This window comes from Rhizobium redzepovicii (assembly GCF_019793435.1).
Classification (GTDB): Bacteria; Pseudomonadota; Alphaproteobacteria; order Rhizobiales; family Rhizobiaceae; genus Rhizobium; species Rhizobium redzepovicii.
In genome coordinates this window covers 284,922-398,555 of sequence record NZ_JAILYH010000002.1, presented here as the reverse complement: position 1 = coordinate 398,555, position 113,634 = coordinate 284,922, and the positions used below count along the sequence as shown (strand labels likewise).

108 protein-coding genes and 1 pseudogene (2 of these 109 running past the window's edge) are annotated in these 113,634 nt (G+C 61.1%); 74 read left to right on the top strand and 35 right to left on the bottom strand.

What is annotated here, in order from left to right:
• Positions 1–1,282 carry the 3' portion of an ABC transporter ATP-binding protein gene (locus tag K6N12_RS04250; RefSeq protein ID WP_097628051.1) on the top strand. 353 nt of this gene lie to the left of the window's left edge, so 1,282 of the gene's 1,635 nt are visible here — the last part of the coding sequence; the start codon falls outside the window, past its left edge; its stop codon occupies positions 1,280–1,282.
• Positions 1,279–2,226, top strand: a complete 948-nt coding sequence (locus K6N12_RS04245; protein ID WP_097628050.1) for a 2-hydroxyacid dehydrogenase — start codon at positions 1,279–1,281, stop codon at positions 2,224–2,226. Before K6N12_RS04250 ends, K6N12_RS04245 begins: the two co-directional genes overlap by 4 nt.
• Positions 2,227–2,253: 27 nt before the next feature.
• On the opposite strand, the gene K6N12_RS04240 is transcribed toward K6N12_RS04245, so the two are convergent.
• Positions 2,254–2,973, bottom strand: a complete 720-nt coding sequence (locus tag K6N12_RS04240; protein WP_018245653.1) for a GntR family transcriptional regulator — start codon at positions 2,971–2,973, stop codon at positions 2,254–2,256.
• Between the two features lie 143 nt (positions 2,974–3,116).
• On the opposite strand from K6N12_RS04240, the gene araD reads away from it, so the two are divergent.
• The 11 genes from araD to K6N12_RS04185 all read left to right on the top strand — a co-directional run bounded on the left by araD (position 3,117) and on the right by K6N12_RS04185 (position 13,528).
• A complete protein-coding gene (araD, locus tag K6N12_RS04235; protein ID WP_097628049.1) occupies positions 3,117–4,853 on the top strand; it encodes an L-arabinonate dehydratase in 1,737 nt (578 codons plus the stop codon).
• A gap of 9 nt (positions 4,854–4,862) precedes the next feature.
• On the top strand, positions 4,863–6,053 hold the full coding sequence (locus K6N12_RS04230; RefSeq protein WP_097628048.1) for an L-talarate/galactarate dehydratase: 1,191 nt from the start codon (positions 4,863–4,865) through the stop codon (positions 6,051–6,053).
• 22 nt (positions 6,054–6,075) lie between these two features.
• Positions 6,076–6,786, top strand: coding sequence for a ribonuclease activity regulator RraA (locus K6N12_RS04225; protein WP_097628047.1), 711 nt, complete (start codon positions 6,076–6,078; stop codon positions 6,784–6,786).
• Positions 6,787–6,902: 116 nt separating this feature from the next.
• A complete protein-coding gene (locus K6N12_RS04220) occupies positions 6,903–8,420 on the top strand; it encodes an aldehyde dehydrogenase (NADP(+)) (protein ID WP_097628046.1) in 1,518 nt (505 codons plus the stop codon).
• A 326-nt stretch (positions 8,421–8,746) separates the two neighbouring features.
• On the top strand, positions 8,747–10,267 hold the full coding sequence (locus tag K6N12_RS04215) for an ABC transporter substrate-binding protein (protein ID WP_222148768.1): 1,521 nt from the start codon (positions 8,747–8,749) through the stop codon (positions 10,265–10,267).
• 72 nt (positions 10,268–10,339) lie between these two features.
• Positions 10,340–11,401 (top strand): Ldh family oxidoreductase, encoded by a 1,062-nt coding sequence (locus K6N12_RS04210; RefSeq protein WP_183779670.1) that lies wholly within the window; start codon positions 10,340–10,342, stop codon positions 11,399–11,401.
• A gap of 172 nt (positions 11,402–11,573) precedes the next feature.
• Positions 11,574–11,864 (top strand): hypothetical protein, encoded by a 291-nt coding sequence (locus K6N12_RS04205; protein WP_097628043.1) that lies wholly within the window; start codon positions 11,574–11,576, stop codon positions 11,862–11,864.
• 34 nt (positions 11,865–11,898) lie between these two features.
• The gene (locus K6N12_RS04200) at positions 11,899–12,306 is read left to right on the top strand and encodes a hypothetical protein (protein WP_097628042.1); all 408 of its coding nucleotides are present in this window, start codon (positions 11,899–11,901) and stop codon (positions 12,304–12,306) included.
• A gap of 67 nt (positions 12,307–12,373) precedes the next feature.
• Positions 12,374–12,622 (top strand): hypothetical protein, encoded by a 249-nt coding sequence (locus K6N12_RS04195; protein ID WP_097628041.1) that lies wholly within the window; start codon positions 12,374–12,376, stop codon positions 12,620–12,622.
• A gap of 316 nt (positions 12,623–12,938) precedes the next feature.
• On the top strand, positions 12,939–13,169 hold the full coding sequence (locus tag K6N12_RS04190) for a hypothetical protein (protein WP_037074096.1): 231 nt from the start codon (positions 12,939–12,941) through the stop codon (positions 13,167–13,169).
• Between the two features lie 95 nt (positions 13,170–13,264).
• The gene (locus tag K6N12_RS04185; protein WP_097628040.1) at positions 13,265–13,528 is read left to right on the top strand and encodes a hypothetical protein; all 264 of its coding nucleotides are present in this window, start codon (positions 13,265–13,267) and stop codon (positions 13,526–13,528) included.
• A 24-nt stretch (positions 13,529–13,552) separates the two neighbouring features.
• Here the strand turns inward: K6N12_RS04185 and K6N12_RS04180 are convergent, their stop codons facing one another.
• A complete protein-coding gene (locus K6N12_RS04180; protein WP_097628039.1) occupies positions 13,553–14,623 on the bottom strand; it encodes a LacI family DNA-binding transcriptional regulator in 1,071 nt (356 codons plus the stop codon).
• A gap of 182 nt (positions 14,624–14,805) precedes the next feature.
• Between K6N12_RS04180 and K6N12_RS04175 the strand changes: the two genes are divergently transcribed.
• The 5 genes from K6N12_RS04175 (at position 14,806) to K6N12_RS04155 (ending at position 19,425) form a co-directional block, all read left to right on the top strand.
• Positions 14,806–15,633 (top strand): ABC transporter substrate-binding protein, encoded by an 828-nt coding sequence (locus tag K6N12_RS04175; RefSeq protein WP_097628038.1) that lies wholly within the window; start codon positions 14,806–14,808, stop codon positions 15,631–15,633.
• A 64-nt stretch (positions 15,634–15,697) separates the two neighbouring features.
• Positions 15,698–17,236 carry an amino acid ABC transporter permease/ATP-binding protein gene (locus tag K6N12_RS34620; protein ID WP_097628141.1) on the top strand — a complete coding sequence of 513 codons (1,539 nt, stop codon included), beginning with the start codon at positions 15,698–15,700 and terminating at the stop codon, positions 17,234–17,236.
• Between the two features lie 85 nt (positions 17,237–17,321).
• Positions 17,322–18,458 (top strand): NAD(P)/FAD-dependent oxidoreductase, encoded by a 1,137-nt coding sequence (locus tag K6N12_RS04165; RefSeq protein ID WP_097628140.1) that lies wholly within the window; start codon positions 17,322–17,324, stop codon positions 18,456–18,458.
• 54 nt (positions 18,459–18,512) lie between these two features.
• On the top strand, positions 18,513–19,025 hold the full coding sequence (locus K6N12_RS04160) for a hypothetical protein (RefSeq protein ID WP_097628037.1): 513 nt from the start codon (positions 18,513–18,515) through the stop codon (positions 19,023–19,025).
• Between the two features lie 148 nt (positions 19,026–19,173).
• The gene (locus K6N12_RS04155) at positions 19,174–19,425 is read left to right on the top strand and encodes an RAD52 family DNA repair protein (RefSeq protein WP_097628036.1); all 252 of its coding nucleotides are present in this window, start codon (positions 19,174–19,176) and stop codon (positions 19,423–19,425) included.
• Positions 19,426–19,470: 45 nt separating this feature from the next.
• Here K6N12_RS04155 and K6N12_RS04150 read toward each other — a convergent pair whose 3' ends face one another.
• Together K6N12_RS04150 and K6N12_RS04145 are read right to left on the bottom strand one after the other, a co-directional pair.
• The gene (locus tag K6N12_RS04150; protein WP_097628035.1) at positions 19,471–21,975 is read right to left on the bottom strand and encodes a methyl-accepting chemotaxis protein; all 2,505 of its coding nucleotides are present in this window, start codon (positions 21,973–21,975) and stop codon (positions 19,471–19,473) included.
• Positions 21,976–22,197: 222 nt separating this feature from the next.
• Positions 22,198–22,926, bottom strand: coding sequence for an endonuclease/exonuclease/phosphatase family protein (locus K6N12_RS04145; protein WP_097628034.1), 729 nt, complete (start codon positions 22,924–22,926; stop codon positions 22,198–22,200).
• 113 nt (positions 22,927–23,039) lie between these two features.
• Between K6N12_RS04145 and K6N12_RS04140 the strand changes: the two genes are divergently transcribed.
• Positions 23,040–23,999 carry a lysylphosphatidylglycerol synthase domain-containing protein gene (locus K6N12_RS04140; protein WP_131710534.1) on the top strand — a complete coding sequence of 320 codons (960 nt, stop codon included), beginning with the start codon at positions 23,040–23,042 and terminating at the stop codon, positions 23,997–23,999.
• On the opposite strand, the gene K6N12_RS04135 is transcribed toward K6N12_RS04140, so the two are convergent.
• The gene (locus K6N12_RS04135; protein WP_222148767.1) at positions 23,946–25,487 is read right to left on the bottom strand and encodes a phospholipase D-like domain-containing protein; all 1,542 of its coding nucleotides are present in this window, start codon (positions 25,485–25,487) and stop codon (positions 23,946–23,948) included. The genes K6N12_RS04140 and K6N12_RS04135 overlap by 54 nt on opposite strands.
• 92 nt (positions 25,488–25,579) lie before the next feature.
• On the opposite strand from K6N12_RS04135, the gene K6N12_RS04130 reads away from it, so the two are divergent.
• Positions 25,580–26,824, top strand: a complete 1,245-nt coding sequence (locus K6N12_RS04130; RefSeq protein ID WP_222148766.1) for a DUF763 domain-containing protein — start codon at positions 25,580–25,582, stop codon at positions 26,822–26,824.
• A 22-nt stretch (positions 26,825–26,846) separates the two neighbouring features.
• Here K6N12_RS04130 and K6N12_RS04125 read toward each other — a convergent pair whose 3' ends face one another.
• Together K6N12_RS04125 and K6N12_RS04120 are read right to left on the bottom strand one after the other, a co-directional pair.
• Positions 26,847–27,296: a pyridoxamine 5'-phosphate oxidase family protein gene (locus K6N12_RS04125; protein WP_097628030.1), complete on the bottom strand. Its 450-nt coding sequence runs from the start codon at positions 27,294–27,296 to the stop codon at positions 26,847–26,849.
• A 128-nt stretch (positions 27,297–27,424) separates the two neighbouring features.
• Positions 27,425–28,342 carry a DMT family transporter gene (locus K6N12_RS04120; RefSeq protein WP_097628029.1) on the bottom strand — a complete coding sequence of 306 codons (918 nt, stop codon included), beginning with the start codon at positions 28,340–28,342 and terminating at the stop codon, positions 27,425–27,427.
• A gap of 287 nt (positions 28,343–28,629) precedes the next feature.
• On the opposite strand from K6N12_RS04120, the gene K6N12_RS04115 reads away from it, so the two are divergent.
• Positions 28,630–28,950 (top strand): YkgJ family cysteine cluster protein, encoded by a 321-nt coding sequence (locus K6N12_RS04115; RefSeq protein WP_097628028.1) that lies wholly within the window; start codon positions 28,630–28,632, stop codon positions 28,948–28,950.
• Between the two features lie 78 nt (positions 28,951–29,028).
• Here the strand turns inward: K6N12_RS04115 and K6N12_RS04110 are convergent, their stop codons facing one another.
• Positions 29,029–29,598 (bottom strand): nucleoside 2-deoxyribosyltransferase, encoded by a 570-nt coding sequence (locus K6N12_RS04110; protein ID WP_097628027.1) that lies wholly within the window; start codon positions 29,596–29,598, stop codon positions 29,029–29,031.
• Positions 29,599–29,799: 201 nt separating this feature from the next.
• Here K6N12_RS04110 and K6N12_RS04105 point away from each other — a divergent pair, with 201 nt between their 5' ends.
• From K6N12_RS04105 to K6N12_RS04060, 10 genes are all read left to right on the top strand, one after another.
• Complete coding sequence (locus K6N12_RS04105) at positions 29,800–30,042, top strand: DUF982 domain-containing protein (RefSeq protein ID WP_097628139.1); 243 nt, start codon at positions 29,800–29,802, stop codon at positions 30,040–30,042.
• A gap of 203 nt (positions 30,043–30,245) precedes the next feature.
• Positions 30,246–31,274, top strand: coding sequence for a substrate-binding domain-containing protein (locus K6N12_RS04100; RefSeq protein ID WP_222148765.1), 1,029 nt, complete (start codon positions 30,246–30,248; stop codon positions 31,272–31,274).
• 69 nt (positions 31,275–31,343) lie between these two features.
• Positions 31,344–32,882 carry a sugar ABC transporter ATP-binding protein gene (locus K6N12_RS04095; RefSeq protein WP_097628138.1) on the top strand — a complete coding sequence of 513 codons (1,539 nt, stop codon included), beginning with the start codon at positions 31,344–31,346 and terminating at the stop codon, positions 32,880–32,882.
• 28 nt (positions 32,883–32,910) lie between these two features.
• The gene (locus K6N12_RS04090) at positions 32,911–33,903 is read left to right on the top strand and encodes an ABC transporter permease (protein ID WP_222148764.1); all 993 of its coding nucleotides are present in this window, start codon (positions 32,911–32,913) and stop codon (positions 33,901–33,903) included.
• Position 33,904: 1 nt separating this feature from the next.
• The gene (locus tag K6N12_RS04085) at positions 33,905–34,909 is read left to right on the top strand and encodes a sugar-binding transcriptional regulator (RefSeq protein ID WP_017991367.1); all 1,005 of its coding nucleotides are present in this window, start codon (positions 33,905–33,907) and stop codon (positions 34,907–34,909) included.
• Positions 34,906–35,901 carry an aldo/keto reductase gene (locus tag K6N12_RS04080; protein WP_222148763.1) on the top strand — a complete coding sequence of 332 codons (996 nt, stop codon included), beginning with the start codon at positions 34,906–34,908 and terminating at the stop codon, positions 35,899–35,901. The genes K6N12_RS04085 and K6N12_RS04080 overlap by 4 nt, the downstream gene beginning before the upstream one ends.
• Positions 35,902–35,913: 12 nt before the next feature.
• On the top strand, positions 35,914–37,662 hold the full coding sequence (locus K6N12_RS04075) for a glycerol-3-phosphate dehydrogenase/oxidase (RefSeq protein WP_222148762.1): 1,749 nt from the start codon (positions 35,914–35,916) through the stop codon (positions 37,660–37,662).
• Complete coding sequence (locus K6N12_RS04070; RefSeq protein ID WP_183779684.1) at positions 37,635–38,477, top strand: class I fructose-bisphosphate aldolase; 843 nt, start codon at positions 37,635–37,637, stop codon at positions 38,475–38,477. The genes K6N12_RS04075 and K6N12_RS04070 overlap by 28 nt, the downstream gene beginning before the upstream one ends.
• Before the next feature lie 31 nt (positions 38,478–38,508).
• Complete coding sequence (locus K6N12_RS04065) at positions 38,509–40,038, top strand: FGGY-family carbohydrate kinase (RefSeq protein WP_097628023.1); 1,530 nt, start codon at positions 38,509–38,511, stop codon at positions 40,036–40,038.
• Complete coding sequence (locus K6N12_RS04060) at positions 40,035–41,660, top strand: GMC family oxidoreductase (protein WP_165503870.1); 1,626 nt, start codon at positions 40,035–40,037, stop codon at positions 41,658–41,660. Before K6N12_RS04065 ends, K6N12_RS04060 begins: the two co-directional genes overlap by 4 nt.
• A 159-nt stretch (positions 41,661–41,819) precedes the next feature.
• Here K6N12_RS04060 and K6N12_RS04055 read toward each other — a convergent pair whose 3' ends face one another.
• Entirely contained in the window at positions 41,820–42,023 is a 204-nt protein-coding gene (locus tag K6N12_RS04055) for a cold-shock protein (protein ID WP_003572688.1), read from the bottom strand.
• 411 nt (positions 42,024–42,434) lie between these two features.
• Between K6N12_RS04055 and K6N12_RS04050 the strand changes: the two genes are divergently transcribed.
• On the top strand, positions 42,435–43,547 hold the full coding sequence (locus K6N12_RS04050) for a hypothetical protein (protein WP_179867147.1): 1,113 nt from the start codon (positions 42,435–42,437) through the stop codon (positions 43,545–43,547).
• Between the two features lie 123 nt (positions 43,548–43,670).
• Here the strand turns inward: K6N12_RS04050 and K6N12_RS33985 are convergent.
• A pseudogene (locus tag K6N12_RS33985) lies at positions 43,671–43,832 on the bottom strand (ATP-binding protein); the annotation flags it as partial.
• Positions 43,833–44,031: 199 nt separating this feature from the next.
• On the opposite strand from K6N12_RS33985, the gene K6N12_RS04040 reads away from it, so the two are divergent.
• A complete protein-coding gene (locus tag K6N12_RS04040) occupies positions 44,032–44,874 on the top strand; it encodes an alpha/beta fold hydrolase (protein ID WP_183779688.1) in 843 nt (280 codons plus the stop codon).
• Positions 44,875–44,906: 32 nt separating this feature from the next.
• On the opposite strand, the gene K6N12_RS04035 is transcribed toward K6N12_RS04040, so the two are convergent.
• The 9 genes from K6N12_RS04035 to K6N12_RS03995 are packed head-to-tail and all read right to left on the bottom strand — an operon-like array spanning position 44,907 to position 53,591.
• Positions 44,907–45,650: an ABC transporter ATP-binding protein gene (locus K6N12_RS04035; RefSeq protein WP_097628020.1), complete on the bottom strand. Its 744-nt coding sequence runs from the start codon at positions 45,648–45,650 to the stop codon at positions 44,907–44,909.
• Positions 45,647–46,504: an ABC transporter ATP-binding protein gene (locus K6N12_RS04030; protein ID WP_097628019.1), complete on the bottom strand. Its 858-nt coding sequence runs from the start codon at positions 46,502–46,504 to the stop codon at positions 45,647–45,649. Before K6N12_RS04030 ends, K6N12_RS04035 begins: the two co-directional genes overlap by 4 nt.
• Complete coding sequence (locus K6N12_RS04025; RefSeq protein ID WP_222148761.1) at positions 46,501–47,433, bottom strand: ABC transporter permease; 933 nt, start codon at positions 47,431–47,433, stop codon at positions 46,501–46,503. The genes K6N12_RS04030 and K6N12_RS04025 overlap by 4 nt, the downstream gene beginning before the upstream one ends.
• 4 nt (positions 47,434–47,437) lie before the next feature.
• Positions 47,438–48,532 carry an ABC transporter permease gene (locus K6N12_RS04020; RefSeq protein WP_222148760.1) on the bottom strand — a complete coding sequence of 365 codons (1,095 nt, stop codon included), beginning with the start codon at positions 48,530–48,532 and terminating at the stop codon, positions 47,438–47,440.
• Positions 48,533–48,537: 5 nt separating this feature from the next.
• A complete protein-coding gene (locus K6N12_RS04015) occupies positions 48,538–50,124 on the bottom strand; it encodes an ABC transporter substrate-binding protein (RefSeq protein WP_097628016.1) in 1,587 nt (528 codons plus the stop codon).
• Between the two features lie 44 nt (positions 50,125–50,168).
• A complete protein-coding gene (locus K6N12_RS04010) occupies positions 50,169–51,122 on the bottom strand; it encodes a dihydrodipicolinate synthase family protein (protein WP_222148759.1) in 954 nt (317 codons plus the stop codon).
• Between the two features lie 19 nt (positions 51,123–51,141).
• A complete protein-coding gene (locus tag K6N12_RS04005) occupies positions 51,142–52,029 on the bottom strand; it encodes an SMP-30/gluconolactonase/LRE family protein (protein WP_222148758.1) in 888 nt (295 codons plus the stop codon).
• Positions 52,026–52,856 (bottom strand): NAD-dependent epimerase/dehydratase family protein, encoded by an 831-nt coding sequence (locus K6N12_RS04000; RefSeq protein ID WP_097628013.1) that lies wholly within the window; start codon positions 52,854–52,856, stop codon positions 52,026–52,028. The genes K6N12_RS04005 and K6N12_RS04000 overlap by 4 nt, the downstream gene beginning before the upstream one ends.
• A gap of 21 nt (positions 52,857–52,877) precedes the next feature.
• Positions 52,878–53,591 (bottom strand): FadR/GntR family transcriptional regulator, encoded by a 714-nt coding sequence (locus K6N12_RS03995; protein ID WP_097628012.1) that lies wholly within the window; start codon positions 53,589–53,591, stop codon positions 52,878–52,880.
• Between the two features lie 293 nt (positions 53,592–53,884).
• Between K6N12_RS03995 and K6N12_RS03990 the strand changes: the two genes are divergently transcribed.
• The 6 genes from K6N12_RS03990 to K6N12_RS03965 all read left to right on the top strand — a co-directional run bounded on the left by K6N12_RS03990 (position 53,885) and on the right by K6N12_RS03965 (position 62,229).
• Complete coding sequence (locus tag K6N12_RS03990) at positions 53,885–55,822, top strand: ABC transporter substrate-binding protein (RefSeq protein ID WP_097628011.1); 1,938 nt, start codon at positions 53,885–53,887, stop codon at positions 55,820–55,822.
• 122 nt (positions 55,823–55,944) lie between these two features.
• On the top strand, positions 55,945–56,931 hold the full coding sequence (locus tag K6N12_RS03985) for an ABC transporter permease (RefSeq protein ID WP_097628136.1): 987 nt from the start codon (positions 55,945–55,947) through the stop codon (positions 56,929–56,931).
• A 9-nt stretch (positions 56,932–56,940) separates the two neighbouring features.
• On the top strand, positions 56,941–58,062 hold the full coding sequence (locus K6N12_RS03980) for an ABC transporter permease (RefSeq protein WP_097628010.1): 1,122 nt from the start codon (positions 56,941–56,943) through the stop codon (positions 58,060–58,062).
• A 7-nt stretch (positions 58,063–58,069) separates the two neighbouring features.
• Positions 58,070–59,821, top strand: coding sequence for an ABC transporter ATP-binding protein (locus K6N12_RS03975; protein WP_222148757.1), 1,752 nt, complete (start codon positions 58,070–58,072; stop codon positions 59,819–59,821).
• Positions 59,818–61,029, top strand: coding sequence for a mandelate racemase/muconate lactonizing enzyme family protein (locus K6N12_RS03970; RefSeq protein WP_222148756.1), 1,212 nt, complete (start codon positions 59,818–59,820; stop codon positions 61,027–61,029). Before K6N12_RS03975 ends, K6N12_RS03970 begins: the two co-directional genes overlap by 4 nt.
• Before the next feature lie 12 nt (positions 61,030–61,041).
• Complete coding sequence (locus tag K6N12_RS03965; protein ID WP_222148777.1) at positions 61,042–62,229, top strand: mandelate racemase/muconate lactonizing enzyme family protein; 1,188 nt, start codon at positions 61,042–61,044, stop codon at positions 62,227–62,229.
• Between the two features lie 68 nt (positions 62,230–62,297).
• On the opposite strand, the gene K6N12_RS03960 is transcribed toward K6N12_RS03965, so the two are convergent.
• The 7 genes from K6N12_RS03960 to K6N12_RS03930 all read right to left on the bottom strand — a co-directional run bounded on the left by K6N12_RS03960 (position 62,298) and on the right by K6N12_RS03930 (position 69,727).
• Complete coding sequence (locus K6N12_RS03960; RefSeq protein WP_012556237.1) at positions 62,298–62,870, bottom strand: NADPH-dependent FMN reductase; 573 nt, start codon at positions 62,868–62,870, stop codon at positions 62,298–62,300.
• Between the two features lie 82 nt (positions 62,871–62,952).
• Entirely contained in the window at positions 62,953–63,618 is a 666-nt protein-coding gene (locus K6N12_RS03955) for a nitroreductase (protein ID WP_097628007.1), read from the bottom strand.
• Positions 63,619–63,809: 191 nt separating this feature from the next.
• Positions 63,810–64,169 (bottom strand): ArsR/SmtB family transcription factor, encoded by a 360-nt coding sequence (locus K6N12_RS03950; RefSeq protein ID WP_097628006.1) that lies wholly within the window; start codon positions 64,167–64,169, stop codon positions 63,810–63,812.
• Positions 64,170–64,379: 210 nt separating this feature from the next.
• Positions 64,380–65,072 carry a response regulator transcription factor gene (locus K6N12_RS03945; protein ID WP_183854097.1) on the bottom strand — a complete coding sequence of 231 codons (693 nt, stop codon included), beginning with the start codon at positions 65,070–65,072 and terminating at the stop codon, positions 64,380–64,382.
• A 1-nt stretch (position 65,073) separates the two neighbouring features.
• Positions 65,074–65,451, bottom strand: coding sequence for a response regulator (locus K6N12_RS03940; protein WP_131710541.1), 378 nt, complete (start codon positions 65,449–65,451; stop codon positions 65,074–65,076).
• Positions 65,452–65,453: 2 nt separating this feature from the next.
• Positions 65,454–66,095: a response regulator transcription factor gene (locus K6N12_RS03935; protein WP_097628003.1), complete on the bottom strand. Its 642-nt coding sequence runs from the start codon at positions 66,093–66,095 to the stop codon at positions 65,454–65,456.
• Positions 66,092–69,727 carry a PAS domain-containing protein gene (locus K6N12_RS03930; RefSeq protein WP_097628002.1) on the bottom strand — a complete coding sequence of 1,212 codons (3,636 nt, stop codon included), beginning with the start codon at positions 69,725–69,727 and terminating at the stop codon, positions 66,092–66,094. The genes K6N12_RS03935 and K6N12_RS03930 overlap by 4 nt, the downstream gene beginning before the upstream one ends.
• A 342-nt stretch (positions 69,728–70,069) precedes the next feature.
• Here K6N12_RS03930 and K6N12_RS03925 point away from each other — a divergent pair, with 342 nt between their 5' ends.
• The 13 genes from K6N12_RS03925 (at position 70,070) to K6N12_RS03865 (ending at position 82,678) form a co-directional block, all read left to right on the top strand.
• Positions 70,070–70,822, top strand: coding sequence for an SDR family oxidoreductase (locus K6N12_RS03925; protein ID WP_097628001.1), 753 nt, complete (start codon positions 70,070–70,072; stop codon positions 70,820–70,822).
• 68 nt (positions 70,823–70,890) lie between these two features.
• Positions 70,891–71,124 carry an AbrB/MazE/SpoVT family DNA-binding domain-containing protein gene (locus K6N12_RS03920; RefSeq protein WP_097628000.1) on the top strand — a complete coding sequence of 78 codons (234 nt, stop codon included), beginning with the start codon at positions 70,891–70,893 and terminating at the stop codon, positions 71,122–71,124.
• The gene (locus K6N12_RS03915) at positions 71,121–71,525 is read left to right on the top strand and encodes a type II toxin-antitoxin system VapC family toxin (RefSeq protein WP_097627999.1); all 405 of its coding nucleotides are present in this window, start codon (positions 71,121–71,123) and stop codon (positions 71,523–71,525) included. The genes K6N12_RS03920 and K6N12_RS03915 overlap by 4 nt, the downstream gene beginning before the upstream one ends.
• Before the next feature lie 121 nt (positions 71,526–71,646).
• Positions 71,647–72,954, top strand: coding sequence for a hypothetical protein (locus K6N12_RS03910; protein WP_097627998.1), 1,308 nt, complete (start codon positions 71,647–71,649; stop codon positions 72,952–72,954).
• 277 nt (positions 72,955–73,231) lie between these two features.
• The gene (gene repA, locus K6N12_RS03905) at positions 73,232–74,425 is read left to right on the top strand and encodes a plasmid partitioning protein RepA (RefSeq protein ID WP_003591382.1); all 1,194 of its coding nucleotides are present in this window, start codon (positions 73,232–73,234) and stop codon (positions 74,423–74,425) included.
• Between the two features lie 4 nt (positions 74,426–74,429).
• Entirely contained in the window at positions 74,430–75,431 is a 1,002-nt protein-coding gene (repB, locus tag K6N12_RS03900) for a plasmid partitioning protein RepB (protein WP_097627997.1), read from the top strand.
• A 154-nt stretch (positions 75,432–75,585) separates the two neighbouring features.
• On the top strand, positions 75,586–76,878 hold the full coding sequence (repC, locus tag K6N12_RS03895) for a plasmid replication protein RepC (protein ID WP_097627996.1): 1,293 nt from the start codon (positions 75,586–75,588) through the stop codon (positions 76,876–76,878).
• Between the two features lie 104 nt (positions 76,879–76,982).
• Positions 76,983–77,867 carry a dihydrodipicolinate synthase family protein gene (locus tag K6N12_RS03890; RefSeq protein WP_097627995.1) on the top strand — a complete coding sequence of 295 codons (885 nt, stop codon included), beginning with the start codon at positions 76,983–76,985 and terminating at the stop codon, positions 77,865–77,867.
• Positions 77,868–77,873: 6 nt separating this feature from the next.
• Positions 77,874–78,551, top strand: a complete 678-nt coding sequence (locus K6N12_RS03885; protein ID WP_375166017.1) for a GntR family transcriptional regulator — start codon at positions 77,874–77,876, stop codon at positions 78,549–78,551.
• 55 nt (positions 78,552–78,606) lie between these two features.
• Positions 78,607–79,935, top strand: a complete 1,329-nt coding sequence (locus tag K6N12_RS03880; RefSeq protein WP_097627993.1) for an ABC transporter substrate-binding protein — start codon at positions 78,607–78,609, stop codon at positions 79,933–79,935.
• Positions 79,935–80,876, top strand: coding sequence for a carbohydrate ABC transporter permease (locus K6N12_RS03875; protein WP_097627992.1), 942 nt, complete (start codon positions 79,935–79,937; stop codon positions 80,874–80,876). The genes K6N12_RS03880 and K6N12_RS03875 overlap by 1 nt, the downstream gene beginning before the upstream one ends.
• Entirely contained in the window at positions 80,876–81,691 is an 816-nt protein-coding gene (locus K6N12_RS03870) for a carbohydrate ABC transporter permease (protein ID WP_003591396.1), read from the top strand. The genes K6N12_RS03875 and K6N12_RS03870 overlap by 1 nt, the downstream gene beginning before the upstream one ends.
• A gap of 18 nt (positions 81,692–81,709) precedes the next feature.
• Positions 81,710–82,678 (top strand): sugar kinase, encoded by a 969-nt coding sequence (locus tag K6N12_RS03865; RefSeq protein WP_097627991.1) that lies wholly within the window; start codon positions 81,710–81,712, stop codon positions 82,676–82,678.
• Positions 82,679–82,725: 47 nt separating this feature from the next.
• Here the strand turns inward: K6N12_RS03865 and K6N12_RS03860 are convergent, their stop codons facing one another.
• Positions 82,726–83,727, bottom strand: coding sequence for an inorganic phosphate transporter (locus K6N12_RS03860; protein ID WP_097627990.1), 1,002 nt, complete (start codon positions 83,725–83,727; stop codon positions 82,726–82,728).
• Entirely contained in the window at positions 83,727–84,368 is a 642-nt protein-coding gene (locus K6N12_RS03855) for a DUF47 family protein (protein WP_064844982.1), read from the bottom strand. The genes K6N12_RS03860 and K6N12_RS03855 overlap by 1 nt, the downstream gene beginning before the upstream one ends.
• A 234-nt stretch (positions 84,369–84,602) precedes the next feature.
• Between K6N12_RS03855 and ugpB the strand changes: the two genes are divergently transcribed.
• The 7 genes from ugpB (at position 84,603) to K6N12_RS03820 (ending at position 91,175) form a co-directional block, all read left to right on the top strand.
• Positions 84,603–85,925 carry a sn-glycerol-3-phosphate ABC transporter substrate-binding protein UgpB gene (gene ugpB, locus K6N12_RS03850; protein ID WP_097628135.1) on the top strand — a complete coding sequence of 441 codons (1,323 nt, stop codon included), beginning with the start codon at positions 84,603–84,605 and terminating at the stop codon, positions 85,923–85,925.
• A 65-nt stretch (positions 85,926–85,990) separates the two neighbouring features.
• Positions 85,991–86,875, top strand: a complete 885-nt coding sequence (gene ugpA / locus K6N12_RS03845) for a sn-glycerol-3-phosphate ABC transporter permease UgpA (RefSeq protein ID WP_097627989.1) — start codon at positions 85,991–85,993, stop codon at positions 86,873–86,875.
• A 12-nt stretch (positions 86,876–86,887) separates the two neighbouring features.
• Complete coding sequence (gene ugpE / locus K6N12_RS03840; protein WP_097627988.1) at positions 86,888–87,736, top strand: sn-glycerol-3-phosphate ABC transporter permease UgpE; 849 nt, start codon at positions 86,888–86,890, stop codon at positions 87,734–87,736.
• 1 nt (position 87,737) lies between these two features.
• Positions 87,738–88,784: a sn-glycerol-3-phosphate import ATP-binding protein UgpC gene (locus tag K6N12_RS03835; protein ID WP_064844152.1), complete on the top strand. Its 1,047-nt coding sequence runs from the start codon at positions 87,738–87,740 to the stop codon at positions 88,782–88,784.
• A 52-nt stretch (positions 88,785–88,836) separates the two neighbouring features.
• Positions 88,837–89,586 (top strand): glycerophosphoryl diester phosphodiesterase, encoded by a 750-nt coding sequence (locus K6N12_RS03830; protein ID WP_222148755.1) that lies wholly within the window; start codon positions 88,837–88,839, stop codon positions 89,584–89,586.
• 9 nt (positions 89,587–89,595) lie between these two features.
• The gene (locus K6N12_RS03825) at positions 89,596–90,381 is read left to right on the top strand and encodes a DeoR/GlpR family DNA-binding transcription regulator (protein WP_088935962.1); all 786 of its coding nucleotides are present in this window, start codon (positions 89,596–89,598) and stop codon (positions 90,379–90,381) included.
• Positions 90,378–91,175 carry an HAD-IIB family hydrolase gene (locus K6N12_RS03820; protein ID WP_097627986.1) on the top strand — a complete coding sequence of 266 codons (798 nt, stop codon included), beginning with the start codon at positions 90,378–90,380 and terminating at the stop codon, positions 91,173–91,175. Before K6N12_RS03825 ends, K6N12_RS03820 begins: the two co-directional genes overlap by 4 nt.
• 41 nt (positions 91,176–91,216) lie before the next feature.
• On the opposite strand, the gene K6N12_RS03815 is transcribed toward K6N12_RS03820, so the two are convergent.
• From K6N12_RS03815 to K6N12_RS03805, 3 genes are all read right to left on the bottom strand, one after another.
• A complete protein-coding gene (locus K6N12_RS03815; RefSeq protein WP_097627985.1) occupies positions 91,217–92,062 on the bottom strand; it encodes a carbohydrate ABC transporter permease in 846 nt (281 codons plus the stop codon).
• Between the two features lie 5 nt (positions 92,063–92,067).
• Positions 92,068–93,006, bottom strand: a complete 939-nt coding sequence (locus K6N12_RS03810; protein ID WP_097627984.1) for a carbohydrate ABC transporter permease — start codon at positions 93,004–93,006, stop codon at positions 92,068–92,070.
• A 152-nt stretch (positions 93,007–93,158) separates the two neighbouring features.
• Positions 93,159–94,406 (bottom strand): ABC transporter substrate-binding protein, encoded by a 1,248-nt coding sequence (locus K6N12_RS03805; RefSeq protein ID WP_097627983.1) that lies wholly within the window; start codon positions 94,404–94,406, stop codon positions 93,159–93,161.
• A gap of 373 nt (positions 94,407–94,779) precedes the next feature.
• Here K6N12_RS03805 and K6N12_RS03800 point away from each other — a divergent pair, with 373 nt between their 5' ends.
• Positions 94,780–95,814 carry a LacI family DNA-binding transcriptional regulator gene (locus K6N12_RS03800; RefSeq protein WP_054185277.1) on the top strand — a complete coding sequence of 345 codons (1,035 nt, stop codon included), beginning with the start codon at positions 94,780–94,782 and terminating at the stop codon, positions 95,812–95,814.
• Between the two features lie 2 nt (positions 95,815–95,816).
• Here K6N12_RS03800 and K6N12_RS03795 read toward each other — a convergent pair whose 3' ends face one another.
• Positions 95,817–96,770, bottom strand: a complete 954-nt coding sequence (locus K6N12_RS03795; protein ID WP_097627982.1) for an alpha/beta hydrolase — start codon at positions 96,768–96,770, stop codon at positions 95,817–95,819.
• Entirely contained in the window at positions 96,767–97,903 is a 1,137-nt protein-coding gene (locus tag K6N12_RS03790; RefSeq protein WP_097627981.1) for a Gfo/Idh/MocA family protein, read from the bottom strand. The genes K6N12_RS03795 and K6N12_RS03790 overlap by 4 nt, the downstream gene beginning before the upstream one ends.
• Positions 97,904–98,130: 227 nt before the next feature.
• Here K6N12_RS03790 and K6N12_RS03785 point away from each other — a divergent pair, with 227 nt between their 5' ends.
• Positions 98,131–98,949, top strand: coding sequence for a sugar phosphate isomerase/epimerase family protein (locus tag K6N12_RS03785; protein WP_097627980.1), 819 nt, complete (start codon positions 98,131–98,133; stop codon positions 98,947–98,949).
• An 88-nt stretch (positions 98,950–99,037) separates the two neighbouring features.
• On the opposite strand, the gene K6N12_RS03780 is transcribed toward K6N12_RS03785, so the two are convergent.
• On the bottom strand, positions 99,038–99,799 hold the full coding sequence (locus tag K6N12_RS03780) for a DeoR/GlpR family DNA-binding transcription regulator (RefSeq protein ID WP_097628134.1): 762 nt from the start codon (positions 99,797–99,799) through the stop codon (positions 99,038–99,040).
• A 247-nt stretch (positions 99,800–100,046) separates the two neighbouring features.
• Here K6N12_RS03780 and K6N12_RS03775 point away from each other — a divergent pair, with 247 nt between their 5' ends.
• The 8 genes from K6N12_RS03775 (at position 100,047) to K6N12_RS03740 (ending at position 107,732) form a co-directional block, all read left to right on the top strand.
• On the top strand, positions 100,047–100,847 hold the full coding sequence (locus tag K6N12_RS03775) for a beta/alpha barrel domain-containing protein (protein ID WP_064844122.1): 801 nt from the start codon (positions 100,047–100,049) through the stop codon (positions 100,845–100,847).
• 3 nt (positions 100,848–100,850) lie between these two features.
• A complete protein-coding gene (locus K6N12_RS03770) occupies positions 100,851–101,792 on the top strand; it encodes a PfkB family carbohydrate kinase (RefSeq protein ID WP_097627979.1) in 942 nt (313 codons plus the stop codon).
• 328 nt (positions 101,793–102,120) lie between these two features.
• Complete coding sequence (locus tag K6N12_RS03765; RefSeq protein ID WP_097627978.1) at positions 102,121–103,266, top strand: ABC transporter ATP-binding protein; 1,146 nt, start codon at positions 102,121–102,123, stop codon at positions 103,264–103,266.
• Positions 103,267–103,320: 54 nt separating this feature from the next.
• The gene (locus K6N12_RS03760; protein WP_097627977.1) at positions 103,321–104,397 is read left to right on the top strand and encodes a Gfo/Idh/MocA family protein; all 1,077 of its coding nucleotides are present in this window, start codon (positions 103,321–103,323) and stop codon (positions 104,395–104,397) included.
• Complete coding sequence (locus tag K6N12_RS03755) at positions 104,397–105,242, top strand: sugar phosphate isomerase/epimerase family protein (protein ID WP_097627976.1); 846 nt, start codon at positions 104,397–104,399, stop codon at positions 105,240–105,242. The genes K6N12_RS03760 and K6N12_RS03755 overlap by 1 nt, the downstream gene beginning before the upstream one ends.
• Positions 105,239–106,048 (top strand): alpha/beta fold hydrolase, encoded by an 810-nt coding sequence (locus K6N12_RS03750; RefSeq protein ID WP_097627975.1) that lies wholly within the window; start codon positions 105,239–105,241, stop codon positions 106,046–106,048. The genes K6N12_RS03755 and K6N12_RS03750 overlap by 4 nt, the downstream gene beginning before the upstream one ends.
• A 4-nt stretch (positions 106,049–106,052) precedes the next feature.
• The gene (locus tag K6N12_RS03745) at positions 106,053–106,754 is read left to right on the top strand and encodes a ribulose-phosphate 3-epimerase (RefSeq protein ID WP_097627974.1); all 702 of its coding nucleotides are present in this window, start codon (positions 106,053–106,055) and stop codon (positions 106,752–106,754) included.
• Between the two features lie 12 nt (positions 106,755–106,766).
• Positions 106,767–107,732, top strand: a complete 966-nt coding sequence (locus K6N12_RS03740) for an ROK family protein (RefSeq protein ID WP_097627973.1) — start codon at positions 106,767–106,769, stop codon at positions 107,730–107,732.
• 39 nt (positions 107,733–107,771) lie between these two features.
• Here the strand turns inward: K6N12_RS03740 and K6N12_RS03735 are convergent, their stop codons facing one another.
• Positions 107,772–108,785, bottom strand: a complete 1,014-nt coding sequence (locus K6N12_RS03735; RefSeq protein WP_054185265.1) for a substrate-binding domain-containing protein — start codon at positions 108,783–108,785, stop codon at positions 107,772–107,774.
• Positions 108,786–109,054: 269 nt separating this feature from the next.
• Here K6N12_RS03735 and K6N12_RS03730 point away from each other — a divergent pair, with 269 nt between their 5' ends.
• The 5 genes from K6N12_RS03730 to K6N12_RS03710 all read left to right on the top strand — a co-directional run.
• Entirely contained in the window at positions 109,055–110,314 is a 1,260-nt protein-coding gene (locus K6N12_RS03730) for an ABC transporter substrate-binding protein (protein ID WP_097627972.1), read from the top strand.
• 69 nt (positions 110,315–110,383) lie between these two features.
• Positions 110,384–111,370 carry a carbohydrate ABC transporter permease gene (locus K6N12_RS03725; RefSeq protein ID WP_097627971.1) on the top strand — a complete coding sequence of 329 codons (987 nt, stop codon included), beginning with the start codon at positions 110,384–110,386 and terminating at the stop codon, positions 111,368–111,370.
• Positions 111,370–112,200 carry a carbohydrate ABC transporter permease gene (locus tag K6N12_RS03720; protein ID WP_003591439.1) on the top strand — a complete coding sequence of 277 codons (831 nt, stop codon included), beginning with the start codon at positions 111,370–111,372 and terminating at the stop codon, positions 112,198–112,200. Before K6N12_RS03725 ends, K6N12_RS03720 begins: the two co-directional genes overlap by 1 nt.
• 10 nt (positions 112,201–112,210) lie before the next feature.
• Positions 112,211–113,236 carry an ABC transporter ATP-binding protein gene (locus tag K6N12_RS03715; protein WP_131710542.1) on the top strand — a complete coding sequence of 342 codons (1,026 nt, stop codon included), beginning with the start codon at positions 112,211–112,213 and terminating at the stop codon, positions 113,234–113,236.
• A gap of 61 nt (positions 113,237–113,297) precedes the next feature.
• Positions 113,298–113,634, top strand: the 5' end (the start) of a protein-coding gene (locus tag K6N12_RS03710) for a ThuA domain-containing protein (protein ID WP_131710543.1). The gene runs 449 nt beyond the window's last position; 337 of the gene's 786 nt are visible here — the first part of the coding sequence; its start codon is at positions 113,298–113,300; the stop codon falls past the right edge of the window.

The window sequence follows — 113,634 nt, the reverse complement described above, 5'->3', positions numbered from 1 at the left end:
GATGACGACGCATGGCCAGTCGGCGGAACGCGCCGGCGCGAGGGCGCTCGAATTAATCGGGCGCGTCGGGATAAGCGATCCGCAGGCGGCAATGCGGAAATATCCATTCCAGTTCTCCGGCGGACAGCGGCAGCGCCTGATGATCGCCATGGCAATCGCCTGCAAGCCCGATATTCTGATCGCGGATGAACCCACCACCGCGCTTGATGTTACGGTGCAGGCGCAGGTGCTCGAACTTCTACAGGAGTTGCAGCAGGAAACCGGAATGGGCCTGTTGCTGATCACTCACGATTTGGGCGTCGTTGCCGAGATCGCCGACCGGGTCGTGGTGATGAATTCCGGCTGCGTCGTCGAAACCGGCAATGCGGCCGAAGTCTATCGCAACCCGCAGAACGCCTATACGAAGAAGCTGATTGCCGCCGCACCCGGGAAGGGTGCGATGGCGCAAGAGCGTGACCGGCAGGGCGAACCGCTGCTGCGCGCCATCGGCTTGAAGAAGAGTTTTGGCGCATTTCAGGCGCTGAAGGGCGTGGACTTCGTCATCATGCCCGGCGAGACGGTTGCCGTCGTCGGCGAGAGCGGTTCCGGCAAGTCAACTCTTGCCCGGGCGATCGTTCGCCTCGACGATCCGCAGGAGGGAAAGGTCCTCTACCGCGGAAACGATCTGCTTGCGATGACCCCTAGAGAAATATTCGGGCTGCGTCGCGATTTGCAGATGGTCTTTCAGGACCCGACGCAATCACTCAACCCACGGATGAGCGTGTTCCGGTTGATTTCCGAGGCCTGGGTCATTCACCCGGATATCCTGCCGAAAGCGAGATGGAAGGAGAGGGTGGCCGAGTTGCTGGTCAAGGTTGGCCTGAAACCGGATATGGCCGACCGGTATCCACATCAGTTTTCCGGCGGCCAGCGCCAGCGCATCGCGATTGCCCGTGCGCTCGCGATGGAGCCGAAGCTGATCATCTGTGACGAGGCGGTTTCGGCGCTCGACGTGTCGATCCAGGCGCAGGTGATTGCCTTGCTTGAGGGCCTGCGTCGCGAATTCGGCCTGTCCTACCTCTTCATCGCACACGACCTGCCGGTGGTTCGCGATTTCGCCGATCGCGTCATCGTCATGAAGGCTGGCGAGATTGTCGAGGAGGGTCCGGTGGAACAGATCTTCAACGCGCCCTCCCACCCTTACACGCAGGCGCTTCTTGCCGCGAGCCTCGATCCCGATCCAGAAATCCAGGCCACCCGACGCGCCGCCCGCCAACTACAGGAAGGACTCGTTTCCGCATGAAGCCCGATGTCATCGTCGCCTATCCGCTCCGGCCCCATCAGATGGCGATGCTGGAAGAGACCTACACGCTGCACCGGCTGGATCTTGTCAAAGGCGAAGAGCGGGATGCTCTCCTGCGGAAAGCAGGCCCGGTCTCTTCCGCACTGGTCTGCAACGGCCATGTGACGATCGACGAAGCCCTGCTTTCGAAATTGCCGGCATTAAAGCTCGCCGCCTGTTCCTCGGCTGGCTACGACCAGATGGACGTCGAGGCGATGACACGGCGCGGCATCAAGCTCACCAACACATCCGAGGTGCTTTGCGACGACGTTGCCGACATGGCACTGCTTCTGATGCTGGCGGCACGCCGGCGCCTGCCGGAAGGCGATCGCTATGTGCGCTCCGGCGATTGGGGGAAGAAGGGCATGATGCCGCTGACGACATCGACGTCGGGTAAGAAGGCCGGGATCGTCGGCCTCGGCCGCATCGGGATGGCGATTGCCAAGCGATGCGAAGCTGTCGGGCTAACGGTCGGCTATTATGGGAGGACGAAGAAGGCCGGCAACGATTTTGCCTATTTCGACGCACCGGTAAAACTGGCGGACTGGGCTGATATCCTGATCGTCGCGACCCCTGGCGGACCCTCGACCGAAGGACTGATATCGGCGGACGTGCTGAATGCGCTCGGGCCGACGGGCAGCTTCATCAACATTGCCCGCGGCACCGTGGTCGACGAGCCGGCCTTGATCAAGGCCTTGCAGGAAAGGCGGATCGCCTCGGCCGGCATCGATGTCTACCTCAACGAACCCAATCCAGATCCGCGCTTCGCAGCACTCGATAATGTTGTGCTCTATCCCCACCATGCAAGCGGTACCGAGGAAACGCGCGACAGGATGGCGCAATTGACGGTCGACAACCTTGCCGCCTTCTTTGCAGGCAGGCCGCTGCTGACGCCGGTCAATTGACTTCGGCAAAACCCGCGGCGCGGCAGATCAGACGAAATAGTCCGGGAACTCCTTCCGCATGTCTTCCACTTTTGCGACGGTGCGGCTGAGATGCTCGCGGATCGCATCGACCGCGCCCTGTTCGTCGCGAGCGGCGATCGCATCGATGATGGCGTGGTGCCCATCGAGAATGCTCGCGATCTTGCCCTTTTCGGGCAGATGCAGACGACGAATGCGCTCGAGATGACCGGACCGCTCGCGTATCAATTGGTGGAGGCTGCTGCGCTTGGCGCCTGCGAACAACGTCTGGTGAAAGAGTTCGTCGAGCTCCTGGAAGATCGCGATCTGATCGGCGTCGTCAGCGACTGCCGACTGCATCTTGATGATCGACCGGGCGCGGGTAATGACGCTCGGATCCGGATCCGGATCGGTTGCGAGGCGGCGGCAAACCTCCGTTTCCAGCGCCACGCGAAGGAAATGTGCCTCGTAAATTTGCAGGACGTCGATCCTGGTCACCACAGTGCGGGATTGCGGATAAATGCGAACCAGACCCTCCTGTTTGAGAAGCTGCAATGCGTCCCTGATGGGAGTCTGGCTGACTTCATAAGTCTCCGTAAGCTCGGTGCGCGACAACGTGGTGTCTGGCGGTAGCTGAATGGTGATGATGCGCTTTCGCAGATCATCATAGACCCGCTGGACCGTACTGCCGGCGACGACCGGAAAACCGGGTGCAGTCAGGCCGAATGTGGAGGCGAACTGGGAATTCATGGTGAGGCATCCTTTTCAGTCCATTCATAGCTTTGCACGACCTAATGCACAAGAACGCAAACTTTCCATTGATATATATGTCAAACTAAAATATCAGTTGGTGCAAGCGCTGAGATAAGCAAGCGAAAGTGTGGGAGAGAGCCGTGGCCGCAAGAAAAACCTACGAGCAATTGCGGTCGGCCCGTTGGATGCTGCCGGACGATCAGCGCTCGTTCGGCCACCGGTCGCGGACCATGCAGATGGGTTACGCACCGGAGGACTGGCAGGGAAAGCCGATCATCGCCGTGATCAACACCTGGTCCGATGCCCAGCCGTGCCACATGCATTTCCGTGAACGCGCCGAGTGGGTGAAGCGCGGAATTCTTCAGTCGGGTGGGTTCCCCATGGAGCTGCCTGCTCTTTCCCTTTCCGAAAACTTCGTCAAGCCGACCACGATGCTCTACCGCAATATGCTGGCGATGGAGACCGAGGAGCTGCTGCGCAGCCATCCTGTCGATGGCGCCGTTCTGATGGGTGGCTGCGACAAGACGACACCCGGCCTTGTCATGGGCGCAACCAGCATGGGCATTCCGTTCATTTATCTGCCCGCCGGCCCAATGCTTCGCGGCAACTATGCCGGCAAGACGCTAGGCTCCGGTACCGACGGCTTCAAATACTGGGATGAGCGCCGTGCCGGCACGATCACCCAGGAGGAGTGGCAGGGCATCGAAGGCGGAATCGCCCGCAGCTATGGCCATTGCATGACCATGGGCACGGCGTCGACGATGACGGCGATCGCAGAGGCTATGGGATTGACGCTGCCGGGCGCATCCTCGATCCCGGCAGCCGACGCCAACCACCAGCGCATGTCGGCGGCCTGCGGCCGCCGCATTGTCGATATGGTGTGGGAGGATCTGACGCCGGACCAGATCATCACTTCCGCGGCCGTCGACAACGCAGTCACGGTCGCCATGGCGACCGGCTGCTCCACCAATGCCATCATTCACCTGATCGCCATGGCGCGGCGCGCCGGCGTCCCGCTGGAGCTCGATGATCTCGATCGCATCGGTCGCACGACGCCGGTTCTCGCCAACATCCGTCCTTCCGGTTCGACCTACCTGATGGAGGATTTCTTCTATGCGGGTGGCTTGCGTGCGCTGATGAAGCAGCTCGGCGACAAGCTGGATCCCACCGCGATCACCGTGACGGGAAAACCCTTGGTGGATGGTCTGGACCAGGTGAAGATCTACAATGACGACGTTATCCGGCCACTGTCTAACCCGGTCTATCACGAAGGTTCCCTGGCCGTGCTCAAGGGGAACCTGTGTCCCGACGGCGCGGTCATCAAACCGGCGGCCTGCGACCCGAAATTCCATCGCCATCGCGGCCCGGCGCTGGTCGCCGACAGCTATGCTGAGATGAAGAAGATCATCGACGATCCCGACTATCCGCTGACGCCGGACACGGTTCTCGTGCTCCGCAATGCCGGCCCCCAGGGCGGACCGGGCATGCCGGAATGGGGCATGATCCCGATGCCGAAGGCACTGTTGAAGCTCGGCCTGCGCGACATGGTGCGCATCTCCGATGCCCGGATGTCCGGAACCAGTTTCGGCGCCTGTGTGCTGCACGCCGCGCCGGAATCCTACATCGGCGGGCCGCTGGCGTTGCTGAAAACGGGCGATATGGTCGAACTCGACATTCCGGCGCGCAGCCTCAATATGCTGGTTTCGGAAGAGGAGATCGCAGCCCGCCGCGCCGCCTGGGTGGCGCCGACGCGACACTACGAGCGCGGTTACGGCTTTATGTTCTCCAAGCATATCGAGCAAGCCGACAAAGGCTGCGACTTCGACTTCCTGACGACGGAATTCGGTGGCAAGACTCCCGAACCGGCTATCAACTGAGGCACCACGATGTTTGATCCCAATCGACGCACGATCCCCGCGCAACCGCCCAAGGCTGGTTTTGCGGCCGGCCCGGCCAAGCTGGACGCCATCCGATCGGTCACCCTGTCGCTCGCCTATCTGCCGTTGGCGCGGCCGATCAGCGACGCCAAGGTTTTGACCGGCCGGCAGAAGCCGTTGACGGAGGTTGCGTTTCTGTTTTGCGAGATCCTCTCCGAAGCGGGTCATAGCGGCCTTGGCTTCAGTTATTCGAAGCGGGCAGGCGGGCCAGCGCTTTATGCACATGCCTGCGAGATTGCCGACAATCTGATAGGCGAGGACCCCAACGATACAGCGCGGATATGGGACAAGCTCTGCTGGGCTGGCGCCTCGGTCGGCCGTTCCGGCATTGCGACGCAGGCCATTGCCGCCATGGATATCTGCCTCTGGGACCTGAAGGCGAAACGCGCCGGCCTGCCGCTCGCAAAACTGCTTGGCGCCCATCGCGACAGTGTTGCCTGCTACAACACCTCCGGCGGCTTCCTGTCATCGACCGTCGAGGAAATCCGCAACGCCATCGACCATTCGATCGCTTCCGGTATCGGCGGCATCAAGATCAAGGTCGGACAGCCGGACCCGATGATCGACCTTCGCCGGCTCGATGCGGTGACCAGCCATATCGATGGCCGTGTCCCGCTGATGGTCGATGCAAACCAGCAATGGGACCGCACCACGGCCTTGCGTTTCGGCCGGCTGGTCGAACCGCTCAATCTCGAATGGATCGAAGAGCCGCTCGATGCCTATGACGCCGAGGGCCATGCGGCACTGGCGCGCGAACTGGCCACGCCGATCGCTACCGGCGAGATGCTGGCAAGCGCCGACGAACATATGGCCCTGATCCGTGCCGATGCGGTCGACTTCATTCAGCCGGATGCCCCGCGGGTCGGTGGCATCACGCCCTTTCTGCGCATCTGCACGCAAGCCGAGGCGAAACGCATGCGGCTGGCGCCGCATTTCGCCATGGAAATCCATCTGCACCTGGCGGCCGCCTATGCGCACGAACCGTGGGTGGAGCATTTCGATTGGCTTGCGCCACTGTTCAACGAACAGCTCGATATCAGGGATGGCCGGATGATCGTGCCCGCCCGTCCGGGGCTTGGTTGCAGCCTGACGGGCAAAGCCCGCGACTGGACCGTGGAAACGCGCAGCTTCGGCAGCTGAATTCGAACGAGGAGAAGGAAATATGAACCCCGCAACCCGTGAAAAACTGATGGGTGTTTCGGTCGCGACGCTCTGCTCGGCGCTGTTCAAGCGTGGCCTGAGAAATCAGACGATCCAGGATGTCCGGCCGGTGCAGCCGAAGGGCCGCAATATGGTGGGACCGGCCTTCACCCTGCGTTACATGCCGGCGCGCGAGGACCGCAATGCGATGAACGTGTTTCGGAACCCGAAACACCCGCAGCGGCTTGCCATCGAGACCTGCCCGGACGGCCATGTTCTGGTGATGGACAGCCGCAAGGATCCGCGCGCAGCCTCTGCCGGCGACATCCTAATTACTCGTCTGATGATGCGCGGCGGCGCCGGCGTCGTCACCGATGGCGGCTTCCGGGACGCCATGACGATCGGTGGCCTTGATATCCCCGCCTATCACAACCGTCCCTCCAGCCCGACGAACCTGACGCTGCACGAGGCAATCGACATCAATGTGCCGATAGGCTGTGGCGATGTGGCGGTCTTCCCGGGCGACATCATGGTTGGCGACGACGACAGCGTGATCGTCATTCCGGCCGAGATCGCCGACGAGATCGCCGACGAAGCGGTGGAGATGACCGCCTACGAGGATTTCGTCACCGAGCGCGTCAAGCAGGGGCATACGATCATCGGTCTCTACCCGGCCACCGATGAAAGCAATCTGACACTCTTTGCCGAATGGCGGAAGGTGAACGGCCGCTAGAACAGGATGATATCAGGCCCGAAAACCGTGCACACTTTTCGGCATCATGTTCTACGCGGCGCATCTTGCGCAATCACCGCACATGGACGGAGCGAGGCTCCGCCAAGGAGATAACAATGAGCTGGACCCCTTCAGGCAGGCATCTGATCGCTGGCGAGTGGATTGCCGGAACGACGACCTTTCGCTCCGAGCCGGCACACGGCCCGGCCCATGATTTCGCCGTCGGCACCACGGAATTGGTCGACCGCGCCTGCCGCGCCGCCGAAGCCGCATTCGCGGCGTTTTCCGCAAAGACATGCGAGGAGCGCGCCATTTTCCTCGAGACCGTCGCCGAGGAAATCGACAGGCGCGGCGCGGCGGTCACCCTGATCGGAACCGAGGAAACCGGGCTCCCCGAGGGCCGGCTCAACGGTGAGCGCGCCCGCACCACCGGCCAGCTCAAGCTGTTTGCCGAGCATATTCGCAAAGGCGCACATCTTGATGCTCGCACCGATGCGGCGCAGCCCGACCGGCAGCCGGCGCCGCGGCCTGAAATCCGCCTGGTGCAGCGGCCGATCGGCCCGGTCGCCGTTTTCGGCGCCTCGAATTTTCCGCTGGCATTCTCGACGGCCGGCGGCGACACGGCAGCCGCGCTTGCCGCCGGCTGCCCTGTCGTGGTCAAGGGACATTCAGCCCATCCCGGCACCGGTGAGATCATTGCCGAGGCGATCGCGGCTGCGATCGAGCGCACCGGCATGCCGGCTGGCGTCTTCAGCCTGATTCAGGGCGGGCGCCGTGATGTCGGAACGGCTCTGGTGACGCATCCCGCTATCAAAGCGGTCGGCTTTACCGGGTCGCTTGCCGGCGGCCGTGCGCTTTTCGACCTTTGCGCCCAGCGCCCTGAACCGATTCCGTTTTTCGGCGAGCTCGGCAGCGTCAATCCGATGTTCCTACTGCCGGCTGCGACCGCTGCCCGGGCGGAGGCGATCGGTTCAGGCTGGGCCGGTTCACTGACGCTTGGCGCCGGCCAGTTCTGTACCAAACCCGGTATTGCCGTCGTCGTCGACGGGCCGGCGGCGGACAGGTTCGCCGGCGCTGCCAAGTCGGCTCTCGAAAAGGTGGCGCCGCAGACGATGCTGACCAAAGGCATTGCCGCCGCGTATCACGAAGGTGTCGAGCGCATGCGGGCAAGCAATGCCGTTGCGCCGGTTCTCTCTGCAAAGAGCGCCGGCCGGGACGCCGGCCCGAACCTTTTCGAGACCAATGGCTCGGCCTGGCTTGCCGATCATTCGCTCAGCGAAGAGGTGTTCGGTTCTCTCGGTCTCGTCGTGCGCGTCGGCTCGCCGGAAGAGATGCTCACCCTTGCGGAAAGCTTCCGGGGACAGCTGACAGCGACGATTCATATGGACGACGCAGATCTTGGCTTTGCCCGCGACCTGCTGCCGATCCTCGAAAGGAGGGCGGGCAGATTGTTGGTCAATGGCTTCCCAACCGGCGTCGAGGTTGTCGATTCCATGGTGCATGGCGGACCTTATCCGGCCTCGACCAATTTTGGTGCGACCAGCGTCGGGACCATGTCGATCCGCAGGTTTCTGCGCCCTGTCGCTTACCAGAATTTCCCCGCCGGCCTGTTGCCCCAAGATCTGCGCAACTGAGACCGGGGAGTATCAAATCGATCGCGGCGACGAAACTTCGCGATCATTCGCCGGCTTAAAGGCGGGCCCAATGCGTGTGCCGCTGAGCGGCTCTTACCCATGAAGAGATGCGCGGACTGACGCGCTTTACCACGGCTAAAAAACGAGAATTCAGACGGGTGACAGCTCGTGTTTCGGGCGCCGCGCTTGATCGCATTTCTCAACTAGTATATTAGTGCTCTTATGTATTAGATTGGCTCTCGCATGAGGAGGCGAGGGCCGGACCACCGAAAGACAAGACGAGGTTTGCTTTAAGGGGCGCCGCCGGCGCATGGGAGGAGAACGAAATGAAACTGCATTTGGTAGCTGCCTGCTTTTCAACCGCGGTGATCGGGCTGAGTATCGGCTCGGCTCACGCTGAAGGTGCCAAGAGCAACGTCACTGTTGTACTTGCCGAAACCGTCGATGTCGTCGAGCCCTGTATGGCAGCGCGCCAAGACGTCGGCCGGGTCATTTCCGAAAACGTCAACGAGATGCTGGTGGAATTCGACTACGTCAACGGCGGCCTCAAACCCCGCCTGGCGACGAAATGGTCGAAGATTGACGACGACACCTGGGAGTTCAAGCTGCGCCCGAATGTCAAATGGCACGATGGCAAACCGTTCACCGCCAAAGACGTCCAGTTCACGATCGAGCGCAACAAGAATAAGAAGCTCAGCTGCGAGACCGGCGGCAAATATTTCGGCGGCACGGAATTCAGCTTCGAGACGCCTGATCCCAACACCATCCGCATTACGACAAAACCGGCGCAGCCGATTCTTCCGTTGCTGATGACGGTGATGGCCGTCGAATCGGCCGAAGCGACACCCGCAGACGAATTTACCCGCAAGCCGGTCGGCACCGGCCCCTATACCTTCGACAAATGGGAGATCGGCCAGTCGATCGTGCTGAAGCGCAATCCGGACTATTGGGGGGACAAGCCGCAGGTGGAGCAGGCGACCTATCTGTTCCGTTCGGATAGCGCCGTCGCGGCGGCCATGGTCGATGCCGGTGAAGCCGATATCGTTCCGGCCGTATCAGTGCAGGATGCCACCAACAAGGAAACCGACTTCGCCTATCCGAATTCGGAGACGACATCGCTGCGCATCGATACGCGGGCAGCGCCGCTCAACGACCGGCGCATACGCGAAGCGATGAACCTCGCCATCGATCGTCAGGCAATGCTTGGAACGCTGTTTCCCGAACAGGCGAAGATCGCCACGCAACTCGTCGTACCCACAACGATCGGCTACAATGCCGATATCCCCGCCTGGCCTTATGATCCCGAAAAAGCAAAGGAATTGGTCAAGGCGGCGAAAGCCGACGGCGTCCCAGTCGATCAACAGATCCGCATCATCGGCCGCAATGGGCAATATCCCAACGCCACCGAAGCGATGGAAGCGATGATGGCCATGCTTCAGGACGTCGGCTTGAACGTCAAGCTCGACATGTATGACGTTTCCGTATGGAACGGCTATTTCGTTGCACCTTTCGTCGCCGATTCCGGTCCGACATTGACCCAGTCGCAGCACGACAATGCGACCGGCGATCCCGTCTTCACCGCATTCGTGAAATACGCGGCCGACGGCTCTCACTCCATGGTTCGGGATCCTGCGGTCGACACACTCATCGCCAAGGCGACCTCAGCCACCGGCGACGAGCGCACGAAACTCTGGAAGGAGCTTTTCGCCAAGGTTAACACCGAGATCATCGCCGATATTCCGATGTTCCATATGGTCGGTTTCACCCGCGTTTCGCCGCGTCTCGACTTCAAGCCGACGATCGCAACGAATTCCGAACTGCAGCTGTCGCAGATCCGCTTCAAGTAAGCTGGTTTGCGGACTTAAAGCGCGGGCCACACTCTTTCGGATGGCCCGCGTCTTCCATGACATGACGGATGGATGCCTATGCCGCTGATTGACCGCATTGCCCTCACTCAATTCGCCGAGCAGATATTGACCGGCGCCGGGATGGAGCCCGACAAGGCCGAAACCACAGCCGCTGTCCTGGTGGAAGGCGACATGATCGGCCATGAAACGCATGGCGTCAGTCTGCTGAACTGGTATGTCGAAGCGTTGGAGGACGGTTCGCTGGCGAAATCCGGCAGCTATCAGGTGGTCAATGACCGCGGCGCGGCCTTTGTCTGGGACGGCAAATCCTTGCCCGGCGCATGGCTTTTGACCAAGGCGATCGACCAGGCCTGCGAACGCGTACGCGATCATGGCGTCGTCACCGCGGCGATCCGAAACTGCCATCATACCTGCGCTCTTTCGGCCTTCATGCGGCAGGTTGCCGAGCAGGGCCTGATCGTGCAGCTATCGGTGTCGCATCCCGCGGCAAGCCGTGTCGCGCCCTATGGCGGCACCAAGCCGCTACTGACGCCGAACCCGATGGCGGCCGGTTTCCCGACATCGGAGGATCCGATCCTGATCGACGTCTCAGCTTCGATCACCACCACGACTATGACGCAAAACCTGGCGAAGGCCGGCAAGAAGTTTCCCGAGGCCTGGGCTTTCACCGCCGCTGGCGAGCCGACCGATGACCCGCGCGAGGTGACCGAACGCGGCGGAACGATGATGCCCCTTGGCGGCCAATTGAAGGGACATAAGGGTTTTGGGCTCGGGCTGATCGTCGAATTGCTGGGGCAGGGGCTTTCCGGCAAGGGCCGGGCGAACACGCCGCCTGGCGTGTTTTCGCAAAGCGCCTTTCTTCAAGTCATCGATCCCGCCTTTTTCGCCGGGCTGGATGCCTTTACCGCGCAGTCCGATTTTCTCGCCTCTGCTTGCCGCAGCAACCCTTCCGCGCCCTGGAACAATGGCCCGGTCCGCATGCCGGGTGACAGCGCGGCACGAAGGCGCCGTGCGGCGTTGGAAGAAGGCGTGCCGGTCGGCGATGCGGCTTGGGAGAAACTTTGTCGACATGCCGAGATCCTGGGCTTGCCTATTCCTGCAGTCGCCGCCTGAGGGGCTTGAAGGACGGGTTCGAACGCCAAGCCCATACGCTCAAAGGCGAGCCTTATGCTGTTGGGCAACTTGTTGCGACGTCTCCAGCCGATTCTGGAACAATGTCCGTCGTCCCCTGTTACATTGGCGATGGAGTAAGTGACGTCCAAAGGACGGAACGGCTGGAGGTTCTATGAAGCGGAGCACGGGATTTTGGCTGGTCTTTGCCGTTGTTCTGGCGGGCTGCACGACCGGCGAAGGATATTACACGTCGGCTGGACTGGCCCCTATCCCCGGCAGCATCACCTATAATGGTCAGCCACGCACGAAGTTGACGAAATCGCCCGTGGGTTCTTCTTTCCCACACAGCTTCACAGATCAATGGGGACGGCAGGTCGAGGAAACTTACATCATCCGGCCCGACCGGAGCTTGCTGATTGCCGAGCGCCACTATCGGCCGGTTTTCTCGTTCGATGACGACTAGCACAGAGTGATCACTTTTGCGAAGGAGATGGATCATGCCGCGACGCAAGAGCACCGAGACGGCTACCCTCGACCCCGAAGGAGGCAAGATCGGCGAGCCGGTGCCGAAAGCCGTTATCGACAGGAGCACGGCCTCCGTCGGCGTTCCCCGGCAGCCTGATCACGGCCTGGGCGAAGAGTTGAGCGCGCTGCGATTGCAAATCGAAACGCTCCAGCAGCAAATCCGTGATGGCGCCCGATCGGTAAAGAGAGGGGCCGGGAAAGCGGTGGGTCAGACGGAAGCGGCGGTGAAGCTCTATCCGGCCTCGACGCTCCTTCTCGTTGCTGCGGTCGCGGCTGCTTTCGCCTTTGCCGGACGGCGCGCCTCTCTGCCGCGCCGCCGCCACCAGTCGGCGCTGCGTGAGGTGTGGGATTTCTACGACACGATCCGCGCGCGCATCTGACAAGATTTTGGGATTGTCAGCATTCCGATTATGCCCGACACTTGGTCATTCAAGCGGGGGCAACTGCATGCTCGACATTATCATACGAAGCGCTCTCGATATTGTCGGGCGCACGGAGCGCCTGATCGAGGCCAGCAAGCGGTTGCTGCTCACTGAAGGTCTTGACGAAGTCGAGGTGTACGAACTGGATTGCGAGATCGAACGGCTCGGGGATGCGGTTTTCGTCGTGGACGAAGCCATTCGGTCGCTCGCACGCACCGTCGGATACTGGCCGCACGCCGCCCGTCCCTATGGAATACATAGAACATTGCATTGATGGGCTGTCGTTGCCCTTGGTGAAATCGACACCTCACAATGCCCGTTTCGGACAAGTTTTCGAGCCGTGATCTGCATGTCACGCCGATGTCACGCGACCGTGGAAACAATATGTGCTTGATCGGCGTCTGTAGTGTGAGGCCAAGTCTCTGATCTGGAGGCTGCCGGTTCGATTGCCGGAACTGACCGCTTTGTCGCTTGGCCGAATATTGAGCGCATTGGAGGCACTCGATGAGGGATGTGTTGTCGACTATCACGCGTATCCTGAGCTGGGGACGGCCGGGTCAATGCTGCCGTCATTTTGCTGGGGCATCACAATGAGCTCGAAGCGGTCCAGGCGGAAATCTCAGCCCCACGAATTCATCTTTCAGGTTCACACGCGCACGATCGCACAGATCAGGTACGATAGCCTCAGCCGCGTTATGACGGTGGTCTACCACGACGGCCGCTCCACGACGACGACCGGCATACAAGGCCCGGCGATGCTGAGGATCCTTGCCCAGCGTCCGCTAGAGCGCTCGCCGTTTCTGTTGCAGACGGTCATCTGAGGCGGATGTCGTCGCCGAAATCCGCATGATCGTGCATCCATTTCCCGCGGGCTGCGTTCATCTCCAATAGTCAGAACCTAGTGGAGGGAATTCCGATGACCTTTCCATCGCCGAAAACCGAAGCGCCCGCGCAACGCTTCAAAGAGGCGACTGATGCCGCGCGCGACGCATTGGAAGGACTGGTTGCCGCCGCCAATGAAGCCGGATGGGCAACCGAAGAGATAACTGCAGCGCTGCTTGAAGCCGCCCAGTTTCTGCGTGATGCCAACAAGAAAGATCCCGATCCGGCCGACGATCCCGCTATCAGCGACACATCTGCCAGGCAGGAGCAGATTGGTCATGGCGAGCTCTATGATTAGAGCATATCGGCTTTAGCCCGGATCTCACCGGCCGATCGTCGCCACGGAGCCGCGCACGACAAGGCTCGTGGTAACGCGCAGATGTTCGACGGCAAGCGGGGTGCGCTCGATGCGGGCGACGAGCCGTTCGCCGGCGAGTTTGCCAAGCTCGTAGACGCGCTGGTCGACGATGGTGATCGGTGGAACGGTGACGCTGGTCCAGTCGGCGTCTAGAAAGGAAATCATCGAGACATCCTGCGGGATCGACAGGCCGAGCGATTGCAGCGACTTGAAAATGCGCAAGCCGACGAGGCTGTCGGATGCCAGCAGCGCCGTCGGCGGTGATATTTCCGAAAGCAGACGTTTCATCACCGCGTCCGTCTGATGCTGGTCTGTGGCACCGAGCCTGACGGAGTGAAGAGGGTTCGGCAAATCCGCCTCGGTCAGAGCGCTGACGAAGCCTTCCACGCGTTCGCGCACGGCGGAATTCGAGATAAGCGCGATATCGGTGAGCCCGCCTCTCTCGGCATCCATGGCCGAGACATAGGCGAGGCGGCGATGTCCTTGGCCGATCAGATGCCGGGTCGCGGTGAGGGCTGCCTCCCGGTCGTCGCCGGTCACGGCGTCGACATCGAGTTCGGGGATGGCCCGGTCGAACAGAACCAGCGGCACGCCGGCGCGGCGGACATGCTGCAGGTGATCGAGGCGGTCGCAGCGGGCCGGCGTGACGATCAGGCCATCGACGCGCTTGCCAATCAGCAGGTCGACGGCCGATCTTTCAGCATCGAGTTGTTCGCCCGAATTTGCGATGATGATGTTGAAGCCTGCAAGGCGGGCCGCATCGCTGATGCCGCGCACTGCCAGACTGAAGAAAGCGTTCTCGATATCGCCGACAACCACGCCGATGATGCCCGACCGTCCCGTGCTCATGCTCCGGGCGAGCTCGTTCGGGCGGTATTCGAGTGCGGCGGCTGCCGCCATCACCTGATCCTTGATCTGGACGCTGACGACGCCGTAGCCGCCGAGCACACGGGCGGCCGTTGCCTTCGAGACCTTTGCGGCCTTCGCAACGTCGGCGACCGTGACTGGCCGTTTCGGATGAGCGGAATCTTCCATAACCGAGGACTACAAGAGTTGTTGACGGCCGGTCAATTGACAGATATCAAATATGTTGTGAGACCGGTCTCTTTATATCAGAGACCGGTATCCTGCCCATAAAGCTCTGCTGCTGATACGCGACAGAGTGTGGGCGAAGCAATATGCCGACAAGAGCATTCCTTTCAGAGCGGAGAACGACGATGAAGCCTTTTGAAACATTTGCGGCCACCCTCGCCCCATTGCGGGCCGGCATTCTGACGTGCCTTCTTGCGATGGGGGCAGGCTCTGCCGTTGCGGCCGACAATCCCTATAACCTGATCGAGACGGGGACGATCAGCGTCGGCACGATGGGAGATTCCAAGCCCTATACATTTGCGACGGCCGACGGTCAGTTCACCGGCTTCGATATCGAACTGTTTCTCAACGTCGTCTCCCGCCTCGGCTTCCCGAAAGACAAGGTGACGTTCACGGGCCAGGAATTTTCAGCCCTCCTGCCGTCGGTGGCAAACGAACGCTTCGACGTTGCCGTCGCCGCGATCGGCACCACCGAAGCCCGCAAGAAGACCGTCGATTTTTCTGACGGCTATCTTGCCGGTTATCTCTCGGTTTTGACCGCGGATGCCGGCATCAAGGATGCCGACGGCCTCAAGGGCAAACGTCTCGGCGTCGTTCAGGGCACCTTGCAGGAGGTCTATGCGGCCAAGAATTTCGGTGGAACCGATCTAGTGAAATTCCCCGATAACAATTCCGCCGTCGCCGCCCTCAACAATGGCACGGTCGATGCGCATTTCCTCGATTACGAGGCGGCCAAACAATATGGCGAGCGCTATCCTGCGCTGAAGGTTGCGGTCAACATCCCATCCTTCGATGCGCCGGCGGGCTTCGTGATCCGCAAGGGGAATGATGCCTTCCGCACGGCGCTGAACGGCGCCCTTCACGACGCGATGCAGGACGGCACCTGGAAGACCCTCTACGAAAAATGGTTCCCAGGCTCGCCGATGCCGGACCAGTATCTTCCTAAGAAGTGAGGCCGCAGGCCGTCCGCTCCGGCGGACGGCCTTATGCCCGGCGTGGGCTTCGATGGGGATCTCGATGAACTGGCTTGAAAATCTGCGCCGCAGCTTCCTGGATTGGGACGCCATGGCGGAAGTGCTGCCGAGCATGATCAGCGTCGGCCTCAAGAACACCCTGATCCTGGCCGCCGCCTCGACCGTGCTCGGCGTCGTCATCGGCATGGCTCTCGCCGTGATGGGCATCTCGCAGTCCCGCTGGCTACGGCTGCCCGCGCGCATCTACACCGATATCTTTCGCGGCCTGCCGGCAATCGTCACGATCCTGATCATCGGTCAGGGTTTTGCCCGGATCGGACGAGAGATCTTCGGCCCGTCGCCATTCCCGCTCGGCATCCTGGCGCTCAGCCTGATCGCCGGGGCCTATATCGGCGAAATCTTCCGCTCGGGTATCCAAAGCGTCGAGCGCGGCCAGATGGAAGCCTGTCGAGCGCTGAGCATGAGCTACGGGCAAGGCATGCGCCTGATCGTCATCCCGCAAGGCATCCGGCGCGTCCTGCCGGCGCTGGTCAATCAGTTCATCGGAAACGTCAAGGATTCCAGCCTCGTCTATTTCCTCGGATTGCTCGCCTCCGAGCGGGAAATCTTCCGCGTCGGGCAGGATCAGGCTGTCGTAACGGGCAATCTGTCGCCCTTGCTGCTGGCGGGCGTCTTCTATCTCGTCATCACCGTGCCGCTCACCCACTTGGTCAACTACATCGACGTGAGACTACGCCTGGGAAAACAGGGCCGCGGTACGGGTGCTGCGAGTGGTCTGGCCGAGGTCAGCGAGTTGCAAGCCGCTGCCGTCCCGCAGCCCGCGGCCAAATCTTCCGGAGAGACGAAACCGCGCTTCCAGGGCGGCGCCCTGAACATCCGGGATCTGAGCATGGCCTATGGCGATCTCGACGTGCTGAAGGGTGTCGACCTCGACATCGCCGCCGGGACCGTCACCTGCATCATCGGCCCCTCCGGTTCGGGCAAATCGACGCTTTTGCGCTGCATGAACAGGCTGGTGGAACCGAAGGGCGGTGACATCCTGCTCGATGGCGACAGCATTCTGGCCATGAAACCGGAACGGTTGCGCCGGCGGGTGGGGATGGTGTTCCAGCACTTCAACCTCTTTCCCGATCACACAGCGCTTGAGAACGTCATGCTTTCCCTGACGAAGATCAAGAAGATGCCGAGGCAGGAGGCGCGACGCATCGCCGAGGCGCGTTTGGCCGAGGTCGGTCTTGCCGAGCGCAGGGATCATCGCCCGGCAGGTCTATCGGGCGGGCAGCAGCAGCGCGTCGCCATCGCGCGAGCTCTTGCCATGGATCCGGAGCTTATCCTGTTCGACGAAGTGACGAGTGCGCTCGATCCCGAACTGGTCAAGGGCGTTCTCGACTTGATGGCGGCTCTCGGCCGCCAGGGCATGACCATGGCCGTCGTCACGCACGAGATGGGATTTGCGCGGAAGGTGGCCGATCAGGTGGTCTTCATGGATGAGGGCCGGATCGTCGAGGCCGGCTGCCCACAGCAGATCTTCGACAATCCCCAAAGCGAGCGGCTGAAGCGCTTCCTTGCGGAAGTCCTCTAGCCCCTGACGTGAAGCATGCCGCCAACGTCACTCACGACGGATGCATCGGAATTCGTTCGACATAGCAGGAAACAAGGTTATCGACATGAATGCTACCCCAAAACCTTCGAAGGTTGTCGTCATCGGCGGCGGCATATTCGGCGTCTCGACGGCTGTCCATCTCGCGCGCCTTGGGATCGCCACCGTGCTCGTCAGTGACGGGCCGCTTGCCAATGGCGCCTCCAGCCGTTCGCTCGCCTGGCTCAATTCTGCCCGGAAACGCTCCGACGCCTATCACCGGCTGCGCCTCGCCGGTATCGACCGGTATCGAACGCTCGCCGCCCGATATCCGGATGCGCCTTGGCTGCGTTTCGATGGCGGGCTGACCTGGGATGCCGATGACGCCGGTAACGAGATCGCCGAGGTCTTCGACTATGAGTGCAATCTCGGCTATCACGCGCAATGGCTGACCCAGGAAAACATTGCCGGCGCGACGCCCGGCGTCGACGCCAGCGCGGTGACGGTGCAGGGTGCGATCTTCAATCCTGGGGAAGGCTGGGTCGATCTCCCATCTCTGATCGGCATTCTCGCAGCGGAGTTCCGTTTGCTCGGCGGCGAGGTCGTGACAGACGCTGGGCGCGCGATAATTGATGTCGAAGGCGCCCGCGTCCGCGGCGTGAGCACGGCGGACGGCAGGCACTGGCAAGCGGAGTCTGTGCTGCTTGCCGCGGGCAGCGCCGTTCCGGCAATCGTCGCCGAAGCCGGTCAGCATATCGCCGACGCAACGCCGGTCGCCCTTCTCGTCAGGACGAAGCCGATCCGCCATTCGCTGAAGGCCGTGCTTAACACTCCCCGCGTCGCCATCCGGCCCATGCCCAATGGCGGGTTCGCGCTCGATTCGGCCTGGTCCGAGGAAGAGGTCGGAATGAAGCCGGACGGCAGTTATGAGGTCAGACAATCGACGCTGGACGGGCTGCTGCGCGAGGCGTCAAAAGTTCTCGAAGGCAACCCCACGCTCGAGATCGACGATTATGGTGTCGGCCCGAAGCCCATTCCGGGCGACGGCGAACCGGTCTTCGGCGAGCTGCCGTCGATCTGGGGTTATTTCGTCGCCTTCAGCCATAGTGGAGCCACGCTCGGCCTGATCGCCGGCGAACTGCTGGCGGACGAGATCGCCACCGGACGCCGTCATCCACTGCTGGCGGAATTTCGGCCGGAGCGTTTCAGCGCATCGCGGCCGTGATGGATCAAATAGAGCCATCGAGCGTTCTGCCGAGGAAACAACGGGAGACGCATCATGTTTAAGGACGAGCCCGCCGGTGTCGGCGCGGAACAGAGACACGACGATGTCGGCGCGCGGACGGCGAACGGAGAGGAGACGAGCATCAACCCGGAGCTGATCCGGCGTGAGGGGTTTGCGAGCGAAGCCGAGTACGAGGCCTACCTCGCAACGCTCGGCCAGGATGCTCTTACACCGGCCGATGCTTATATGGAGGAACCGTTCCTGGTCTCGGAGGAGCATGTTCTGGAAAGTCGGTTGCGGGAGCTGAGGAAGGAGCTCGAAAACCTCCAGGCCCGCCTTCATGTAATCAGAGACCAGACTGCGGCCGTCGTGACTGAAAACGTCCGATGGGCAGATGCCAGTGCCCATGCCCAGCTCGGCAATCAGCCGTGGCTGAAGCTCGCCGGCGCGATGGCTGCGGCATTCGTTATCACCCGGGGTATCAGGCGACTGCCCCTCGGAACCGTCGCGACCACGGCGCTGCCCTTGGTCGCCGCCACTATGAATCGGAAATTCGCCAGAGGATAATGCCTAAAGCTCCAAAGCGAAATCTGCACCTGTTTGCGCATTTGGAACCGGCTTCCGCACATGGCCGATCGGGTCTGGGACCGTCATGAAACCAGTGTCATCTTCTTGCCGAAGTGTTCGTGACATTTTACATCTTAAGGAGGCGAACATGACTGGACATGACGACCGCTATATCGAGATTACGACACGTCTTCGCTCGGTGCGATCCTTCTGCGACTTCCTCTCGCAGGGCGGGATCGTCCGTGTCGCCTTGAAGGACGGCGCTCCCTATAAAGACGTCACGGCCGTACTCCTGGAACGGAATCGCAGGGAGGCGGAAGCGCTCGATCGTACACGCCGGCGGCTCTATCCGGATCTCTCGGATGAAGAGGTGATGCCGCCGCTCTACAGTCGTCACTGACCCGCCCGCCCGTCACGGGCGGCTACGAAGCAGAGCGGAGCCCCACTATGCAGCGTTCACGCGACGCGTCTCTGTTTCATCCAATTGGAATTGGTCGATCAGTTGCAGGAGCGTCTTCGTCTCGTCGGCAAGTTCCTTCGTCGCCGCGCTCGTTTCCTCAACCATGGCCGCGTTCTGCTGCGTCATCTGATCCATCCGGTTGACGGAGGAATTGACTTCGTGCAGCGCGTTGTATTGCTCCCGGCTCGACCGCGCAATGACGTCCATCTGCTCGGATGCGGTGACCACTTTCGCGGAAATGCTTTCGAGGACTTCGCTGGTTTCCCGCACGACCCGCGCCCCGTTGGTAATCTCCGTCCGCGAGCGCCCGATCAGCTGTTTGATCCTTTGCCCGGCCTCGGCGGAGCGCTGAGCGAGATCGCGAACCTCCTGAGCCACGACCGCAAAGCCTTTTCCAGCCTCGCCGGCGCGGGCTGCTTCGATGCCGGCATTGAGCGCGAGCAGGTTCGTCTGGAATGCGATGTCGTCGATGACGCCGATGATCTGCACGATCTCGTCCGAAGCGGCTTCGATCTTGCTCATCGCCTCGATGGCGCTGGCGACGACACCGGATGAGGAATCGGCCGTCTTCTTGGTGTCGGTGATGATCTCGCGGGCATCGTCGGCGCAGGCTGCCGACGAGCGAACCGTGGTGGTGATCTCCTCGATAGCCGCGGCGATTTCCTCAAGCGCGACGGCCTGCTGCTCGGTGCGCTTTGCGAGGTTGCTTGCCGACAGATCCATCTGGCCGGCATTGCCTTCGATCATGCGGGTGTTGGTGCGGATCTGATCGATCGTTTCCTGCAGGCGAAGCAGCGACGAATTGAAGTCGTTGCGAAGCTGCTCCAGCCGGCCGAAGAAGGGCGACGCGATCGTCTGTGAAATATCGCCTCGCGCCAGGCGCCCGAGCCCTTCGGCCAAGGCCGTCACTGCGAAGTCGATCTGCTGTTCGACGGCACGTTTTTCCTCGTCGTTGCGATGCCTTTCCTCCTCAGCCTTCGCCCGTTCGATCTCGCTACGCTCCTCGATCTCGACCTTGGCGATGGCATTGTTCTTGAAGACTTCGAGCGCGCGGGCCATATCGCCGATTTCATCGGCCCGGGTCTCGCCGACGATCGACGTTTCAAGCTTGCCATCCGCAAGCCGCCGCATGGCCGAGGTGATCTGGTTGATCGGGCCCTTGAGTGTGACCGTCAGCCCGACGCCGGCAAGGATTGCGATCACCGCGCCGAGGATCGTCGTTCCCAAAGACATGGCATTGGCGTCGGTACGTTCCTCGGCTGCGTTCTGCCGCTGCATTTCGGCGAACGCCGTCAGTTGCGACCACATCCGGTCGACATCGGCAGCGGCGGCGCGGAATTCTTCCTGGCGCTGCGCGCTGATGCGGACGAGATCGGTGGCGGCCTTCTGCATCTTATCAAGTGCCGGCAGAAGCTTCGGTTTGAGATTATCGAATTGGGCAACGCCGCCCGCATTCGAGATCAACATATCCAGCCCTTTTCTGACAGCGGTGATTTCCTGCGAAAGCCGCTGGAGATTGGCGTCCGTCGGGGCGAGCGTCAGTTTCGCCAGGACGATCTGGATCACATATGCCGAGGTCGTCAGCTTCTGACCGTCTCTCTGGCTGGTCTTGGCACGCTCGACCGTCTTGGCCGTTTCAGCCGCTTTATCCGTCACGGCCTTCAACCGCCGCGTGGCGACGACCTGCAATTCGGGCAGCCTGCCGACGATCTGGGCCGTCGCATCACGAAGGCCAGCGACGCGCGCCTCGGTCTGGCCGGAAGCCTCGACAAGCGGCTTCAGGGTCGCGATGGTATCGTCGATCGCTTTTTTAGCGTCCGGCGCATCGCCGCCGAGCGCCATTCCGACGATGCGCTGTTGCCGGGCGAGTTCGTCGAGATCCGCGCCACTGATCGGGCCGGCGGCTTGGGCCTTGTCGTTCAGCGATTGGGTGAAGGACGCGAAATCCGAAATGCGCCGCGCGTCGCCGAGCGTGTTGCGAGACTCGTCTTCCTGCAGGTCGGCCGCGCGTTGGAGAACCTTGGAGCCCTCGACGATATCCGTCTGGGACGACACGACGACGCTCTGCGCTTTCTGGAGATCGGCAAGGAGTGCCGTCCGGCTTTCTTGAAGCTGCCACAGCGAGTCCATGCGTGTCGAAATTCCATCGATCGAAGAGAGCGCCTGTTCCAACTCCTGCTGGCCGCTGCGATCCGCGGCGAGCCTGTCGAGGCCGGATTTCAGAAGAGCACGCTGATCGGCAAGCTTGGCGGTGACGGCGTCTCTGTTTTCCTGCGTGGCATTGGCGAGGAATTCGGCCATCGCGGCAGATAGATTGCGAAAGCCGCTCAAGGACTGCAGGACGGAGTTGGAAATATCCATCCGCCCCTGGAGCAGGCTCGATGCATAAAAGCCCATGGCGCCGACGGCCATGATGCTCAAGACGAATGGCGCGATGAACACCATCACCTGCGTCTGGATGCGCACACGTGACAACAGCCTAGCCAACATCAACCCCTCCTCTTCCTCCAAGAGAGCAGTCGATTTCGAGTGAAGGTCCCGATCCGCTCGAACGACTGAACATCCATCACCCGGACACATGATGCGCGGGCGGAACAGATATTCCATATAACATTATTCGTGAAATATTCGTTTCAATGTCGCTGCAAGCGCTGATGCGTGTCGTTTTTCAGTGGATAACAACGCCTAGGAGGTCGCGCGTGGCGCCAGCGTTCAGGCGAAGCAGATTTCTGCAAGAAGAGGGAGGTGATCCGAAGCGATCCTCGTCAGCCGGTTTTGCAGCACGGCCGCTTTCTTGACGACGAGATCGTCGCTGACGAAGACGTGGTCGATACGCATCAGCGGGTAGCGGGAGGGAAAGGTCGCTTTAGGCCGGTCCTTGCCTGCGAGCTGGGCGTCCTTCAGCGATCGCGCGGCAAGTCGGTACGTCGCCGACGACGGAATGGCGTTGAAGTCGCCGCAGAGAATAGTGGGAAGCGGTTCGTCCGCCGTGCCGCGCAGCCAGCCCGCGCTCAATAGCGTCGTCATCTGCCGCATGCGCTCGCGGCCGCGAAGCCCGAGATGAGTGTTGACAACCAGCAGTTTTCTGTCGCCGACCAGGATTTCGACGGAAAGGGCGCCGCGCTGTTCGCCGATGGATGGCAGCGGGCCGGCCTTGACCGCGCCTGTCGGCAGAGCGGTGATGATCGCATCGCCATATTGCTCTTCGGCAACCGACAGCGCCGGATGAAAATGGGCCTGCATTTCGAGCAGCGAGGCGATCATATGCGCCTGGTCGATGCCGCCGGTCCTGCGCCTGAGGACATCGACCTCCTGAAGCGCGACGATGTCGGCTTGCGCCTCGGCGATGACCGAAGCGATGCGCCCGGGATCGAGCTTACGGTCGCTGCCGATACAACTGTGCACGTTATAAGTCAGGAGTCTGATTGATTTTTCCGCCATGGGTCCGCTGAAACTCGTCCCTTGGGACATCGATCGTGTTCCGGGGGAACACAAAACTCGTTTGATCGTTCCAGATTATCGACCCACCACGCTCGCACTCCCGAGGACAATCGATGAGCTTGAAAAGCATGATCTGGAATGGACTGCTGGTTGCCGCCCTTTGTTTTGCTGTCTTTCTTCTCTATCGCATCTTCGAGCAGTACAGCCTCGACCAGATCGTCCAGTCGGTTCGCAGCATACCGCTTTCAAGCTTCTGTACAGCGCTTCTCTTTGCTGCGGCATCCTATCTATGTCTTGGCTGTTTCGATCTGCTGGCGATCCGTTCGCTCGGCAAATCCTTGCCTTATCCTAAAATTGCATTGGCTTCGTTCATCAGCCTGTCGCTCGGCCACAATATCGGTTTTGCCGGGCTGAGCAGCGGTGCTTTCCGCTACCGCTTTTATTCGCGCTGGGGACTGACGACCGAGGACGTAGCGAAAATTATCCTGTTCTGCGGCGTCACGGTCGGGCTCGGGCTGATCACGCTCGGCGGCCTTGCTCTAATCGTCAATCCGGGTGATGCCGGGCGCCTGCTGCGGCTTGATACGGCCAATGTACGCATTTTCGGTGTGCTGGCGCTCATCGTGCCGGTCGTCTATGCGGCGCTGGCGTTTTTCATCCGCGGCAAGTTGCGCCTTTGGCGATGGTCGTTTCAGTTGCCGCGATTTTCGATTGCCGTCGCGCAGGTCGCGATCGGGACGATCAACTTCATCCTCGTTTCCGCCTGCCTGCACCAGATGCTCTCTGCCTTCGGCGACGTCGCCTTCTTCAGGTCGGTGACGGCGTATGTGCTGGCCAATTCGGCAATTCTCGCAACCCATGTTCCTGGTGGGCTCGGCGTGCTGGAGGCGACTGTCTCCTATGCCGTGCCGCAGGAAGCCTCGATCGGCGCGCTGATCGCGTTTCGCTGCGCCTATTTCTTCATTCCGTTGGCGCTCGGCACGACGCTTCTCCTCATCAGTGAGATCGTCTTCCGAAGATCACGCGGGACGGACGAGGAAGCGGACGAGCGCGCCGAGGCCCAATCGGCGTAGCGGCAGGAAAGGCCGGGCCGGGTCAAAGAACCCGGTCCCTCTGACCGGTGAGGTGCTGCCGGAAAGCTCGACTACGAATTCTCTCAGACCCCGGGCGTCGTCATTCAGCGCCTCGATCCCTTCGATCACCGAGCCGCTTTGCGCGTAGGCGGCTGCAACGGTCTCGGTGCCTGTTCCGAGATATTCCGCCAGCAGGCGGTTACGCAGCTCCGCCACCGCGCGGCGGTGCTCGTCTGTTTCAGATTCGAATAGGATATCGCATTCCGAATCAATCCCTTCGGAGCGATTGTTGAGATTGGAGGAGCCGATGCGCACCAGCTCATCGTCGGCGATCATCAGTTTGGAATGGATGAGCACCTCGACCTCGTCGACAGTCGCTGGTGCTGTCCGCCCGGGCACGAGTGGCCCGGGCACTGTCGGCCCGGGCACAACGGGAAAATAGACCCGCAGCCGGTTCGCGCGATCGGCCCGTTTGAGAAGGCGGATGACGCGGTCGCGATTGCCGCCCATGATAATCTTTTCGATCAGCCCGTGGGAGCTGCGCGTGCAGATGATGACGACCTCGGGCCCGTCTTCCTCCTGCAGCCGTGCGGCTATGGCGTCGGCGACGCGGAAGGAGGCGAGATATTGCGCCTCGATATAAAGCAGGCGCCGTGCTCGCGAAATGATATCCAATGTCGAGGCGATACCGTCGCTGATGCCGGCGCACAAGGTCGTCGACGGCTCCGTCAGCGCGAAGCTCACCGGGATATCCCGCAGCGAAACAGCAAGATCGTCCGGCCAGGGAAAGGGCGCGCGCTCGGCAAGCGGCGGGTGCCTTTCGCCGGTAGCTGTTTCCCAGCGTCGCCTGGCGATATCGCCGATCAGCCGTGCGGCGTCGCCCGTGACCATCGCCTGAACGTCATGGAGCGGATCGTAGGACACGCCCTCGGGGTCCCGCCGGAGCCTGTCCCTGGCATGATGGCGCTTTGTGTCCCATCGCCGCGACGTCAGGTCGATGCCGCCGATGAAGCCGACGGCGTCGTCGATGCAGACGAGTTTCTGATGGTGAGAGCCGCGAACGGCACCCTGAAGATCGAAACGCAGGTCGATCCGGGCATTCTTAGGGAAGTTCTTCTTGCGAAGCACCTGCAGGGATTTTTCCGAATAGACCGGCCCGAGCGCCCAGATGAGGATGCGTATCTCGAGTTCGGGATTGGCCGCCGCGAGCCCATGCAACAGGTCTGCCAAAGTCTCGTCGGATTGCTCCGGTTCCAACGGGATGTCGGGATTGAAATCCCAGCCGATAATCCAGATCGTGCGCCGTGCCTGCCGCAGCGCCCACGAAACTTCGGCGAAATATCGGTTGCCGTTGATCAGGAAGGCCGCCTTCTCGGCGATGCCCTCCAGGCGCAAAGCGCTGTGATTCCGTTTTTCGCGGCCGTCCGGCCATTGCGATTTTGCCTGGGGCAGGCTCGGGTTATTGAAGACGGTCTCGATTGCGGTCATGATTGCCTCGGCTTCTAACTGCGAAAACAAACGCCTGGAATATTTTTGGGTTCCGTGCGGCGTCGGAGTGATGGAAAGCGTAAGGAAACGAGATGTCACAACGCGCAGGCAGCGCCGATCTTCCCCTTCACGGGGGACGTGTGCCGCATTGGCTCGGCGACCGGATGACGCGGCTCGGAGCCCTGATCGCCGAAGCGATCGTGCATCACTACGGCCGGGACGAATTCCTGCGCAGGCTCGCTCATCCCTTCTGGTTTCAGTCCTTCGGCGCGGTGATGGGCATGGATTGGCATTCCTCCGGCATCACCACAAGTGTTCTCGGTGCCTTGAAGCGCGGGCTGAAACCGCGCTCCGGCGAACTCGGCCTGCATGTCTGCGGCGGCCGCGGCGCGCATTCGCGCAAAACCCCGCACGAGCTCGTCTCGATCGGCGAACGCGTCGGCCTCGATGGCGAAGGCCTGGCGACAACGAGCCGTCTCATCGCCAAGGTCGACAGCGCTGCGCTTCAGGATGGGTTCGATCTTTATCTGCACGGTTTCATCGTCGCCGATGACGGCCATTGGGTGGTCGTGCAACAGGGCATGAACGGCGACAGGCGGCAGGCACGGCGCTATCACTGGCTGTCGGAGGGGCTGGAGAGTTTTGTCGACTCGCCGCATGCGGCAATCGAGGGCAGGAGCCAGGGCACGATCGTCAATCTGGCCGACCGGCGCGCCGAGCGGTCGCGGCGCGGCCAGCTCGATCTGCTGGCAACACTCGGTCCTGACCGGATCATCCGCGAGGCCGCCGCGCTGCTGCGTGTCAAGCAGCCGGCGCCCGAGCCAGCCGAGCAGCCGATGCTGCCGCACCTGATCATGCCGGCGCATCACGACGTGCGCGAGAGCGATGTCAATATGCGGCGTCTGCATGGAAATCTTGCTGCCGCAGCCGACCGCGGGCCGGCGGATTTCGAAGAGCTGCTGCTGGTTCCCGGTGTCGGCGCCCGCACGGTGGAGGCGCTGGCTATGGTGGCCGAGGTCGTCCACGGCGCACCCTGCCGTTTTTCCGATCCGGCACGCTTCTCCATCGCCCATGGCGGCAAGGACCGCCATCCCTTCCCGGTGCCGCTCAAGGTCTATGACGAGACGATCGGCGTAATGAAATCGGCAGTGCAGAAGGCCAGGCTCGGACGGGAGGAAGAGTTGCAGGCGCTCAAGCGCCTGGATAATCAATCCAGGCAGATGGAACGCTATGTGACAGGCCCTGACCTCAAGGAAATCATCGCCGGCGAATTCCGCCAGTCCGCCGATTTCGCCGGCCGGAGCGTCTTCGGCTGGGAAGAGCCGCCCGCAGAGTAGGGCACACCGTTATGCCGCTCTCTTAGCTCGCTAATCCGGGTAGGGTGACCTCGCCGTTTTCCTCACCATCCCAGTAGCGGATGGAGGACGCCGAAACTTTGATAAGAACGATCCCGGGAGTGTCCACACCTTCCGGAAACCACCGCTCGAGATCGGGCACCCAATGGTCTTCGAATGCCGCCTTGTCCCGCACCAGTGAGGCGACGCCCTCGACAGCTATGAAGATCCCCGGCTTGCCGAGGAGACTGGGCGGTGCCGTGAACGTCAGCGAGACCATGTCGATGCCTTCGATCTCCGTGATTTTCCTGCTGTCCTCATACGAAAAGAACCAAGAATCCCCGTCATATTCGACGTCGCCATTATTGCTCATCGGGCGGGCCGAGATGCGGCCCGACCCGGCGTTCGTCGACAGCATGCAGAAATCGATCTTCTTCAATTGCGAGGATAGGTCTTCGAGGGTCATGAACGCCATTGCGATCTCCCGGGTTTGAATGCTCGGGAGTAGCGTGCAGGCGTCCAAATTGTTCCGTGGAAATGCAGGAATTCCAGGGGTTACAGCGGCGTCCTGTGCGAAACTGAAAGATAAGCGGCGCTATAGCCTCAATGGCCGTCGGGCGGGACGGCTTCGACCGGAACCGTCTCTTTCAGGTTCTTCCGATGGAAGATGAAGAGCCCGGCAAAGACGATGATTGCGGCGCCGACGATGATCTGCATATCGGGAATATCGTTGAAGAAGATGTAGCCCAGCACGATCGCCCAGAGCAGCAGCGTATATTGCATCGGCGCCAGCAGCGATGCCGGTGCGAGCTTCAGCGAGCGGGTGATCAAGAGATGCGCGCAGGTGGCGACGACACCGAGCAGGAGCATGCCGGACCAATTGACGAGCGTTGCCGGCTGCCAATGGCCGATGCTCAGCGCAATGCCGGTGGCAAGGGCGGCGATCGTCTGCCACGTCACCAGGGTCGTGTCGCTGGTCGAACGCAGATAACGGCTCATCACCAGCGACAGCGCAAAGGCAAGGCTGCCGGCAAGGCCGAAGAGCGACGGAAGCGACAGCATCGCCGTCGACGGACGCAGCGCGATGACGACGCCCGCGAAGCCGACCAAAACGGCTAGCCAGCGACGCCAGCCGATCTTCTCCCCAAGAAAGAAATGCGAGAGCGCGGCTATGTAGATCGGCCCGGCCATATAGAAGGTCATGACGTCGGCGAGCGGCAGATAGGCGACGGCCGCGTAGAACAGGGCGACATCGGCGGTCGCCATGAAAACACGTATGAACTGGAGGCGCTTCTGCTCGACACGGAACAGGGCCATCGGCCCTTGCCGTGCGATCATCGGCCCAAGCACGATGAAAGAGCCGACCGAGCGGATCACCAGTACCTGACCGAGGGCGAAGTTCGTGAGCAGCCATTTGCCCATAGCATCGTTCAGCGCAAAGAGCAGATCGCCGAGCAGCATCAGCACGATACCCGTCATGATCAGGTTTCCGGCGTTGGCTGCAGCCGCCTTGGTCTTCATCTCTCGAATCCTCGTGAAAACGGCCGCGCATTGCGCAGCCGAGTGCGGCTTCGGCCTTAACACCGCCAATGTCAATGGTCAGTTTCGTCCGTGATTTTGTTTGCTCGCCGTCTTCTATCGTTCGGCACTTCATTGGCAGCTTTCAGCAAGGAATGCCTAAAAGTGCTGTCAATGGAGATTTGTCATAGCGAGGACACCGCAAAGGCCGCCTGAATCCGTTCCGCCTCAAGTCATCTTCCGTATTAAGCACTTTGCGTTGCCGGGAGGTGCCGTGGTAGGAGCTGGTTATGAACTCACTAAGCGATCTAGATTGCCAAACCTGCGGTGCGTGTTGCTCCTTTTCACCTGACTGGCCAAGATTTTCCACGGAAAGTGATGCTGCTCTCGATTTGCTGCCACCGCGCTTCGTCGCTGCAGATGAGACGGGAATGCGTTGTAACGGGTCGCGTTGCGCTGCATTGTCCGGTCGGGTCGGTGTTGAGACATCTTGCGTCGTCTACGATATTCGGCCTGTCGTTTGTCGCGAATGCGTTCCCGGAGATGCTGCTTGCCTGATGGCGCGTGACGCCTTCGGTTTAACGCTTCCCTCCGATATGTCAGCGCTTTAAGGGGGACTCAAATCCATAGCTCAGCGTGGAAGCCCAACGAACGGCGCATCTCGATCATCTAAACGCCTGGACAGTCCTTTATCGCAGCTTCTCGACTGCGATGGCGAGACAGGTCTTGAACGCGGTTAAATCCGTATAGAGCGCATCGCGAGCCGCGTCTCCGACGATGAGGACGCCGCCGCGCCGCTCGATCCCGGCGTGCAGCATGAGATTGTCGGCCAGGCCGAAATCCTCGACCGCGATCCCGTTCGGGTCTCGCAGCCGACCTTCACCATCATAGGCGACGGCGCCGCCATAAAGATCGCTCACCCGTCCGCTGTGATCGCGGGCCACATTCGTATAGGCGAAGACAGGCTTGCCGCTTGCGCACATAAAGCCGAGTTCGAAAGCCGTCCCGGTATCGGCGGCAATGCCGCGAAACGGTGTGAGATTGGCGATGATGGCATCGGCCTCCATCATCATCTTCTCATCCACTGCGTTTATCGCTGCCGCCCGCTCGCGCTTCGAGTTCGTTTGCGGGATTTCCAGATCACCAGGTGAGAGTGGGTGAAGTCCCGCCTCGCGGGCAAGCGCGGCCTTCCGGTCGAGCATTTCACGGGCGTTTGGAAGGAACACTTCAGGACCGGCGAGATAAATTTTTTTCGTCATAGATGAATTGCACCTTAAGGGGACGGGCTCGGAACACGTCCCTTGCTGTAGAGCGAATGAGGATCACAATCCAGTGGAGGAGAACCGCGCACGTGCAGCGCATAAGGATCTTTCGCCCGACCGTATGGGACCAAAGTCCCATGCTGGAACGAGCCCGCGCAGATGACGTTCAGCCATAGCCGAAGAGCTGAGGAGATGTCGATGCGCCGCGATTTTTGGGACCAGCCCGTTGAGGTCATCGTTGGGGATGGCGACCATCTTAAAAGTATCCGCAATAGCAGGGACGCGCTCGCATATCTGATGACCTGTTGGCCGCGTGAGAAAGCGGCATCCTTCGCCACCGCCAAGAAGATCTGCACGGACGCCGTCCACGGGCGAGCCGATGCAGCCGCGGCCGCATTGGCTTTCAAAGTAGCGGCCGAAGAAGCCGGCGTGCTCCGTTAGCCCACGCGTGCGGCAAACAACCGATCCAAAGACCTAGCGAGTGAAATATATTTCAGTGTGTGAATTATATTGACAGGCTGCTGTGTCTGGGATTACCTGCCCATACCGGATTTCGAGGAGGAACTCCGGTCTTCAATGGATCATCGGCAGCCGCTAAGGCGCCGCCGGATATTTGGGAGGGGCTTCGGCCTCGAGGAGGAAACTTGCGCAATTTTCTAAGCACGACCGCATTGGCGGTCCTTGCATCGACGCTTTTGGCCGGCGTGGCCAGCGCGGACACGGAAAATCCGTTCCGCTGCAAGCCGGGTGAAAAATACGTCATGAACGTCATGGTATCGGGCGTCGAATATTGGTTCCCGGTCTATGAAATGTTCAAGCAGGCCGGTCAGCAGCTCGGCTGCGAGACCGCCTATACCGGCACGCCGGAATATGACGTCAACAAGCAGATCGCCACTTTCGACCAGGCGCTGGCCCAGAACCCGGCCGGTATCCTCGTTCATCCGATGAACTCCGATCCGTTCATCGAGCCGATCAACCGGGCAATCGACCAGGGCACGGCGGTCGTGACCTTCGCAGCCGATGCACCGCTTTCCAAGCGCATCTCGTTCGTCACCTCGGACAATACCCGCGAAGGCACCTATGCGGCGGACGCGATTGCCGAAAAGATGGGTGGCAAGGGTGAATATGCCGTTCTCGAAAATCCGGGCCAGGACAACCACGACAAGCGTATCGCCGCCTTCATCGCCCGCATGGAGGAAAAATATCCTGACATGAAGCTCGTCGGCCGCGCTGCGTCCAACCAGGACCCGAACAAGGCCTATCAGGGCCTGATGAGCTTGGTGCAGGCCCATCCGAACATTGGGGCCGTCTTCCTGCCGGAAGCGAATTCGGCCATCGGCGCTTCGCAGGCCAACAAGGAAAGCGGCGGCAAGATCCTCGTGATGTGCGCCGACGTCAATGCCAACATTCTCGATATGATCAAGGCAGGCGAAGTGTTCGGTTCGATCAATCCGAACCAGGGCATGCAGGGTTACATGGGCTTCATGCTTCTGTGGCTGGCCAAGCATCCGGAACTCATCGACCCGATGAACGACGCCAAGCGCGCCGGCTTCAACCCGATGAGCATTCCGTTCGTCGACAACGGCCTGTCGATCGTCACGGCTGATAATGCCGACGACTTCTACTGGGACAAGTATCTGAAGCGGCGGGGCACCAAAGGCATCGAGGAGTAAGCCTTTGTGCCGGCTGTCCGGAGGCAGGAAACTCCGGACAGCCACCGCGAGCGTGAGGAGGAGACGATGATGGCGTCGGTGCCGGTTCTGGAAATCCGCAATGTCAGCAAGCACTTCGGGGCGGTGAAGGCGTTGACGGATGTGAGCTTCAGCCTGGAGAAGGGCGAGGTTCATGCGCTTTGCGGCGAAAACGGCGCGGGCAAGTCGACGCTGATGAACATCATTGCCGGCGTGCAGCAGCCGACCGAAGGGGACGTTCTCGTCGATGGCGCGCCGGTAACGGTGACGTCGCCGGCCGTGGCGCAATCGCTCGGGCTTGGCCTCGTGCATCAGGAAATCGCGCTCTGCCCCGATGCGACGGTGGCCGAGAACATGTTCATGGCCGCGACCAACCGCCGCCGCTCCCCTTTCATGAATTATGGCCGGCTGGAGCGGGATGCGCAGGTCGTGATGAATCGTCTGGCGCCGATCGACGTGCGCCGCAAAGTCGGCGACCTGTCGATTTCCAGTCAGCAGCTTGTCGAGATCGCCAAGGCGCTGACGCTCGATTGCCGGGTGCTGATCTTCGACGAACCGACGGCTGCTTTGACGGAATCGGAGACGCAGGTCCTGTTCGGAATCATCCGCGACCTCAAGGCGCAGGGTATTTCGATCATCTATATCAGCCACCGCATGGCCGAAATCTTCAGCCTGTGCGACCGGGTCACCGTGTTTCGCGATGGCCGTTATGTCTCGACGGAGAAGGTGGCGGACTTGACGCCGGATGATGTGGTGCGCCGCATGGTCGGGCGCGAGATCACCCAGCTCTATCCGGAAAAGCAGGCGCTGGCGGAGCGGACCGATGAGATCATCTTGAGCGTCCGCGATCTCGGCGACGGCAGCCGCTTCACGGATGTGAGCTTCGACCTGCGCAAGGGTGAAATTCTCGGCGTCGGCGGGCTGATCGGCTCGGGGCGCACGGAGATAGCTGAAGGTATTTGCGGATTGCGGCCTGTAACCGGCGGCGAGGTGCAACTGCATGGACAGCGGCTGCGGGCGCGGTCCTATGCGCAGGCAGCGCAGGCGGGTGTCGTCTACCTGTCGGAAGACCGGAAAGGCTCCGGCATTTTCCTTGATCTTTCCATCGCCCAGAACATTGCCGTTCTCGATTTGAAATCGCTGACCGGACCGCTGGGACTGTTGGATTCCAAGGCCGAGGCGGATCGTGCCCACAACCTGGCCCGGCGGCTCGGCGTACGGATGGGTGGCATCGATATGCCGGTCTCGTCGCTGTCGGGCGGAAACCAGCAGAAGGTGGCGATTGCCAAGCAGTTGGCGGTCGATCCCAAGGTCATTCTGATGGATGAGCCGACCCGTGGCATCGATGTCGGCGCCAAATCGGAAATCCACCGGCTGCTGCGCGATCTCGCGCGCTCCGGCATCGGCATCGTCGTCATCTCGTCGGAACTGCCGGAGCTTCTCGGCCTGTGCGATCGGGTGCTGGTCATCCACGAGGGCACGGTCGCAGGCGAGGTCGAGGGCGAGGCGATGACGGAGGAAACGATCATGCGGCTCGCCTCGGGTATCGGCGGTCACAACAATTCAAAGGCATCAGAGCATGCCGCGTAGGGAAAAAGCAGGGGCAGGAGACAGGGTCATGGCGGACGCTACACTGGCAACGGCACATCAGGCACGCGCGCCCGGCTGGAAACGGCTGGGGACGATGCGCGAGGCGGGACTGATCGCGATCATCCTGGCGCTCTGTATCGTCATGAGCTTTGCCTCGCCGCATTTTCTGACGCTCGGCAACTTCCGGGCGATGCTGATGTCGTTCTCGGTGGAAGGGATCGTCGTCGTCGGCATGACCATCCTGTTGATTGTCGGCGGCATCGACCTGTCGGTCGGCTCGGTCGTCTGCTTCTCGATGGTGCTGTCGGGCTCGCTATTCCTGATGGGGCTCGATCCATGGAGCGCATCCTTGATCGGGATCATTGCCAGCGGCCTGATCGGCTGTGTCATGGGCTTCTTCGTCACGGTCGTCGGGCTCAACCACTTCATCACCTCGCTTGCGGCGATGGTCATCGTGCGTGGTATCTGCCTGATCATCACCAAGGGTACGCCGCTGTCGCTGTTCACCTTGCCGCCCTCGTTCAAGGCGGTCGGGCAGGGCACATTCTATGGCGTCCCCTATGTAATCCTGATTTTTGTTGCGGTCGTCGTGCTGTTCGACTTCCTGCTGCGCCGGGCAACCGCCTTCCGCAAGGTGTTCTACACCGGCAGCAACGAGAAGGCGGCGCTCTATTCCGGTATCAAGACCAACCAGGTGAAATTCTGGGTGACGGTGCTCTGCGCCACGCTGTCCGGCGTTGCCGGGGTGATCTACATGTCCCGCTTCGGTGCCGCGACCCCGACCTTTGGTGTCGGCATGGAGCTCAACATCATCGCCGCCGCGGTGATCGGCGGTGCGTCGCTGAATGGCGGTTCCGGCACGATCCTTGGGGCTATTCTCGGTATTGCCCTGCTGTCGGTCGTAACAAGCTCATTGATCTTGCTTGACGTGTCCGTCTATTGGCAAGACATGATCAAAGGCAGCATTCTGCTTGCCGCCGTCTCGATCGACCATTTCCTGCACAAGCGGAAGGCTGCCTGATATGCCGATAGCCAAGCTCAAGCCCGCAAATGCGCCGCGCGAGGAAATCGTCATCGCCCGGCAGATGCACCAGGCTCTGGTCCTGCATTTCCTCGAGGGGCTGACACAGGCGCAGATTGCCGATCAGCTGGGCATCTCGCACGCCACCGTCAACCGCCTGATCAAGCGCGGCCGCCAGCTCGGTCTGGTCGAGATCAAGATCAAGTCGCCGGTCGAGCCGCTGGTCGATATGGAAGAACGGCTACGAGCGCTTGGCGGCATCGGCCGTGCTGTGGTGGTGCCGACCGTGTCCGACAATCCGCAGACGGCGCTTCAGGCCGTTGGCGAAGCGGCAGCAAGGTTGCTGCTGGAAGAGATCATCGACGGCGATACGATCTGCATCACCGGCGGCAAAGGGGTGAGCGCCGTCGTCGCCGGTCTGCAGCCGCCGCGTCGGTTCAATGTCGAGGTCATTCCAGCAACCGGCTGCGTGCAGGGTAAACACTATACTGACGTCAATCATGTCTCGACCTTGATGGCCGACCGGCTTGGGGGACGTTCCTACCAGATCCACGCGCCCCTCTTTGCCGATGATGCCGAGCAGCGGGCGATGCTGATCAACATGCGTTCCGTCGCAGACGTTTTCAAACGGGCGCGCGAGGCGAAAGTGGCGGTGGTCGGCATCGGCTCGATCCTCTCGGACGATTCGAGCTATTACGACCTGCATCCATCCTCGAGCACCGACCGCGCCGCGATCGAGCGGTCCGGCGCCTCCTGCGAATTGCTGGCGCATCTGCTCGATGATCATGGCCAAGTCTGCGACTATAGCCTCAACCGTTCGCTGGTGTCGCTGACGCTGCCGGAATTCGCCTCGATCCCCACCAAGATCGGTGTGGCGAGCGGGCCGAACAAGGCAGGCCCGATCCTCAGCGTTCTCAGGGGCAATCATCTCGATACGCTGGTGACCGATGAGGCGACGGGTGCGCGGGTGCTGGCACTGGCGAATGGCGAAGGAAAATGGGCATGAGCGGACAGCAATTGACACGTGAGATCGGCAAATCGGGCGTTTCCGCCTCGGCGGTGGGACTGGGCACCTGGGCGATCGGCGGCTGGATGTGGGGCGGGACCGATGAAGCCGAATCCATCGCCGCGATCCAGGCATCGCTCGATGCCGGCGTGACGCTGATCGATACGGCGCCCGCCTATGGGCTTGGACGTTCCGAGGAGATCGTCGGCAAGGCGCTGACCGGGCGCCGCGACAAGGCAGTCATCGCCACCAAATGCGGCCTTGTCTGGCATACGCAGAAGGGTCGTCATTTCTTCGATCAAGACGGCAAGCCGGTGCACCGTTATCTCGGCCGCGACGCCATCCTGCATGAGGTCGAGGAAAGTCTGAGGCGGCTTGGAACCGATTATATCGACCTCTACATCACTCATTGGCAAGATCCGACGACTTCGGTCGAGGAAACGATGCGGGCGCTGGAAGACCTGCGCACATCGGGCAAGATCCGGGCGATCGGCGCAAGCAATGTCAGCCCCGACGAACTCAATGCCTATATTGCTGCTGGTGGTCTCGATGCGATCCAGGAGCGGTTCAGCATGATCGACCGGGAGATCGAGGCGGAGCTTCTGCCGCTGACCAAGGCCAACAGCATTGCGACGCTGAGCTACTCGTCGCTGGCGTTGGGGTTGCTGTCCGGCACCATCGGTCCGGACCGGGTGTTCTCAGGCGACGACCAGCGCAAGGATAATCCGCGCTTTTCAGTCGACAATCGCCAGAAGGCAACGGCGCTGGCCGACGACATCCGGCCGGTCGCCGAAAAACACGGCGCCAGCATCGCCCAGATCGTGATTGCCTGGACGCTGGCGCAGCCGGGCGTCACCTTTGCACTTTGCGGGGCGCGCAATCCGGCGCAAGCGCTCGACAATGCGCGAGCCGGGACCATCCGGCTGGATTCGGCCGATCTTGCGGCCATCGATACGGCCATAGCGGCGAAACTGACTGACATGGACAGGTAGCGGATCGCCATCATGAAACGGGAAGAGATATTGGACGGGCTCCGCCAGAGCCCGAAGGTGGACGTGTGCGTCATTGGCGGCGGCATCAACGGCATCAGTGTCTTTCGCGAGTTGTCGCTGCAGGGGCTGAACGTGCTGCTCGTCGAGAAACACGACTATTGCTCAGGGGCCAGTTCGGCGCTGTCGCGCATGGTCCATGGTGGGCTTCGCTATCTTGAAAATGGCGAATTCAAGCTGGTGCAGGAATCGCTGGTCGAGCGGGATCGGCTGCTGCGCAATGCGCCACACTACGTAGCGCCGCTGCCGACGACGGTGCCGGTGTTCGATATATTTTCCGGCCTCGGCAATGGCATCGTCCGCTTCCTGGGCCTCAGCCGCCGCCCGAGCCGGCGTGGCGCCGTCGCCATCAAGGCAGGCCTGAGCATCTATGACTTCCTGACCCGCAAGCGGGCGCTGATGCCGCGCCACCAGTTTCGCGACCGGCGCACGACGCTTGCCAAGTGGCCGGCGCTCAATCCCGACATCAAGAGTTCCGCCACCTATTTCGACGCCTGGGTCAGCCATCCGGAGCGGCTGGGCATCGAGCTTCTGCAGGATGGTCTTTCAGCAAAATTCGGGGCGATGGCGCTGAATTACGCGGAACTGCATCGGACAGAGGATGGCCAATATCGGGTCGAGGACCTGATCGGCGGGGCTTCCATTAGCGTCGAACCGGTGCTGATCATCAACGCCACCGGCGGCTGGATAGACATCGCCAATCAGACCCTGTTTTCGCCAGAAACACGGCCGGCGCCGCTGATGGGCGGTACCAAGGGCTCGCATCTGGTCGTCGACAATGCGGACCTGCGCGACGCACTCGCGGATCACATGATCTACTATGAAAACGAGGACGGGCGGATCTGCATCCTGTTTCCCTATCTTGGCAAGGTTCTCGTCGGTTCGACCGATATCCGCGTCGACGATCCGGAAACGGTGCGCTGCGAGGCGGACGAGCGGGATTATATCCTGCAATCGCTCGCCTTCGTGCTGCCTGATATCACCGTCCGGCCGGAACAGATCGTTTTCCAGTTTTCCGGCGTGCGGCCGCTGCCGGCCAGCACTGACAGCTTTACCGGCCGCATCCCGCGCGATCATTTCTGCACGGTCGTGGAGCCGAAGGATGGTGGCCCACCGGTTCTGTGCATGATCGGCGGCAAGTGGACGACATTCCGATCCTTCGGGGAACTGGCGGCCGACATGGCTCTGGAAAGGCTGGGCAGGCGGCGCCGCATTGCGACAACCGATCGACCGATCGGCGGCGGGCGGGCATTTCCCGCCAGCGCGGCCGCCTGGCTGACGCAGATGGCGGCCAGCAAGGGCCTTTCCGGCCGGCGCATGGCTGAGCTGTTTGCCCGATATGGCACGGATGCCGAGGCGGTTGGCGACTTCATCGCGGCCGGCCCCGATGCAGTGCTGCCGCACGCCGCCTACTCGATGCGCGAAGTGCAGTTCCTGATCCGCGAGGAAGCGGTGGAACATCTCGACGACCTGCTTTTGCGGCGCACGACGCTGGCCGTTTCAGGCGAGCTTACGCTCGACATGATGGATGCCGCACTCGACCTGTTGGCGCAGGAAAAGCGCTGGACGCTCGCGCATCGCGCCCGTGAGCGCGACCGTTTTCTCACCCTTCTCAACCAACGCCACGGCGTCGACGAAGACATGCTTTCCGCAAGGAACGAACCAAGGAGCACAGAATGCGACACAACAGCAAAGTCCGGATGAACCGGCTGTTCGGCGGCGGCCGCTGCCTCGATGTGGCGATCGATCACGGCGTCTGCAACGAACCATCCTTCCTCAACGGGCTGGAGGACATTCAGGCCGTCGTCAAGGCGCTGGTTTCTGCAGGGCCGGACGCGATCCAGATGAATTACGGCCAGGCCGACCTGCTGCAGCATGTGCCCGGCAAGGACAAGCCGACGCTGGTCATGCGCATCGACATGGGCAATCCCTATAACCGGATCCGCCACCGCGACATGTGGGCGGTGCTGCAGAACGAGGCCGAACCATTGATCGGCGCGATCGAGATGGATGCAGCCTGCGTCGTCGTCAACCTGTTCATGCTGCCGGACGAGCCGGACCTTTTCCGCCAGTGCGTTGAGAATATTTCCCGCGTCCGGGCCGATTGCGACAAGTATGGCATGCCGCTGATGATCGAGCCGTTGGTGATGCAGCCGGTGACGGAAAAGGGCGGCTACATGGTCGACGGCGATGCCGACAAGATCGTGACGTTGACGCGGCTCGCCCGTGAGATGGGTGCGGATATCGTCAAAGCGGACCCAACCACCAATGCCGAGGATTTCCACAGAGTGGTGGAAGCAGCCCGTTGCCCGGTTCTGGTGCGCGGCGGCGGCAAGGAGGATCTTCGTGCCGTCTTCGACAAATCCGCGGCCTTGATGCGGCAGGGTGCAATGGGCATGGTCTATGGCCGCAACATCTATCAGCACGCCAATCCGAGTGCCGTGGTGCGCGGGCTGATGGCGATCGTGCACGAGGACGCGAGCGGCGACCAGGCCTTTGCGCTCTATCAGCAGGGCTGAGCAGCGATTTCGAATCTCGGGAGGGTTCTGCATGGGAGAGTATCTTTTGGGGCTCGACGCCGGAAACACCGTTATCAAGGCGGTGATTTTTGACCGCCACGGCAACGAGATCGCGGCTGCGTCCGAAGAAGGACACAGCCGCATGCCGAGCCCGGGGCATGTCGAGCGAGGGTTGGACGAACTCTGGACAAATGCACGGCAGGTCATCCGCGCCTGCATCGAAAAGGCAGAGATCCAGCCGGAGGAAATCGCCGCGATCGGTTGCGCCGGGCATGGCAACGGTCTTTATGCGCTTGATCGCGACGGCGCTCCGCTCATCGGCATCCAGTCGCTCGACACGCGGGCGGCCGGGTTGGTCGATGAATGGCGAGAAGCCGGTGTTGGTGACCGGACCTATCCGATTGCCCGCCAGCGTCCGTGGCCATCCCAGACGCCGACATTGCTTGCCTGGCTGAAGCGTCACCGGCCGGATCTGTTCAACCGCATCGGTACGGTGTTCTTCTCCAAGGATTTCGTCGTCAACCGCCTGACCGGCCAGCGTGTCAGCGAAGTGTCCGACATGTCGGGGGCCGGTCTGCTGGATCTTGCCGCGCGCCGCTACGACAAGGCGCTGATGGAGGCCTATGGACTGGACGATTGCATGGACCTCCTGCCGCCGCTCATCGAAAGCGCCGACATTGCCGGTACGGTAACGGAAGAGGTGGCGGGGCAAACCGGGCTCGCCGCTGGTACACCGGTGGCCGGCGGACTGTTCGACGTCGTCGCCTCGGCGCTCGGCTCGGGCGTTGCACGCACCGGCAGCGCCTCGATCATTGCCGGCACCTGGAGCATCAACCAAGTCATCATCGACAGCCCCGACCTCGGCGGGCCAGTCTTCATGTCCTCGACCTTCGATCGCAGCCGCTACATGGCGATGGAGAACAGCGCCACCTCGGCTGCCAATCTCGAATGGCTGGTGCGGGAGTTCTTCGAAGGCGAGCATGCTGAAGGCGTTTCGCCCTTTGATGCCTGCTGCGCGCTGGCCGGGGCGATCGAGCCCACGACAGACGATCCGATCTACCATCCATATCTCTATGGCGCCCAGCAGGACGGCCACGCGCGCGCCGGCTTCTACGGTCTTGCCGGTTGGCACACCAAGGGACATCTCGTTCGCGCGCTTCTCGAAGGTGTCGCCTTCGGTCATCGCCAGCACATCGAGACGATCCGAAAGGCGGGCGCGGTCTTCAACGAAGCCGTGCTGTCCGGCGGCGGCTCGCGCAGCCTGATCTGGCCGCAGATCTTCGCCGATGTGCTCGGCGTTCCGGTCAGCGTTGCCCGCTCGCGTGAAACCGGTGCGCTGGGAGCGGCGATTGCGGCCGGAACCGGCGTCGGTGTCTTCGCGGACTTCGGCGCTGGTGCTGCGGCCATGGTTCGGGCAGAGCGGAATTATCGTCCGGATGTCTCGCTCGAGGCGCACTATGCGCGGCGTTACGCTCTCTATCAGGATATCGCCGAAGCGATGGCACCGCTCTGGCGGCGTCTGACAGCGGTCCCGCCGGCGGCAGCGGGGGCGGCGGCATGAACATGCGTATGAATGATGCAGCCATTGATGCGGGAAGCTACGACTTCATCATCGTCGGCGCCGGATCGGCGGGATGCGTTCTGGCCAACCGGCTGTCGATCGATCCGAAAAACCGCGTCCTGCTGCTCGAAGCCGGCGGCAGCGACCGGTATCATTGGGTGCATGTGCCGATCGGCTATCTCTACTGCATGGGCAATCCACGCACCGATTGGATGATGAGGACGGCGGCGGAGGCAGGACTGAACGGCCGATCACTGCCTTATCCGCGAGGAAAAGTGCTGGGAGGCTGCTCGTCGATCAACGGCATGATCTACATGCGTGGCCAGGCGGCCGATTACGACGGCTGGCGGCAGGCGGGTAATTCCGGCTGGGGCTGGGACGACGTGCTGCCCTATTTCCTCAAATCCGAGGACAACTATCGTGGCCAGTCGCGGATGCACGGGGCAGGCGGCGAATGGCGGGTGGAAAAGCAGCGGCTTTCCTGGCCGATCCTCGATGCCTTTCGCGATGCAGCTGAAGAACTCGGTATCCCGAAGACCGACGATTTCAACGATGGCGACAATGAAGGCTCAGGCTATTTCGAGGTCAACCAGCGCGGGGGCCTGCGCTGGAACACGACGAAGGCCTTTCTGCGCCCGGCGATGAAGCGGCTCAATCTGCGTGTGCTGACCGGCGCCGAAACCGAGCGGCTGGAATTCGACGGCAGAATGGTGACCGGCGTGCGGTTCCGGCTAAACGGGCAGAATCATCTGGCTCGCGCCGGTCGCGAGGTCATCCTGTCTGCCGGTGCGATCAATTCGCCGAAAATCCTGGAGCTTTCCGGGGTCGGTCGCCCGGATGTGTTGTCCGCCGCCGGGCTTGATGTCACCCATGAACTTCCGGGTGTCGGCGAAAACCTGCAGGACCATCTGCAAATCCGTACGGTCTTCCGCATCGAGGGCGCAAAGACGCTGAACCAGCTCTATCACAACCTGTTGACCCGGGCGGGCATGGGGCTTGAATATATGCTGCGCCGCTCCGGGCCGCTGTCTATGGCGCCGAGCCAGCTTGGCATCTTTGCCAAGAGCGATCCGGCCGTTGCGACCGCCGACCTCGAATATCACGTGCAGCCCCTGAGCACCGACCGACTGGGCGAGCCGCTGCACAAATATCCCGCCGTCACCGTCTCCGTCTGCAATCTGCGGCCGGAAAGCCGAGGCACCGTGCATGTCGGCGGCCCGGATTTTACCGTGGCGCCGGACATCCGCCCGAATTATCTTTCGACCGTTGGCGACCGGATCGTGGCAACGAAATCGATTCGGCATGCGCGCCGGCTGATGGAGGCCGGCGCCATCGCTAGGTACCGGCCGCAGGAGATGCTGCCGGGCAGGCAATACCAGAGTGACGAGGATCTGATTCGCCGCGCCGGCGATATCGCCACAACGATCTTCCATCCGGTCGGCACCTGTAAAATGGGCAGCGACACGATGGCGGTGGTTGATTCGCAATTGCGGGTGCATGGGCTGGCGAAGCTGCGGGTCGTCGATGCCTCGATCATGCCGACCATCATCTCGGGCAACACCAATTCGCCGGTGATCATGATTGCTGAGAAGGCGGCCGAAAGCATTTTATCGGAGGCGTAGATAGCGCCTCGCGTCGGCCTGACGTGGATGCGTGAAGCATTCCTGCCGTCCCGGTACCCCAAAACGACACGCACAGACCTCGATTACCGTCGTCGCGGCCTATGGCGTTGCGACGAGCCCAACCCGCTCAACGCGGGTTGGGTAATCTTCGACTTTGAATCAGAGGGTTGAGACGTTCTCAGCCTTCGATTTTCCGGTCTTGCGATCCTGTCCGACGTCGAAGCTGACCTTGTCGCCTTCGCGTAGCGACCCGCCGCGCTGCAGAGCAGACACGTGCACGAACACGTCCTGTCCGCCATCCTCGGGGGTGATAAAGCCGAAGCCCTTGTCGTCATTGAAGAATTTAACCGTACCTGTCGGCATGAGATAACTATTCCTTGTGTCATTCGTCGATTTGCGAAAGCGAAACTATACCGCCGCCGCTCCTCTATCAACCTTCATACCGGTGACGCAACTTTAAAGGCGAAGAGGCAACAGTTTTGGCGAGGTCAATCCGGCTCTCGGCAAACCGATCGCCTGACGATCGCTCGGTTTTCATCGTCTCGATGCTGCGTCCGGAGGCATCAGTGAAATATGTATCTCGTGTCGCTCGCGTTATCGACAGGACCAACGCGGGATTGCCGCCTGCGCGTGTAGAAAAGCATTGCCGATCGCCCGCAACAGGTTGTAGATCGGTATCACACAATGGGATTGTGCAAGCCGGTCTGGATGACGCCAACTCCGCTCGTTGGTCATCGGCCGCTTTGAAGCTTTACCGGCGCGCTGCGCTGTCACATGAGGGGTCCGACGCCGTTGTCTTCGCTTGTTCTCCCCAGCCGCCCGCTCTCACTGGCGCGCAACGTCATCTCCACGCCGAACGCTTACTTCTGGTCAACGCCCATTATCCTGGCATTGGCCGTCTTTCTCTTCGTCTCGGAAGCACCCGGTGTGATCCGCGATTTCCAGATCAGCCAGAATCCCTTGGTGCTTGAGAACGGTGACGTGCAAAACGGGAAATGCACGACACGCAAGGCAGTCTTCACCGACTGCGAGGCACACCTTGTCTACAGCTACGGCGGACGAAACTACGACACCGAGGTCGAGGTCATGTTCGTCGATTTCCATACCGGCGATTATGAAACCGATCTTGTGATTTCCGTCGACCATCCGGAACTCGCGACAATGAGCCTGGGTCTGGACATGCTCTGGAACAGGATCATCACGCTCACGCTGTTCGTGGTCCTGCTTGGCGGCATGAGCCTGGGCATGATTTTTCTTGGTATCCGCATTTGGCGGGTCAAGGGTCAATTGCGCCGGCCTGCCAGGCTGATCCCCGTCCCCGTCGAGATCAGTGCATTTGACCGCAAGCGCGGGGTCCTTTCCATCACCTACAATGACAAGATCGCCGCTGACAAAACGGGACGATCGGCTTACACGCGGATGAAGAGCGGACAGGAGCCGCTGATCGTCGGTGAAGCCAATGGCAAGGCGATCGGAATGGCCGTCAGGCACGGCAATACGGCCCTGCCGGTGCTTCTGGACAATCGTCTGCAGCGGGTCGAGCTCACGGATGCCGAGCGCGCCGCGGCTCTCGCACCTCTGGGGCATCAGCAAGACGGCGATCAGGCTGCGCCGGTGTTGATCGAAGAACCCAAAAAGACGGTGTCGATCTTGAGGCGGCTGCAGCTTTTCTTCGGCACTTTGCTTCTGATCGTCGTCGGTGTGGTCGGCTTCTGGCTTTGGTACGTCACGAGCTCGCCGACGCAATTCCAATCGCCTGGCATGGACATCAACAACCTCATGCCGGCGCCGTTGAACGAGTGGGGATGCGAGCAGCTGAAGAAGCGGTTTGGCCAAGATCGTGCGCCGTTTGGTTGCACCGCCGCTGATTACACGAGCTGGAAATAGCCGCGCCCTATTGTTTGATCGGAACGCCTGGAGGCCGACCCGGCCTAAAATCATCCTGTTCTACATTAAGGACTTAGAACATGATGTCGTCCGAAAACCGCTCACACTTTTCGGCATCATGCTTGACAGTCGGTCGACGACCTCCTCGACCAGCCGGCTCTTGCCGCCGCCTGCTTCCGCTCCGAGGAGAATGGAGCGTTGCCGACCGCCGGAGACGTCCCGGAACGCGGATTCCATCGCATCGAGTTCTGCTGCACGGCCTGAGAACAAGGACTTTTGAGGGATGTCGACACAAAGTCCTCCGATAGGTGAAGTTTAAGATTAGCAGAGATGGAGACGTAGTCATCCCATGTGTGTTTTGAACCCGCCCTAGGCAAAATGCCTGATGCGGCACACCTGCCTTAGCCCCATCATGGGTTATGGCTGCTGATATCAGGACCCAAGCCTTCGCCGCTTCACCCGATACACGTATAGGACGCTCCAAGTGACTGAACGCAATATCAAGTTTGATGACGTCGAGATCGCCACACAGGCCTTTGGCGACCCGGCGCATGAGCCGATCCTGTTGATTATGGGCGCGATGGCGTCGATGCTGTGGTGGCCGGACGGGTTCTGCCAGAAGCTCGCCGCTCTAAAATATTATGTCATTCGCTATGACAATCGAGACACTGGCCGTTCGGCGATCTACGAGCCGGGGGAACCGCCTTACACCATGGACGACATGGCTGCGGACGCCGTCAGGGTACTGGATGGCTACGGCATTGACCGCGTCAATCTGATCGGCATGTCACTGGGCGGCACGATTGCCCAGATCGCAGCGCTCTCCTATCCCGAACGCGTCAAGACGCTGACGCTGATGTCCACCACGCCAATAGGCATTGATACTAGCGGGCTGCCGCATACCACTGACGCCTACATGGCGCACGCCGCGACGGGTGACGCCATCGACTGGACAGACAATGCCCAGGTGATCGAATTTCTTGTCAGAGACACCCGGATGATCGCCGGGGTGGCGCACACCTATGACGAAGGGCGGGCGCGCGCCTTTGTCGAACGGGATGTCAGGCGGGCGAAGAACTTCGTCAGTGCCACAAATCATTTCATGTTGAGGGGCGGGCAGGCCTTGAAAGGAAAATTGGCGGAACTGGCCGCGTCCCTCCTCGTCATACACGGAACGGCCGACCCGATTTATCCGGTTGAGCACGGCGAACTGCTGGCAAGAACCGTCCGGGGCGCGAAGCTTGTCCGCCTCGAAGGTGGCGGCCACGAAATTCATCCCAACGATTGGGAAGAGATCATTTTCGCCATCGACGCCCACTTGCGGTGACCCGCGAAGCGGCAGGGCGTACCGATCGACGGCTACACCCTCCCGTACATCCGGCTCGCCCGCAGCAAGCGTTGCGAATAGGGATGTTCGACGGCGCCTCGGCGCAGGGCCTCGATATCGACCTGTTCGACGATCTCGCCGGCTTCCATGATGGCGACGCGGCTGCACATATGGGAGACGACGGCGAGATCGTGGCTGACAAGGAGGTAGGTGAGGCCGCGCTCGGCGCGCAGATCCTGCAGCAGATTGAGGATCTCGGCCTGGACAGAGACATCGAGCGCCGATGTCGGTTCGTCGAGAAGCAGGACGTCAGGGTTCAGCATCAGGGCGCGGGCGATCGCCACACGCTGGCGCTGCCCGCCGGAAAGCTGATGCGGAAATCGGTAGCTCAGCGCCGGATCGAGGCCGACCGATCTGAGTACCGCGTTGACGTCGACGGAATTCGTCTCCAGCCCCTGGTTGCGCAGCGGTTCTTTCAGTTGCGAGCGGATGGTCTTGCGGGGATGGAGCGATCCGTAGGGGTCCTGAAACACCATCTGCACCCGGCGATAGAACGGCCGGCTGCGCTGCCGGTCCAGCGTCTCGCCCTGGAGTTCGATGTTGCCATCATAATTGGCGTTGAGGCCGGAGAGGGCCCGGAGAACTGTGGACTTGCCGCAGCCGGACTCGCCGACCAGGCCGAACGCCGTCCCCCTCTCGACCGTGAGGTTCACATCTCTGACAACGGGCCGCTGGCCGTGTCCGAAACGGATAGTAAGGTTGTCGATCCGGATCATGGCCGCACCTCCATTGCGAGGTCGTCAAGCCAGGTCGGGTCGCGTTTCAGGATGGGCAGCCGGGCAGGAGGATTCTCGATCGTTGGCAAAGATGCCAGCAGCCCCTGCGTATAAGGGTGTTTCGCCTTGTCGAGATCGCGCGCCTCCAGCACCTCCACGACACGGCCGGCATACATGATGAGGACGCGGTCGCAGAAATTGCGGATCAGATTGAGGTCGTGGCTGATGAAGATCAGGCCGAGATTGCGGCGTGAGACGAGTTCGTCGAGCAGCGCCAGGATTTCGAGCCTGACCGTGACGTCGAGCGCCGAGGTCGGCTCGTCGGCGATCAGCACTTCGGGTTCGGCGATCAGCATCATGGCGATCATCACGCGCTGGCCCATCCCGCCCGATATTTCGTGCGGATAAAGACGGGCGACGCGCTCGGGATCGCGGATTTGGACGGCTTCGAGCATGTCGAGCGCCTGTTGATAGGTCTGCTTCGCGCCCGCCTTCGGATGATGGAAACGGTAGGTCTCGGCGATCTGTTCGCCGATGCGCATGACCGGATTGAGCGAATATTTCGGGTCCTGCAGGATCAGCCCGATCCGCCGCCCCCGGATCGTCATCATCTTTCGTTCGTCGGCCTTGAGGAGGTCGACGTCGCGAAAGGCCATCCGCTCGGCGCGGACGATCGCGGTCGGCGGCAGCAGCTTCATGATCGCCCGGCCGACGGTGGATTTGCCCGATCCGGATTCGCCGACGATGCCGAGTTTTTCCTGCCCGAGCGCAAAGCTCACGCCGCGCACCGCGCGCATGTGGCCGCCGCCATAGGCGATTTCGAGGTTTTGAATGTCGATGAGCGGCTCTGTCATTCCGAACCTCTCGGGTCGAGCACGTCGCGCAGCGCATCGCCGACGAGATTGAAGGCGAGGCTGACGAGTGCGATGGCGATGCCGGGCGCGGCGATCACCCAAGGGCTATCGAGCATGAACTCACGACCGCTGGCGGCCATCGAGCCCCATTCCGGCCAGGGCGGTTGCGCGCCGAGGCCGAGGAAGCCAAGACCGGCGGCAGTGATGATGATGCCGGCCATATTGAGGGTGACGCGGACGATCACCGAGGGAATGCACATCGGCAGGATGTGGCGGGTGATGATCGCAAGCGATGTCGCGCCCTGCAGGCGCACGGCGGCGATATAATCCGCTTTGCGCAGGCTGAGCGTTTCGGCGCGCGCCAGCCGCGCGATCGGCGGCCAGGCCGTCAGCGAAATGGCGATGATCGCATTGGTGATCCCGGGGCCGAGGGCGGCGGCAAAACCGAGCGCCAGCACCAGTCCGGGGAAGGAGAGGAAGATATCGGTGATGCGCATCAGGATCTCATCGACAATGCCGCCGAAATAGCCGGAGACCGTGCCGATCAGCAGGCCGAGCGGTGTGACGATGATCGTCACCAGCATGATGATGTAAAGCGTGGTGCGGGCGCCGTAGATGACCCGCGCAAAGACGTCGCGGCCGAAATTGTCGGTGCCGAGAAGATGGGCGGCCGAGGGCGGCGCGAGTCGCCCGGCCATATCCTGCACGATCGGATCGTAGCTGGTGAGCAAGGGGGCGGCCGTCGCCACGACGATCAGCAGCACGATGATGAAGAGGCCGGCCAGCCCAAGCGGGTGCAGGCTGAATTTCAGCCAGCCCTGATGGATTTGCTGCGCCGACGACTGGAACCAGCCCTGAGGCTCATCTGCCCGCAACCAACTGCGAAAGCCGAGGGTGTGGGCGTCTGCGTCTTCTGAGGAGATCGTCATGGCGTCACCGTGTTCTCGGATCAAGGATGCGGTAGAGCACATCCGACAGGATGTTGATCGTCAGGAAGACGGCGCCGATCGTCAGAACCGAACCCATGACGACGTTCATATCGTTCATCTGTAGCCCGCGGGTGAGATACTGGCCGAGCCCCGGCCAGCCGAAAACCGTCTCGATCAGCACCGCGCCTTCGAGCAGCCCGCCGAAGGTCAGTGCCAAGATCGTCAGCAGCTGCACGCGGATGTTCCGGAAGGCGTGCCGCCAGACGACCTTGCGGGTGCCGAGCCCCTTGGCCCGGGCGGTGATGATGTATTCCTGGCTCAACTGCTCCAGCATGAAGCTTCGCGACATGCGGCTGATATAGGCGACGGAGTAATAACCGAGGATCGCCGCCGGCAGGATGATGTGGCCAAGCGCGTTGTAAAACACGTCCCATTGCTGCTGTATCGCCGCGTCTATCAGCAGAAAGCCCGTCATGGGGGTGACGAGGCCCTCATAGAAGACGTCGATGCGGCCCGATGCGCCGACCAGCTTGAGCTTGGCGTAGAAAAGGAAGAGCGCCATCAGCCCGGTCCAGAAGATCGGGATGGAGTGGCCGGCAAGCGCAACGATCCGGGCGATGTGATCGATGATGGTTCCGCGCCTGACGGCAGCCGTGACGCCCAAGGGAATGCCGATAATGGCGCCGATGATCATGGCGATGATTGCAAGCTCGATGGTGGCGGGAAAGATCGTCATCAGATCGGTGAGGATCGGCTGGCCCGTCGTCGCCGACGTGCCGAGATTGCCTGTGGCGATCTTTCCGACATAGGAGAGGAACTGCATCCAGATCGGCTGTCCGAGCCCCAGCTCGTTATAAACCCGATCATAGACCTCCTTGCTGACCTCCGGCCCGGTGATAGCAAGCACCGGGTCGGCAGGCAGCAGGCGCCCCATCGAAAAGGTCAGGAAAAGCAGACCGAGCAGCGTGGTCATAACAGCCACCACGCGTCCCGCCAGGCGCCGCAGCAAGCTCATCAACGGGTGCGGGGCCGCATCGGCGAACCCGCCCGCTTGAGAGCGACGGCTTTCCTGCTTCGATGTCAGATCGGCGCTCGCCACGCGCTCTACTCCTTGGTCACGTCATGCCAGCGCGTCGACCACGTCGTGTGCCCGTGATAATTCTTGACGTTGGCGCGCATGACGTAAGGGTCGGTTCGCTGGAAGAAGATGACGAGCGGGGCGGCCATGCCGGCATAGATGCCGTCCATCTTCTTGAACATATCCGTGCGCTTGGCCGTATCGCGCTCTTTCATCGACTGATCGATGAGGGTGTTGAGATCGTCCACCTTCATACCTGTGCGCCAGAGATAATAGCTGCCGAGGCGCGCTTCGTCGCTATTGTCAGGGTTGAAGGCATATTGTGTGGCGACGGCGAAGGGATCCGGCAGGCGGGCGCCGGAATTGCCGAGCAGCACTTCGAATTTGCGTTCGCGGAAGGCGGGCGTGAACTCGCCGGGCACCAGATCGAGATCGAGGCCGGCAGCCCGCGCGCTCGCCTGCAGCGCTTCGGCGAAGGGCAAGGTCGCTGCCCCCGACGGATTGAGCACTTTCTTCAAGCCGTTCGGATATCCGGCCTCCGCCAGCAGCTGCTTGGCTTTGGCGGGATCGTAATCATAGCGGGCGGCAGCCTCATCGGGCGCGCCGATCATGCCGCGCGGAATCATCGACTGCCAGGGAAAGCCCGTATAGCGCATGATGTTGCCGGAGATCGCCTTCCAGTCGAAGGCGTGCTGGAAGGCTTCGCGAACCTTCGGCTTCTGCAGATCCGGGTCTTTCTGATTGAGGGCGATATAATAGAAGCCAAGACCCGGGACATTGTCGATGACCATATCCTTGTTGGTGGACAGCGCATCGAGATCGCCGCTTGCCACATACTGGCCGACATCGACGTCGCCGGCTTCGAGCTGCAGCCTGAGATTGCCGGATTCCGGGATGTGGCGGGCGACGACGCGGGCCATGGCGGGCTTGCCGCCCCAGTATTTCGGCTGCGCATTGAAGATCGCCACGTCGTTCGGCCGCCATTGCGCCAGGCTGAATGGACCGCTGCCGGCGGAATTGGCCGAAAGCCAGGCGCCGCCGAAATCGCCATTCGCCTCATGCGACAGCACCGTCTTCTTGTCGACGATGCCGATCGACGAGCCGGCCAGCGAATAGAGCACCAGATCGGTATTCACCGACTGGGGCAGCTCGATTTCGAGCGTATGCTCGTCCTTTGCCCGAACGAGTTTTTCGACGTTGTCGGGCTTGAAGCCCCAGAGCGCCACGTCAGTCGAGCCGACCTGGCCCATCTTGATGACGCGCTGGATCGACCAGGCCGCATCCTCGGCGGTCACCTTGTTGCCGCTCTGGAAGACGGCGTCGTCGCGCAGGGTGAGCGTGATGATCTTGCCGTCGTCCGAGACGCTCCATTGCGTCGCAAGCATCGGCTTCAGCGTCTTGAGATCGTCCGGCGACAGCTGCACCAGGTTGTCGTAGAGGTTCGAGATCAGCTCGGAAACGGTGCGGGCATTGTTCTGGGCCGGATCGAGCGTGCGGATGCCGGTGAGATTGGTGCCTATGACCAGCATATTGGGCGGCGAGGCAGCCCAGGCAGGCTGCGTCGTTATCAGGGCGCCGGTAATTGCGATCGTTGTCAGTAGCTGTTTCAGCATCTCTAGACCTCCCAATCCTGTTGTTTGCAGAAATAATGTCGAACTCAGCCGGCCGCCTTGGCAGGCTGCTGCCGGTCCGGATCAGTTTGAATGCTGCCCTCGGCCTCCCAGCCTCGTAGCAGCCGATGAAGTTCCTCGCGATCATGCTGGTCGAGCAGCGGCAACCCCGGCACGCGCACGGGGCCGACATCGAGGCCGGAATAGGTGACCGCCTCTTTCACGACGGTCACATTGGCGCCGTTGCGGAATTTGGTTCGCATCCGCTCGAACGGCTCGAGCTTGTTGACGATCGCCCGTGCCGCGGCAAAGTCGCCTTTTTCGAGCGCGGCGTGGACGGCAAGCGAAAGCTGCGGCGCAACGTTGACGAGGCCCGACGTGAAGCCGCGCGCGCCGGCGGCGGTGAATGTCGGCGCCCAGCTCTCCGCCAGGCCGCAGACGAACAGGGCACCATCGGGATCGGCCGCCGGAATCGCGCGCGACAAGAGCATCAGATCGGTCGTGGCAAACTTGATGCCGGCGATATTGCCGTGGTTGGCGAGGCGGACGATATCGTCGACACCAAAACCCTCGGCCCTGACATAGGCGACGAGCGGCAGAGTGGACGCATCGGCAAGATTGCAGAAATAGCCAATCTGGGCCGAAGGTGCTGCGAAAGGATCGACGGGCTGATGCGACATGACGGCGGTTGCGCCGATCGCCGACGCATCCCTCGCCATGCCGATCGCCTCGCGCAGCGACCGGCCGATCGCCGCCGTCACCGGCGCGCGGCCGTCGACGCCTGATACCGCCGCTTCGTGGACGATCCGGATTTCCTGCGGCGTCAGCGCGTAGAATTCCCCGGTATTGCCGGCAGCGACGATGTTGTGAATGCCCGCGGCCGCCACCCGCGCATAGACCTTGGCGGTAATCCGCGGTTCGACTTCGCCTTTGCTGTCATAGGCCGTGACGGGAACACCCGAAACGCCCGTGAGCGCCTTGCGCATGATCGCGATGCTCATTTTTCTTCCCCGTTCGCTTTCAAGATAATTGGTTGCCGAAGCGGAAGGGCGGCAGCCCTTCTGCATCCACGTCGAAGGCGATGACCGTGCCCGCCTCGAAACGTCCGGTGCGGTCCGTCGACAGGCTGGTGACGAAGAGGGTGCTGAGATCAGGTCCCCCGAAACACGGCATGGTCGGTGCCGGGACCGGCAGAATGTAGATCTCGACGATTTCACCTTCGCTCGATATGCGGTTGAGGCGGCCGGCGGAGACGCCGGCGCTCCAGTAAAACCCGTCGCGATCAGTCGTCGCCCCGTCCGGCCGCCCCTCATCTTCTGTGAAGCTGCGAAGGCGACGTCCTTCACCGAGACTGCTCGTCTCGGCATCGAAGTCGAATGCTTGCAGGAAACATTGCCGACTGTCGGAGTGATACATCCGCCGGCCGTCCGGCGACCAGGCGAGGCCATTGGAGCTGGTCAGTCTCGTTGCAACCGTCCGCGTGCTGCCATCGGCGCCGACGCGGTAAAGAGCGGCCTCTTCGATCTGCGGCTTGGCTTCGCTGATCGAGCCGACCCAGAAATGCCCGTCCGGACCGACCTTTCCATCATTGAGTCGGCCGATCATCTCGCGCCCGACCGGGTCGCATAGAAATTCGATATCGCGGGAGGCCGGATCGAAGAGATGGACGCCCGTCTGGAGGCCGACGACAATCCTATGATCGCGGCAAAGCCCGAGGCTGCCGACCGCCGCTGGCATGTCGAAGCGGTCGATCTTTCCCGAAGCCGAGAGCCGCACGACGGCCGAAGCCAGAATGTCGACGAACCACAGCGTGCCGGTCTCGTCGTCCCATACCGGCGATTCACCGACCGTCAGCGGTTGCTCGATCACGGAACGGACTTGCGGGTGGATGATCCGAGGCGCCGTCATTCGGCCGCCTCCAGGCTTTTTGCCAAACCTTCGGCGTTACGCATGCGGATGGTGCCATCGTGGTTGATTTCACAGAATCCGCCACCCTGGAACGCAAGCGCGACAGGCCCTTCGGCTCCCTGTTCGATGCGGGCGTGATCGCGCGGCCGGTCTTCCGGTTGGTAGCCGAGCCTCCTCGCCAGATCGTTGTCCCACCATTTCTCGTCGGTATCGGAAACACCGTAAACCACCGTCGCGGCGATCAACGGATGAGTGAGCCCGATCCGCACCAACTGCGCCAGATCCCGCGCGCTGATCCAGATCGCAATCGATCGCTCGCTGTTGGGGTAGGTCCCGGCATTGCCGATGCGAATGGAAAGGGAGCGAATGCCTGACGTGTCGTAGTAAAGCCCGGCCACCAGTTCGCCCCAGCATTTGGAAAGTCCGTAGGGGCTGTCGGGACGCATCGGATCGAGCGGCGATATGATTTCGCCGCGGGGATAGAAGCCGGTCGCATGGTTGCTGGAGGCGTAGACCACCCGCTCGACCTTGTTGATCCGGGCAGCTTCGTAGAGATTGTAGGTTCCAAGCACATTCGCGTGCAGAATGGCGTTCATGTCGGTGCCGCTGGCGATACCCGCGAGATGAACGACGCCGTCGATATCCTTCAGCGCAGCCTTAGTCTCGTCGAGCTTTGTAAGGTCGGCCCTGACGAAGGTCTCGTTGTCGCCAAGCCCGGTGGGCTCCTGCAGATCGATCAGGCTGACGTGCCCGAAATGTGCGCGGAGGAGCGGGCGCAGCAGCGTTCCGACTCGTCCGGCAGCCCCCGTCATAGCGATCCGTTTCATCGTTCTTCCTCCCATTCTCGCTCAAACGCCCTGGAACATGCGGGCGCGAGCATTCAATATGTGTTTCTTCATCGCATCGTGCGCTTCGGTTTCCCGGCGTGCGAAGATCGCCTCCACGATCACCGCATGCTCGTCCTGGACGCTGCGGATCTGCTCCAGCGTGCGCTTCAGGCTCAGGCTTCGTGTAACGGAATGCCCGATGGCGAAATGCGGCCTGAACCATTCGCGCACGGTGATATGGAACTGGTTGCCGGTCGCCATGGCGATGGCATCATGCAGAACCTGATCCTCCTCGGCGCCGAGCTCTCCGTTGCGCAGGCATTGCTCGATCGAAAGAAGCGCTGCCGTTATCCTCTCCTTGTCGGCGGGCTGCCAGTTTCGCGCGGCGAGCTCCGCCGCCTCGGCTTCGAGGCCTGCGCGGAATTCGAAAAACCGCTGGACATCGGCGAGCGATCCGACCGGCACCATTTTCAGCATCGACGAATCCGGTCTTTGCCGGACATAGGAGCCGGAGCCCTTGCGGGAAACGACCAGGCCATCAGCTCTCAAGCGCTCGAGTGCCTCGCGCACGACGGGCCTCGAAGCGCCGAAATCGGCGGCGAGCTTCGTCTCCGACGGCAACCGTTCGTTCACCGGAAAATTGCCGTCGGCGATCATCCCCACGATCTTCTCGTAGATGATGTCGCTGAAGCGCGTCGCGCCTCGGTTCGGAACGGCGTCGGCCGCGAATGTCATTATCGTCCTTTTCTCTGAACGTCAGGCAGTTGTCCGCCAACGACATTTCAATGCGATGCACAGATTCTGACAGATTGGCGTCTTTTGTGTGCTCAAGCCTAGGTTTTAAGGCGTGTAATTCAAGCTTTCATGCTGCATCGCTACAAAATTTGTAATTATCTGTCAACTCTTGTAATCATTTGGGAACGTGTCTATGGTTCCGTCCGGGCGCCGAGGAGGGCGCAGCGGCAGGTCGGGAGCCCGCCGCATCAGCCGGCTCAAAAGTTGCGTCGGCATAGAAAGGGAGGAACTCGATGCCTAATGAAATTCTGTCGCGCGGCGTTACCCGCCGCGCCGTGCTTGGCGGCATGGCCGGTGCAGCGGCGCTGTCCATCGCGGGCCGCGCTTTCGCCGCAGGCGGCGAGGCGCCCGCACTTGCACAACTTGTGAAAGATGGAAAACTGCCGCCGCTCGCCGAGCGCCTGCCGAAGAAGCCGATGGTGGTCAAGCCGTTCGAAAAAGTCGGCACCTATGGCGGCTCTCTGCGCCGCGGCCTTCGCGGTTCATCCGACCATAACGGCATTCTGCGCATGGTCGGCAACCAGAGCCTCGTGCGCTGGAACCTCGAATTTACCGCTGTGGAGCCGAACCTCGCCGAGCGCTGGGAAGTCAGCGACGACGCGACGCAATTCACCTTCCATCTGATCGAAGGCGTGCGCTGGTCGGACGGTCATCCCTTTACCGCCGATGACGTCGTTTTCGCGATCGAAGACTGCGTCAAAAACACCGAGCTCTACAGCGCGACACCGGCGCAGCTTGCTGTCGCCGGCAAGCCGGTAACCGTCGAGAAGGTCGACGATTATACGGTCAGGTTCACCTTTGCGGCGGCCAACGCCCTTTACCTGGAAAACCTCGCCACGCCGCTTGGTCAGCATCCGACGCTCTTTCCGAAGCACTACTGCAGCCAGTTCCTGCCGAAATATAATCCCAATATCGAGGCCGATGCGAAGAAAGCCGGCGTCACCAGCTGGACGGAACTGTTCCGCAGCCGCTGCGGCGACATCGAGATTCCGACGCGATGGGGCAATGTCGACAAGCCGACGCTCGATCCATGGGTGGTCAAGGAGCCCTATGTCGGTGGCGCCACCCGCGTCGTGATGACCCGGAATCCTTATTTCTGGCAGGTCGATACCGAGGGCAATCAGCTTCCCTATATCGATGAGATCAACTTCGGCATCTCGCAGGACGTCGAATCGCTGATGCTGAACGTCATCTCGGGCAAGATCGACATCCAGGAGCGCCATATCAGCGTGCTTGCCAACAAGCCGACGCTGTCCCAGAACATGCAGAAGGGCGATTATCGTCTGCTGACGCTCGTGCCTTCAGCCTCGCAGCAGTGCCAGATCTACTTCAACATCACCCACAAAGATCCTGCCATGCGCAAGATGTTTGCGGATAAATCGTTCCGGCAGGCGCTATCGATCGGCATCAATCGTCCGGAGCTTATCGATATCGTCTATTTCGGACAGAGCGAGCCTTACCAGGCCGGACCGCGTCCGACCCATCCCTGGTACAACGAGAAATACGCGCGCCAGTTCACCGAATTTGACGCCGACAAGGCAGGCGCGATGCTCGATCAGGCCGGCTACAAGAAGGGCGGCGACGGTTTCCGCCTCCGGCCGGACGGCCAGAAGGTGTTTTTCTCGATCGACGTCATTCCGACGCTCTATCCCGACCTCGTCGACGCACTCGAGCTGGTCAAGACGCATTGGGCCCAGATCGGCATCGACATGAAGGTCAACACCATCGAACGGGCGCTTTATTACACCCGCGGCGACGACAATGCCCACGATGCGCAGGTATGGCCGGGCCCCGGCGGTCTCGATCCGATGCTCGATCCGCGCGATTTCTTCGCCTTCCATCCGCAAGGCTCGCGTTACGCCATTCCGTGGACGCTGTGGTACACCTCCAACGGTGCACGCGGCGAAGAACCGCCGGAGAGCCAGAAGAAGCGCATGAAGCTTTTCGACGAGGCGCGTTCGACGGCCGATCTCGACAAGCGCGGTGCGGTCATGAAGCAGATCTTCGATATCGCCGCGGAGGAATTCGAGACCGTCGGGCTTTGCCTTGCCGTCGGTGGCTTCGGCATCATCCGCAACAACCTGCGCAATGTTCCCGAAAAGGAGCCGGACAGCTGGTCCTGGCCCAATCCGGGGCCCGCGCTGCCGCAGCAGTTCACCTTCACGAGCTGATTTGGATCTCCGGCGCCGTGCCTGACGGTACGGCGCCTTCTTTCGGTTCGCCCTCCGAGATGCCTTGCCGGCCCTGACAGCCGGCAAGGCACGGAAGGCAGCGTTCAATGCAAGAGGCGCCCATGCTGGTCTTCATCGCCAAACGCTTGCTATGGATGATTCCATCGCTTTTTGCCGTCAGCTTCCTGGCTTTCGTGCTGATCCAGCTGCCGCCCGGCGACTATGTCACCACCTATATCGCGACGCTGGCAGCCTCCAACGAGATCGTCGATCAGAATACGGCGGCGCAATTGCGTGAGCGTTTCGGCCTCGACGATCCGATGCTCATCCAATATTTCAAATGGATATGGGGCATCCTCTCGCGCGGTGATTTCGGCATCTCCTTCGAATGGCAGCAGCCGGTCTCGGATCTCATCTGGGAGCGCATGGCGCTGACGCTTATTCTGGCTCTGTCGACATTGATCGCCACCTGGGCGATTGCGCTGCCGATCGGCGTCTATTCCGCCGTGCGCAAATATTCGATAGGCGACTATTTCTTCACCGCCTTCACCTTCTTCGGCCTGGCCGTTCCGTCCTTCCTGCTGGCGCTGGTGCTGATGTATATCGCGGCGGTCGAATTCGGACAGGATGTCGGCGGGCTGTTTTCGCCGGAATACGAGAACGCGTCCTGGAGCTTCGCCAAGATGGTAGACCTCTTCTCGCATCTTTGGCTTCCCGTCATCATTCTTGCCGTCTCGTCGACAGCAAGCCTCATCCGCGTCATGCGCGCCAACATGCTCGATGAACTGCCGAAGCCTTACGTGACCACCGCACGGGCAAAAGGTCTGTCGGAATTCCGGCTGCTGATGAAATACCCCATGATGATCGCGCTCAACCCGTTCATCTCGACCATTGCCTGGCTGCTGCCCAACCTCATCTCCGGCTCGGTCGTCGTCGCGATCGTCCTCAACCTGCCGACGGCCGCACCCCTGCTGCTGCAGGCGCTGATGGCCCAGGACATGTATCTGGCGGGTGCCTTCGTTCTGCTGATCTGTGCGCTGACGCTGATAGGCTCTCTGATCAGCGATATCCTGCTTGCGCTGGTCGATCCCCGCATCCGGTTGGAATAGGAGCCTCACGTGGCCGACATTGCCGTTACAAATATTCAGCCGGATCGCGCCGCCGTCGCATCGCAATGGCAGCTGATCTGGTGGGCTTTCCGCCGGCACCGGCTGGCCATGGTGGCGCTCGTCGTCACCGTGATGATGTATATCGTTGCCCTGGTGCCCGGCTTCTTCGCCATCAACGATCCGAACCTGCAAAATGCGCGGGCGACCTTTCACCCGCCGCAGAAACTGCATCTGATCGATACCGAGAACGGGTTCTCTTTCGGTCCGCATTATTATCCGATGAAGCTGACCCGCGATCCGGAAACGCTGGCCGCCATCTTCAAGGAAGACACGACAAAGCGTGTCGACGTCCAGTTCTTCGGGCGCGGCTATGAATATTCCGTGTTTGGCCTCTTCAACACAAACATCCATCTGATCGCCTCGCCCGACAAGACCACGCCGCTGCTTCTCTTCGGCGCCGACCGGCTAGGGCGCGACGTCTTCAGCCGAACGGTGCAAGGCTCGCAGGTTTCGCTGTCGATCGGTCTCGTCGGCGTCTTCCTGTCGTTGATGCTCGGCATCGTGATCGGCGGCATCTCGGGATATTACGGCGGCCGCATCGATTTCTTCATGCAGCGGCTAATCGATTTCGTGCTGTCGCTGCCGACGATCCCGATCTGGCTGGCGATGGCCGCGGCCCTGCCGCAGGATTGGCCGGCGACGCTGCAATATATGATGATCACGATCATCCTGTCGCTGACCGGCTGGGCGCAGCTCGCCCGCGTCGTTCGCGGCCGCTTCCTGTCCCTGCGCACCGAGGAATTCGTCGCTGCCGCCAGGCTCGACGGCGTTCGTGAAGGACGCATCATCTTCCGCCATATGCTGCCGAGCTTCGCGAGCCACATCATCGCGTCGATCACCCTTGCCGTGCCGGCGATGATCCTGGCCGAGACCTCGCTTTCGTTCCTGGGGCTCGGTCTGCAGCCGCCGACCATCTCCTGGGGCGTGCTGCTGCGCGAGGCCCAGAACATTCGTTCGATCGCCACGGCACCCTGGCTCTTCATGCCGGGCTGCGCCGTCGTCGTTGCCGTGATGGCGCTCAACCTTCTCGGCGACGGCCTGCGCGATGCGGCCGATCCCTACAATAAATGAGGCCGGCATGACCGATATCGTTCCCATTGCCGGCAGGCCGCTGCTCCAGGTGAAAAACCTGACCGTCGAATTTCCGCTGCGCACCGGCGTCTTTTGCGCCGTCAGCGATCTGTCTTTCTCGATCGAACCGGGCAAGACGCTCTGTGTCGTCGGCGAAAGCGGATCCGGCAAGTCGGTGACGGCGCGTTCGATCCTGCAGATCGTCGACGCACCCGGCCGGATTGCGGCCGGATCGATCATCCTGAACGACCAGAACGGCGGCTCGACCAATCTGACCAGCCTCAATCCGCGCGGACGCCAGATCCGGGCGATCCGCGGCCGCGACATCGCCATGATCTTTCAGGAGCCGATGTCGTCGCTATCGCCGATCCACACCGTCGGCAACCAGATCGTCGAGGCGCTTCGCCTGCACACGCGGATGAGCAAGGCGGAGGCGCGCACCGAGGCCATATCGCTGCTCAAGCAGGTCGAGATTCCCTTTCCGGAAAAAGCCCTGGATCGCTATGCCTTCCAATATTCGGGCGGCATGCGCCAGCGCGCGATGATCGCCATGGCGCTCGCCTGCAAACCGCAGCTATTGATCGCCGATGAGCCGACCACGGCGCTCGACGTGACAACGCAGGCCGAAATTCTCGACCTGATCGCCCGCCTGCAGAAGGCCAACGGCATGGCCGTTCTGTTCATCACGCACGACATGGGTGTGGTGGCGCAGATCGCCGACGATGTGCTGGTGATGCATAACGGCGTCGCCAAGGAATATGGGCCGGTCGAGCAAATCTTTCATGCGCCGCAAGACGACTATACCCGCATGCTGATCGGCTCGGTGCTGAAGCTCGAGCAGAAGGCCGCAATCCGCCTCGCACGCCCCCCTCTCGACAGGACAAAAGCGCCGATCCTCGAACTGCGCAGCGTCTCGATGGATTTCGGTGAAGTGAAAGCGCTGGACGATGTTTCCATTTCGCTTCTGCCGGGCGAGACGCTCGGCATCGTCGGCGAAAGCGGGTCCGGCAAGACGACGATGGGCCGCTCGATCATGCGCCTGATCGATCCGACTGCTGGCGAAATCCTTTATCGCAATGCCGGCGGGGACATCATCGATCTGGCAACGGCAAAGGGTCCCACACTGGCCGCCGCGCGCCGCGAATTGCGCATGGTGTTTCAGGATCCGTTCGGCTCCCTCAATCCGCGCATGACCGTCTCCCAGATCATCGGCGAGCCGCTGCTCGTCAATGGCGTCGCCAAGGGGAAAGCGCTGGAAGAGCGGGTCTGCCACCTCATGGAGCAGGTGGGCCTCGATCCAAGGGCGCGCGAACGCTACCCGCACGCATTCTCCGGCGGCCAGCGCCAGCGCATCGGCATTGCCCGCGCCATTACGCTCAATCCGCGTGTGATCGTCGCCGACGAGGCGACCTCGGCGCTCGACGTCTCGGTGCGCTCGCAGGTGCTCGACCTCCTGATGCGGCTGCAGGACGAACTCGGCCTCGCCTATATCTTCATCAGCCACGACATCGGCGTCATCCGCTACATGTGCGACCGTGTCGGCGTCATGTACAAAGGCCAGCTCGTCGAAATCGGCGAGGCGGAGCAGGTCTGCCGCACACCCGAGCATGCCTACACGCAGGCGCTGATATCGGCGATCCCACGCCCCGATCCGCGCGATCGCGATCAATCCAGGCGTTTCCGCTACGTCGCGCCCGTCAATTTGGAGCCCGGCAATCTGAAGCCAGACCATCTGAAAAATGGAAGTTCTCAGAGATGAAAATCACCGGAATCCGCACATTTCTCATGCAAGTCGGTCAGCCCGACCCTTCCAACTGGGCTTCCGATCATCGTCCCGGCGGCGCTACCTCTAAGCAATTCGGAGGCACCCGGAACTGGCTTTTTCTGAAAATCGATACCGATGAGGGCATTACCGGCATCGGCGAATGCTCGGGCTGGCCGCGTGTCGTCGAGACGGCGATCCACGACCTTGCGCCTCTCCTCATCGGGGAGAATCCGGCTCATATCGAACGGCTTTGGCAGAAGATGCATATCACCATGATGGGGCACGGCATGCTTGGAACGGTCGGCGGCGGTGCAATGACCGGGATCGATATGGCGTTGTGGGACATCAAGGGCAAGGCGCTTGGCGTGCCGGTCTGGATGCTGCTCGGCGGCAAGGTGCGCGACCGGATCCCGATCTATTCGCATGCCAATACGCCCGAGCGGGCGCTTGCGCTCAAGGCGCGCGGCATCAAGGCAATCAAGTGCGGCGGCGTCGCCGACCCGGTCCGCAAGGTCGCGGCGCTGCGCGATGCCGTCGGCGACGACATGGATATCGCCATCGATCTGCATGGGCCGCCATGGCTGACGCCTGCGGATGCCTGCCGGCTGGTGCGGGCGCTCGAACCCTATGAGCTGATGTGGGTAGAAGATCCGATCGCGCCGGAGAATTTCGACGGCTACCGCCGCATTCGCGACGCAGCGCATGTGCCGCTTGCGGCCGGCGAGCGTTCGGCGACCATCTTCGGCGAGCGCGAGCTTATCGAGAAGGAACTGGTCGACGTGATCCAGCCGGATACCGGGCGGGCCGGCGGCATCACCCAGATGAAGAAGATCGCCGCCATGGCCGAGGCCCATCATATCCAGATGGCGCCGCATTCCGGATCGCTGGGGCCGGTGGCGGAATATGCGGCTCTCCATCTGCTGGCGGCCATTCCGAACGCCCTCATTCTCGAGCGCCTCGACGATGACTGGGACGGCCGACGCCAGACGATCGTGCCGCATCCGCAGCAGGTCGACGGCCTGATCGCCGTTCCTGACGGCCCGGGGCTCGGCTGCGATATCGACGAGGAATTCGTGTCGCGCTTCCCGAGCGGCGGCAACGTCTCGGTGCCGCAAGCTGCCGGCGCCTACAATCCCGGAACCGACAAAGAGCATGTCTACGTGCAGGCGCGCGTAGCGCGCCGCAGCTATTTCAATCGCTAGAAGGACAGAATGATGAAGATCGACCGCATGCGGGTTTTCATGACCCGCGACAAGGACCGTCCGCGCGTGATCGTCGCGCTCGATACCGATGACGGGCTGACCGGCTGGGGCGAATGCTACAATCACGGCCCCGACAAGGCACTGCCGCCGCTGCTCGATTACCTCTATGCCTTTGTGGCCGGCCAGGATCCGACACGGGTCGACTATCTCGTCAACTTGCTGATCCAGCAAAGCCGTTTCCCGCCGGGCGCGCTCGGCCTTGCCGCTATCTCCGCGCTCGATCACTGCCTGTGGGATCTGGCGGCCAAGGCGGCGAACGTCCCGGTCTACAAGCTGCTCGGCGGCGAGGTGCGCGACCGCATCAAGGTCTATGCCGGGGTCTACACCGCGCCGGATGCGCCGGCGGCCCGCGACGAGTTCGATCGCCTGAAGGAGGGATGGGGGTTGACCGCCTTCAAGCTCAGCCCCTGGCGGATCGACATGCACGCCAATCGCTGGGGCAATGTCGTCAAAGCCTCGGCGGATTATTTCCGCTCGCTGCGCGAAACGGTCAACGACGAATACGAGATCGCCTTCGACGCCCATGCCAAGATTTTCGAGCCGATCGCCGCGCGCCAGCTCGGCAACGCGCTGGCGCCCTACGATCCGCTGTTTTTCGAGGAGCCGCTGCGGCCTGAAAACATCGAGGCCTGGGGCGATCTGAAACAGGGGCTCAACTGCGTGCTCGCCACCGGTGAATCGCTTTACAGCAGAAACGAGTTCCTACGGCTGTTGCAGGTCAAGGGCGCCGATCTGATCCAGCCGGATATCTGCGTCGTCGGCGGCATCAGCGAAATGCGCCGCATTGCGACACTTGCCGAAGCCTTCTTCGTCGGCGTGGCGCCGCACAATCCGATGGGGCCGCTGGCAACGGCGGTCAACGTGCATTTTTCGGCCGCGGCGCAGAACTTCCGCATCCTCGAATACCGGCTGCCAAAGGGCCAGGCCTATGTCTATGGCGGCAACGATATCGAGAAGCGGGAAGGGGAAACCCGCTACGTCGTCGATCCCTATCTGCCGAAGGACGGTTACCTCGAACTGCGCCCGGATCGGCCCGGCTGGGGCGTCGAGATGGACGAGAAGGCAATGGAGGAGGAAGGCTACATCCACTGGCAGCGACGGGTGCCGAAGCGGCCAGACGGTTCCTACGCTTTCGCTTAAAGACGTAGCTCGAAAAATGGAAACTGGCTGCTGCCGCATGGGAGCGGCCAGTTCCTTTTAAACGTCGTCTAGGCGTCTTTCGGCAGGACCGAGCGCACCCTTGCGATGAAAACATGGAAATCCTGCATGAATTTGCGAAGGAAATCCGCGGTGGCCTCGTTCGTGACTTCGCCGTCATCGGTGATCAGCCCCGGTGTGAACTGGATGTAGGCTTCCGGGGCATTCATCTGGGGCGAATTGCAGAAGCTGAGCACGCTGCGCAAATTCTGCTGGGCGACTGCTGTGCCTATCGCGCCCGGCGACGTGCCGATAACCGCTGACGGCTTGCGTGTGAACGAGTTGGTGCCGTAGGGGCGGCTTGCCCAGTCGATTGCGTTTTTCAGCCCGCCGGGTATCGATCGATTATATTCGGGCGTGACGAACAGCACGGCGTCGACGGCGGCGATTGCGGCCTTGAATGCCTTGCCGGCCGGAGGGTAGTCGGCGTCATAGTCGTAGCTGTAGAGCGGCAGGTCCTTGAAGGATATCTCCGACATTTCAAGTTCCGGCGGGGCGAACCGCACCAACGCCTTGGCGAGTTTGCGATTGATCGAGCCCTTGGCTAGGCTGCCGATGAGATAGCCGACTTTATGCGTGGTCATGGCGTTCTCCGATATCGCGCGTGATAGGACGTATCATGCGCAGGAAACATGGAAGGGGTCTCTCGTCTTCTGAGCGCAGCAGCTAATCGTCGACGAACGTGACCGTCTCGGCAAGCGGGGCGCGGCCCGTACGGGCAAAACTGACCGCGGCGTCCTCGTACCCGATCGACATGCCGCAGAAGAGGATAAGCCCGTCCGGGGGCGACAGGACCTCCGCGACCGTCTCGCGAACCTGTGACCACGCCATCTGCGGGCAGCTGTGCAGTCCCTCGGCGCGGAGCAGCAGCATGACGGTCTGCAGGTACATGCCGACGTCGGCCCATTGGGGCGGACCCAGCTCACGGTCGATATAGCAGAACAAGGCGGCGGGCGCGCCGAAGCAGTTCCAGTTGGCGATCGCTGCCCGCTGGCGCGCCTCCCAATCCTCGCGCGCAATGCCGAGCGCGCTGTAGCGCTCCTTGCCGAAAGCGGACCGGCGCTCCCCGTAAGGGGACTTCAGCGCCGGAGGATACATCTCGTACTGCCGCTTGTCCCAGGCATCGCCGTGGGCCACGCGCTCGACGGCTGATGTCTTGAGCTCGGCCAGCGGCGCGCCGGTCATCACGTAGGTATTCCATGGCTGGATATTCGATCCCGACGGCGACCAAGCCGCGGCGGACAGCACGCGCTCAAGGATCTCCCTTGCCACAGGCCTGTCTTTGAATCCGCGCACCGACCGTCGGCTGGTGACTGCCTCATATACGTCCATGATCGCCTCTTCCTGACCGTTTCGTTGCTGATGTGATTGATTATCTCCATTCGCAACGGAGGCGTAATCACACCGTGGTCTAGGAGGCGTACATCAAACGTCCATCAGGGCTCGATGTGACCTGATTGGCTGCAAGGTCATCCTATCCTCGATAATTGGCGACCAATCACGAGTGCGGGAGCGAGGCTTGGTCATTTCGTCAGGCGCCCGGCTTGGACGCGTTCTGCTGGGGATCGACGGCGCGATCCGAAGATGTCGGCGAGAGTATCGAGCATCGTCCTCGCCGTGCCGGATTGAAGTGAATAGAAGATCGTCTGGGCAGCCCTTCGCGTCTGCACGAGTCCTTGTTCTCGAAGAATTGCCAGATGCTGGGAAGTCGAAGATTGGCTCAATCCCACTTCCTCGGCCAGGTCGCTCACCGACACTTCTCCTTCGGTCAAGACATGCAGGATGTGAAGCCGTTTGGCGTTCCCCATGGCCGACAAGAAGTCTGCTTCGATGTCGAAGGCGGTGGTTTCTGGGGAAGGTGCGGTTAGCGATCGGTTGTTCAGGCGTGATCTCCTTTATGGAATCTAGGCCGGGCATGAGGTCATGTCCCTGAGCTTTAATTTAGAGATAACGCATGCGGGCGACGGCGAAACCCATTGCCGGCGCCGCGTCGTCTTTTTCAACGCGAATCGGATACGCGGCGCATCAAATGGACAGGCAACTGATGTTCGAGACCGGAATACCTCAACCATTGGAAAGCGCCCGGCAGAAAATTAACGCGAGCCAGCTTGCCGCATTTGCGCCGGCAGCGTCTCCCAGGCTCGGATCAGTTCGCCGATCGAGGCGGCCTCCATCTTGTGCATGACGTTGCTGCGATGCAGCTTGACCGTCACTTCGCTGATGCCGAGATCGAAGGCGATCTGTTTGTTGAGGCGTCCGCGCGCCACTTCGTGCAGAACTTCACGTTCGCGCTGCGTCAGTGTCTCCAGGCGTTTGACATTACGTTTGGCGATTGCGGCTTCGGCCCGTCGTTCTGCATCCATCGCAATGGCCGCAGTGATGGCGTCGAGCAGCGTCTGGTCCCGCACCGGCTTAGTGAGAAAATCCACAGCACCCGCCTTCATCGCCTGGACGGTCATCGGAATATCGCCGTGGCCGGTCAGAAAAATGATCGGCTTGGAAATGCCGTTTTCGGCCAGTTGGCTCTGCAGGTGGAGGCCGCTTGCTCCGGGCATGCGCACATCGAGGATCAGACAGCCGGGGTTTTCCAAGATATCGGCGTCAAGCAATTCACGGGTCGAGGCAAAACTGACCGACTGAAAACCCGCCGACAGGATTAACTCCGACAGCGCTTCGCGAACCGACGCGTCGTCATCGACGATAATGACGAGCGGCTGATCCTCTTCATACCTGCCCTGCAATGATAACGGCGCCGATCTCCGCAGCAACGGCTGGTCAACTCTCATGTTACCCTCCATCTCTCGATTGGTGTAAAGCATTGGCGATAGCCGCCAGCAGGGCCTGGGCATCGAACGGCTTGCGGAAGAAACCGCCGCCTCCCTGAGCGCGGCCCTGATCGGCTATCTCATGGCGGCCCGTAATCAGAAACACCGGCAACTCGGGACGTGATTTTCTCACCAGGTCACGAAGCTCGAAGCCGTCGATGCCGGGCATTCCGATATCGGTGATGAGCAGGTCGAGGTCCGACAGCCCGCTGACGAGCAGCGAGCCCGCCGATGGGAAGCCGCGGGCCACATAACCCGCCGATTCCAGAAGGTCGCCCATCGATTCAAGCAGTCTTGGATCGTCATCGACAACGGCGACGACATGTCTTGTTTCGTTCATGTTCAATTCCCCCCCACCCGGCGCGAGTGGGTAATCGGTATTTCCAGTTTCTCCGCGATCCGCACGAGGTCGGCGAGCGACGCCGCCGCCATTTTTTGCATCACGTTTCTTCTATGGATCTGCAGCGTGACTTCGCTGATTCCGAGTTCGGCTGCCGCCTGCTTGTTGAGAAGACCGCTGACCACGAGCGGCAGCACTTCGCGCTCGCGCGGCGTCAAGTCGAGATAGTGTCGTTTGAGCATGTCGAGCTCGGCGCGTCCCGATCGCTTTTCCCGATCCTCGGCGAGCGCTGCATGGATTGCCGTCAGGAGATCCGCGTCACTGAACGGTTTGGTCAGGAAATCCACGGCGCCGCTTTTGATCGCACGCACGGAGGACGGGATGTCGCCATGTCCGGTAATGAAGACGATCGGCGGATGATCGCCGTCGGCAATCTGCCTCTGCAGATCGAGGCCATTGATGTCGGGCAGCTCGATATCGAGGATAAGGCAGGCGGGCACATCGGGCTTGTCCGCTGTCACGTAATCGCCGGCGGATTCGAAGGCGATGGCGCGCATGCCATGCGCGTCCATGAGCTCGCTGAGCGCCTCCCGGACACGTTGGTCGTCATCGACGATGAAGACAATATGGTCGTCTTCCGTCATGACGCCACCTTCGTTTCTATTGGCAAGGTGAAGATCAACGTCGCGCCGTGCGGATCGTTCTTCTCTGCCCACAATCGTCCGCCGTGCAGCTCGACGATCGAGCGGCAAATCGCCAGACCCATGCCCATGCCATTTTCCTTGGTCGTGAAGAAAGGTTCGAACATCTTCTCGGGGAACTCGATACCCTGACCGCGATCGCTGATTTCGGTCTGAATGGCATTCCCGATATGGCGCACGCGCATCCCGATCACCCTGTCGCCGTCGACCGTGTCCATCGCCTCGATGCCGTTGCGGACGAGATTGATCAGAACTTGCTGGATCTGGATGCGATCGATGGCAATGAGTGGAAGGTTGCCATCAACCTCCACTTCCATACGGGCGCGACGGCGAGCCGCTTCTTCGGCCATGAGGTTGCGTGCTTCACTAACGACGCCTGAAAGCGTCGTATGAACTCTCCTGTCCGCGGATTGTTTGAACAGGGCGCGGATGCGGCTGACGACATCGGCGGCCGAGTTGGCGTCGCGGATGATGCGCTCGACCGTCCTCTGCGCCCGCTCCATATTCGGCGGTTCGGCCATCAGCCAGCGCTGGCAGGCATGCGAGTTGGCGACGACAGCCGCGAGCGGCTGGTTCACCTCGTGAGCGATGGAGGCCGAAAGCTCGGCAAGGCTCGCCACCTGGCTTGCCCGCGCAAGACCCTCGCGCGCCTGGCGTAGATCTTCCTCCGCCCGAACTTCAGCGTCGACATCGAGGCAGATGACGTTCCACTGGACAATGACGCCTTCGGCATTTCGCATCGGCGCAGCGCGCGTCTCGACCCACCGATATTCGCCATCGTAGCGCCGCAGACGATGCCGGCGCGCATAGGGCTCGCCGGTGGACAATGAATGGGCATAATTCTCTTTGACACCCGCCACGTCGTCGGGATGAACGCCGGCGTCGAGCGTGCCGTCCAGCCGGGTTTTCCCCGTTCCATCAAGCTCTTCGAGCTTATATCCGAGAAAGTCGCGGAGCTGGGGGTTGCGATAGACCGGCTCTCCGTCGGGAGCCGCGCAATCGATCATGGCCGGCAGCGTTTCGACGATCTGCCAGAGCGAGCGCTCTCTTTCTCGCAGCGCTTCCTCGACACGTAGCTGATCGTCGATGTCGTGCGAGAGACCGTACCATTGAACAATCCGGCCGCTCTCATCCCGCAGCGGCTCGGCGCTGCCTCTGACCCAGCGATAGATGCCGTCGGCGCGTCGCAGGCGATACTGCTTGGAGAAGCGCTCGCCGGTGGCGAGAGAATGGTTGAGTGCTTGGGCGAGACTGGAGGCATCGTCGGGATGGACGGCGGCCTCGATGAGGTCCGTAAGCCGGCTCAACCTCGGCGTTTCCCTATTAATGATGTCGAGACCAAGAAAATCCTTCAGGCGCTGGTTGAAGAAGGTCGGCGTCCCTTCCGGATCGAGCCGCCAGAGCAGGCTCGGAACCATGTCTACCAGTTGCGAGAGCTCGCGTTCCCGGTCGCGCAATGCTTCCTGGGCGCGCATCTCGTCATCGATATCGACCGAGATGACGTACCATTGCGTGATCGTGTCGTTCTGATCCCGCAGCGGCTCGGCGCGGCCGTCGACCCAGCGATAGGCTCCGTCGAAACGGCGCATGCGGTATTTGATCGAGAAGGGATCGCCGCTGGTGAGGGAATGGTGAATCGTCTGGAGCAGTCTCGGTGCGTCGTCGGGATGAACGAGAGTATTGATGACAGCCGACAGGCGGCTGACGCCCGGCTTATCCATGTCGCCGACGTCGAGACCGAAGAAATCGATCAGGCGTTTGTTGAAGAAGACAGGCTCTCCCGTCGGTGTCAGCCGCCGGATCTGGGCCGGGACCATGTCGACGAGCTGCGAGAGCTCGCGCTCGCGCTCACGCAATGCCTCGAGTGCACGCACCTCCTCGTCGATATCGAGAGACACGCCGTACCATTGCACGACCCTTCCGTCGTCGTCGCGTCGGGGTTCCACTCGGCATTCCGCCCAGCGGTAGACGTCGTCCTTTTCGCGCCAGCGAAACCGCATGGCGGTACCGCCGCCGCTTTCGAAACAATTGCGCAGCGTGCGCTGGACGTCGGGCGCGTCTTCAGGATGGATCAGCTGCCGCAGCAGGTCTTCGATGCGCGGCTCGCCGAGAGCGTCGAAATCGGCGATGACGGCGCGGAAATGATCCTGGTAGCGTTTGTTGAAATAGACCGACCCGCTCGCCGGCTCAACGCTCCAGACGCGAACCGGCACCGCGTCGATCATCTGCTGCAGCGCTCGCTCGCTTTGGCGCACCGCCTCTTCGGCACGGACCTGATCGTCGATGTCGTGGCAAAGGCCGTACCATTGGACGATGATGCCGGTCTGATCCCGCATCGGTTCGGCGCGGCTCGACATCCAGTGATAGACGCCGTCGGCGCGGCGCAGCCGATACCGCAAGGCGAAGTTTTCGCCGGTGACGAGGCAATGATTGAGCGCATCCTGGAAGCCTGCTGCATCATCGGGGTGAATGACGGCCTCGATGACCGCTTCCAGCCGGCTCATGCCGGGCCTGTCCGCATCCGCGACATCGAGGCCGAGGAAGTCGACCATCCTTCTGTTGAAGAAGGTTGGTTCGCCCTCGGGTGTCAGACGCCAGACGTGGCTCGGAACCATATCGACGAGCTGCGAGAGCTCTTGCTCCCTGTCGCGCAACGTCTCAATGCTTTGACGCAATGTGTGCACGGCCAGCTGATGCTGCCTGGATATGGCAGCGACGATCAGCGCCGAAAATGCCGAGATCGCCAGGAAAAGCTGCAGCATGATCTGCTTGTGTTTCTGGGATTCGGCATCGCCGACAAATTGGCCGGCGCCTGTTATCGTGAAGACGGCCGTGATCAGGGCCAGGAGCACGAGCGATATGGCCGCACCCTTGAATTCGAAGCGGACCGCCGCCCAAAGAAGGGGCGGCATGATGATGTAGGCGAAGGGAAGGTAGCCGCTGAGCGAAAGAGCGGCGACACCGAGAAAAATCAGCCCAAGGACGCAAGCTTCCACCCATTGCGCCGCCGAGAGGCGGGTCTTGCCGCGCCAGTTATGGAAGACGGAGAGCGCCAGCGGCGCGACGATCAGGACACCGGTTGCATCACCGATCCACCAGAGAGGCCAGGCGGTCACGAAGGATTGCGATTGGATGCCGAACCATGCGAGCGTCGCGCTTCCCACGGTCGCGCTGACGATCGGCGCAATTCCGGCGCCCAGGACGACGAATGCGAGAACCTCCTGCAAGGTTTCCAGCTGGGCCGGCCGCGTCAAGGCCCGATTGACCAGCCATGCCGCGACCACTGCTTCAAGAGCGTTGCCGACATATATCAGAAAAGCCGCCGGCAGCGGACTGTAGAACCAGAGGGCATTGCTGAACAGCTCAGCCGCACAGCCTCCCATTATCCACCACGGCCAGCTGCGCCTGGGGGCGAGGATGAGCGTTGCAATGAAAAGCCCGCCCGGAGGCCAGATGGAAATGCCCGTTCCCGGCACGATTGCGAGTGATTGGGCAAAACCGCAGCCGAGCACATACGCGGCGACGAAAAGCCCCAGATACAGGGCGCGGGGGCGGTGCGACCACAGGCTCGTCATCCACCATTCCTGCCGGGCAGACAAGGCCGGGGGATCATTCGCATTTGGTGCAGCACTCGTTCTTGATGTCGGGGCTGGCGAGCTCATGCTGCGAACCGTAGTCCCGTCAAAGCACAGCCGCAACTCATGGAAATCCATACATTGCGCGGAGGGGTAGTGTTGCACCGAGCCCGGATCCTCGGCGCGAAAGAGCAAGTGTGAGATCGCTGCCGTTCCGGTGGGTCATCCTAGACCTTAGGTCTACTCCGCTATACCTAAGGCGAAGGCGCCGAGCCACACGCATGATGGAAGGGTTTTGGGCTTCCGGTCATTGTCGATCCAATCGATCGCGAGGATGCCGACATGAAAATCACCGTGGTGGGAGCAAGCGGCCTCATCGGAACGCGGCTCAGCGAAAGGCTGCGCCGGTCGGGCCACGAGGTTACGGACGCGTCCTTGTCGTTTGGCGTCGATACGGTGACCGGCAAAGGCCTTGACGCGGCTATCGCGGGAACCGACGCGGTCGTGGATGTGACCAACGCCGCATCGTTCGGTGACAGCGCGGCACTGGATTTCTTCAGGGCGTCGACGAAGAATTTGCTTGCCGCCGCCTCCGAGGCAGGCGTCGGGCATTATCTCGCCCTCTCCGTCGTCGGCACGCCCCGGCTCGTGGAAAGCGACTATTTTCGCGCGAAAATGGTGCAGGAAAATCTCATCCGAGCCTCAGATCGCCCCTACACGATTCTCCGCTCCACCCAGTTTTACGAGTTCATAAACGGATTGATCGACATCGGTGCGCAAGGCGACGTCTTTCGGCTGCCTCCTGCCTTGATGAGGCCGGTCGCAGCCGCTGAAGTCGCCGCTTTTCTGGCCGAATTGACCCTCGCAACGCCTTTGGGCAGGATCGTTGAAATCGGCGGCCCGGAACAGTTCGGTATCGATGACGTCGCACGGATCTATCTCGCCGCGAACGAAGACGAGCGGCCGGTGATAACGGACCCGTCGACCCCGTATTTCGGCGTCGAATTGACCGATGACGCATTGCTTCCGGACGCAGCCGCGCGGGTGGCGGCGCAGACGCTAGCTGACTGGCTCTACCAATCGATGGCGGATTAGCGGCAGCCTTGAAATTTGTCGAATGAAGTAATACTTTCTGTCAAAAGAGTATTACAAAGGCGCTCGCTATGGCCACAACCGTTACCGCGAAAGGGCAGGTGACCATTCCCCGGCGCGTGCGGGATATGCTTGGCATCGTTCCAGGCAGCAAGGTCGATTTTCATCGTGCTGCCGACGGCAGTGTGGTTCTGACGCGCGCCGACAAGAAACGGCCGGCCAGCCGCTTCGAGAAGCTGCGCGGTCATGCTGGCGAGGGCCTCGATACGGAAGCCATCATGGCTTTGACACGCGGCAATACGTGACACTCGTCGATACCAATGTGCTCCTGGACCTCGTGACCGACGATCCGAAATGGTCGGATTGGTCTATTGCTCAGCTCGAGGCAGCGAGTATCGAAGGTCCGCTGCTGATCAACGATGTAATCTATGCCGAACTTGCGGTTCGATATGAAAGGATCGAGACGCTGGAGGCTTTTGTGGAAGAGGCTGGCCTCGACATGAGGCCTATACCCAAGCCCGCTTTGTTTCTTGCGGGCAAGGTGTTCACGCAATATCGCAAGGCTGGCGGGACGCGCACCGGCGTGCTTCCCGACTTCTTCATCGGCGCTCACGCTGCCGTGCAACAATTGCCGCTCCTGACGCGGGATGTCGGCGGCTATCGCAGCTATTTCCCCTCGCTGAAATTGATTGCGCCCGGTTCCTGAGTCGGAGGCCTGCATAGTCTATGCGAGAGTTTGAGAAATCTTCATGGAAGCTCCGGGTTGAAAAGCTTTTGCGCGGCTCCAAATCCCGTCGGCGGTAGTCGAAGGAAGAGGAGAGCGGCGCATGGGCTGCGCGCATGTCGATCGAATTGGCAAAGTCAAATCAGCCTTCAGCTTCGTTCTCGTGTTTTTCTGTCTTCTGTCCTCCTCCCAGGCATTGGCAGCGCCTGCCGATATCGGCGGCCTGACGGTGACGCTGCCTGATGCCGGCTGGCGGAAGGCCGGCAAGGGCGATCTCTTCATGCTGCAGAAGGATTTTCCGGAAACGGATGACGACAAGCGCGGCAGTGCCCTGATCCAGATCACCAAGCCGCTGTCGAGCCCGCGCGCGTCCCTCCCGGCCGGAATGAAGACCTTCGTCGCGACGTTGCCTGACATGGCCAAGGAAGATATCCTCATCAAGCATTACGGGATTACGATAAACGGCCACGACATCCGTGTGGAAGAACGCTGCTGCATCAATCAGAAGAATGTGAGCATCAGCCAGATCGTCGTCGGCGTCGCCAGCGACAAGCGGCAGGTCTATCTGCAGCTCGTGCTCTTGAACCTGAATGGCGACCGAAGCGAAAGTGCCGAAGCCGATTTCGAGGCGCTGGTGCGTTCGGTCAAGCTTGATCCCTCCGATAAGGATTTCGATCTTGTGCCGGCAGGCGGCGACGGCGGGCTCGACGGCGTCTTCACCCATCTCGATACCGGTGTCCGGCCGAATGTCTTCGGCGGCGTGGATTTCTATTCCGATAGCGAGATCACCATGTTCGATCCGAGGGGCCTGTTCAGTACGGAGCTGCCGAAGGACGGCCGGAGCATGGCCGAACACTGCAAGGAAGACCCGGCCGACTGCGGCCTTTACAAGCTCACCGGCGGCGGCTTCTTCTCCTCCGCCGGGTCGATCGAGATGCGCAGCGTCTCCTCTGCCTACGGCACGATCGAGATCGAGACGAAGCCATTTTCGAAAAAGGGCGACGACCTGGTGATCGACGAGGATGACCATCGTGCAGTGCCGCCGTTTGAGGATGGCGCGACGCTCGACGGCGAATGGGTCTCCACCTTCGCCTCGAGCGGCATGACCGCGACCTCGTCGGGATCGGTCGCTTCCAGCCACACGCTGACGCTTCATTCAAACGGCACGTTCGAACGCACGGGCTGGTCCGGCGCCTCGATGACGAACGAAATCGCCGGATCGCGATCGGGCGTCACCACGTCGGGCAACCGGCCTGGCGCCAGCGGACGCTACACGCTTTCCGGCTATCGTCTCGACCTCACCGACGCGAGTGGCAAGACGGAAAGCCTGAGCATATTCGAACCGGACAAAGCCTCCGACGGGCTCCTGGTGATCAACGGCAGCAACTACCTGAAGGATGACGGACAATAGGCAGGCCGAGCCTTTCCGTCCCGCCGGCGGCATCACATAAAATTCAATGAATTTCATGTGCATAACGAGACCGCCGGCCTTGCTCGTCAGCACTGCGGGAGGGTGCGAATCACCCGCCGATTGGCCTGCGAAACCGCCAGATTCGCGCGCTCGTTTGACATGCCTCGAGCCGCCTTTTGGTTAAGCATTTGTAATTCGGTCACGAATCGCGGCATATAGCAACTGCGCAACTGAAGCGCTTTCGTTCAAAATTGCGCAGTTATTTGGGAAACAGATCATGCAGCCGAGTCTTGCTCTTCAGGACGATCAAGAGCATCTCCCGTCGCTTCTGGCAACAGACGCGAAAGAGTTGTCCTATCAACTTCAGCAGCATCAGGCAAAAATCTTCCCGCCGCTATCCCAAAAGACCATCAGAACATTTTCGCCGGCTGAGGCTGCGGCCTTCATCGGCATCGGCGAAGGTTATCTTCGGCAGGTGGCTGCCGACGGCCACGGGCCCGATCCGCTGGCAAACGGACGGCGGCTCTACAGCGCAACCGATATGGATCGGATTCGCCGCGTCCTCGACGAGCGAAACGGAACGCCGAAATATGTCCCGGCCCGCAGGCCCGGGGAAAAGCTCCAGATCGTCTCCGTCATGAACTTCAAGGGCGGTTCCGGCAAGACCACGACCGCGGCCCATCTGGCGCAGTTCATGGCGCTGAGGGGTTACCGCGTGCTCGCCGTCGATCTCGACCCGCAGGCGTCCCTGTCCGCCTTGTTCGGCCATCAGCCGGAATTCGACGTCGGCGAGGGCGAAACGATCTACGGCGCAATCCGCTACGAGCAGCCGCGCCCCATCGCCGACATCGTGCGCGCCACCTACACGCCCAATCTGCATCTCATCCCAGGCAATCTCGAGCTGATGGAATTTGAGCACGAGACGCCGAAGGCGATGTCTTCAGGTAGGGCGGAGACGATGTTCTTTGCGCGCATCGGCGAGGTCTTGACGGAGATCGAAAGCCTTTACGACGTCGTTGTCATCGACTGCCCGCCGCAGTTGGGTTTCCTGACGATGTCGGCGCTCTGCGCAGCGACCTCGGTCCTGATCACGGTTCATCCGCAGATGCTCGATGTCATGTCGATGTCGCAGTTCCTGACGATGACGAGCGAATTGATGTCGGTGGTCGAGAAGGCCGGCGGGCGCACCAGCTATGACTGGATGCGCTATCTGGTGACGCGGTTCGAGCCGAACGATGGGCCGCAGAGCCAGATGACCGGTTTCATGCGGGCGATCTTCGGCAATCGGATGCTTCACAATGCGATGGTGAAATCGACGGCGGTCTCCGACGCCGGTGTCACCAAGCAGACCCTTTATGAGGTTGAGCGGTCGCAGTTCACCCGCGGCACCTATGACCGGGCGCTGGAGTCGCTCAATCTCGTCAACAGCGAGATCGAGGCGCATATCCGCTCGACCTGGGGGAGGAAGTAGATAGATGGCGCGCAAGAATCTCATCGAAATCTCCGCTCCGAACCCGGCCAGGGTGGAAACTGTCGCACCGCGCGACAATCGCCCGATCGCTGGATTCGTGCCGCAGGAGCGCAGTACGGCCCCGGTCGGCGGCATTACCAAGACACTCGGCAACATTACCGAAAAGATGGAGCGGGCGAGTGAGCTGGAACGGCAGCTCGCCGCCGGCCAGGCCATCGTCGAACTCGATACCGGCCTGATCGACGCGTCTTTCGTCAGCGACAGATTGGCGATCGACGCGGCCGAGTTGGCACAGCTTGTCGAACAGATCCGTGAGCATGGGCAGCAGGTTCCGATCCTCGTCCGCCCGCATCCCGAAACCAGGGGACGCTACCAGGTCGCCTACGGTCATCGTCGCCTGGCCGCCACCAAGGAGCTCGGCATCAGGGTGCGCGCGGTCGTCCGCGACCTCACCGATGGTCAGCTGGTCGTCAGCCAAGGCCAGGAAAACAGCGCCCGAACCAATCTCTCATATATCGAACGCGCGCTCTTCGCCTCAAGGCTCGAAGACCGCAGCTTCGGCCGCGATGTGATCATGGCGGCGCTCGGCGTCGACAAGGCGGCGCTGTCGAGAATGCTGATTGTGATACGGCAGGTTCCCCTTGATCTCATCAACGCCATCGGTGCGGCGCCCGATATTGGCCGCCGGCGGTGGCTGGAACTGGGCGAGCGGCTTGAAGGTGCCGATATCGAGAAGATCATCGTCGAGTTGTCCGCGGACGACGCTCGAAGAATTCCAAGCGACGAGAGGTTTCAGCGCGCACTGGTGCTGGCAACCAAGCGGACGGCGGCGTCGAAGCCGGCGATTGCCAAGACCCAGGTCAGCGGCGTGCCGGTTACGATCAAAAAGACAGCGTCCGGGGCAACCTTCGTTTTCGACGGCAAGACCGCACCCGGTTTCGATCAATTCGTCCAGGAAAGGCTGAAGGGCCTGTTCCAGGAGTTCAACAAGGACAGAGGAGCGTAACGCGCAAAAGAAAAAGGCCCCCAACGACGGCGTCGTGGAAGCCCTTCTCAGATCTTAAGCACATCGAGAATCGCATTTCCACGAATCACAGTCAAGCGTCTTAGGCACCAAATTGGTGGATGGTTTTCTTTTGCCTGAACGAAGGTGAAGGCAAATGGAGAGTGGATATGTGACGACGCCCTTTGGGCGGCGGCCGATGTCGCTTGGCATGCTGGCAAGCCAGCAACTGGCCGAGACCATCGAGCCGGGGATGAAACGCAGCAAGTGGAAGCTGTTCAGGGCAATCTGCGAAGCGAGGCCGGCGCTCGGCGTGACCGATCGGGCGCTGACGGTGCTCGACGCGCTGCTGACCTTCTATCCCGATGACGAGATCTCCGAGGAAAAAGGCCTGATCGTTTTTCCGTCGAACGTGCAGCTTTCACTCCGCGCCCGCGGCATGACGCCGGCCACACTCCGGCGGCATCTGGCCGTGCTGGTCGAGGCTGGCCTGATCCTGCGCAAGGACAGCCCGAATGGAAAGCGTTATGCCCGCCGCGACAGGGCTGGCGCCATCGGCGAAGCCTTCGGCTTCAGCGTCGCGCCGCTGCTTGCCCGTGCGGCCGAGATCGAAGGCCTTGCCGCTCAGGCGATTGCCGACCGGGAACTGCTGAGAGCAACCCGGGAACGGCTGACGGTTTGCCGGCGAGACATTTCCAAGCTGATTTCAACGGCGATCGAAGAAGCGGTTCCGGGCGACTGGGAGCAGATGACGATGATGTTTCGTGCGATCGTCGCCAGGATCCCGCGCGTCGCGAGTATCGAAGCGCTGGCATCGTTGCTCGACGAGATGGGCCTACTGCGAGACGAAGCCGTCAACTTGCTGGAAAGGCAGATTAAAAGAAAAAAAATAGACGCCAATGAGTCTCATATTGAGCGTCACAAACAGAATTCAAACCCCGACTCAATTAATGAACTTGAACCACGCTTCGAAACGAAGCAGGGCGAAAAGGCAGCGACAAGCAACGAGGCTATGGCCGAACCGCCGGGTGAGCAAAGGCCGAGGCCGCTCAAGCCGTCGGTTGGAATGGTTGGCAAGGCAGCTCCGGTGTCCGGCCTAGGTCTGAAATCCTTCCCGCTTGCACTTGTTCTCCAAGCCTGCCCACAAATTCTCGATTATGGGCCGGGCGGAACAATCGGCAATTGGCGAGATCTGATGTCCGCCGCGGTCTTGGTGCGCTCGATGCTCGGCGTCAGCCCCTCGGCCTATGAGGAAGCTTGCTCCGGCATGGGCCCGGAAAATGCCGCGACCGTCATCGCCTGCATTCTGGAAAGGGGAGGGTATATCAATTCGCCCGGTGGTTATCTCAGAGATCTCACCCGCAGGACCGAAAGAGGCGAGTTTGCGATCGGGCCGATGCTGATGGCGCTGGTGCGAGCAAATGGGCCGACAGCAAGACATGCCGGTTGAGGGAGTTCCTGCGCGACAATCGTATAGTGCTCAGCCTGCAATCATCTCTTTACAACTAACATGTCACTCTGCTACATCGATTGCGATAATCGGGAGGGATATATTTGACCCAGAAATTCGGGCTGTCAGTCGCTCTCGCCACGCCGTTCGACGGCAATGGCGATATCGCGATTGAGGTTATGATCGCGCAGGCAAGACGGTGCCTTGCTGCCGGATGCTCCAGCGTCACGCTGTTCGGGACGACGGGTGAAGGCTCCTCGATCGGGAGCCGGGAACGGGACCGCGTCTTTGCGGCCTTCCTCGATGCCGGGATCGCCGCGAAAAACATCATCGTCGGCGTGCTGGTCGACGCTGCCGAGGACGCGGCGATGCAGGCCGATCATGCGCTTTCCGAGGGTGCTCGCAATATCCTTCTTGCCCCACCGTCCTATTTCAAGAACGTCAGCGACGACGGTGTCTTCCAGTGGTTTTCGGCCGTCTTCGCCATATTGGGCGACAAGGCGCGGGATATCATCGTCTACAACCTTCCTTCGCTCACCATGGTTCCGCTGACCGTGTCGCTGATCGGAAGGCTGCGGAGCGCCTTCCCCAAGATCGTCACAGGCGTCAAGGATTCTTCCGGCGACTGGCCGTATACCGAAAGCCTGCTCAAGGCGCATAGCGATCTCATCATCCTGGTGGGTGATGAACGGCATCTCGCCAAGGGCGTGCGGCTCGGCGGCCAGGGGGCTATCTCCGGGATGGCGAATTTTGTACCCCGCGACGTCAAGCTGATGGCCGAAGAAGGCCAGGACGACCCCCGCATCGAGGGGTTCGTGGCCGAACTGTTGAAATATCCTGTCGTCCCGGCCGTGAAGGCGATGGTGGCGCACGTGATGTCGGAGGAGATCTGGCTTGCGGTTCGCCCACCGCTCGGTTCAATATCCGGCGAAGGGCAGGCGCAACTCGTTATGGCTTTCGATAAGCTTTTCCAGTCGAAAGCGGCATAGTCGAGCATGCTGCGGGAAGAGGCGATGGACGGAATGGACGAGCAGCCGACGCTGCGGGAAAAGGCGTATGCGAGCTTCACGCGCCATCTTCTTGCGCGTGACGTACGTCCTGGCCAGTTCGTGTCGCAACGCCGTCTGGTGGAGCTGACCGGACTGACGCTTGGCGCCATCCGTGAGCTCATCCCAAGGCTTGAAGCCGAGGGGCTGATCAAAACGGTGCCGCAGCGGGGATTGCAGATCGCCCACATCGATCTCAATCTCATCCGCGAGGCGTTTCAGCTGCGCGTGTTCCTGGAGAAGGAAGCCGTGGCGCTCTTCACCCGGTCGGCTTCGGACGAGACGATCGCCGGGCTTTTGAAGCAGCATCGGGATATCGCCGACGCCATTCGAAGCGGCGATGGCTCGCATGAGCTCGAACTGCGCGCGCAGGCCGTCGACTGGGGCATGCACGACGCCTTTATCGATGCGCTTGGCAATACCATCATTTCGAACGCCTACCGCGTGAACTCGATCAAGATGCGCCTGATCAGCCAGGACCGGTTTCGCATCGACGGTCACGTCGGGCCCGTCATGGGCGAACACCTGAAGGTGCTCGAAGCGATCGAACGACGATCGGCGGAGGACGCCGTCAACAGCCTTGTCGCACACATCAACGGTGCAAGGGATCGTGCGCTGAGGATATAATCGGGAATAATCAGCCGGAGGTGAGGAGACCGCCGGCAAAAGGAGGAGGAATACCATGCCATCATTTTTGAATCCGACGAGACGCGGCTTTCTGGCGGGCACGGCCGCTTTCGGGGCGAGCAGCATGCTCGGCTTGCGCTCGGCGTCGGCTGCCGTCGACTGGAAGCGCTTCGCCGGCACCACGCTCGAGGTCAATCTGGTCAAGAGCCCGCGCAGCGAAATACTTCTGAAATACCTACCCGAATTCGAGGAGCTCACCGGCATCAAGGTCAATGCCGAAGCGACGCCTGAGCAGCAGCAGCGCCAGAAGACGACCATCGAGCTCAGCTCGGGAAAGCCGAGTTTCGACGTGGTGCACATGAGCTATCACGTCCAGAAGCGGCAGTTCGAAAAGGGCGGCTGGCTTGCCGATATCGGCGGCTTCCTCAAGGATCCTGCGCTGACCGACCCATCGCTGACGGAGGGTGATTTCGCCGAAGCCGGCCTCGCCTTCGCCAAGGACGCCGGCGGCGCTCTGCGTTCTCTTCCCTTCTCGGTCGATTACTGGATCATCTACTGGAACAAGGCGCTGTTCGAGAAGAAGGGTCTTTCCTACCCGACGACGTTCGAAGAGCTGGCAAGTGCGGCCGGAGCCCTCACCGATCCGTCGACCAATACCTACGGCTTCGTCGCCCGCGGCCTGAAAAACGCCAATACGCCGGTCTGGACGTCGCTGCTGCTCGGTTATGGTTCGAGCCCGCTCGGCCCCGATGGGAAGCTGCGCACGACTTCGCCGGAAGCGGTCGATGCCGCAAAGCTCTACCAGAAGCTGATGACCAAGACCGCCCCTCCCGGCGTCTCCGGCTTCAACTGGGCTGAGGCACAGTCGGCCTTCCTGCAGGGCAAGATCGGCATGTGGCTGGATGGCGTCGGTTTTGCGCCGCCGATCGAGAATCCGGAAAAGTCGCGCGTCGTCGGCCAGGTCGGTTACGGCATCATGCCGAAAGGCCCGAAAGCACAGGCCGCGGGAACCTTCGGCGACGGGCTCGGCGTCGTCGCGGCCAGCCAGAAAAAGGAAGCCGCCTACCTCTTCTGCCAATGGGCGATTTCGCATGACATGGGCGCCCGTCTGCTGCAGGCCGGCGCCGGCGTTCCTTTTCGCCAGTCCGTGCTCGAGGATGCGAAAGTCCGCGAAGGCGTCAAGATGCCTGGCGCATGGCTCGATGCCGTCGTCGGTTCCGGCAAGATCTCGCAGCTCGCACTGCCGGTCATCATTCCGGTCACCGAATTCCGCGACATCTATGGCGTCGGTCTTACCAATATGATTGGCGGCGCCGATCCGGAAGCCGAACTCAAGGCCGCGACGGCGCAGTTCGAACCCGTCCTGGCGAAAAGCGAGGGATAATGACCTCGGCAAGCATCGAAACGGCCGCAGCCGCCAAGGCCGCCTCGAAGGCAAGGAGCAACGCGGGTCGCGTTGCTCCCAACTACTGGCCCTTCGTCATCCCGGCGCTGATCGTCATTGCGGCCGTCATCGTTTTTCCATGGGTGTTTACCCTTTGGATGAGCGTCAACAGCTGGACGCTCGGCCAGTCCCAGGTCTTTGCCGGGCTGGACAATTATGCCCGTCTGGCCGTGGACATGCGCTTCTGGGAGTCGCTGTGGCATACGGTGCTCTATACGACGCTCTCCGTCGTGGCGCCGCTTTTTCTCGGGACGCTCGCCGCGCTGATTTTCGATGCGCAATTTCCGCTGCGCGGCCTTCTGCGTGGCATATTCGTGATGCCGATGATGGCGACACCGGTCGCCATCGCCCTTGTCTGGACCATGATGTTCCATCCGCAGCTCGGCGTCCTCAATTATCTTCTTTCCTTCATCGGTATCGGCCCGCAGGAGTGGATCTATAATCAGAACAGCGTCATCCCCTCGCTGGTGCTGGTCGAGACCTGGCAATGGACGCCGCTTATAATGCTGATCGTGCTCGGCGGCCTGGCGGCGGTTCCGCGCGAGCCCTATGAAAGCGCCGAGATCGACGGCGCCAATGTCTGGCAGAAATTCCGCTATCTGACGCTACCGATGATCGCGCCCTTCCTGATGATCGCCGTGATCATCCGCAGTATCGATGCGGTGAAAAGCTTCGACATCATCTATGCCATGACTCAAGGCGGCCCGGGCACGGCGTCGGAAACGATCAATATCTATCTCTACAACACCGCTTTCGCCTATTACGATATCGGTTATGGCTCGGCCATGGCGGTGGTGTTCTTCATCCTCATCGTGCTGCTCTCCTTCGTCCTTCTGATGCTGCGGCAGCGCGCCAACTGGTCCGATGGAGAGGCACGCTGATGAAGCGCAAGACACTCGATCGCATCGGACTGCTGTTCGTCGCCCTGGTGATGATCTCACCGGTCGTGCTGTTCTTCCTGTGGATGATCTCGCTGTCGCTGAAATATGAGATCGACAACGGCGCCTATCCGCCGATCTTCATTCCGGAGCGGTTCGCCTGGACGAATTATCTGAAGGTCTTCGAGGAGAACAATTTCTTCCTCTATCTCTGGAATTCCGTGCTGGTGACGGGTGCCGCCACGCTTCTGGCGCTGCTGATCGGCGTGCCGGCCGGATACGGCATCGCGCGGCTGAAGGCGGAGAAGTCTGCGATGGTCATCATGATCGCGCGCATGACGCCCGGCCTTTCCTTCCTGATCCCGCTCTTCCTGCTGTTTCAGTGGCTGAACCTGCTCGGCACGCTGATGCCGCAGATCATCATCCATCTCGTCGTCACCGTGCCGATCGTCGTCTGGATCATGATCGGCTATTTCGAGACGACGCCGATGGAGTTGGAAGAGGCTGCAAGCATCGATGGCGCGACGCCCTGGCAGATTTTCCGCCTGGTCGCTTTGCCGATCGCCAAACCCGGCATTGTCGTCGCCTTCATCCTGTCGGTCATTTTCTCCTGGAACAACTTCGTCTTCGGCATCGTGCTCGCCAGCCGCGAAACGCGTACGCTTCCGGTCGCGGTCTACAACATGCTGTCATTCGAACAGGTTAGCTGGGGCCCGCTTGCGGCGGCGGCGTTGATCGTCACCTTGCCCGTGCTGATATTGACGGTGTTTGCGCAACGGCAGATCGTGGCAGGGCTGACGGCCGGCGCCGTCAAGTGAGCAGGTGAGACGACGGTTTTGACGACTTCCTATGCCTTCGATCCGGAGCGCCGCATTTTGTGCGTCGGCGCTGCCGTCCTGGATACGCTGTTTCGCGTGCGCTCGTTGCCGACCGGTCAAGGCAAGATTCTCCCCTACGATATGCTGCAGGTCGCCGAAGGTATGGCGTCGAGCGCGGCCTTTGCGGTCGCCCGGCTGGGCGGCCATGCCAGCCTCTGGGGTGCGGTCGGTGATGATGCTACCGGCGAACGCATCATCGCCGACCTCGGCAACAGCGGCATCGATACCAGCGGCATGGTCCGTGTGGCAGGCGCCCGCTCGGCCGTCTCGACGATCCTTATCGATGATCAGGGCGAGCGCTTGATCGTGCCCTTCTACGATGCGGCCCTGCACGAGACGGTCAAACCGGTGACAAAACAGGACGTGTCTGCTTTCGATGCGGTTCTGGTCGACGTCCGCTGGCCGAAGCTGGCATTGCGGACGCTGCTCGCCGCCGGAGAGGCGGGCAGACCAGCCATTCTCGATGGTGACGTTGCAGGCGACGGCGTAATCGAGATGCTGGCACCGGCGGCCAGCCACATCGTGTTCTCGCAGCCGGCCGCCGAGCGCCTCACTGGAACTGCCGAGCCGGCGAGGGCCGTCGGCCTTCTGAAGCGAAAGTTCGAGCACGCCTTCATCAGCGTTACGTCAGGAGAAAACGGCTCCTTCTGGTGCGACGACCGAAGCGGCGAAATCTTCCATCTTGCCGCTCCGAAGGTGAGGGCCGTCGATACGCTCGCGGCAGGCGATATTTTTCATGGCGCTTTCGCTCTGGCGATCGCAGACGGCGTGCCGACCGCCGAGACGATGCGCTTCTCGTCCATGGCGGCGGCGCTCAAATGCCAGGTCTTCGGCGGCCGCATCGGCGCGCCGGGCAGAGCCGATGTCTGCGATGCGCTACGGAGCTGGGACGCACCGGTGACGAAGATGAATCCTGTTCTAAATTAAAGAGTTAGAGCATGATGTCATGAGAAAACCGCTCACGGCATCACGCTCTAGAAGAAGTCCGAAAGCCAGTAGCAGAGCGCTGAAATGGTCGCGGCGGCCGGGAGTGTGACGACCCAGGCAATAACGATATTGCCGGCCAAGCCCCAGCGAACGGCTGACAGTCGACGGGCGGCACCCACGCCGATGATGGCGCCGGTGATCGTGTGCGTCGTCGAGACCGGGATGCCCAGCCAGGTTGCGCCGAACAGTGTTAAGGCTCCCCCGGTTTCGGCACAGAAGCCCTGCATTGGGTTGAGGCGCGTGATCTTCGATCCCATCGTGTGGACGATTCGCCATCCGCCGCAAAGTGTGCCGAGCGCCATTGCGCCCTGGCATGAGAGAACGACCCAGAGCGGCACATGGAAGCCGCCGGACAGATAGCCTTGCGAATAGAGCAACACGGCAATGATGCCCATGGTTTTCTGAGCGTCGTTGCCGCCGTGGCCGAGGGAATAGAGCGAGGCGGAGACAAACTGCAAGATCCGGAATGTCCGATCGACAGCGAACGGCGTCTGCCGCACGAAGATCCACGACACGACCAGGATGAGCAGCAGCGCAAGGAAAAATCCGACCGCCGGCGACATCACGATGGCGCCGGCCGTTTTCAACAATCCGCTCCACACGATCGAACTGAAACCTGTCTTCATCAGACCGGCACCGACCAACCCGCCGACCAGCGCATGCGATGAGCTCGAAGGGATACCGAAGACCCAGGTGACGATGTTCCAGACGATCGCGCCCACCAGCGCCGCGAAGATGACCTGCGGCGTGACGATCGCCGGATCGATAATGCCGGTCCCGAGCGTTTCTGCGACGTGCAGACCAAAGAACAAGAAGGCGATAAAATTGAAGAAAGCCGCCCAAAACACCGCATATTGCGGGCGCAGCACCCGCGTCGACACGATCGTGGCGATAGAATTGGCGGCATCGTGCAGGCCGTTCAAGAAATCAAAGAAGAGGGCAACAGCCACGAGCGCGGCAAGGAGGGGAAGGGCGAGGGTGGCTTCCATCAAACGTTCTCGATGACGATGCCACTGATTTCATTGGCGACATCCTCGAAACGGTCGACGACCTTCTCAAGCTCGCCATAGATCTCACTGCCGATAAGATAAGCCATCGCATTTGAGGCGCCGTGGCGGCGGAAAAGATCCTTCAGGCCCTGCTCATGCAACTCGTCGGACCGGCCCTCGACGCGCGTTACTTCTTCCGCCAGCGCGGCCAGACGCGGGGCGTTGGCGCTGATCCGGTCGAGAAGGGGAAGGGCTTCGGCGATCAGATGTGCCGCCTGGACGATCGTCTTTCCCATTTCCTGCATTACAGGGTCGAAGCTCTTCTGCTCGAACAGCCGGATGGTCTTCACGGTTTTCTGCATCATGTCGATCGCATCATCCATCGACTGGATGAGATCCTTGATGTCGCCGCGATCGAAGGGCGTGACAAAACTGCGGCGCACGGCAAGCAGCACTTGCCGGGTAATCTCGTCCGCTTCATCCTCCAATTGAACGATCCGGGCGCAATGGCCTTCAATGTCCGTGCCGCCCAAAAGTTCGTTGAGCGCTTCGGCCGCACCGACGACGGTTTTTGAGTGTTGAGCGAAGAGATCGAAGAATCGATCTTCCCGCGGCATGAGTTTTCGAAACCAGCTTAACATCGGCACTCCATGGACTGTCACAAAATCGTCATAAAGCACGACGGCTGCCATGGAAAGCCGCGAGACCGGAGAAGGGAAGTCATTGACAGGAATCGCAATCCGTTGATTGCGCCGTCCTGCCGCTTTCGGTAAATGTTCATTTGAACATTTCATTATTGCAAAGTGAACTATGGCTGTTACCATTGCCGGACGTCTGGAGCGGGAGGCTGCGGACCGAGACCAATGGGAGTGAAGATGAACAAGATCGCTTTTTTCCTGTCTGCAGGATTGACCAGCCTGTCCTTATCCGTCCCGGCCATGGCCGCCACGAAGATCCAGTGGTGGCATGCGATGGGCGGCGAGAATGGCGCGAAGCTTGAACAGATCGCCAAGGGCTTCAACGCATCTCAGTCCGATTATGAGATCGTGCCGGTCTATAAGGGCACCTATGACGAGACGCTGACCGGCGCGATCGCTGCGTTTCGTGCCAAGCAGCAGCCGGCAATCGTCCAAGTCTATGAAGTCGGCACCGGCACGATGATGGCCGCACAGGGGGCGGTCTACCCGGTTTACCAGCTGATGAAAGACGAAGGCGAGGCCTGGGACCAGAGCAAATTCATTGCCCCGGTCGTCGGTTATTACTCGGACACCAGCGGCAATGTCCTATCGCTGCCCTTCAATTCCTCGACGCCGATCATGTATTACAACAAGGACGTCTTCAAGAAGGCCGGGCTCGATCCGGAAACGCCGCCGAAAACATGGGCGGAGGTGGAATCCTTCTCGCGGACCATCATGAAATCGGGTGCGGCCAAATGCGGCTTCACCAGCGCCTGGATCTCCTGGATCCAGACCGAAAATCTCAATGCCCTGCACGACAAGCCGTACTCCACCAAGGCTAACGGTTTCGGCGGCCTGGACGCCGAATTCACCTTCAACAACGATCTGACAATCCGCCATTGGGACAATTTGAAGAAGTGGCAGGACGAAGGTCTGTTCAAATTCGGCGGGCCTGTCGGCGGCGACAATGCGCCTCCGATGTTCTATTCGCAAGAATGCGCGATGTATATGAACTCGTCGGCCGGCCGGGCCGGCGTCATCAACAACGCCAAAGGCTTCAAAGTCGGTTTTGCACCGCTTCCTTTTTACGATGACGTCATCAAGCAGCCGCTCAATTCGATCATCGGCGGCGCCACCCTCTGGACGCTGAAGGGCCGTCCGGAAGAGGAATATAAGGGTGTGGCGAAGTTCTTCACCTACCTGCAAAAGCCGGAGGTTCAGGCCGACTGGCATCAGTTCTCCGGCTACCTGCCGATCACCGAAGCTGCCTATAAACTCGGCCAGGACCAGGGTTACTATGAGAAAAACCCCGGCGCCGACATCGGCATCAAACAGCTGACGCGGGTGACGCCCACCGACAATTCCAAGGGCATCCGCTTCGGCAATTACGTCCAGGTGCGCGGCATCATCGACGATGAGTTTGCCGCTTTGCTGGGTGGAAAGAAGACGGCGAAGGAAGCGGTCGATTCCGTCGTCGCACGCGGCAACGAACAGCTTCGCGATTTCGAGTCCGCCAACTAATGGGCACCGCGACGGGGGCTGGCGAAAGACCGGCCCCCGTTTCCCATCCGTCAGTGTGAGGGCTCATGCAAACCAAACGGACCGTATTTCCCAACAAGCTTTTGCCTTACCTGCTCATTGCCCCCCAGATTTGCGTGACCGTGGTATTCTTTCTCTGGCCTGCGGCAACGGCCTTCTGGCAATCCTTCCTGCGCGAGGATGCCTTCGGCTTCAAGACGATCTTCGTCTGGTTCGAAAACTACCGGCGGCTTTTTGCCGATCCGATCTATATCAATGCCTTCGGCCACACGCTGATCTTCGCCATTCTGGTGACGGTGCTGTCGACGTCGATCGCGCTGCTTCTGGCGGCCGCGGCAATGCGCGTGCTCCGCACCTCCCGAATTTATTCGACCCTGCTGATTTGGCCCTATGCCGTCGCCCCGGCGATTGCCGGCATTCTCTGGTGGTTCATGTTCAATCCGTCGATCGGCATCGTCGCCTATATGCTGCGGTCGATGGGCGTCGATTGGAACCATCTGATCAATCCCAACGACGCGATGATCCTGATCGTGATCGCCGCCACCTGGAAACAGATATCCTATAACTTCTTGTTTTTCCTGGCTGCGCTGCAGTCCGTGCCCCGCTCGCTTCAGGAGGCCGGCGCCATCGATGGGGCCGGGCCGACCAAGCGTTTCTGGACGATCGTCTTCCCGCTGATCTCGCCGACGACCTTCTATTTGATCGTCATCAATATCGTTTACGCGATGTTCGATACGTTCGGGATCGTCCATGCGACCACCCAGGGCGGGCCGGCGCGCGCAACCGAGATCCTGGTCTATAAGGTCTATTTCGACGGTTTCATCGGGCTGAATCTAGGCTCGTCGGCGGCGCAGTCCGTCATTCTGATGGTGATCGTCGTCGCCCTGACGGCGGTGCAGTTCCGCTTCATTGAACGCCGCGTGCAATATTGAGGGAGCCCGAGGATGGTTGAAAATCGCCCTTTCCTGAATTTTCTGGCCCATCTTGTGCTGATTCTCGGCGTCACAATCGTTGTGTTTCCGGTCTACGTCGCTTTCATCGCATCGAGCCACGGGCCCAATGACTTCTTGTCGGGCGTCGTGCCGCTGACCCCGGGAAGCCACATCATCGAGAACTATTCGACGATGCTGTCGTCGGGGATGACAAGCTCGGGAGCGCCGCCAATCGGGCCGATGATGATCAACTCGCTGATCATGGCGGTCGGCGTCGCCGTCGGGAAGATCGCCATCTCGATCCTTTCGGCCTTTGCCATCGTCTATTTCCGGTTTCCGTTCCGGACCTTGGCATTCTGGATGATTTTCATCACGCTGATGCTGCCGGTCGAGGTGCGCATCGTGCCAACGTACAAGGTCGTCGCCGACCTCGGGATGCTGAACAATTACGGCGGCCTCATCATTCCGCTGATCGCCTCGGCAACGGCGACCTTCCTGTTTCGCCAGTTCTTTCTGACGGTGCCTGACGAATTGATGGAGGCCGCGCGTGTCGACGGGGCAGGGCCGATGAAGTTCTTCCGCGATATTCTGCTGCCGCTGTCGATCACCAACATCGCCGCCCTGTTCATCATCCTCTTCGTGCTCGGCTGGAACCAGTATCTCTGGCCGCTCATCATCACCACCGACCAGAGCTTCTATACCGTCGTGATGGGAATTCAGCGCATGGCAGCGGTTGCCGATGCCGAGCCGCGCTGGAACCTCGTGATGGCAGCGGTCATTCTGGCCGCCCTGCCGCCCATCCTCGTCATCGTCGCCATGCAACGCCTTTTTGTCAAAGGCCTGGTCGAAACGGAGAAATGAAATGGCCACGATCAATATCATCGACGTCAAGAAGAACTATGGTGCCGTTCCGGCTGTCAAAGGCATTAACCTGTCGGTTGCAGACGGCGAACTGATCGTGCTCGTCGGTCCCTCCGGCTGCGGCAAATCAACCCTGCTTCGCATGGTTGCCGGGCTGGAAACGATCAGCGAAGGCGATGTCGAGATTGCCGGCCGCAATGTGAACAAGGCGGAGCCGGCCGACCGCGACATTGCGATGGTCTTTCAAAACTATGCGCTTTATCCGCATATGACCGTGCGCGGAAATCTCGAATATGGTTTGAAAAACCGCGGCACCGAACGGGCGGAAATCAACCGCCGCGTGGCGGAGGCCGCCGAGATCCTGGAAATCGGACCGATGTTGGATCGCAAACCTCGCGAACTCTCCGGAGGGCAGCGCCAGCGTGTGGCGATGGGGCGCGCCATCGTCCGCGAGCCGGCCGCCTTTCTGTTCGACGAGCCGCTCTCCAATCTCGATGCCAAGTTGCGGGTGCAGATGCGCGTCGAAATTCGCCGGCTGCAACGGCGTCTGAAGACCACCAGCATCTACGTCACCCACGACCAGCTTGAAGCGATGACCCTTGCGGACCGGCTGGTCGTGATGAACGGTGGCCTCGTCGAACAGGTCGGCACGCCGGTGGCGGTCTACGATCGACCGGCGAGTTTGTTTGTCGCCAGCTTCATCGGCTCGCCGCCTATGAACCTTGTGCCGGTCGACGTGCTCAGGGCCGCCGACAGAGCAGGCACCCTGGCATTGCCTGCCGGCACCGACATGGTCGGCCTTCGCCCCGACGCGTTGCTCGTCACCGAGCCGGCGGAGCCGACCGTTCGCCTGAATGCGACGGTCGAGTTGCTCGAGCCGATCGGCGGAGAAAGCCACCTGCATGTGCGATTGGGTGAGAGTCAGCGGACAGTCGTCCTGACGGTGCCGGGCCGCCCGGACTTTGCCGAGAATGCGAATATCGACGTTTTCGCCCGTGTTGATGCGATGCACCCTTTTAACAGCAATACCGGAAAACGCACGGATTGACGCGGGATTTTTATTTCTTCATCCAGCAGAAGACGACGAAAGAGATGAGACGATGACGACCGTAGAGCCGCGATCAGGCCCGCCACGCAGTGAAATTCAGGCGCATCGGGGCGCCTCTGCGGTGGCGCCCGAAAATACCATTGCTGCCTTTCGGGCAGCCGCCGAACAAGGCGCGGAATGGGTCGAACTCGACGTCGCCCTTCTTGGCGATGGCACCCCGGTGGTGATCCACGATGTTTCAATCGATCGCTGCTCATCGTCAAAGGGAAATCTTGCCGACCTCACTGCGTCGGATCTCAAGACCATCGACGCCGGCGCATGGTTCGGCTCGCAATTCGAGGGGGAACCGCTGCCGACGCTGGCGCGGGTCGTCTCGGCCCTCGGCGAATTTGGCCTCAACGCCAATGTCGAGATCAAGCAGCATGCCCATCACAAATCGCTCGACCAACTGGTCAATGTCGTCGATCAGCATCTGAAGGCACGGGCGCCGCACACCAGGATCATGATCTCGAGCTTTGATGCCGCTGCGCTGAAAGGAATGCATGCGCTCGATCCAAGTTACGAGCTCGCCATGCTGTGGAGCAAGGTGCCTGCGGATTGGCTGGATCTCCTTCGGTCGATCCCGGCAACGACCATCCATCTTGACTATAAGGCTCTCAGTATCGGGTTTCTCGAAGAGGCCGTTCGTTGCGGCATCAAGGTGCGGGCGTGGACCTGCAACGACCCAAGGCGGCTCGCATCTTTCTGGGACGCGGGTTTGACCGGCGTGATAACAGACGATCCCAGTGTCTACCTCACCTAAGGAGCGGCGATGGGGCAGCGGATCATATCGAGCCGGCAACGCGAGATCCTTGCGCTGATCGAGACCGAAGGTGTTCAGTACATCGAGGAGCTGGCACGTCGGTACGATTTGACGACGCAGACCATTCGTCGCGATATCAATGCCTTATGCGATCTGGGGCATGCGCGGCGCTTCCACGGCGGCGTCGACCTGCCGGTCGAGGGCAGCAACATCTCGCTCAATGCCCGCGCCCAGCTCAACCGGCGGGCCAAGCGGCTTATCGCAAAACGCGTCGCCGCCGACATCGGGGCGGAGGCGACCGTGTTTCTCGGCATCGGCAGCACGGTGCAATTCGTTGCCGACGCGCTGCGCGATCACCAGGGTCTGACGGTGATCACCAACAACATTCACGTCGCCTTGAGCCTGTGCGACGCCCCGAGTGTCGAGGTCCATTTGACCGGCGGTCTTTTGCGACACGATGACCGCGACGTGGTCGGCACGGATGTGATCCGGTTCGTCGAAAAATTCTATGCAACCCACGCCGTGGTCGGCGCAGGTGCTCTGAGCCCGCTCACCGGCCTGATGGATTTCAGCTACAGCGAAGCCCAGATCACCAACGCGCTTCTTGAAAATTCACAAACACAGATTCTCGCCGCAGATGTCAGCAAGTGGACACGCACCGCCTCCGTGCGGGTTGCGCCATTCAGCAAACTCACCCGTTTTTACACGGATCGACTGCCCGGCGAAGCGTCGGCCGCCAATGCCCTCGCCGAAAGCGGGTTGGACGTGGTGACATGCAGCGAGGAGACGACATGAGCTACGTGGACCTGGCGCCATCAGCGCGGGAGCTGCAGGACGTGCGCTACCTGTTCACCGACATCGACGATACCCTGACGACAGAGGGCAAACTTCTGCCGCAGACCTTTGAGGCTTTGTGGGATCTCAGCCGGGCCGGCATTGCCGTCGTGCCGGTCACGGGCGGCTCAGCCGGCTGGTGCGAACATATCGTCCGCGCCTGGCCGGTGGCCGCCGTCATCGGCGAAAGCGGCGCATATTGCGTCACCCGCCGGGATGGCGACGTCGTCTTCGACTTTTGGGAGGATGGCGTCCTGCAGGGCGAGCGCCAACGCCGGCACCTGCAGGCGATCAAAGCGCTGATCACGCAAAAGAGCAGGCCGTTCAGGATCGCCCACGACCAGGTCTTCCGGCTGGCGGATGTCGCAATCGACATACAGGGTCACGATCCGCACGAGGTCGAGGATCTGGCGTCCAGCATCAGGGCCATGGGCGGAACGGTGGCGATCAGCTCCATCCACATCAACACCTGGATCGGCGACTACAACAAGAGATCGATGAGCGAGCGGGTTCTGACCGGCCTGTTTGGTGTCGATCCGACTGAGACGCCCACCGTGACCGCCTTCGTCGGCGACTCTCGAAACGACGCGCCGATGTTCGGCTTTATCCGCAATTCCTTCGGGGTCAACAATATCATCCCGGTCCTGCCGCACCTGCAATTCGCGCCCAAGTGGGTCTCCTCGCAGCCCGCCGGACTTGGCTTTGCCGATATTGCCCACTCGATCCTGCACGCGGTCGGCGAAGTTTCGCAATAAGCCGTGGCGGATATCAACGCTTAAGAAGAATTGGTCCCTCCTCAGCTTTTGACCGAGCCGGCGGTCATGCCCGCCAGGAAATAGCGTTGGGCAACCAGGTACAGCACCAGCAGGGGCAGGGAGCCGAGCACGCTCATCGCCATCATTTCATTCCATTCGAAAGCGTGCTGGCCCATCAGCAGCTGGATGCCGATCGGAACGGTTCTGAGATCCATCGACTTTGTCAGCGTCAGGGCGAAGAGGAATTCGTTCCACGCCAGCAGAAACGTGTAGACCGCCGTGGCGACGATCCCGGGAATGGAGACGGGCACGATGACACGCCAAAGCGCCGTCCAGCTCGAGCCGCCGTCGACAAGCACGGCCTCGTCCAGCTCTTTCGGCAGGGTGTTGAGATAGCCCGTCATCAGCAGCACCGCGTAAGGCAGTGTGAAGACCATGTAGGTGAGGATCAGTGCCAGATAGGTGTCGAAAATCCTGAACGCGACGACCATGCCGAAATATGGAATGAGAAGCGTGATCGGCGGAACGGTCTGGGTGCTGATGATGAAGATGTTCAAGGTGTTCTTGAAGCGGAACGAATAGCGGCTGAAGCCGTAGGCAGTCAGGATGGCGATGACGAGGGTCAGGCAGGTGACGACGCCGGCGACGAAGTAGCTGTTGATGAAGAACCGTACCTTCACCGGATCGTTGAAGATTGTCAGATAGGCGGCCACGGTGAAATCCTCCGGCAGAAGCCGCGGCGGAAGGGCGAAGATTTCCGTGTTCGATTTCAGCGAGCTGAAAAACATCCACACGATCGGGAAGGTCGAAAAGACGAGGCCGACCGCCAGCCCGAGATAGGTCAGGATGGTCGGCAGGGCCGAGCTTTTGAAGGAACGCTTTGCCATGGCGGTCACCTGCGCTGCTGGTGTTTGATGTAGAAGTAGGTGACGCTCATCGAAATGATGAGGATGATCATCGCACTCGCCGAAGCCAGAGAGAATTCATACTGGGAGAAGGCGAGCTTGTAGGTGAAGGTGGACAGAACCTCCGTCGAATAGATCGGGCCGCCACCGGTCGTCATCCAGACGAGCGGAAAAACCTGCATCGTCCAGATGAAATCGAGAAGCGCGATGCTGATGATGATCGGCATCAGCTGCGGAATGGTGATGTACCAGAATTTTTCCAGTTCATTGGCGCCGTCGATCCCGGCCGCCTCGTAAAGCTCCTTCGAAATGCCCTGGAGACCGGCGAGCAGGCTGACCATGTAAAGCGGATAACCCGCCCAGATGTTGGCAAAGGTCAGGGCGTGAATGGCGGTGTGGGTCGACGAGAACCACTCGACTTTGAAGTTGATGATATGGAGCGCCATCAGCACGCTGTTGACGACGCCGTTCGGGTCGAGCAGCAGGCGCCAGATGATGGCGATGATGACGGCCGTGAACAGCCACGGCAGGATGAAGAGCACACGTAATATGCTCCGGATCAGCGGATCGACGCGGTTGGTGTTCAGCAACAGCGCAAAGGCCAGGCCGATGATGAAGTGGAAGACGACGCTCATGATCGTGAAATACATCGTCTGGCCGACCGACTGCCAGAAGACCGGATTTTCGAAGATGGTCAGGTAATTCTGGACGCCTGCGAATGCAGCGTCCTTTTTCATGATGGCGCCGTCCATCAATGAATATTTGAAGACCATCACCATCGGGAACAGCATCAGCAGAACAAGCAAAAAGGTGGCCGGCGACACGTAGAAATACGGCACCAGCTTCCTCAAGGTGCTGTAACGAAGCCATCTTTTTTTCCGCGCGTTGAGTTGCGCAACCACCAGAGCCGGAGCGGAATGATTCATGAGCTGTGACTTCCCATTCTGCCGAGATTTGACGACTTACGCCGGCAGCGCCACGTCGCGCTGCCGGCGGTCTCGTGAAAGTGATGTGCTTAGTCTTTGGTTTGATGCATCTCGTTATCCCGCAACCGCTGCGCACTTCCGGGCGACAGGCATCAGAACTTCGCGAGCCAGGCCTTCTCGGTATTGGCAGCCGCGTCCTTGGCCGACTGGCCACCGTCGAACATCTTCTGAACTTCGACGTTCATGTCGCGCATCAGTTCTTCGGCAACCGGAAGGCCGACGAATTCGTTGGCAGGATAGCCGCTCTGGAAGATTTTGAAAGCTTCGGCGAAGATCGGGTCCGATGCCACGAAGTCCGGCTTGGCATGGACGTTGCCGGGGAAGGCGTTGGCAATCGACACCAGGCGGCCGTTGACGTCCGGGCTCATCAGATATTCCACCAGCTTCCAGGCTTCTTCCTTGTGCTTGCTGCCCTCGCTGATGCCGATGCCCCAGGATGCATAGGGCATGCCGCGTTTGCCCGTATAGCCGTCGGTGGCCGGCAAGGCGGAGATGCCGAATTTGAGCTTCGGATTGCGTTCGCGGATGAGATTCACATGGGCGAGGGAATCGACCATCATGCCGACGCGGCCGTTGACGAATTCCTCGACCTTGTCCTGTTCCTTCTTGGCGAAAATGCCGGGAGAAATAACGCCTTCCTTGTTGAGGGAAGCCAGATAATCGAGCGTGCCGACGACGGCCTCATTTTCGAGGTCAGGCTTGCCGTCCTTCATCATCGAGGCGCCGGAGGCCCAGACCCAGGACATCACGTCGTTCTGGATTCCGCTCGGAGACTGCAGCGATAGCGGCAGAACCCAGCCATACTGGTTCTTTGACGCGTCGGTCATCTTCTTGGCGGCTTCGGCAAATTCCGTGCGCGTGGTCGGCAGCTTGTCGACGCCCGACGCCTTGGCGATATCGAGGTTGACGAAGACCGGATAGACGAAGGATGCCAGCGGGAACATCACGCTCTTGCCGTCGACCTTGACGATATCGGTGATCTGGCTCTTGTCGTATTTCGCCTTCTCCATCAGTTCGTCCATGGAGGCGATCGCGCCCTGCTTGGAGAGACCGTTGACCCAGGCGCCATCCAGGCCGACGACGTCGCTTAAGGTCCCGGAGGCGGCGCCGACGACGATCTGGTCACGGGTCGTGGCATAGGGACCGCTGACGAGCGTCACCTTGATGCCGGGATTTGCCGCCTCGAAATCGTTCATGATGCCGCGCAGTGCACCGGACGGCATTTCCGGTTCCCACCATTGAATGAATTCGATGGTGGTGTCGGCGAATGCCGAGGTGGCGCAAAGCGCCCACACCGCCACGGCAGCCCGCATGGTCACGCTGAATTTTCTGATATTCATCTGTGCCTCCCATAGATTTTCAGTGATCGATCCTCCTCAAGACCGTAGGCAAATTAGGTTCCCTGAGGTGCCTGTCTGTCAATGGAGAAATGCGATGCGGAAAAAAATCGACGTCCGCATGGGTGATGTATCCTTTGCTAAATATTTGATAATAAAACATATTATGAAGCATCGAGGCCGATATTTTTTCGGAGAATTTGTATTGCTTGTGATGCATTTTTTCTTTACTTTCGTAAACAAATGAAAGTTTTCAGCCACCGGCATAGGAGGGGAACAGACGGAGGGAGGCAATTATTTCCTGTTTAGAAAGGCAGTGCCGCCAGTGCGATTATCAAATAGATCCAGCGTGATCATCCCGTCGTTAAGGAACTGAATGGCCAAGAAGAGTTATAAATCGATGGATGATTTCGCGACCGCCTCCGGCGTGTCGCGTCCGACGCTGTCGAAATATTTCAATGATCCCTCGCAGATTAAAGAGGTGACACGCAAACGTATCGAGGCGGCTCTCAAGAAGTCGAATTTCGAGCCGAACCTTTTCGCGCGGCATCTCAATCGCAAACGGACCAGGAATATCGGGATCCTGGTCCCGACCATGTCGGACCCCTTTTATGTGCAGGTCGTGTCGCTGATCGAGCTCGAGTTGCGCGACAAAGGATTTTGGCCGGTCCAGATCTCGTCGCACACGCGGCCGGAACTGGAGGCGGAGGCGGTGCGGACCTTGCTGTCGCTGAAGGTGGCCGGCGCGATCGTGGCGCCGCTCGGGGCCGGTTCGCGCCGCTCCGCGCTGGAAAGGCTGAAAGACGCGATCCCTGTCGTCTGCTTCGACAATCCTGCCAGCGGCGATCTTCCTTACGTCGGCAACGACAACGCCCAAAGCATGGCAGCCATTGTGCAATATCTCTGCCGGTCCGGTGAGCCGCCGATATTCCTGGAAATTCCGCATCTGACGGAAAACGCCGGCGAGCGGCAGGCGAGCTACCGTGCGACCATGACAAGGGAAGGGCATTCGCCGCTGGTCATCGATTGCGACGCACCGCCGTCCTGGGAGTTCGAGCGCCTCGGATACGAGCAGATGCAGAGGATTCTCGCGCGTGGCGGCCTACCGGGCAAAACTCTGCTCTGCGCCAACGACCGCTTCGCTTTCGGCGCCATGGCGGCGGCCTTCGCATCCGGCCTGAAAATCGGCCGCAGCGACGGCTGCGATGTGCGGATTGCCGGGCACGACGACCACCCGCTCAGCCGATATACCTGCCCGTCGCTGACGACGATGGCCCAGAACGCACCGGAGATCGCGGCAAAGTCCGTGGAACTGTTGCTTTCTCATATTGAAAGCGAGGACGAGGGGACTACCCCTTCAACGAACAGGGTGATCCTGGAAGCGACGCTGGTGATGCGCGACTCGGCTTGAGATCAGTCGTCGGTTGCAGTTGAACGGGCCAGCGCAGGGTCCATGGCGCGCCATGCCGTTGCAATGGCTTCAAGAGCCTCCTGGGCCTCCGGAATGGCCCGCCGCTTCGAGACGAAGCCATGGATCTGTCCGGGCCATGTCCGGCTTGTCGCCTGGGCTTCCGAACTGAGCCGCTCGGCATAGAGGGCTCCTTCGTCGAAAAGCACGTCGTGACCGGCAAGGATGACGACGGCGGGCGCCACGCCCGCCAGCGACGCCGCCCGCAGCGGCGAGGCTCGCCAGTCGGACCCGCTTGCGGTGTCCGGCAAATAGTGGTCGCGGAACCATCGCATCGCCGCTGCCGTCAGGCCGAAGTCTTCTGCGTAACGCAAATAGCTGTCGGTTGCCTGCAACTGGTCGGTCACCGGATAGATTAGCACCTGGCCGATGACGGCAGGCACCTGTCCGTCCCGCGCCAGAAGAGCGATGACAGCGGCGAGATTTCCGCCGGCGCTGTCGCCGCCAACGACAATTCGTGCCGGATCGATGCCGAGTGCATCAGCCTGATCCCTCATCCAGATGAGCGTGGCCGCACAGTCCTCGATCGCTGCCGGAAATGGATGTTCCGGGGCGAGGCGATAGTCGGGCGAAACCACGACGGCGCCAGCCATATTGGCAAGGCTCCGGCAGATGTCCTCATGGGTTTCAGGCGCGCCGATTACAAAGCCGCCGCCATGAAGATACAGCAAGGCGGGGGCCTGCTGGCGCGGCGCGGCGCGGCCGCGCCAGATCTTCAAACGGGTTGCGCCGACATGTCTTTCCAGGATCTCCGCCACATCCTCGAGCGGCCACTGGATATCTGCGAAACCGTCCAGATACTGTTGCCGCGCCAGCGCCGGCGTACAGCTTTCCACCGGCTCCTGCGACTCGCCGGGCCAGGCCAGTGCGCGTCTTGCGGATTCATCCAGTTGCGTCATGCGAGCAGGCTCCTTGCTTCGTCTTCCCGCAATTCGCTTGGCTGGGCGACAGTATCCGGAATGGTCTGGGCGACACCGGTTTCACCTGCCCGGAGGATTGCTTCCATGACATCGAGCACATGCAGCGCGAGATCGCCTGAAGCACGTGGCGCTCGGCCTTCGATGATGGCGCGGGCGAGCTCGGCAAGGCCAAGCATGCGATAATTGGCGCGGTCCGGTGCCGCGATCGGCCAGTTGACGGCACCGAAGAGTGCGACTGACGTATCGGTTTCCTCCCAAGGCGCGCCACGGTCGGAGAGCGCAATGCGGCCGCCGAAATTGTCGGGGTCGGGCAGGCGCAGCGAGCCTTCGGTGCCATGCAGTTCGATGGGGTGGTTGGAATGGCGGAAGACGTCCCAGGAAGTGCCAAAGGTAACCGTGGCGCCGCAATCGAATTCCAGCAGTGAAAGCACGCTGGTCGGTGTGCCGACTTTGAACGTGGTGCCCTGTTTCGGCCCTTCGGCGGTAATGAGCCGCTCTTCCTGCCCGCTTGTGGCGACGGCCTGCACACGGCGGATCGGCCCCATCAGATTGACCATCATCGTCAGATAATAGGGGCCCATGTCCATCACCGGGCCTGCGCCGGCCTGGTAGTAGAAGCCGGGGTCCGGATGCCAATGCTCCATGCCGCGGCCCATCATGAAGGCTGTTCCCGTCACCGGCCTGCCGATGGCGCCGGCTTCCATCTGCCGCCGGGCATAGCGTCCGGCCGCTCCCAGGAAGGTGTCCGGGGCCGAACCGAGCATGAGATCCTTTTCGGCAGCAGCGCCCACCAGCAGGCGGCCTTCCGCGGCCGTGACGCCGAGCGGCTTTTCGGTGAACACATGTTTGCCCGCCGACAGCGCCCGCATCGACACGTCGAAATGCGCGGCCGGGATCGTCAGGTTGAGGATCAGGTCGATATTCCTGTCGTCGATAAGGGCATCGACCTCTGCTGCCCGCAGGTTGAACTCGGCTGCACGGCGCCTGGCGGCGTCTGCATTGATGTCCGCACAGGCGGTGATTTCGACGCCGCGAAACAGCGGCGCGTTGCGCATATAGGCGAGCGAAATGCTGCCGCATCCCACAACGCCGATCCTGAGTGTCTGTGCCATTGAAGAACCTGACCTTGCCGTTCCAAGCGCGGAGTGCCGCGGATGCACGTTGAATTCGCGAGCAATAAATTATGTTGACGCACGCTAACATTTTCCCCTACGAAATGACAAGACGTTGGGAAGCGTCGCAATTCCCGGAGGCAAAGCCCTTCGTAGGGCCGCGATGATCGCCTGCGTGGAGCTCCTTCGATTTCGGTTGTCATCAACGAATAGGTCAGGACCAAGTTATGCACGATGCTGCGCTGAAGATCGGCTGCCAGACATTCACTTGGGAGATGCTGGGCAAGGGGTGGAGCGGCGGGCCGGACGATCTGGTGCGCGCCATCGCCGATGGCGGATATGCCGGTCTCGAAATCACCGACACGATGATCGGTCACTACGCGCTTAAGCCTGTCGACTTTGCCCGGACGCTTGCGGAGGCCGGTTTGACACTGGTTTCCTTTGCCTTCGGCTCCGCCAGCGGTTTCACGGTGACGGAAAAGATCGCTTCCGATCTGGAGACGGCCCGGCGATGGGTGGATTTCGCGGCGAATTTTCCCGGTGCGATGGTCTCGATGGGATCGGCCACAGTCGTTTCGGATGGGCCGCGCGAGGACAAGTTCGCCATCGCGGCGGAGTGCTATAATCGCGCGACCGAGATCGGACGGTCGGCCGGCGTCGCCGTCGCCGTCCACCCTTCCTCGCACCACAATACGCTGCTCTTCACCAGAGCCGACTATGACCGGCTGTTTGCTCTCCTGGAACCACGCGTGGGTTGGGTGCCGGATACCGGCCATATCCTGCGGGGCGGCCAGGAGATCGGCGATACGCTTTCGGCCTACCGGGACCGTATCCGCTACGTGCATCTGAAGGATGTCGACGCCGGCGGGATCTGGGCGATGCTCGGCGAAGGCGTCTGCCACGTGCCCGCCGTGATTTCGGCAGTTCGGGCGGCGCCGGAGTTTACCGGCTGGATCGTGGTGGAGGAAGAGTCGGGCCATGCCGGAACCGATCCTGCCGCCGCCGTTCGCAAGAATCGCGAGACGCTTCGACGACTGGGGTTTTAGCCGATCTCGTCCCCCTGGCGCCGAGCGCCATAGAGCCGCGGCAAAGCCTCTCCCGGCTCGCTTCTCCCGTGAAGAGAGAGGCTGAAGATCACGCGTAACGGACCTCCACGCCGAGTTTCTCCAGCCGGTGGCGGATGCTGTGCGGCATGTTGCTGTCGGTGATGATCAGGTCGACGCGCGACAGCGAGAAGGCTTTCGAGGAGGCGCCGATATCGAACTTGCTCGAATCCGCCACCAGCACGACGCGCCGGGCCATGCGAACCAGGTTGCGCTTGGTCCGCGCAATATCCTCGGAGACATCGACGACGTCGAAGGCCTGATCGATCGCATGGGCGCTGACGAAGGCCTGGTGGGCGACGAGCCCGCCGACCGCCTTGTCGGAATCCGAGACGATCGTGCTGACGGTGCTGGGAAACACCCGGCCGCCAATCATGTGGACGTCGAGCCCCGGCCGGTACATCAGATGCTGGGCGATGTTCATCGCCGTCGTCGCCACCACGACGTTGTTGACCGGCGGCATCTGCATGGCCACCTGCAGCAGCGTCGAGCCGCTGTCGAAGACGATCGACTGGTTGTCGATGATCTGCCGCGCTGCCACCTGAGCAATGCGCCGCTTCGCATCGAAATTGCGCTGCATGCGCTCCTCGAAGGCTGCGGCCGGCGAGTCGGACGGCAGGGCGATTGCTCCGCCATGCGTTTTGATCAGCTGCTTCTTCGCGTCCATGATTTCGAGATCGGAGCGGATCGTGACTTCCGAAACCTCAAAGAATTCCGCGAGCTGGCGGGTGCGGGCCTGACCGACTCGTTGAAGTTCCAGCATGATCTGCTGCCGCCTCTGTTCTGCAAGCATGTTCGATCCCGGCTGCGGCGCGCCTCGTTGTGATAAGGCGACTTTTGAAAAACGAAAGACAACCGCCTGATGCTGCGGCTTATGCTGCATAAATAGCCTTCAGCAGCAAAAAATGCACGTCAAAAATTCTCTTTCCGCGTGAAAACGAAAGAATTCGAAATATTGAACATTTGTTTGTTTTCGAGTTAGGGTTTTTCAACAACGCCGCCGGCATTTTCGACGCCGCAATCGCAAAGGAAGCATCGCCATGGGTCTCGGAACGAAAGTCCGCCTCGCACGCCTGTTCTCAAACCCATCGGGGCATTTGTTTGGGGGCGCGGTCGATCATTTTGTCGGTTATGGCAATGTTCGCGAGGGCGGGCTTGCCGATCTGCCGGGCGCGCTCAGACGCGTGATGGCGGGAGGCCCCGACTACATCAGCATCCAGCCCGGCGCGGCGCGCCACCTCTGGTCGGATTATGCCGGAAAGGCCGCCCTCGTCATTCAGGGCGGCTGCTTCACCGCCGACGACCGGATTCGCCAACTCATCGCCACTCCGGAAGACGCGGTGCGTTATGGTGCGGACGCGCTGGCCGTCGCCATTCCGGTGCGCGGCGCCACCGAAGGAGAGTATATCCGCTGGCTGACCGACACGGTCAACGCTGCCGCCCGCTTCGAAATGCCGGTCGTCGCCCATGTCTATCCCCGTGATTTCTCCGACGGCGGCAAGATCGTGTTCACCCCGGATGAGATCGCCTATGCGGTGCGCATCGGTTTCGAAGCCGGCGTCGACGTGATCAAGGTCGGCTACACCGGGGATTTCGAATCCTTCCGCGAGACCGTCGCGACCTGCCCGATTCCGGTGGTGATTGCCGGCGGCCCGAAGACCGATACGCTGCTCGGCGCGCTCGTCCAGACATCGGAAGCCTTGCGCGCCGGCGCCAAGGGCGCGGTCGTCGGCCGTAACCTCTGGGGTCACGGCGATACGACCATGGCCGCGCGCGCCTTCAAATTCGTTATTCACAATGGCATGGCGCCGGAGGAAGCGCTGGCGGCCGCCGGTGCTTGAGACGTGTCGCGCCCGCTCCAGGTTCTAGGCTTCGGCGCCCTTGCCATCGATGACATTATCTATGTCGATCGCGGGCTTTCGGCCGGCAAGGGGAAGGTGACGAAACGGGCCACGGACCATGGCGGCAATGTTGCGACGGCCCTTGTTGCCGTCGCTCGGCTTGGCGGGCGCGCCGGCTTTATCGGCTGGCTCGGCGAGGATGCTGCGACCGATCCGGCCGGCGCCGAACTCGAGCGTGAGGGCGTCGACATATCCCTGGCGCCCCGCCACGCCGCTGCCGCGCCGATCCGCTCCGTGATCACCGTCGCTCCTAACGGCGACCGGTTCATAGCCTATGACGACGATGTGCTGCACGGAACATCCGATGCGCTGCCCGATGACGTTTTGATGCGGGCCCCAGTCCTGCTGATCGACGGTTATGCCACGCATTCGGAAAGCGTCGTGGCGCGGGCGCGAGCACTCGGGCTTGCCGTGATAGCCGATATCGAATGGACGGTGGGTGCCGCGACGGACGGGCTCATCGCCTTCGCCGACCATCTGGTGCTGCCACTCGCTTTCGCCAGAGAGTACACCGGTGAAGATGATCCAACGATCATCCTGGAGAAGCTCTGGTCAGCGGAGCGGTCCGCTGTCGTGCTGACCGATGGCGAACGAGGAACCTGCCTCCGCCAGAAAGGCGATCCCACCCGCTGGCTTTTGCCGGCCTATCAGGTCCAGGCGGTCGACACGACCGGCGCCGGCGACTGTTTTCATGGGGCCTACGCTCTTGCCCTTGCCGAGGGCAAAACCCCGCTTGATTGTGTAGCCTATGCCACAGCGGCGGCTGCCATTTCCGTGACCGCACGCGGAGGGCGCCGGGGCCTGCCGGACAACCGGACCTGCCTGGCATGGATGGCGGGGGAAAATGCGCCGGTGCCGCGCCCGATTCCGGGATGCCACGATTAGCGTGCAACTGGTCGGTGTCGAATTTGTGGGCCGCCTGAGCAAAACAACATCTTGATCGCAGGGTTTAAAGGTCCTTAACGGCGACCGCGCTGGCCATAAAAGTTACGCGCGTAAAAATATTTTAGCGCGCATAATAATTCTATTTTTCGGATCAAACGTGATATATTTCAAATGGATACGGTGAGATACCCGACAAGGTGCGCGCGGAATGCGATCGATTCTTTTGTTGACATTGAAGCTCAGGCCTGAGCTTTCTTGTCGAAAGGCTCGGAGGTGGCGGGAAGAGCGCCGGTCGAAACGTGAGCGGTGTGACACGGGAGGATGAGACGTGGCTGTGGTTGTACTGGACAAAATCTGCAAGACCTATGGAAACAGCTACCATGCGATCAAGGATCTGAGCCTGACGATCCATGACGGCGAGTTTCTGATTCTGGTCGGTCCGTCCGGATGCGGAAAATCGACTGCGCTCCGCATGATTGCCGGGCTTGAGGAAATCAGCAGTGGAACCTTGAGCATCGGCGGTCAGGATGTCGTCGATCTTGCGCCCAAGGACCGCGACATTGCCATGGTTTTCCAGAGCTATGCGCTTTATCCGCACATGACGGTGTTCGACAACATTGCCTTTTCGATGAAGCTGGCCGGAAAGACCAAGGCCGAGCGAACCAAGCGCGTTCACGAGATTGCCAAGATCCTGCAGCTGGAAAGCCTGCTCGGCAACAAGCCCGCCCAGCTTTCCGGCGGCCAGCGCCAGCGTGTTGCGATGGGCCGCGCCATGGTCCGTGAGCCCGCGGCATTCCTGATGGATGAGCCGCTCTCCAACCTCGATGCCAAGCTGCGTGTTCAGATGCGCGCCGAAATCGCAAGCCTGCAGCGGCAGTTGGGGGTGACGACGATTTACGTGACGCACGACCAGACCGAAGCCCTGACCATGGGCGATCGCGTCGCGGTGCTGAAGGGCGGCGTGCTTCAGCAGGTGGATACGCCCAAGGCCCTCTATCACCGCCCGGTCAATGCGTTTGTCGCAGGCTTCATCGGCTCGCCGTCGATGAACCTGTTCGAAGGGCGTCTGGAGGGCATGCGGATCCATCTGCCGGGCTTCTCCATCCCGTTGTCCGACGGCGCCTTCGAGCGGGCTCCCGGCCTTTCCGCCTTCGAGGGAAAGGCGCTGATCTTCGGCGTTCGGCCGGAGGACCTCTACGACAGCCGGTTGCCGTCCGGGTCCTCCCATCCGACGATCCCGGTCGTCGTCAAATCGATCGAGGAGCTTGGCTCCGAGTTGATCGTGCATTTGAAAATCGACGCAGTTCGGATCGACTCGGGCGACCCCGACGCCGTCGAAGACCTAAGCGGTGCGGCCAACGCCGTCGCCCGCTTCGAAGCTGTCAGTACGGTCGAGGCAGGCCAATCGATCAATCTGGCAATCGATCCGGCGAAACTTCATTTTTTCCATCCTCAAACCCATGTGGCGCTGTGAAGCGAAGACGAAACCGGCGTTCATCTTCAACATCCGACCTAGAGGGGGTTATCGATGCCAGCAAAACAGGAACGGCGCCTTCGCATCGGCGTATTGGGGGCCGGCCAGATTGCCCAGGCGGCGCACTTCGAGAGCTGCACGAAGGCTGTGAATGCCGATCTCCATGCGATCTGCGACGTCGCCGCGGATCTCCGCGAACGAATGGCGATCACCCATGGAGCGGAAAAAACCTACGACGACTATGACAGGATGCTGGCCGACCCCGACCTTGATGCCGTGATCATCGCCACCGCCGATGCCTTTCACGTTCCGGCCTCGATCCGCGCCCTTCAGGCGGGCAAGCATGTGCTGTGCGAGAAACCCGTCGGTGTCACCGTCGAAGAGTGCCTTGAATTGAAGGCTGAAGTCGAGACGTCGGGAAAGGTGTTTCAGGTCGGGCATATGAAGCGTTTCGACGCCGGGCTTCAGGCGGCGAAATCCTTCATCCGCGACGAGATGGGCGAGATGGTTGCGTTGAAGGCGTGGTATTGCGACAGCACCCACCGCTATCCGATGACCGATGCGGTCCAGCCGCTGATCGTTTCAAGCGCCAATGCGCGAAAGCCCGCTGCCAATCCGAAAGCCGACCTGCGCCGCTACTACATGCTGGCGCATGGCTGCCACCTGATCGACACGGCGCGTTATTTTGCCGGCGACATCGTTGCCGTCACCGCGCGCCTGTCCGAGCGGGCCGGCATCTGGTGCTGGTTCGTCGATGTGGAGTTTGCCTCCGGCACGCTCGGCCATCTCGATCTCACCGTCCAGGTGCGCATGGACTGGCACGAAGGTTTCCAGATCTATGGTAAGAACGGCAGCATTTTGGGCAAGACCTATAACCCCTGGTACTACAAGACCAGCGAAGTCGACATTTTCCGGGAAGCCGACGGCGCGACCCATCGCGTTCTCGGCGCCGACGGTCATTTTTATCGCCGTCAGGTCGAAGGCTTCGCCCGCACCATTCTGGATGGCGCAGTGATGGAAGGTGCCGACATCGATGATGGCCTGGCCTCCGTCCGGGCTATGGTCGCCGTCGCGCGTTCTGCCGAAAGCGGCAAACCGGTCGCGCTGGCTGATGTCACGGGTGGCGTGTGATGAAGCTCGGCATCTTCGCAAAGACCTTCGAGGGAATGGAACCGGTAACCGTTCTCAACTCGGTCGCCGCGGCCGGGTTCACCTGCGCGCAATACAATATGGCCTGCTCCGGCCTTCCGCCGATGCCGGAGATCATCACGGAAGCCCAGGCCCGTTCGGTTGCCGAAGCGGCGCGCGAGAGCGGCGTCGAGATTGTCGCCGTTTCCGGCACCTTCAACATGATCCACCCGGATCCTGCCGTTCGCGAGGCCGGCCTTCGCAACTTGGCGACTCTGGCCGAGCGCAGCGCCGGCATGTCGACGACCTTGATCACGCTCTGCACCGGCACACGCGACCCCATCGATCAGTGGACGGCGCATGCCGACAACAATACGCCGGAGGCCTGGCAGGATCTCCTCGAGGCCATGGGGGCGGCCATCGAGATCGCCGAGCGCTACGAGGTCGATCTCGGCATCGAGCCCGAGCTTGCCAATGTCGTCGACTCGGCTGAGAAAGCCCATCGGCTGATCACGGCACTGAAGAGCCCCCGCATCAAGATCGTGCTCGATCCGGCCAATCTCTTCGAGGTCGCGACGCTGGATGAGCAGCGGAGCATCGTGTCTTCCGCCATCGACCTTCTGGCCGATCGGATCGTCATGGCGCATGCGAAAGACCGCAATCCGGACGGTAGTTTCGCGACCGCCGGCAAGGGTGTCCTCGACTACACGCATTATCTCGGCCGTCTCAAGGCGATTGGTTTTAACGGCAGTCTCGTCACGCATGGTCTTTCGGCCTCGGAGGCGGCCGGTGTAGCGGCCTTCCTGAAGAATATCCTCAATGGTCATTCTGCGGGGGCAGGAAGATGAGACGGGTTCAACCGTTCGAAACTAGCGACGGGGTCACTCTCAATGTGGATATGGCGGGCGAGGGTGCGTCTGTCATATTCCAGCATGGCCTATGCGGAGACGCGGCGCAGACCGATGAAGTCTTTCCGCTCGACGCGGGGTTTCGCCGGGTTACGATCGAAGCGCGCGGCCACGGACACTCCCAAGCCGGCAATCTGGAGCGGTTGTCGATCGCGACCTTCTGCGATGATATCGCCGCCTATATCGAGAAGAACCTTACGCCGCCGATCATGATCGGCGGCATCTCGATGGGTGCGGCGATCGCCTTGCGTCTCGCGGTCAAGCGGCCCGATCTCGTCAAGGCTCTGATCATCGCAAGGCCGGCCTGGCTGACGGCACCCGCGCCGGAGAATATGGCGCCCAATGCCGAAGTCGGGCGGCTTATGAAAACTCTGCCACTGGGCGAGGCAAAGACCACGTTCCTGGCAGGACCGATAGGCGTGCGGCTCGCCGCCGAGGCGCCGGACAATCTGGCCTCGCTTGCCGGCTTTTTCTCGCGCACGCCTCTGGATGTGACCGCCGAAATGCTGACCAGGATTTCCAACGATGGTCCTGATGTGACCGATGATGAAGTCGGCAATCTCGCCCTTCCGACGCTGGTCATCGGCCATGATCGCGACAGCATTCATCCTCTTGGTCACGCACGCGCTCTTGCCGCGCGGATTGCCGGCGCGCGTTTCGTGCAGATCACGCCGAAAACCGAGAGCCGTCCGCAATATGTCGCCGACTTTCGGCTTGCCGTCGGCAACTTTCTGAAGGAGCTTTGAAACGATGCCTACCCCCTCCAAGACCTGGATCGACGATCTTCCGAAGGATCGGCTGATTGCCGAATTCTCCGTCTGGTCGGCCGATCTCATGCGTCTCGCCGATGATCTCGGACGTGTCGATCCTCATGTCGACATCCTCCATATCGATGTCGCCGATGGCCATTTCGCGCCGGCGATGTTGTTTTTCCCCGATCTCGTGGCCGGCGTGCGCAAAGTCTCCACGCGCCCCATCCATGTTCACTTGATGGTTGCCGATAGCATCATCCTGTCGCAGATCGAGCAGTTCGCCGATGCCGGCAGCGACCTGATCAGTCTTCATGTCGAAAACGAAAGCGTCGCGAACGAGGCTCTCGATCTTCTCGATCGCCGCGGTGTCGCAGCCGGCATGGTTCTCAAGGTCGATACCCCGGTCGAGCGGATCGAGAGATACGCTTCCCGGCTGCGTTTCGTGACGCTGCTTGGCACGGCGATCGGCGTAAAGGGCCAGGGCCTCGACGAGAAGGCCGGCGCCCGGCTTCAACAGGCAAAGCGGATCATCGCCGGCTGCGGTGCGGCCGATCGGATCGTGCTGGCGGCCGATGGCGGCATTCGCGAGCACACTGTGCCTCTCTTGCGCCAATCCGGCGCGGAAACGGTGGTTCTCGGTTCCCTGGCTTTCAATGCGCCGTCGCTCGATGAGCGAATGGCATGGATGCGCGCGCTCTAACGGGTGGTTCACATGCAGCAGGTTGCCATTGGTATAGACCTCGGCGGAACGCAGGTGCGCGCTGCCCTTGTCGACGAGCAAGGCAGGATCCTGACGCGTTTGGCCGAACCAACGGATGCGCTGGCCGGCCCCGACCGGGTGCTCGCCCAGATTTGCGGCCTCGCCGATCGGCTGCTTGCAGCATCGAAGCCTGCTTCGGTGGTGGGCGTCGGCGTATCCGCCCCGGGCCCGCTCGATACGGTCGCCGGTGTCGCAACCGATATTCCGACCCTTCCGGGCTTCGTTGATTTTCCGCTGAAGGCAGAGTTGCAGAAGCGGTTTGCGTTTCCGGTCGATCTCGAAAACGACGCCATTGCCGCGGCGATCGGCGAATGGCAGTTCGGTATTGGCAAGGGCCTTGATAACCTCGTCTATGTCACGGTCAGCACCGGGATCGGCGGCGGCGTTATCTCGGACGGTCGCGTGGTGCGCGGTCGCAAGGGCATGGCCGCCCATGTCGGCCACATGTCGGTCGTGCCGAACGGCGAGCTTTGCCCTTGCGGCAACAGGGGCTGTTTCGAGGCCTATGGATCCGGGCCGGCTTTTGCGCGGCGCGCGCAAATGCGGGCGGTGGAAAGCCGAGAGACGACGATAGGCAGCGGTGGCGGCACCATCGACAGCCGCAGCGTTTTTGCGGCGGCTAGATATGGCGATCGTCTCGCAAATCAACTGGTCGACGAGGAAGCGGAGGTTCTCGGTCGCGGCTTCACCAGCCTGATCCACATCTTCAGTCCCGATATCATCGTCATGGGGGGAGGGCTCTCCCACGAATTCGAACGTCTGCAACCGGGCATTCAAGCCTATATCAGCCAGTGGGCAATGCCGGCATTCAAGGATGTCAAGGTGATGCTGGCGGCATTGGATCAGAACTCGGGCCTTGTCGGCGCGGCGGCTCTGGCATTCTTGGCGGGGAAGGTCGCTCCGATCGATCATCTTTAGAAGACACTCGGGTTCTGTACGCGTCGAGAGGTTGCTCCGTCAGGGCGGTGGGGCGGTACTTTCCCTGAGAATCAGTTCGACCGGCCACAATTCATGGACCTCATCCGCGGCACGTCCGGCAATAAGCTGTAGCGTTAACTCAGCACAGCGCGTGCCCGCAGCACGCATCGAGGATCGCGTTGTCGAGAGCGACGGCACCATGTTTTCGGCCGTCAGATAAGGGAAGACGTCGTCATGGGCGATGACCGAGACATCCTGTCCCACCGTCATCCCAAGCGAACGGACGGCGCGGTAAACACCAAGCGCCGTCATCGTGGAGCCCGCGACGATGGCGGTCGGCGCATTCGCTCTCTCGAGGAAGGAGCGGGCATGGCGAAAGCCGCTTTCGTCGGAAAATTTATCGCAGACCATCAGGTTGGGATCGGCAGTCAGCCCACGCTCTTGATGCGCCAGCCGAAAACCCTGCTCGCGGTGGATCGAATAGGTCTTGCCCCTGAGGCCGTTGATCATGGCGATGCGCCGGTGCCCGAGGTCGAGCAGGTGTTCGGTGGACCTGCGCACAGCATTTTCATTATCGATATCGAGCCAGGCGTGAACGTGCTCGGTCTCCGAGCGGCCGTGAACCAGGAAAGGCACGCCGAGGCTGTTCAGCATCTCGATCCGAGGGTCCCGGGGACGTGGCGAATGAATGATCACTGCATCCACCCGGCGGCTTTCGACCAGGCGTCGATAGGCCTGGATCTCGTCGTCATCATTGTGCGCGGTGATGGGCGTGATGAGAATATCCGTATCGGCCGTTTCCAGGCGCTGCGCCATTCCCGACACGAATTCCGCGAAATGAATTTCTCCTGAACGTCCCATCATAACGCCTATCGCTCCGGCTCGTCCGGTCTTTAGCCGCACGGCATTGATATCGGGGCGATAGCCAAGCCGCATTGCTTCGCTTGCAACCCTGGCGCGCGTGGCTTCGCTCACCTCTGGGTAGCCGCTGAGCGCACGGCTGACCGTCGTCGGAGAAAGCCCAAGCTGCTTTGCAAATTCACGAAGTTTCATCGGATGTCTTCTTTATCTAGGCAATCAATGGACGATGCTTTGGCGATGCGCAACGGGTAAGCGCCTAATTCAGCGGCGATTGAAATCGATTTCAATACGGCCGACTTGGGGCATCGCCTGCAGACACCAGAAATTGCCTCTTAAGCTGTATATGATGCCATGATTGATATGTTGTACAACTGTGAAGTGCTGATTTGTCGGCTTGACGCCGCCAAGGCCTTCTGCAATGTTCTGCGGGCCAAATCGATTTCAATTTCTGGGAGGAGATCATGAAACAGTTTGCCTTAGCCTTATCCGCGCTCGCCGTCGCGGTCGCCGGCCCGATCCGCGCCGCCGAAATTTCGTTCGCCGCCAACACCACCGGGAAAAGCATCGAATTTCTTCAGAAGCAGGTGGCGGTTTTCGAAAAGAACACCGGCAATCATGTCAAGCTCGTCACCATGCCATCATCGAGCAGCGAGCAGTTCTCCCAATACCGCCTGTGGCTTGCGGCCGGAAACAAGGACATTGATGTCTATCAGACCGACGTGATCTGGGCGCCGCAGCTTGCCGACCAGTTCATCGATTTGAAGGAGGCAACCAAAGACGTGGTCGGCCAGTTCTTCCCGTCGATCATCGCGTCGCAGACCGTCAATGGCCGGCTCGTGGCGCTGCCGTTGTTTACCGATGCTCCGGCGCTGTTTTACCGAAAGGACCTGCTCGACAAATACGGCAAGCAGCCGCCGAAGACCTGGGACGAGATGGCCGCCACCGCCAAAGAGGTTCAGGATAAAGAACGTCAGGCCGGACAGAAGGACCTCTGGGGCTACGTGTTCCAGGGCAATTCCTACGAAGGGCTGACCTGCAACGCGCTGGAATGGGTGAAGTCGTCGGGCGGCGGCCAGATCGTCGAGACGGACGGAGCGATCTCCATCAACAATGAGAAGGCGGCTGCAGCACTCGAGCGCGCCAAGGGCTGGATCGGCACGATCTCACCGCCAGGCGTGCTCGCCTATCAGGAAGAAGAATCGCGCGGCGTCTGGCAGACCGGCAACGCCGTCTTCATGCGCAACTGGCCCTATGCCTATTCCCTCGGCAATGGTGCCGACAGCGCCGTTAAGGGCAAGTTCGACGTGATGACGCTACCGGTCGCAGCCGCCGGCGACAAGCCGTCTTCGACGCTCGGCGGCTGGAATCTGGCGGTGTCGAAATACTCCGAAAAGCAGGAAGCGGCCATCGCGCTGGTAAAATTCCTGGCGTCGAAGGACGTTCAAAAGGCGCGTGCCGTCGAGCTGTCCAATTTGCCAACGCTGACGGACCTTTATGACGACAAGGATGTTGCCGCGGCACAGCCCTTCATGCCGAACTGGAAGCCCATCTTCCAGGACGCGGTGCCGCGCCCTTCGGCGACGGCCAAAGTCAAGTACAATGAAGTGTCCTCGAAGTTCTGGACTGCAGTCCACAATACACTGTCCGGCAGCGGCTCAGCTGCCGAGAACCTCGAGCTTCTCGAAGCCGACCTGACGACCCTCAAGGGCGACGCCTGGTGACTATCGGGACCGGCGGCTGTCAAGCCGTCGGTCCGGTCTTCGGCCTGAGTCAATGAGGAGGGGCGTTTCATGACAGAAATCGTAGTTCCACAAGCGATTGAACCAAGGGTTTCCAAGCTCAGAGCCTCTACGGAGCTGCAATCCGAACGCATTCGCTCTGCCTGGGTGTTTCTGGCGCCGACGCTGTTGATCCTGGCGATCGTCGCCGGATGGCCGCTGTTCAGAACAATCTATTTCAGCTTTACCAATGCGTCCCTCAACGACCTTGGCAACGCGCAGTTCGTCGGCTTTTCCAATTATCTGTCGTGGGTGACGCTGAAGAGCGGAAGAACCGTCTATCGCGGGCTGCTTGCCGATCCGGTCTGGTGGCATGCTGTCTGGAATACCGCCAAGTTCACCGTCCTTTCGGTCCTGATCGAGACCGTGCTCGGGCTGATCGTCGCCCTGGTGCTGAATGCCCGGTTCGTCGGACGCGGGGTCGTACGGGCCGCAATCCTCATTCCTTGGGCGATCCCAACGATCGTCTCGGCCAAGATGTGGGCTTGGATGCTCAACGACCAGTTCGGTATCTTGAATGAGATTCTGCTCGGCTTCGGCCTGATCAGCGAGAAGATCGCCTGGACCGCCAATCTGGAAACGGCAATGATCGCCGTTTTGGTCGTCGACGTATGGAAGACGACGCCTTTCATGGCGCTTCTGATCCTTGCGGGACTGCAGATGGTTCCGAGCGACATCTATGAAGCCGCCAAGATCGACGGCGTCAATCCGATCAAGGTGTTCTGGCGTCTGACGCTGCCACTGATCCGGCCGGCTATCATGGTTGCCGTGATCTTCCGGATGCTGGATGCGATGCGCATCTTCGATCTGATCTATGTCCTGACGCCCAACAATGCGCAGACGAAAACCATGTCGGTGATGGCGCGCGAGAACCTGTTCGACTTCGACAAGTTCGCCTACGGCGCCACCGCCTCAACGGTGCTTTTCCTGATCATCGCCTCCGTCACCGTCCTTTATATGTGGCTCGGCCGCGTCAAGCTCGGTGGGGAGGAACGCTGATGCTGCTTTCGATCACCAAGAATACGCTCTTCTACCTGCTCGTCACGATCATCGTCATCATTGCGGTGTTTCCGTTCTACTATGCCATCCTGACGAGCCTGAAGACCGGCACGGCGCTTTTCCAAGTCGATTACTGGCCGACCTCGATCTCTTTCGCCAACTACACTTCCGTGATGGGCCAAGGCGGGTTCGTTCGCAGTCTTGCGAACTCCGCGATGGTCGCCTGCGTCGTGGTTTCCGCATCGCTGTTGCTTTCGATCACCGCCGCATTCGCGCTAGCGCGGGTGAATTTCCGCGGGCGGGCGCTGTTGATGCTGACCATCCTTTCGGTGTCGATGTTTCCGCAGATCGCTGTTCTTGCCGGCCTCTTCGAACTCATTCGCTGGTTCGGCATCTTCAACACGCCTTTCGCGCTGATCTTCTCCTACATGATCTTCACCCTGCCGTTCACCGTCTGGGTGTTGACGACCTTCATGCGGGAATTGCCGATTGAGATCGAGGAGGCGGCGATCGTCGATGGCGCGTCGCCATGGGTCATCATCACCCAGGTGTTCATGCCGTTGATGTGGCCGGCGCTGGTGACGACGGGGCTGCTTGCTTTCATCGCCGCGTGGAACGAGTTCCTTTTTGCGCTGACATTCACATCATCGGATACGCAGCGGACCGTCCCGGTGGCCATTGCCCTGCTGTCGGGCAACAGCGAATTCGAGATCCCCTGGGGCAACATCATGGCGGCGTCGGTCATCGTCACCGTCCCGGTTGTCGTGCTTGTTTTGATATTCCAGCGCCGGATCATTTCGGGACTGACCGCCGGCGGCGTCAAAGGTTGAGGGAGTAGACATGGCAGAGATCCGACTGGAGAACATCCGCAAGAGCTTCGGTGCTTTCGAGGTGATCAAGGGCGTGACGATGGACATCCGCAGGGGTGAGTTCATGGTGTTCGTGGGGCCGTCGGGATGCGGCAAGTCCACGCTGCTCCGGCTTATCTCCGGCCTGGAGGACATTACGTCAGGAACCCTCTCCTTTGACAGCACGACGGTGAACCAGCATGCGCCATCGAAGCGAGCGATCGCCATGGTGTTCCAGTCCTACGCGCTCTATCCGCATATGACAGTCTTCGACAACATGGCTTTCGGCATGAAACTGTCCGGGCGCACCAGAGACGAATGCCGCGAGCGTGTTGAAGAGGCGGCCGGTATGCTGCAGCTCTCACCCTATTTGGATCGCTTGCCGCGCCAGCTTTCCGGCGGACAGCGTCAGCGCGTGGCAATCGGCCGGGCGATCGTCCGCGATCCCAAGGTCTTTCTTTTCGACGAGCCGCTGTCCAACCTCGATGCGGCGCTTCGCGTTGCGACCAGGCTGGAAATCGCCAAGCTTCATCGCAGCATGCACAACACGACGATGATCTATGTGACCCATGATCAGGTCGAGGCGATGACGCTCGCCGATCGGATCTGCGTGTTGAGAGACGGCGTCGTCGAGCAGATCGGTACGCCGCTGGAGCTTTACGAAAGCCCCAATTCGCTCTTCGTGGCCGGCTTCATCGGTTCGCCGAGAATGAACTTCCTGTCGGGCGAGCTGGCACAGCCCTATGACAGCCATACAATCGGCGTGCGCGCAGAGCATGTTCGCATCACGGCCGAGTCGCCGGTTTGGAGCGGCACGGTCATCCATTCGGAAATCCTCGGCTCCGATAGCTTCGTCTATATGGATATCGGGGCGGATGAGCCGCTCATCGTGCGGGAGGCCGGTGTCTCCCGTCACGAGCCAGGCCAGACGCTTGGCCTTGCACCGCTTGCCGGCCATGTCCACCGCTTCGACCACTCAGGCCGGGCGCTGGAGCGGGCATCCCTGCAGGCTGCCTGATCTTCCCAGGGTCGATGCTCTTCCCAAGGCTCGATCCGTTTAACCACCAGGAGTGAACAACGTGACCATTCGCACCATTGTCTGGGGTGAAAACATCCATGAGAACACCAATGCAATCGTCCGGGGGATCTACCCTGAGGGCATGCACACGACGATCGCCAATGCGCTGAATAGCGATCCCGGCATTTCAGCGACGACGGCGACGCTGCAGGAGCCGGAACACGGCCTCAGCGAAGCCCGGCTTGCCGAAACCGACGTGCTGACCTGGTGGGGCCACAAGGATCACGGCGCTGTCTCCGACGTCGTCGTCGAGCGCGTCGCCAAGCGCGTCTGGGAAGGCATGGGCCTGCTTGTGCTGCATTCGGGCCATTTCTCGAAAATCTTCAAGCGGCTGATGG

What these genes read in the sequence shown, in the direction of transcription:
- K6N12_RS04245 (WP_097628050.1), top strand. Translation starts at nt 1,279, where the DNA reads ATGAAGCCCGATGTCATCGTCGCCTATCCGCTCCGGCCCCATCAGATG.
- K6N12_RS04240 (WP_018245653.1), bottom strand. Translation starts at nt 2,973, where the DNA reads ATGAATTCCCAGTTCGCCTCCACATTCGGCCTGACTGCACCCGGTTTT.
- K6N12_RS04230 (WP_097628048.1), top strand. Translation starts at nt 4,863, where the DNA reads ATGTTTGATCCCAATCGACGCACGATCCCCGCGCAACCGCCCAAGGCT.
- K6N12_RS04225 (WP_097628047.1), top strand. Translation starts at nt 6,076, where the DNA reads ATGAACCCCGCAACCCGTGAAAAACTGATGGGTGTTTCGGTCGCGACG.
- K6N12_RS04220 (WP_097628046.1), top strand. Translation starts at nt 6,903, where the DNA reads ATGAGCTGGACCCCTTCAGGCAGGCATCTGATCGCTGGCGAGTGGATT.
- K6N12_RS04215 (WP_222148768.1), top strand. Translation starts at nt 8,747, where the DNA reads ATGAAACTGCATTTGGTAGCTGCCTGCTTTTCAACCGCGGTGATCGGG.
- K6N12_RS04210 (WP_183779670.1), top strand. Translation starts at nt 10,340, where the DNA reads ATGCCTATGCCGCTGATTGACCGCATTGCCCTCACTCAATTCGCCGAG.
- K6N12_RS04205 (WP_097628043.1), top strand. Translation starts at nt 11,574, where the DNA reads ATGAAGCGGAGCACGGGATTTTGGCTGGTCTTTGCCGTTGTTCTGGCG.
- K6N12_RS04200 (WP_097628042.1), top strand. Translation starts at nt 11,899, where the DNA reads ATGCCGCGACGCAAGAGCACCGAGACGGCTACCCTCGACCCCGAAGGA.
- K6N12_RS04195 (WP_097628041.1), top strand. Translation starts at nt 12,374, where the DNA reads ATGCTCGACATTATCATACGAAGCGCTCTCGATATTGTCGGGCGCACG.
- K6N12_RS04190 (WP_037074096.1), top strand. Translation starts at nt 12,939, where the DNA reads ATGAGCTCGAAGCGGTCCAGGCGGAAATCTCAGCCCCACGAATTCATC.
- K6N12_RS04185 (WP_097628040.1), top strand. Translation starts at nt 13,265, where the DNA reads ATGACCTTTCCATCGCCGAAAACCGAAGCGCCCGCGCAACGCTTCAAA.
- K6N12_RS04180 (WP_097628039.1), bottom strand. Translation starts at nt 14,623, where the DNA reads ATGGAAGATTCCGCTCATCCGAAACGGCCAGTCACGGTCGCCGACGTT.
- K6N12_RS04175 (WP_097628038.1), top strand. Translation starts at nt 14,806, where the DNA reads ATGAAGCCTTTTGAAACATTTGCGGCCACCCTCGCCCCATTGCGGGCC.
- K6N12_RS34620 (WP_097628141.1), top strand. Translation starts at nt 15,698, where the DNA reads ATGAACTGGCTTGAAAATCTGCGCCGCAGCTTCCTGGATTGGGACGCC.
- K6N12_RS04165 (WP_097628140.1), top strand. Translation starts at nt 17,322, where the DNA reads ATGAATGCTACCCCAAAACCTTCGAAGGTTGTCGTCATCGGCGGCGGC.
- K6N12_RS04160 (WP_097628037.1), top strand. Translation starts at nt 18,513, where the DNA reads ATGTTTAAGGACGAGCCCGCCGGTGTCGGCGCGGAACAGAGACACGAC.
- K6N12_RS04155 (WP_097628036.1), top strand. Translation starts at nt 19,174, where the DNA reads ATGACTGGACATGACGACCGCTATATCGAGATTACGACACGTCTTCGC.
- K6N12_RS04150 (WP_097628035.1), bottom strand. Translation starts at nt 21,975, where the DNA reads ATGTTGGCTAGGCTGTTGTCACGTGTGCGCATCCAGACGCAGGTGATG.
- K6N12_RS04145 (WP_097628034.1), bottom strand. Translation starts at nt 22,926, where the DNA reads ATGGCGGAAAAATCAATCAGACTCCTGACTTATAACGTGCACAGTTGT.
- K6N12_RS04140 (WP_131710534.1), top strand. Translation starts at nt 23,040, where the DNA reads ATGAGCTTGAAAAGCATGATCTGGAATGGACTGCTGGTTGCCGCCCTT.
- K6N12_RS04135 (WP_222148767.1), bottom strand. Translation starts at nt 25,487, where the DNA reads ATGACCGCAATCGAGACCGTCTTCAATAACCCGAGCCTGCCCCAGGCA.
- K6N12_RS04130 (WP_222148766.1), top strand. Translation starts at nt 25,580, where the DNA reads ATGTCACAACGCGCAGGCAGCGCCGATCTTCCCCTTCACGGGGGACGT.
- K6N12_RS04125 (WP_097628030.1), bottom strand. Translation starts at nt 27,296, where the DNA reads ATGGCGTTCATGACCCTCGAAGACCTATCCTCGCAATTGAAGAAGATC.
- K6N12_RS04120 (WP_097628029.1), bottom strand. Translation starts at nt 28,342, where the DNA reads ATGAAGACCAAGGCGGCTGCAGCCAACGCCGGAAACCTGATCATGACG.
- K6N12_RS04115 (WP_097628028.1), top strand. Translation starts at nt 28,630, where the DNA reads ATGAACTCACTAAGCGATCTAGATTGCCAAACCTGCGGTGCGTGTTGC.
- K6N12_RS04110 (WP_097628027.1), bottom strand. Translation starts at nt 29,598, where the DNA reads ATGACGAAAAAAATTTATCTCGCCGGTCCTGAAGTGTTCCTTCCAAAC.
- K6N12_RS04105 (WP_097628139.1), top strand. Translation starts at nt 29,800, where the DNA reads ATGCGCCGCGATTTTTGGGACCAGCCCGTTGAGGTCATCGTTGGGGAT.
- K6N12_RS04095 (WP_097628138.1), top strand. Translation starts at nt 31,344, where the DNA reads ATGGCGTCGGTGCCGGTTCTGGAAATCCGCAATGTCAGCAAGCACTTC.
- K6N12_RS04090 (WP_222148764.1), top strand. Translation starts at nt 32,911, where the DNA reads ATGGCGGACGCTACACTGGCAACGGCACATCAGGCACGCGCGCCCGGC.
- K6N12_RS04085 (WP_017991367.1), top strand. Translation starts at nt 33,905, where the DNA reads ATGCCGATAGCCAAGCTCAAGCCCGCAAATGCGCCGCGCGAGGAAATC.
- K6N12_RS04080 (WP_222148763.1), top strand. Translation starts at nt 34,906, where the DNA reads ATGAGCGGACAGCAATTGACACGTGAGATCGGCAAATCGGGCGTTTCC.
- K6N12_RS04075 (WP_222148762.1), top strand. Translation starts at nt 35,914, where the DNA reads ATGAAACGGGAAGAGATATTGGACGGGCTCCGCCAGAGCCCGAAGGTG.
- K6N12_RS04070 (WP_183779684.1), top strand. Translation starts at nt 37,635, where the DNA reads ATGCGACACAACAGCAAAGTCCGGATGAACCGGCTGTTCGGCGGCGGC.
- K6N12_RS04065 (WP_097628023.1), top strand. Translation starts at nt 38,509, where the DNA reads ATGGGAGAGTATCTTTTGGGGCTCGACGCCGGAAACACCGTTATCAAG.
- K6N12_RS04060 (WP_165503870.1), top strand. Translation starts at nt 40,035, where the DNA reads ATGAACATGCGTATGAATGATGCAGCCATTGATGCGGGAAGCTACGAC.
- K6N12_RS04055 (WP_003572688.1), bottom strand. Translation starts at nt 42,023, where the DNA reads ATGCCGACAGGTACGGTTAAATTCTTCAATGACGACAAGGGCTTCGGC.
- K6N12_RS04050 (WP_179867147.1), top strand. Translation starts at nt 42,435, where the DNA reads ATGAGGGGTCCGACGCCGTTGTCTTCGCTTGTTCTCCCCAGCCGCCCG.
- K6N12_RS04035 (WP_097628020.1), bottom strand. Translation starts at nt 45,650, where the DNA reads ATGATCCGGATCGACAACCTTACTATCCGTTTCGGACACGGCCAGCGG.
- K6N12_RS04030 (WP_097628019.1), bottom strand. Translation starts at nt 46,504, where the DNA reads ATGACAGAGCCGCTCATCGACATTCAAAACCTCGAAATCGCCTATGGC.
- K6N12_RS04025 (WP_222148761.1), bottom strand. Translation starts at nt 47,433, where the DNA reads ATGACGATCTCCTCAGAAGACGCAGACGCCCACACCCTCGGCTTTCGC.
- K6N12_RS04015 (WP_097628016.1), bottom strand. Translation starts at nt 50,124, where the DNA reads ATGCTGAAACAGCTACTGACAACGATCGCAATTACCGGCGCCCTGATA.
- K6N12_RS04010 (WP_222148759.1), bottom strand. Translation starts at nt 51,122, where the DNA reads ATGAGCATCGCGATCATGCGCAAGGCGCTCACGGGCGTTTCGGGTGTT.
- K6N12_RS04005 (WP_222148758.1), bottom strand. Translation starts at nt 52,029, where the DNA reads ATGACGGCGCCTCGGATCATCCACCCGCAAGTCCGTTCCGTGATCGAG.
- K6N12_RS04000 (WP_097628013.1), bottom strand. Translation starts at nt 52,856, where the DNA reads ATGAAACGGATCGCTATGACGGGGGCTGCCGGACGAGTCGGAACGCTG.
- K6N12_RS03995 (WP_097628012.1), bottom strand. Translation starts at nt 53,591, where the DNA reads ATGACATTCGCGGCCGACGCCGTTCCGAACCGAGGCGCGACGCGCTTC.
- K6N12_RS03990 (WP_097628011.1), top strand. Translation starts at nt 53,885, where the DNA reads ATGCCTAATGAAATTCTGTCGCGCGGCGTTACCCGCCGCGCCGTGCTT.
- K6N12_RS03985 (WP_097628136.1), top strand. Translation starts at nt 55,945, where the DNA reads ATGCTGGTCTTCATCGCCAAACGCTTGCTATGGATGATTCCATCGCTT.
- K6N12_RS03975 (WP_222148757.1), top strand. Translation starts at nt 58,070, where the DNA reads ATGACCGATATCGTTCCCATTGCCGGCAGGCCGCTGCTCCAGGTGAAA.
- K6N12_RS03970 (WP_222148756.1), top strand. Translation starts at nt 59,818, where the DNA reads ATGAAAATCACCGGAATCCGCACATTTCTCATGCAAGTCGGTCAGCCC.
- K6N12_RS03965 (WP_222148777.1), top strand. Translation starts at nt 61,042, where the DNA reads ATGAAGATCGACCGCATGCGGGTTTTCATGACCCGCGACAAGGACCGT.
- K6N12_RS03960 (WP_012556237.1), bottom strand. Translation starts at nt 62,870, where the DNA reads ATGACCACGCATAAAGTCGGCTATCTCATCGGCAGCCTAGCCAAGGGC.
- K6N12_RS03955 (WP_097628007.1), bottom strand. Translation starts at nt 63,618, where the DNA reads ATGGACGTATATGAGGCAGTCACCAGCCGACGGTCGGTGCGCGGATTC.
- K6N12_RS03945 (WP_183854097.1), bottom strand. Translation starts at nt 65,072, where the DNA reads ATGAGAGTTGACCAGCCGTTGCTGCGGAGATCGGCGCCGTTATCATTG.
- K6N12_RS03940 (WP_131710541.1), bottom strand. Translation starts at nt 65,451, where the DNA reads ATGAACGAAACAAGACATGTCGTCGCCGTTGTCGATGACGATCCAAGA.
- K6N12_RS03935 (WP_097628003.1), bottom strand. Translation starts at nt 66,095, where the DNA reads ATGACGGAAGACGACCATATTGTCTTCATCGTCGATGACGACCAACGT.
- K6N12_RS03930 (WP_097628002.1), bottom strand. Translation starts at nt 69,727, where the DNA reads ATGACGAGCCTGTGGTCGCACCGCCCCCGCGCCCTGTATCTGGGGCTT.
- K6N12_RS03925 (WP_097628001.1), top strand. Translation starts at nt 70,070, where the DNA reads ATGAAAATCACCGTGGTGGGAGCAAGCGGCCTCATCGGAACGCGGCTC.
- K6N12_RS03920 (WP_097628000.1), top strand. Translation starts at nt 70,891, where the DNA reads ATGGCCACAACCGTTACCGCGAAAGGGCAGGTGACCATTCCCCGGCGC.
- K6N12_RS03910 (WP_097627998.1), top strand. Translation starts at nt 71,647, where the DNA reads ATGGGCTGCGCGCATGTCGATCGAATTGGCAAAGTCAAATCAGCCTTC.
- repA (WP_003591382.1), top strand. Translation starts at nt 73,232, where the DNA reads ATGCAGCCGAGTCTTGCTCTTCAGGACGATCAAGAGCATCTCCCGTCG.
- repB (WP_097627997.1), top strand. Translation starts at nt 74,430, where the DNA reads ATGGCGCGCAAGAATCTCATCGAAATCTCCGCTCCGAACCCGGCCAGG.
- repC (WP_097627996.1), top strand. Translation starts at nt 75,586, where the DNA reads ATGGAGAGTGGATATGTGACGACGCCCTTTGGGCGGCGGCCGATGTCG.
- K6N12_RS03885 (WP_375166017.1), top strand. Translation starts at nt 77,874, where the DNA reads ATGCTGCGGGAAGAGGCGATGGACGGAATGGACGAGCAGCCGACGCTG.
- K6N12_RS03880 (WP_097627993.1), top strand. Translation starts at nt 78,607, where the DNA reads ATGCCATCATTTTTGAATCCGACGAGACGCGGCTTTCTGGCGGGCACG.
- K6N12_RS03875 (WP_097627992.1), top strand. Translation starts at nt 79,935, where the DNA reads ATGACCTCGGCAAGCATCGAAACGGCCGCAGCCGCCAAGGCCGCCTCG.
- K6N12_RS03870 (WP_003591396.1), top strand. Translation starts at nt 80,876, where the DNA reads ATGAAGCGCAAGACACTCGATCGCATCGGACTGCTGTTCGTCGCCCTG.
- K6N12_RS03860 (WP_097627990.1), bottom strand. Translation starts at nt 83,727, where the DNA reads ATGGAAGCCACCCTCGCCCTTCCCCTCCTTGCCGCGCTCGTGGCTGTT.
- K6N12_RS03855 (WP_064844982.1), bottom strand. Translation starts at nt 84,368, where the DNA reads ATGTTAAGCTGGTTTCGAAAACTCATGCCGCGGGAAGATCGATTCTTC.
- ugpB (WP_097628135.1), top strand. Translation starts at nt 84,603, where the DNA reads ATGAACAAGATCGCTTTTTTCCTGTCTGCAGGATTGACCAGCCTGTCC.
- ugpA (WP_097627989.1), top strand. Translation starts at nt 85,991, where the DNA reads ATGCAAACCAAACGGACCGTATTTCCCAACAAGCTTTTGCCTTACCTG.
- ugpE (WP_097627988.1), top strand. Translation starts at nt 86,888, where the DNA reads ATGGTTGAAAATCGCCCTTTCCTGAATTTTCTGGCCCATCTTGTGCTG.
- K6N12_RS03835 (WP_064844152.1), top strand. Translation starts at nt 87,738, where the DNA reads ATGGCCACGATCAATATCATCGACGTCAAGAAGAACTATGGTGCCGTT.
- K6N12_RS03830 (WP_222148755.1), top strand. Translation starts at nt 88,837, where the DNA reads ATGACGACCGTAGAGCCGCGATCAGGCCCGCCACGCAGTGAAATTCAG.
- K6N12_RS03825 (WP_088935962.1), top strand. Translation starts at nt 89,596, where the DNA reads ATGGGGCAGCGGATCATATCGAGCCGGCAACGCGAGATCCTTGCGCTG.
- K6N12_RS03820 (WP_097627986.1), top strand. Translation starts at nt 90,378, where the DNA reads ATGAGCTACGTGGACCTGGCGCCATCAGCGCGGGAGCTGCAGGACGTG.
- K6N12_RS03815 (WP_097627985.1), bottom strand. Translation starts at nt 92,062, where the DNA reads ATGGCAAAGCGTTCCTTCAAAAGCTCGGCCCTGCCGACCATCCTGACC.
- K6N12_RS03810 (WP_097627984.1), bottom strand. Translation starts at nt 93,006, where the DNA reads ATGAATCATTCCGCTCCGGCTCTGGTGGTTGCGCAACTCAACGCGCGG.
- K6N12_RS03805 (WP_097627983.1), bottom strand. Translation starts at nt 94,406, where the DNA reads ATGAATATCAGAAAATTCAGCGTGACCATGCGGGCTGCCGTGGCGGTG.
- K6N12_RS03800 (WP_054185277.1), top strand. Translation starts at nt 94,780, where the DNA reads ATGGCCAAGAAGAGTTATAAATCGATGGATGATTTCGCGACCGCCTCC.
- K6N12_RS03795 (WP_097627982.1), bottom strand. Translation starts at nt 96,770, where the DNA reads ATGACGCAACTGGATGAATCCGCAAGACGCGCACTGGCCTGGCCCGGC.
- K6N12_RS03790 (WP_097627981.1), bottom strand. Translation starts at nt 97,903, where the DNA reads ATGGCACAGACACTCAGGATCGGCGTTGTGGGATGCGGCAGCATTTCG.
- K6N12_RS03785 (WP_097627980.1), top strand. Translation starts at nt 98,131, where the DNA reads ATGCACGATGCTGCGCTGAAGATCGGCTGCCAGACATTCACTTGGGAG.
- K6N12_RS03780 (WP_097628134.1), bottom strand. Translation starts at nt 99,799, where the DNA reads ATGCTTGCAGAACAGAGGCGGCAGCAGATCATGCTGGAACTTCAACGA.
- K6N12_RS03775 (WP_064844122.1), top strand. Translation starts at nt 100,047, where the DNA reads ATGGGTCTCGGAACGAAAGTCCGCCTCGCACGCCTGTTCTCAAACCCA.
- K6N12_RS03760 (WP_097627977.1), top strand. Translation starts at nt 103,321, where the DNA reads ATGCCAGCAAAACAGGAACGGCGCCTTCGCATCGGCGTATTGGGGGCC.
- K6N12_RS03755 (WP_097627976.1), top strand. Translation starts at nt 104,397, where the DNA reads ATGAAGCTCGGCATCTTCGCAAAGACCTTCGAGGGAATGGAACCGGTA.
- K6N12_RS03750 (WP_097627975.1), top strand. Translation starts at nt 105,239, where the DNA reads ATGAGACGGGTTCAACCGTTCGAAACTAGCGACGGGGTCACTCTCAAT.
- K6N12_RS03745 (WP_097627974.1), top strand. Translation starts at nt 106,053, where the DNA reads ATGCCTACCCCCTCCAAGACCTGGATCGACGATCTTCCGAAGGATCGG.
- K6N12_RS03740 (WP_097627973.1), top strand. Translation starts at nt 106,767, where the DNA reads ATGCAGCAGGTTGCCATTGGTATAGACCTCGGCGGAACGCAGGTGCGC.
- K6N12_RS03735 (WP_054185265.1), bottom strand. Translation starts at nt 108,785, where the DNA reads ATGAAACTTCGTGAATTTGCAAAGCAGCTTGGGCTTTCTCCGACGACG.
- K6N12_RS03730 (WP_097627972.1), top strand. Translation starts at nt 109,055, where the DNA reads ATGAAACAGTTTGCCTTAGCCTTATCCGCGCTCGCCGTCGCGGTCGCC.
- K6N12_RS03725 (WP_097627971.1), top strand. Translation starts at nt 110,384, where the DNA reads ATGACAGAAATCGTAGTTCCACAAGCGATTGAACCAAGGGTTTCCAAG.
- K6N12_RS03720 (WP_003591439.1), top strand. Translation starts at nt 111,370, where the DNA reads ATGCTGCTTTCGATCACCAAGAATACGCTCTTCTACCTGCTCGTCACG.
- K6N12_RS03715 (WP_131710542.1), top strand. Translation starts at nt 112,211, where the DNA reads ATGGCAGAGATCCGACTGGAGAACATCCGCAAGAGCTTCGGTGCTTTC.